Genomic DNA, 115,343 nt, shown 5'->3' with positions numbered 1-115,343 from the left:
CACCGAACTCTTGCAGTTCCTGTTTAAACTCTTGAACCGTTTCAAGTTTAGCTTGGTGCGAACTCTTCAATGCAGCCAGTACTTGATTGTATTGGTTCATCTGCTCACGCGCCTGCTTCAAGCCATCACGGCCTTTAGAGCGGGCCTGTTCAGCTTGGACTAACTTGCCTTTTAGCTGTTCACTTAACTCACTGCTTTTGTTAAGTAAGTCGACCGAGTCCTGGTAAGCGAAATAGTGGCGGCGCTCAATCAAATCAGACAGTGCAAACATCTTGCTCTTCAGAGATTGAAGTGCAGAATCCGCTTGTTTGTACTCCGCTTCTAACGCATCAAATTGCTCTGGGTCAGCATCGAGAGCCGTAGAAATTTGCTCCAACGAAACCAGTGATTTTGAGTGTTGATTCAAGAACGCCTTTGCTTCACTTAGCTGTTCTAGCTTAGCTTCAAGTTCAGTTAGTCGCTCAGAAAGCGTCTCATCTTCAATGATACGCATTAGTGGCGCTAGCTTATCTAAAGTAGACAATGCTTGCTTACTTAACGCTAATTGACTTCTTTGCTGCTGCTCTTTGGCATTCAATTCTGAAATAGCGCGGCTAGCTTGGTTACGTTTATCTCTAACGAGAGCTAACGCTTGCTCAGGATCCGCTTCGAATGCGACCTGTAGATGCTTCGCGACAAAGTTGTTAAATGCTTGATACAAACGCTGTAGCTTTTGAGAATCAAAAGCAGCTTTTGCGTGTTGTTCAACTACAATTTCACGTTCTTCACGTAAGCGCTCTAAACGTTGCTCACGCGCAGCACGGCCAAAGAGTGGGATCTCAGGGAAACGGGAATAGCGCATTTGACGATCGTTCAATTGAACGCACACCGCACCTTCAAGTTCGTCGGCATTGAATGAACTGTCGTCAAAGGCGTCAACGTCACCTTCAAGGATGTATAGATCTTCTGGGCAATCCTCAAGATCCACCAGCTTCTCTTTAATACCATCTAAATCAGATACCACAATTGCATGACGCGCAGGGCCATACATAGCACTAAAGTACGGAGCATCTTCTATAGTGATATCGTCATAAATTTCCGATAACAGCACGCCACCAAGCGTATCAGCTAGGCCTTTTAAACGCGGGTCGTTAGAGCCACCAGGAGAAGCTAATCTCTCAATTTCTTGCTCTAATTCAGTACGACGTTGAGACAGTTGATCTTTTGCAATTGACTGAGTTTTCTCGTCTTGAAGCACTTGCTGCATTTGAGACATGACCGATTGGCTGTCTGTCAGCTCAGCGTTACTTTGCTCTCTTAAAGATTCAAGTGCGTCGTGCGCCGTAATCCAGTTCGGTGCAATCGCTTCTAACTTTTGAATTTGCTGCGTATGCTCTTGCTCTAAACGTCGCTGCTCACTCTTTGTTTCACGCAACTCTTCTTGAGCATACTCCAACGATTCGAGTTGCATTGAATGGCGCTCACGTTCTTCTTCAAACGTAAGTTCATCAACTAGTGTAACGTTATGCTGCTTCTGATATTCAGTCGCTAACTGCTGTGCTTGTCGCTGCTGAGCGCTATCACGCTCCATATCACGATGTTGAGCACGCCATTGCTGCTCATTTTGCACAAGATGCTTAGCTTCACGACCTTTAGTTATTGCTTGTTTAGCATGTTCAGAAGCTTCGTTACGCGCAACCTCACCAACCACACTTTTCACAAGCGCAAACGCTTTATCAAACTGAGCCGATGCCGCTGACGACATATCAAGCTTATGTTTCAAAGCCAATAGCGTTTGAGTATTGCTTTCTTCTTGTGCTTTGAGTTCAGAAACTAACTCGATCGCCCCTTCCGGAGTAATCGATTCGTCTTCTAACAACGTTTTAGTTTTTTCTAACGCTTGAACTGCCTGTTGATACTGGAGAGCACGAGTCTGTTGAACATCGAGAGCTTGTTGATAGTCAGCTAACTGAGTTTTGAGGCTGTCTACCTCTTCTTCAGTAATCGTCGCCTGCTCTTCCGCCATCAGCACTCGTTCTTGTGCTTCTTCCACGACCATCATTTGCTCTTCTAAGCGTTCGCTTAACTCTTCAAGGTCATCGCTATAGCGCGCAATCTTTTCTTGCTGTCGAAGTGCGGTTTGAACAAGCTGAAGGTGATCTGAGGCAGCTTGATAGTCCTGCTCTAAAGATGACTCTTGATCCACCAAGATCTCAAGTTCTTCTTGAACCTTATTTAACAGCGTATTCTGTTCTAATAGAGTTTCACGCGATCCGAACAACTCACCGCGTAATTTCATCGTCTGATCAAGTTTATTACGACGATCATTTGCATGACGCATATAGTCAGCCGCAACGTAATTCGTTGATTCAGTGATCAGATGTTTGAATAAGTCACGATCCGACTGAGTCGTTTTAATCGCTTCTAACGTCATGCGGTTTTCACGAAGTGCCGATTCCATATCTTGGAAGGCCTTCTTCACACCACCGTTTTGAGGCAATAAGTAATCACGTAAAGAACGGGTAATCGCACTTGAAATACCGCCGTATAATGACGCTTCAATTAAACGGTAGAACTTAGAACGATCGCTGCTGTTACGTAACTTCTTAGGTACGACACCGAACTCAAACATCTGAGAGTGGTATTCCACTATTGATGTAAAGGCTTTGAAGTGCGCCCCTTCATACTGTGCGACAGCCGCTTTCACGTCATTGAGTTGACATACACGAGCATGGTTATCGGACACATTTTCAATCAGAACGTCTGTCGGTTTTACATGACTTGGTAAGCCCTGAATCACAAACGGTTTGATATCGACTTTCTTGTCTCGGCCAGCCACTTGCTGAAGCTTAACCGCGAATAGTAAGCGCTGATTACGCGAGTTCACTACATCAAGAGCGGCGTAACATGCGCCCGGTTGTAGCTTGCCGTATAGGCCTTTGTCTCGTGACGATTGTGAGCTTCCCGCTTCGGTTGTGTTTCGGAAGTGCAGCAAACTTTGGTCTGGGATCAATGCCGTAATAAACGCCGCCATCGTGGTCGATTTACCTGCACCATTACCACCAGAAAGTGTCGTAACTAACCCATCAATATCAAAAGTACGGGCAAAAAATCCGTTCCAGTTGATCATGGTTAGCGATTGATACTTACCTCTTTCAATCATGCTTCACCTTCCGCTTGTTTTTGCTCGTCGAGCAAAGGTTGCTCATTAAAAATATCTTGCTGAGGCTCGTCAGATGACGCATCTTCACCTTCAGCGCCAAGTAAACTGCCTTGGTTTGGCTCCGGCGTATGGACCACAGCTTCACCATCACGAATAAGACGCAGTTGTGCTTCTTTCATATCATCACCAACGCGCACGTCGGCACCAAAGCGAAATACCGCTTCACTGATGCGGAATTTACCCGTTTCACCAATTGAAATGATCATGCCAATACGGCGTAAACGGCGAAGCGATGTTCTGACTTTCTCAAATAACTTCTCTTTGTCGAGATCCGAACCAGATGCTCGGTTCGTCGCAAGCTTCATCAACTTTTTCTCATCTGCCAATGCGAGCATTTCTTCATACAGCTCTTGATTGGTAAAGATCCCTTCATGCGCCAAGCGTTCAGGGCTTAGGTATAGGAAACACAGTACCTTACCTACCAACATATCAAGTTCAGAAAGAACACTACGACTGATCAAAGAAGTAGAACGTGGACGAAGATAGAAAAAACCTTCCGGTGCTTTTACAAGCTCAGTGTTATAGCGCTGATAAAAGTGCGCCAATTCTGTTTCGAAATCAGATAACAAAGCGTGGTTATCTAGATCTTCACTAGAGACATGCTTTCCTGCACGAAGCATACTATCAAGAGCAGGAAACAACGGATTTGCGATTGCTTTGACCAGTTTTTCTGGCATGTAATCGTCAGTATTTGTTAATGACATTTGCTTGTACCTTTGCGCCGAAATCGTTAATGGCCTGCCAATCTGGCTGAACTGCCTGATAATCAGAGGCTGAGTAACCTAAGCGAACCGCTTGGTCGACAACAATTCTGGCTAAATCAAAATGGTGAGTTCGAGGGTGTTCTGCAAGGTAATCGCGCAGAACCAGTCCTAGATCGATCGGTGCTCCCTGTTCTTTATGAACTTTAAGCATTGCTGCAATACGTTCAGAAAGTTGGTCATTCACCTGCTCGAACTCTTCATACTCCACTTCTAGTGGAGCTTGGCCCGTTACTTCATCATCACGAAGTACCAGAGCTTCATCACGCAGATCAGACAATCGTTCCGCATCTGCGTAAGTTAAATACCATGGAGCATCGAAGTAATCGGTAACCGATTGACGCAAGCGCTGACTAAATGCACGGTTTTTATCCATATCAATAGCTGTACGAATAAACTTATGTACGTGTCTGTCGTAGCCAATCCAAAGGTCAATCGCTTGCTGTCCCCAGCTAGTAATTCGGTCTAATTTCATTTGTAAGCCGAATAACGTCTCACCGACAAACTCTAACTCTGTGTCTCCGTATACAATCTCTTGGATATCTAAGATCTGAGTTTGTAACTCATCACCTGCTGCTTGCAGGGTATCTTGTAGTTCTTTAAGAGTTGCAGAAGTTTCAGACAATAAGGCTTCACAATTGTTAATGGCTTCTCGCCAGTCTTTATTCAAAAGATCCGCAATTTGCTGTTTTACTGTTTGCTGCTGTTCATCCATGACGCGTTGGTTTAGGTCGATCTGATCGAATATTTCACCAACCGAGTATTTCAGTACTCCGTAAACATTCTTCTTCCAGTGACCTGGCGTCCCACCTTTTTGCGCAGCTTCAATCGCTTTAGACATTTCGTCAGCAACCATAGTCAGCTGAATCGATAGCTTAAGTTTTGAGAACTGGCGATGGCGCAGGTAGTAATCGGTAATACCGATTGCAAGTGGGGAAAGGCGGTAAATACTCGCTCCGTCAGTCACTTCACTTGTAAAGCGGCTAACGAGCTTCTGTTTTACCAGTTCATTGATGGCGTTGTTCGCCCGAAAGGAGGAGGCATCTCCGGTTTCTTCAAACATACGAGTGACTATGGTAAATGCATCATGCAACTCACCTTCACCTAATTCTTCATCAAACCTTTCATTACTTAGCACAGCGACAGCAATCAAAAATGCCAGTCGCTCTGGCGAAAGGTTTAAAGCGAAATCGTGTTGCTTGACCCAGCCCACCAACTCATCAATTGGCTGCTCTTCGGCAGTTTGAGTCATTTCACTCATGGTTGTTCCTGTTATTGTTCTTTCCGCTATCATTCATGCTTTTTTGCCCAGACATGAATATATCGGCCTAGAGAGAGGTATGGCTCTTGTCGGCATAGTTGCTTTTCAAGCGCCAATACATCTTCGAATTCGTAATCGCCCATGTATTCCATATTTCCTATGTAATCACTGAACGAACGAATTCCTGATTTTCCATAGATGTCAAAACCCGCAGACTCTATCCACTGGTAAACATCTTCAGGCTTCAGCCCTTTTTGTGGCTGTAGCTTAAACCGTTTTCTATGAGGCATCCCATTTAATACATGTGGGATATTGCCACATATCACATTTTTCAAAACTAAACCGTGGTGGTTGTAGAACATGATAGAAGCTACCCCACCCGGCTTGACCTGTTCTAGCAGTATATCCAAGGCTTCCTTTGGATTAGCAAGCCACTCCATAACCGCATGGAACATCACCATATCGACTTTCTCGGTCAAATGCTGTTCGATGTTTTGAACTGGCGAATGAATCAGCCGATACTGCTCAAGCAAGCCATTCTTTGCAATATCCTGCTCAGCTAAACTCAGCATTTCCGAAGATAGATCACACAATGCTACTTTGTGCCCGAGTGACGCTATTTTCTGCGACATCTGCGCTAGACCGCCACCCGCATCAAGGATAGTCAGCGGTTCAGTTTTTGAACTAATCTCACTTAATGCTTGTTCGAGATCCTCCCACACGATGATCTGGCGAATCTCTCCTTTATCGGAGCCGTAAATATTTTTTGCAAATTTGTGGGCAATATCGTCGAAATTACGGTCTTCAGTCACGGTTACTTGAGTTAATATATCCAATCGTGCCTGCTATTCTGTCACAGGAATTTCAGGAATAAAGAGGATTACCCTCTTTTTATTACCAAGTGATGTTTTTTCGGACTATTCGCATATGTTTGAGCTGAAAAAAGTAGTGTCTTCTTTGTTGATGCCACTACCAGCAATGTTAATTCTCGCTTTTCTAGGGTTAGCTCTAGTGATGTTCACCACCAGAAGGAAGACAGGATGTCTTGTGATCCTTACGGCCCTGTGTGGTATTTTCCTTATTTCTTTCCAGCCAGTTTCTTCTCGTCTTCTTATGCCAATGGAAAGACAATACTCTGTATTTTTGCCCGTAGATAAAACCGTTGATTACGTCATGGTGCTAGGTAGCGGTCATGTCGTTGATGATCAAATCCCACCGACTTCGGAACTTAGCCGTACCGGGTTAATGCGCTTAAGCGAAGGCATTCGAGTGATGAGAATGTATCCCGGAGCCAAACTGATTCTGTCTGGCTACGGGGGCAGCACTCAGGTCAGCAATGCGCGAATGATGGCAAAAGTCGCTCTCGCACTTGGTGTGTCTAAACCTGACATCATTTTATTGGAAACCGCTAAAGATACTTGGGAAGAAGCACGACAAGCGGCAGCATTTGTTAAAAACAAAAAAATTGTGCTCGTCACTTCTGCAAGTCATATGGAAAGAGCCTTGAATGAATTCAATTCTGCAGGCATTAATCCAGTCCCTGCACCAACTAACTTTTTGGCCCATAAAGACGTAGCCAGTTCTGTCTCAGATTACATACCTAAAGCGGTTAACCTGGAGCAAACAGAACGTTACTGGCATGAAACGATGGGCTTGATGTGGCAGCGCTTACGTGACTGGATAGATGTCGCAGAGCCTGTGTCAGCGGAATAAGCCGTGTAACTCCAACAAACAACAAAAAAGCCGAGGATAATCCTCGGCTTTTTATTTAGGCGCAATAATCAATCGCCTGCAAACATGTAACCTTCCCCGTGAACCGTAACAAAGATTTGTGGGTTCTTCGGGTCAAATTCCATCTTAGCGCGCATTCTTCGAATCAATACATCAATGGTGCGGTCATTTGGCGCATCAACACGGTGACTGATCATATTTAGAATGCGTTCGCGGCTCAGAACTTGATTTGGGTACGACGATAACGCAACCAACAATTCATATTCCGCTTTCGTTAATTTAACGGGCTCGCCATTCTTGCTTAATGCACGGCGAGGAATATCGAACGTCCACTCACCAAAGCGAACAATGCTGTCGTTCGACTCTTCTTCTTGCGTGATTTCAGAAGTATTTCGAGCTGCCGAAATTCTCCATAACAGGTTCTTAACTCGAACTAATAGCTCGCGTAATTCAAAAGGTTTGGTAACGTAATCGTCTGCGCCCATTTCTAGGCCAACAATCTTGTCAATGCTATCCGTGCGTCCAGTAACCAAAATTATTCCAATATCTGATTGGCTACGTAGCTCTCTTGTCAACATCAACCCATCTTCTCCAGGCAGGTTAATATCCAACATAACAAGGTCGACGTCGTTGGCTTCCAAGACATCTCTCATTTGAGCTCCGCTTTCCGCTTCACTGACAGCATAACCTTCATTTTGGAAGTAACCGACAAGTTTACTACGGGTTACCACATCGTCTTCGACGACCAATACGTGATAGCTCATCTACACCACTTTTCTTATTTAATAGTTTCAGTGACTATTCTATTCATAACTAGTAACAATTCTAGTAGTAGCTCTGAAAAAAAACAGAAACCTAGATCTTTTTTGATTCAAGACAAGCTTAAACCTTGCTATTTCGCGGTGTAAGCAATTCAATATAACAATATAGAACATCGGCACCTTCTTTCGCCGAACTATGCCTAATCTAATGTGGAGCAATACAGATGCAAGAAACAAAAGCATTCAACGAGAAACGTGCTGAAATCTACTGGTGGCTATCTAGCCTGTTTGCGAAAGAGTTAACGGCCGAAGAATTAACCAGTTATCACTCCGTTGAGATCCGTGCTTTCTTAACTGGATTAGGCGAGAACGACACTTTAAAGCCGGCGGTTAGCTCGCTTGTTGATGCGCTAAATCGCCTCCAGAACCGCGAAGATGCCCAACTAGAGCTAGCGTCAGACTTCTGCGAGTTATTCTTGAAATCAGATAAGTACGGCGCCCTGCCTTACGCGTCAATCTATTTGGATAAGTCTGGACTACTAAACGCCGAGCCTGCACGTGACATGGAAAAAATCATGGCAAAACACGGCGTTGGTGTTAATGAAGATCTAAAAGAGCCAGCTGACCACATTGCAATCGAGCTCGATTTCCTTGGCAACCTCATCATTCGCTCGAACGAACTAGAGCAAGAGCGTCATATGGAAGAAGCATTTGCAGAGCAAAAAGCCTTCATTAACAATCAATTGCAGCCTTGGATTCCGACTTTTTCAAGTAAATGCAAAGAACATGACGAATTTGGCTTTTACGCTAGTGTAGCCATGTTACTCGTCGCTTTTTGCGAATTAGACTGTGACTACCTCACAGGTGAGTAATAAATTGTTGCGTTTTAGCAAGCGAAATTGCGAATAATTGTCACAATTCACCCAGAAAACTGGGTGAGTTGTATTGCGACTGGAAGTGAGTCAGTCTAAAATTGTGATCGCAAACGATAAAATATGAAACAGACTCAAAATGCGCATCTAACTATAAATTTAATCGCATTTTGGTGTTAATGCAGGCCGCTCTAATTAGCGGTTTTTTGTTTTTTAACACTTTATACCGAAAGAGCCTTAACCCAAGTAAGTCTCTTAATATGGTAGCTTCACGGCTACTTTGCTGCCCCCTATAAATAGGGAAGAAGTAGCTACAAACAGGATAACACCATGGCCACAATTAAAGATGTCGCTCGCTTAGCTGGCGTATCAACCACGACCGTTTCTCACGTCATCAACAAAACTCGTTTTGTTGCTGAAGCCACTCAAGAAAAAGTTAACAAAGCAGTCGATGAGCTTAACTACGCGCCTAGCGCCGTTGCTCGTAGCTTGAAATGCAACACAACGCGTACGATCGGTATGCTTGTAACTCAATCAACTAACCTATTCTTCTCTGAAGTTATAGACGGTGTAGAGAGTTACTGTTACCGCCAGGGCTACACACTGATCTTATGTAACACGGGTGGTATTTACGAAAAGCAACGTGACTACATTCGAATGCTTGCTGAAAAACGCGTTGATGGCATTTTGGTTATGTGTTCTGACTTAACTGAAGAACTACGAGAGATGCTAGATCGTCACTCTGATATTCCAAAAGTAGTGATGGATTGGGGGCCGGAGAGTTCTCAAGCCGATAAGATCATAGATAACTCGGAAGAAGGTGGATACCTTGCGACTAAATACCTTATTGAAAAAGGTCACACAGATATTGCCTGTTTAAGTGGACACTTAGATAAAGCAGCGTGTACGGAACGTATTGCCGGTTACAACCGTGCTCTCGCTGAAGCGAATCTTGAAGTAAACCAAGATTGGATCATCGAAGGTAACTTCGAGTGTGACACTGCGGTTCTTGCTGCTGATAAAATCGTAGCTATGGACAAACGCCCAACCGCTGTATTCTGCTTCAACGATACAATGGCTTTAGGACTGATGAGCCGCCTACAGCAGAAAGGCATCAAAATCCCTGATGATATCTCGGTAATCGGATACGACAACATCGAGCTTGCTGAATACTTTTCGCCGCCACTGACGACGATTCACCAACCAAAACGCCGTGTGGGTAAAAATGCATTTGAGATTCTTTTAGAAAGAATTAAAGATAAAGACCATGAAAAACGTGTCTTCGAAATGCACCCAGAAATTGTAGAAAGACATACAGTTAAACAACTTAACTGATAATTCAATTAATCAAAGCACATGATTTCATGTGCTTTGAACTCACCAATCAAATGCACCTGGTTTCATTAAAGACAGATCATTTCCCGAAGCAATATCACACTTTTGAATACATAGTGTGAGCTTTGTTCAACAAAACGTCTTATCCTTAACAATGTCACGCACAGGGCAAATTACTTGAAAAAGTAAGACGCAAAGCTTCCGGCCTAACCCAAATAGTATTTTGGCAAGGTAGCGGGGTTACCGATGGCAAAATGCAAGATTTACTCCTTTTTGACAATGCTTCTTTATCATTTTGCTAATCTCTCGGACCTGATTATTTGGTGGCGTAATTCAAATACACCGAGATAAATAACATGGATAAACCAATACTAAAGGACTCGATGAAATTATTTGAGTCGCTTGGAAAAATCAAATCACGTTCGATGTTTGGAGGGTTTGGTCTCTTCGCTGATGAGACAATGTTTGCTCTAGTGGTCAATGACCAACTTCATATTCGTGCCGACAAACACACTTCCAAAGAATTCGAGCAAAAAGGCTTTCAGCCTTACATATATAAGAAACGCGGATTTCCTGTCGTGACGAAATACTTTTCTCTCACAGACGACGTTTCGAACAACCCTGACGCAATCTTAAAGATGGCAAAGACTTCTCTTAGCTATGCGAAAGAAGAAAAAGCCGAACAATCTTCAGCAAAGCCGAACCGATTGAAAGATCTCCCTAATCTACGCTTGGCTACCGAGCGTATGTTAAAGAAAGCGGGTATAGATTCGGTTGAGCAGCTTCAAGAAGCTGGCGCGGCCAAGGCTTATGATGCTATTAGACAAACTCATTCTTCAACAGTGAGTTTGGAGCTACTTTGGGCATTAGAAGGCGCGATCAACGGAACTCACTGGTCAGTAATCCCTAAACAAAGACGTGAAGAATTGATAACTCACTTAAACTAAAGTGTTCAAAGTGTCCAAACAGAAAGCTGCAATGAAAATTGCGGCTTTTTTTGTAGCTGCCTGAAAGTTATTCCCCTCAAAGACTGTCTAACTATAATAGAAACACTCATTCAGAGAATTAAGAGGATGTACAATGAGTAAGAAAATGATTTTAGGTATTATTTTGGTCACGGTAATCGTTTTACTGGGTCTTAATTTTGGTCAGTACCTTACGCTAGAAAATGCAAAAGCACAGCAGGCTCTACTTAACGAGTCTATTGAAAGTAACTTTGCAGTTGCAGCCCTAACTTACTTCATTGCGTACATTTTGATCACTGCATTTTCAATCCCTGGCGCAGCTGTCGTAACGCTTTTAGGCGCGGCTTTATTTGGCTTTTGGACGAGTTTAGCTTTAGTGTCTTTCGCAAGCACTATTGGTGCTACGTTAGCATTCTTAAGTAGCCGGTTCCTACTCAGAGATTGGGTCCAAAACAAGTTTGGTGAAAAATTAGAAACCATCAATAAAGGTGTAGAGCAAGACGGCGCTTTTTACTTATTCTCTCTTCGCCTTATTCCAGTATTTCCATTCTTTCTAATTAATCTGCTCATGGGCTTAACCCCTATGAAAGTATCTAAGTACTATCTTACAAGCCAACTCGGTATGCTTCCTGGTACTGCTGTGTACTTGAACGCAGGTACTCAACTGGCAGAGATCGACTCACTGTCAGGTATTGTATCTCCATCAGTATTGCTCTCATTTGCACTACTTGGTCTATTCCCAATAATTGCTAAGTGGGTAATGGCAAAATTTCGTTCTGAAACGGTCGTAAGTTAATGAAGATATTTGTCGCTAAAAATCCAGCTGAGGCCCATATTGTTTGTGGGCTTCTTCTCGCTGAAAATATTCGCTGTGAAGTACGTGGTGAGGGTCTATTTGGACTTAAGGGTGAAATCCCCTTCTCTGATGACTCTGAACCTTACGTATGGCTACAGAGACCTGAACAAGCATTAGTAGCCAAAGGCGTGGTGCAAGATTACATTTTTCAGTCAGAATCGAACATTCAGAGTAATTGGATTTGCGGGCACTGCGAGGAGGAAAATGAACCTCAATTTGGTGCTTGCTGGCAATGTGGTAAACCATCACCGATGTGATGGCGACTCACTAAGCTTCAATCTGTTTCTGAATAAACTCAATAGAGCGTTTGTTAAACTCTTCCGGCTGTTCAACATTACAAACATGCCCACAGTCAGCAATTTCATGTAGCTCACTTGAGTCATGAACGGCAACCATCTCTTTTACCGGCTGTATAAACATGTAATCACGTTCTCCCATCAAGTAAAGCGTTGGGATTGGCAATTCACGGTCTTTGAAATAGCGCATTAAAGGATTCACATCGGCGGTCAAAATAAACCAACGTTTGAACTCTTTTTGGCAAAGCTTCTTAGCCTCACGGATAAAAAGGTGACGTGATTCTTTTTGGCTTTTCTGTGGCATAACGATGTAAGCAAATAAACTGTATAACCACATGTAAGGGATTATGTGTTTGCTTAAGTTGCCTAACTGAACAAGCACTTGCGAACGCGTGTTTAATCGCGTTACAGCGCCCCCTAATACCATTGAGCGCACTCTTTCTGCTGCAAGTTCCGCCACATTGCGAACGATAATTGTGCCTAAAGACATGCCGACAAAATGTGCAGAGCGTATCTTTAAATGATCAAGGACTTTAAGTATATCCAACGTAACCGATTTGAATGTATAGCGGTTACTCATTAATTCTTTAAGAAGTGGGTTCGACTTACCATGCCCTCTTAAATCTATCAGCAACAAATTAAAGTGTTGCTTGTAGGCTTTTATCTGCTTAAACCAAATAGATGAACTTCCACCAGCTCCGTGTACAAACACTACCCATTCATCACTAGTTGGGTGTTCGAATGTCTTATGGAATAACAAAGCTTCACTCATAATAAATGTTTTATAATCGATTCTTAAAATTAGGGGATGAAGACTATCACAGTTCTACGTTCAAAAAGTGATAACTCTGTCAATCAAACAATATGCTCTATGAATAGTTTGTACATGACTTAGACACAAATTCCTAGCAGAACGTCGATTTTTCGTATGAGATCTGACCACAAAAAAAGGTGCCTAGTGGCACCTTTTTAGTTTTTAAAGTTTCAGTTAAAAAGCTGATTGGTACATTTCTAAATAATGCTTCGCAGCATCATCCCAACTGAAGTTTTGTTTCATTGCATGGAGCTGAACGCGTTTTATTTCTGCAGGGTTCTGAGAATAAATTAGTAGAGAGCGTAACAAAATCAACAATAAAGCTTCAGGTGTTGGCTCAGTGAAAGAAAAACCAGTCGCGATTTCGCTATCTTCGTCATAGTCATTAACACTATCTTTCAGACCACCGACAGCACGCACAATTGGCAATGTTCCATAAGCCATGCTGTAGATTTGATTCAATCCACATGGCTCAAATTCTGACGGCATTAAGAAGAAATCAGAACCAGCTTCAACCATATGAGCAAGCTGATTATTGTACGCTTCAATGAAAACAAATTTGTCAGAATGTGTTGCTGCGATATCTTTAAGCTGACTCGCCAGTACCGGTTCACCAGTACCCACTATCACAATCTGAAGGTCATTTTTCAAAAACTCTTCAATAACAGGCAAAAGGTAATGAACACCTTTTTGATTTGTCAGTCTGCAGACCATTCCGTACACCGCACAGTCTTTGACTGGCAAACCAACTTCTTGCTGCAACCCTTGCTTACATGCTTTTTTGCCACGAACCATGCTTTGCTGGGTTGCTTTGAAGTTTTTCGGGATGAACGTGTCCGTTTCTGGATTCCAAGCGCTGTAATCACAACCATTCAGAATGCCAAAGAGGTCTTGGGAACGAGACTGAAACTCTTGCGCCATTCCGTGACTGCCAAGTTCTGTTTTCAGCTCTTCGGCATAGGTTGGGCTTACAGCATTCACTTTATCAGCACACATAACACCAGCACGAAGCATTGTTACGTGAGAGTGACTAACTGCGGCTTCAGGTACGTTGTGTTGATGCATTTCCGGTAAATTCTGCAGTTGGTTGTAGCTAAAGACGCCTTTGAACACCGCATTATGAATCGAAATGACACTACGCATTCCTTGGTAATACTCGTTATCTTTATAGCGCTCTTTCAGTAAGTACGGTACAAAACCGGTATGCCAGTCGTTGGCATGCACGATATCAGGCTTCAAGCCTAACTTTGGCAACATGTCTAAGCTAGCTGCGCTAAAAAACGAGAAGCGTTCGCCATTGTCATCATAAGCTTGATTATTTTCGGCATACATCTCAGCGCGATCAAAATACTTGTCGCACTCGATAGCAAAGACCTCGACACCATCAAGCCACAATTTGCGAACTTGATACGCTGTATGTGGCCAAAAATCGAGTTCAGTCGAAAGGACAACATCTGCAGTGTCTAGGTTAGGTATTTTTCGGTATGCAGGAATGGTAACGCGAACATCTTGTTGAAGATTTTGCAAGGCTTTAGGCAGTGCCTTGGCAACATCTGCCAAGCCACCACTTTTAATCAAACCTTCTACTTCTGACGCTACAAAAAGAATAGAAAACGTCTTAGTAACCAACACGGGCTCCTTTAGGAATAACAACTATACCATCTTCTGAAACATGGTAATGCTTTTTATCTTCCTGAAGGTTAACACCGATTTGAGTGCCAGGTGCAATGTCTGCGTCTTTATCCACGATAACTCGGCGCAACACACAGCCTTCTCCAACTTTCACATCACCCAATAGGATACTTTGACTAATGTCACACGCTGATGCGATGTTACTGCGGAAACCTAACACACACTTCTCGATACGAGAACCACGCACAAAACTACCGTTACAAACTAAACTGTCGATGATTTGAACACGACCATTTGCTGAGTCAGAAAAAGTTGCCGGTGGAAGTGGTGGATAGTAAGTATGTAAAGGCCACTTACGGTTGTACAACGAGAAAGGAGCATCTTTTTCTAAAAGGTCCATATGCGCTTGCCAGTAGGCATCAATCGTACCCACATCACGCCAGTATACTTCCTCTCGTTCACCTGTAATCCGGTTCGTGCTGAAATCGTAAACAAACACATCTCCACGTGGGAACATATTTGGAATGATATCTTTACCGAAATCGTGCGAAGAACCTTCTTTATCTGCATCTTCAATCAGTTCTGCGAACAAGTTTTTAGCTTCAAATACGTAATTACCCATTGAAACTAGAGCTGATTCTGGATCGCCCGGGATAGGTTTCGGGTTTGCTGGTTTTTCTTCAAAACCAATCATTCGCCCTTCAGCATCAACTTCGATAACACCAAATTCAGATGCTTCAGCTAATGGCATACGTAGAGCAGAAACCGTTAGCGATGCTTCTTTTTCTTTATGGAAATCAAGCATCTGCTTGATATCCATTTTATAGATGTGGTCAGAACCAAAAATACACACCTGATCTGGTTCCTCCAGCTCCATGAAGCGCAGGTTTTGGTAAATGGCATCAGCCGTGCCTTCATACCAACGTTTACCCGTACGCATCTGTGCAGGAATCGGATCGATAAATCGATCTGTAATGCCACTAATATTCCAGCCTTTTTTCATGTGGTGGAAAAGTGACTGAGATTTAAACTGAGTAAGCACATAGATCTTCATAAGATCAGCATTTACAAAATTGTTTAAAGCGAAATCAATTAGACGGTAGCTACCACCGAAAGGAACAGAAGGTTTACTACGGGATTCAGTCAAAGGTCTTAAACGAGAGCCTTCACCGCCAGCAAGAATCATTCCCAATACACCAGCCATTTTATTCTCCATATATTTATAGCGTGTAAATAATCGATGTCTAAAAAGAGGGGGACCTCGGGGGAATAAACATCGACATTTGGTTTCGGTACTTAGCAGATATTCATTCTAGATTGTTGAAACAAAACTAAGCCAAACGTTGTTTTTGTGCACTATTCTTTGCACTTTGTTTCTTATAATTTATCGGTTTTTACACCGAATACAATTTTAAATACACCATTCTGTGTGGTAAATACCATTTGCTTTGTTAAGACTTAAGCTAGCTCACACTACTCCTGTGGCTCCTCACATTTTCTTAACAGCCAATAAACACCGTGCACACAATGTAATTCGTACTCATGGAAATTGTATTAAGCTTCTTTTACAAAAATGTGACACATAAGAAACCAATTTGATAGTGGTTTATGTAAAAAAAATCCATTTATGTACTAAAAATACAAAAATGAAACATGAGTCATATGATTTTGAAAGTCACTTCTAGGTTTCAGACAAAAAAAAGCAGCATCTAAGATGCTGCTTTTTGACGTCTATTTAGCTTTTGGTTTTTTACGTTTATCCGTAATTTCCCATTTCCCATCAATATAGAGGGCTGTCCAGCCTGATGGTTTTCCATCCGTCTCGGTACGAACGTAATTTTCCTTAGATTTACGACTAAAACGCACAACGGTTGGTTTTCCGTCAGGGTCTGCAACTGGCGCTGTAGTCAAATACTGGAATTTCGGAGAAATTCGGTCTTTAAAGCGCACTAGTTCTTCAACTAATGGGGCACGTGTTTCACGCGATTTAGGGAAGTTGCTTGCTGCCATAAATAGGCCAGACGCACCATCACGAAGAACAAAGTAAGCATCTGAGTTTTCGCAAGGAAGCTCAGGGAAATGCACTGGGTCTTCTTTTGGCGGTGCTACTTCACCATTCTTAAGGATCTTACGAGTGTTTTTACACTCTTCACTCGTACAATCCATGTATTTACCAAAACGACCATTTTTTAGCACCATGTCAGAGTTACATTTATCGCACTCGACAACCGGGCCGTCATAGCCTTTAACCTTAAATTCACCGTGCTCTACGACATAGCCTTCACAGTTCGGGTTGTTCCCACAAACGTGCATCTTGCGTTTATCATCAATCAAGTAAGCGTCCATCGCCGTTTCACAAATTGGACAACGCTTCTTGGCACGCAATGCTGCCGTTTCTACATCTTCTTCAAGAACATTAATAATGCCCTCTTCATCACCCAAATTGATCGTCGTCTTACAACGCTCTTTAGGTGGAAGTGCATACCCTGAACACCCTAAGAATACACCTGTTGAAGCTGTGCGGATTCCCATAGGTCGACTACAGGTCGGACATTCTATATCTGTCTCTACGATATGATTTGGCTTCATACCGCCCGACTCTTCATCGAGATCGGCTTTTTCAAGATCTCCAGTGAAATCAGTAAAGAAGTTATCTAAAACGCCTTTCCAGCTCGTTTCACCTTCCGCAATTTGGTCAAGCTTTTGTTCCATTCGTGCAGTGAAGTCATAGTTCATTAAATCGTTAAAACTACCATCAAGGCGGTCAGTAACAATTTCACCCATTTTTTCTGCATAGAAACGTCTTTGCTCTACTTTTACATAACCACGGTCTTGAATCGTAGAAATGATCGATGCATATGTTGACGGTCGTCCAATGCCTCGCTTTTCAAGCTCTTTTACCAAAGCAGCTTCAGTGAAACGTGCAGGTGGCTTAGTAAAGTGCTGCTTCGGATCAAGAGTTACCAGATCCAATTTATCGCCGATTTGAACTGATGGAAGAATGGTATCTTCGTTTTTACCCATTGGACGTTGAACACGGGTCCAACCGTCGAATTTCAGGATACGACCTTTCGCTTTAAGTGTGTATTCTTCCGCTTTAACACTAATTGTCGTCGAATCGTATTGAGCAGGAGTCATTTGACATGCAACAAATTGATTCCAAATTAGTGAATACAGCTTATGAGCGTCAGCATCTACGCCTTTAAGGTCATCAGATAGCACTTCAACACTAGATGGGCGAATCGCTTCGTGAGCCTCTTGAGCGCCTTCTTTACTACCGTAAACAAGTGGTTTCTCTGGAAGATATTTCCCACCAAACTCGCTACCAATATATTCACGCGCCGCTTCTACTGCTTCAGAACTCAAGTTAGTCGAATCTGTACGCATATATGTGATGTAACCAGCCTCATATAAACGCTGAGCTAACATCATAGTCTTTTTAACACCGTAGCCTAAACGGGTACTTGCCGCTTGCTGAAGCGTCGACGTGATATAAGGCGCGGACGGCTTACTCTTAGTAGGGCGGTCTTCGCGTTTACAAACTTCATATACCGCCTTTTCAAGAACCGATAAGGCAGAGTTCGTTTGAGCTTCATTTTCTGGCTTAAACGCTACGCCGTCTTTTTGGGCAACTTGGAGTCTAAAATCATTCTTCTCAGAAGTTTTTGTGTCGGCATGAATATCCCAAAACTCTTCTGGAATAAATGCATTGATTTCGCGCTCGCGCTCAACAAGAAGCTTTACCGCTACCGACTGAACACGACCAGCAGAAAGCCCACGTGCCACTTTTTTCCAAAGTAGTGGGGAAACCATGAAGCCCACAACACGGTCCATAAAACGACGTGCTTGCTGAGCATTAACGCCATCCATGTTCAATTCACCCGGAGTTTCAAAGGCTTGCTGAATGGCATTTTTTGTAATTTCGTTGAAAACAACTCGTTTGTATCGCGCTTCATCACCACCGATGATCTCACGAAGATGCCATGCGATAGCTTCTCCTTCGCGGTCCAAATCGGTTGCGAGATAAACGTGGTCTGCGTCTTTCGCTAATTTTTGCAGTTCCGCTACAACTTTTTCTTTACCCGGTAGGATTTGATAATTCGCTTCCCACTCTTGGTATGGGTTAATACCCATTTTCTTAATTAAAGCCTTACGGTCTTTTTCTTTCTTAATACGAGCCTTTTCTTCAGGGCTCATACCCTTTGTTGATACTGCTGCAGCCTTTTTACCAGTACTTTGGCCAGCTGTCGGTAAGTCACGCACGTGACCTACACTCGACTTAACGACAAAGTCTTTACCAAGATATTTATTAATAGTTTTGGCCTTGGCTGGCGACTCCACTATAACGAGCGATTTACCCATATTGACTCTAACGTCCTTAATCACGACGCAAACCCCCAATTAAAGCCATGGGTGGTTTTACGCACGATGTTCTAAATTATTGCTTCTTTTTTTACTATTGTGCGAGATTACAAGAAGATCAACCGCTTTTTTCAAAATTGGATCTGATTGCTCGACAAATCGACGACTTACCTATGCATGGAACATGGTAAAAGACAGTAACTCTACATTTTAAAAAACTTAGTTACTTTTTAGCTATTTGTACACTTGATATGCAAGTATGAATACTCATAACACCTTTGCGCCTATACTATGCGCGTCAATGATTCAAACGCTAACTTCATTGAATGATTTTTGCCATAAATCACAAAATAAACGTGGGTTTATCAAAAATCGTTACCTAATATGTGGCGATATCATTGAATTTGTATAGCGAGTTACTAAACTATGGCTCAATTTCACATTCATCGAGATACTTCAATGACAGTTAAACAAGTAATCGCCGAATTCGATTTATTACTAATCGCAAACCAAATCATTCAAGAGCACGATGACTATATTGAAGGCATGCGAGCAGACAGTGTTTCAGAGAAAGATGACGTACTCGTATTCAAAGGTGAGTACTTCCTAGATTGCAATGGCTTACCTACGGCAAACACCACTGCAGTATTCAACATGTTCAAGTACTTAGCGCATCACCTTTCCAAAGAATTTACGCTAAAAAAATAGTAATTATAGATGTAAAAAGCTTGCCATAAGGCAAGCTTTTTTATTACTGACTAAGCATCTTCAGTTTGTCGAAATAATCTGGGAATGTCTTAGATGTACACCCTGGGTCGTTAATCGTTACTGGCGTGTCACTTAGAGCGACTAACGAGAAGCACATCGCCATGCGGTGATCATCATAAGTATCAATCTCAGCATGCGTTAACTTCGCGACAGGATTCACAATAATGTAGTCCTCACCCTCTTCCACTTCAGCACCCACTTTACGCAGCTCTGTTGCCATTGCAGATAGACGGTCAGTTTCTTTTACACGCCAGTTATATACGTTACGAATTGCTGTGGTTCCTTTCGCAAAAAGAGCCGTAGTCGCAATTGTCATCGCTGCATCTGGGATGTGATTGTAATCCATATCAATACCTTGCAATGAACCACAACGAGAAATCACATAATCATCGCCCCACTCGATTTCTGCGCCCATTTTTTCTAACGCGTCAGCAAATTGAATGTCGCCTTGAATACTATTTTTACCAATACCGGTTACCTTGATCTCTCCACCTTTAATTGCAGCAGCTGCTAAAAAGTAAGAGGCAGACGAAGCATCTCCTTCAACTAGGAAGTCACCCGGAGCGGTGTAATGTTGACCCGACGGAACAACAAATTCTTGATAATCGTTGTTGATTACATTGACGCCGAACTGCTTCATGATATGCAACGTAATATCAATATAAGGTTTTGAGACTAACTCTCCTTCGATATTGATTCTTACTTCGCCTTCAGCTAGTGGAGCCGACATCAAGAAAGCCGTTAAGAATTGACTTGAAATTGAACCATCAATGGAAACTGAGCCGCTCTTTAACCCTGTTCCATTAATTTTTAGTGGTGGGTAGTTCTCGTTCTCTAAATATTCAACATCTGCACCAGCGGTACGCAATGCCTCAACTAGATGACCAATTGGTCTTTCTTTCATTCGAGGTTCACCCGTAAGAACATACTCACCTTTACCAAGACACAAAGCCGCAGCCAACGGGCGCATCGCCGTACCAGCATTTCCTAAAAAAAGCTCCAAAGCTTCATTAGATTCAAAAGCTCGTCCTAGCCCTTCAACTTCACATACCGTCTTATCCGCAGATAATGTGTAGTTGACACCTAACTTAGTTAAAGCGTTTAACATATGACGGATATCATCGCTATCTAACAGGTTAGTTAAACGGGTCTTACCATTGGCTAAAGCTGCTAACAATAAAGCTCGGTTTGATACACTTTTCGAACCAGGGAGATTGACCTCTCCATTTACTTTTTGAATTGGTTGTAACGTTAGGCTTTCCATTAAATGTTGTTGTCCTTTAGTCGCTCACCCAGTCGGTATGTTATGACTGGAGAAAATGGAGCGATGAATAATTCTTCGTACTAGCAGACTATCTAAATTTAAACTCGACTTCCAGACCTAATACGACAATCAAGGGTGAATATTTAGTCAAGTAAACTTGCTTTAAATCTAATAAGCGATATCTACCCTTACCCCATCATCAAAATATAAAATTCGGACTTTATCCCCTCGGGTAAAGAGCATGTTCCTATCGGCATCTTGAATGACGTCGATTAGCTTTCCGTTATCTGTCGCGATTAGAATCTCAACTAACTTGTATTCAACTCTATACTCAGTATTAGCACGATTTCTCGCGACTCCTGCACCTGCGACAGCCCCTACCGCAGTTGCAACTTCCTTACCTGTGCCACCACCGAACTGGTTACCTATTAGCCCTCCGACCGCTGCGCCCAGCAAGGTTTCCCAGCCACTTCCTTGTGACTGAACAATCTCCTCTTGGGTAATATACCGAACTGAATCGACCTTCCCATATACAACTTCGTTAACAGGCCTCGCTTGGTTCCTGTTGTAACTTGCGTTTGCGAACAGTGGTAAAACGAGTAAAATCCACAACAATTTCTTCATAACTATTCTCCCAGTTGCCTATTTTGGCCTTATGCTATGACTATATACCTTACAGAGTTAGAGACGAACAGTATCGAGTTTCCTTCTCCATATGAAGCACTTGACGACCCAAGTGGTTTATTGGCTTTCGGAGGCGACTTGTCTTCTCAAAGAATATTGTCTGCTTACAATCAAGGCATCTTCCCTTGGTATGGTCCAGGTGAACCCATTCTTTGGTGGAGCCCTACCCCAAGAGCCGTCTTTAATCCTAAGACATTCAAACCCTCTAAAAGTCTTAAAAAGTTTCAAAGAAAGGTGAACTATCGCATCAGCATTAACCAAGCAACCCGCCAAGTGATAGAGTATTGTGCATCTTTAAGGCCAGCGGAGGAGACGTGGCTCAACGAAGACATGCGAGCTGCATACATTCAACTCGCTAAAGAGAAGCATTGCCATTCGGTTGAAGTATGGCTTGGTGACGAGCTAGTGGGTGGTTTATATGGCTTACAACGAGGGCAAGTTTTTTGCGGTGAGTCGATGTTTAGTACCCAGACTAACGCCTCTAAAATTGCACTATGGTATTTTTGCGAGCATTTTTCAGCCCATAACGGGCAGCTCATTGATTGCCAAGTAATGAACCCTCACTTGCAGTCTTTAGGTGCTATAGAGTTGGAAAGGAACGAGTTTTTCCAATCATTGCTATCATTAAGAGATAAACCGCTTCTAGGTGGGTGTTTCGAATCACAGTGGCTTAAGGCTTAACCTCGATGAACCAAGATTTACACCAAATTAAAATCGGACTAACCGACAATCACTCGTGTAGTTATCTATCAGAACGTCAGGAGCGAGTTGCTGTCGCGCTTGATGAACAAATGCATACTCCAGAGAACTATGAAGTGTTGCTTGCAAATGGGTTTCGTCGAAGTGGAGAAACAATCTATAAACCCCACTGTGATAATTGCAGTTCTTGTCATGCGATTCGTGTTTCTATTGCTGACTTCAAGTTATCCAAAAGCCAGCGAAGGATTCTAAATAAAGCGAAGTCTTTCACTTGGGAGATGAAAGACAAAATGGATGACAATTGGTTCGAGCTATACAGCGATTACATTACTCAACGTCACAGAAATGGCACCATGTTCCCGCCTAAGCAAAATGAATTTGCTCAGTTTTCTCAAAACCCTTGGTTAACCACGCAATACTTACATGTATATGATGCTGGTAAACTGATTGCTATCGCCGTTACCGACGTAATGGAACGCAGTACAAGTGCGTTTTATACCTTTTTTGATCCGAATATTGAGTTATCACTCGGCACTTTAGCCGTACTTCTACAAATAGAATATAGCCAGAATACCAATAAACACTGGCTATATTTGGGCTATCAGATCGATGAATGTCCCGCTATGAACTATAAAGTGCGTTTTCAACGTCATCAAAGGCTAGTAAATCAGCGGTGGCAAGGGTAGAATACGCCACAACTTTACATATTTCGCTTTTGACGGCACAATCAAGTCGTTAAAAACCGCCAAGTTTCGAAAGAGGATTAAATGGCTAAAGAAGACGTAATTGAGATGCAAGGCACTGTCCTTGATACTCTACCAAACACAATGTTCCGTGTTGAGCTTGAAAATGGTCACGTAGTGACAGCTCACATCTCTGGTAAAATGCGTAAGAACTACATCCGTATTCTTACTGGTGACAAAGTAACTGTTGAGATGACTCCATACGACCTTTCTAAAGGCCGCATCGTCTTCCGCGCTCGTTAATTTCTAATTATCGATTGCAATAAAAAACGGAGCATTACGCTCCGTTTTTTATTGGGCTAAATTCAAGAGTCAGTTACAGAAAAGCGAACGCATTAGCGTTCGCTTTCTACTTTAGAACTTACAAAGTAAAGCCTTAGTGAAGGACTTCTTCTTTAGCACCTAGGTACTCAAATTTAAGATTGTCTTTCTTAAGTGTCACTTTAACTGTTCCACCATCAACTAGGCTTCCGAACAGTAATTCGTTTGCCAATGGCTTCTTAAGTTGCTCTTGGATGGCACGTCCCATTGGTCGAGCCCCCATCGCCTTATCGTAGCCTTTGTCCGCTAACCAATGGCGAGCATCTTCGGAAACCTCTAAAGATACACCGCGGGCATCTAGTTGAACTTGTAGCTCAACAATAAACTTATCCACCACTTGATGGATTACTGTTTCATCTAGGCTATTAAACCAAATTATATTGTCTAATCGGTTACGGAATTCCGGAGTGAAGACTTTCTTGATCTCAGCCATCGCATCTGGCGCATGATCTTGCTGGATAAGGCCAATAGATTTCTTCTCTGTTTCCGCAACACCGGCATTGGTTGTCATAACCAAGATAACGTTTCGGAAGTCAGCTTTACGTCCATTGTTATCTGTCAATGTACCGTTATCCATGACTTGAAGCAGCAAGTTAAAGATATCTGGGTGAGCCTTTTCGATTTCATCCAACAGCACAACTGAATGAGGGTGCTTGATTACCGCATCAGTTAACAAGCCACCTTGATCGTACCCAACGTAACCTGGAGGAGCACCAATTAGTCGGCTAACTGAATGTCTCTCGCCATATTCAGACATATCAAAACGCAATAGCTCAATACCCAACAACTTAGAAAGCTGAACCGTCACTTCTGTCTTACCTACGCCAGTCGGACCTGCAAATAAGAATGAACCCACAGGTTTATTGTCAGCACCTAAGCCTGCTCGCGTTAGCTTGATAGCTTCGCTTAAAACATCGATCGCTGGATCTTGTCCAAATACCAACATCTTCATTTTATCGTCAAGTTTCTGAAGAATGTCTTTGTCAGAAGAAGACACTGACTTTTCAGGAATACGAGCCATTTTTGCGACCATAGACTCTATATCAGCGACACCAACCGTTTTCTTACGGCGACTTGCTGGAGCTAAACGGCTACGCGCGCCCGCTTCGTCGATGACGTCAATGGCTTTATCCGGAAGATGACGTTCATTAATGTACTTAGCTGAAAGCTCTACCGCTGCTCTCAATGCTTTATTGGTGTAACGAACCTCATGGTGAGCTTCGTACTTAGGCTTCAAACCGATTAAAATCTTAGTGGTATCGTCCAACGAAGGCTCAACGATATCAATTTTCTGGAAGCGACGAGAAAGCGCACGCTCTTTTTCAAAAATACTGCTGTATTCCTGATACGTCGTAGAACCAATGCAACGAAGTTTTCCGCTGCTTAGAAGAGGTTTGATTAAGTTAGCGGCATCAACTTGTCCACCAGAGGCCGCACCCGCACCGATGATAGTATGAATTTCATCGATGAACAGGATCGCATCGTCTTCTTTTTCTAGTTGCTTAAGAATTGCTTTAAAGCGCTTCTCGAAGTCGCCTCGGTACTTAGTACCCGCAAGAAGAGAACCAATATCAAGTGAGTAGATAACACTATCTTGGATAACATCTGGGACTTGACCTTCAACGATCCTCCACGCAAGGCCTTCAGCTATTGCGGTTTTACCTACACCAGCTTCACCAACCAATAGCGGGTTATTTTTACGGCGACGACACAGTACTTGAATTGTGCGTTCTAATTCTTTATCTCGGCCAATAAGAGGATCAATATTCCCCTGCTTAGCAACTTCATTAAGGTTAGTTGCGAAGCTTTCTAAACGTTCTTCAGAGTTCACTTCTTCAGAACTTTCTGTACCAAACGAATCTGAAGACGAAGAATCATCACTATCTCCGCTCGCTTTAGTAATGCCATGAGAAATGAAATTCACGATGTCTAAGCGGCTAATGTCATTCTTTTTCAGTAAGTACGCTGCATGTGACTCTTGCTCGCTAAAAATAGCCACAAGAACGTTTGCACCCGTTACTTCACTTCTACCGGAAGATTGGACATGGAATACTGCGCGTTGAAGTACGCGTTGAAAGCTTAAAGTAGGTTGGGTTTCGCGAGTATCGTCATTTTCTGGAATGAGTGGGGTCGTTTGATCGATGAAGATATCCAGCTCATGACGTAAAGCTTCAAGGTCTGCCTGACAAGCTTGAAGCGTTTCCTTAGCAGCATCATTTTCTAATAATGCGAGTAGGAGGTGTTCGACGGTCATAAATTCATGTCGCTTATCTCGCGCACGAGCAAATGCGCCATTTAAACTCGACTCTAATTCTTTATTTAGCATAAGTACCTCCTAAGGGAACAACTTGGTTGTTCGAGCAAATCGTTAGGCTTGCTCCATTGTACATAGCAGCGGGTGTTCATTTTCTTTTGAATACATTGTCACCTGCGCTACTTTTGTTTCTGCAATTTCTGCACTATACGTGCCACAAATTGCCTTTCCTTCATAATGAACCTTGAGCATCACTTGGGTTGCCTTATCAATATCAAGAGAGAAAAATCGCTCAAGGATTTCGATTACAAAGTCCATCGGGGTGTAATCATCATTGTTCAATACAACGTTATACATCGCCGGCGGTTTAACTTTTGTTCTCTCTTTCTCCAGTAAATCTGAGCCCGGAGACGCCCATTCAAAATTTTTGCTCATTTGGTTTGTTAGGTTGAGTTAGAGGAAAAAACAAGTAACTACACTATAAATCTACCACATCGTAGCGACATGGTGTACTACGAAACTCGCACAAAAAATCATTCCTCTATATTGAGCCTAATGCACCAATTAGCAGGCTGCAAATAAAAGATGGTTATTAACAAGATTAACATATGTGATTGATTAAAAAGACAGCAGGCACATTTCGAGAAGTGATGAAACAACTTCGAAGTTATCATTGAGTTAATGAAAAGTTACCATTCTCAAAGGTGATTTGTTATCAAATTTGTTGGAAATTATACCTATTTACTATTGACTGTCCTGAATCATTAGCTACATTGGAGCTTAGTGGTTTTTTATTCGCCAATTTTTACTTACTTACGGGATAGTAATACGTACGTGATTTTTTAATGGGTAGTTATGCACTTCTATTAAAATTTCTTAATTGGTGGTTTGTTTAAGTTGGACATTGAATGCCAACTAAACGTCGTAATAACACAACATCAGTAAACAAATGCATGAGGGATGTATAGCATGGCTACAGGTACAGTAAAATGGTTTAACAACGCGAAAGGGTTTGGTTTTATTTGTCCGGAAGGTGAAGATGGCGATATTTTCGCTCATTACTCAACGATTCAGATGGATGGATACAGAACTTTAAAAGCAGGCCAACAAGTCGACTACGAAGTAGAAAAAGGCCCGAAAGGTTCTCACGCGAGCTCTGTTGTACCTATTGAAGCTATGGCCTCAAAATAACCCACTCAGCTTTGTTTTAGGTTAAAAAAGAAAACCCGCCAAGTTGGCGGGTTTGTTTTATCTAGCACATTTAATTATGCGTCGATGAATGCGTTTAGCGTTGAGCTTGGGCGCATTAGAGCAGAAGCAAGGGCATCAACTGGAGCATAGTAACCACCCAGTTCTCCTGCAACGCCTTGTACATTGTTTAGCTCAGCTACAATAGCTTCTTCATTTTCAGCCAGTTTTGCCGCGATATCTGCAAACTCACCCGCTAGTTCTGAATCTACCGATTGAGACGCTAGCGCTTTCGCCCAGTATGCTGCTAGGTAGAAATGGCTACCGCGGTTATCTAACTCGCCAACCTTACGTGAAGGTGACTTGTTATTATCAAGAAACTCACCTGTAGCTTTATCAAGTGCATCCGCCAATACTTTCGCTTTTGCATTGCCAGTTACAACACTCAAGTGCTCTAGTGAAGCCGCTAGCGCTAAAAACTCGCCTAGAGAATCCCAACGAAGATGGTTTTCTTTCTCTACTTGCTGAACGTGCTTAGGAGCTGAACCACCAGCGCCAGTTTCAAATAGACCACCACCATTCATCAAAGGAACGATCGATAGCATCTTAGCTGATGTACCCAGTTCTAGGATAGGGAACAAGTCTGTCAGGTAATCACGTAATACGTTACCCGTTACAGAAATGGTGTCTTTGCCTTCTTTAATACGAGCAAGTGAGAACTTAGTCGCTTCAAGAGGAGCTAACACCTTAATTTCTAGGGCATCTGTGTTGTGCTCTGGTAAGTAAGCTTCAACTTTCTTGATTAGCTCAGAATCATGTGAACGAGAGCTATCTAGCCAGAATACTGCTGGTGTATCCGAAGCACGAGCACGAGTCACTGCAAGTTTTACCCAATCTTGGATAGGTGCGTCTTTAACTTGGCACATACGGAAGATATCACCTTCCTCAACGTCCTGTTCAAGTACTACAGAGCCTGAAGCGTCGACAACCTGAACTTTACCTGCTGCGTCAAGAATGAATGTTTTATCGTGCGAACCGTATTCTTCTGCTTTCTGAGCCATAAGACCTACGTTAGGAACGCTACCCATAGTGGTAGGATCGAACGCACCATTTTCTTTACAGAATTCGATAACCGCTTGATAGATACTTGCATAGCTACGATCCGGAATCATTGCTTTGGTATCTTTTTGCTTACCGTCTGGACCCCACATTTGACCAGAAGAACGAAGCATTGCAGGCATAGATGCATCAACAATGATATCACTTGGTACGTGTAGGTTAGTAATTCCGCGGTCTGAGTCAACCATAGCCAATTCTGGCTGAGTTTCATAAACAGCTAGAATTGCCGCTTCAATTTCCTGTTTCTGAGCTTCTGGTAATGAAGCAATTTTCGCGTATACATCGCCGATACCGTTATTTACATCGACACCAAGCTTTTCGAAAAGCTCACCGTACTTAGCGAATACATCTTTGTAGTACACTTTTACTGCGTGGCCAAAGATTACTGGGTCTGAAACCTTCATCATTGTTGCTTTCATGTGAAGTGAAAGCAGGACATCTTCTTCTTTTGCTGAAGCAATTTCTTTTTCGAAGAAAGCCACAAGTGCCGCTTTATTCATCACTGAAGTGTCAATGATCTCCTTGTCTTGTAGAGGGAAAGCTGGCTTCAGTGTTTTGCTAGAGCCATCAGCAGCTACAAACTCGATGCTTACCTCAGTTGCGCCGTTGATCGTTGTTGACTTTTCGCTACCGAAGAAATCTTTGTCTTCCATGCTTGATACATGAGATTTTGAGTCCGCCGCCCATGCACCCATTGAGTGTGGGTTTTTCTTGGCATAGTTTTTCACTGAAAGAGGCGCACGGCGATCAGAGTTACCTTCACGTAGTACAGGGTTTACCGCACTACCTTTGATTTTATCGTAAGTTGCTTTAATCGCTTTTTCTTCGTATGTATTTGCTTCTTCCGGGTAATTTGGAAGAGCATAGCCTTTAGCTTGAAGTTCTTTAATTGCCGCTTGAAGTTGAGGAATAGACGCGGAAATATTTGGAAGCTTGATAATGTTCGCTTCCGGCGTTTTAGCTAATTCACCTAGCTCTGCAAGTGCATCACCAATACGTTGCTCTTCTTTCAAATGCTCAGGGAAGCTTGAGATAATACGCCCTGCTAATGAAATATCACGAGTTTCAACGTTAATACCAGAAGACGCAGTAAATGACTGAATGATCGGCAGCAAAGAATAGGTTGCTAGTGCCGGCGCTTCGTCTGTAATGGTATAGATGATTGTTGGTTTTTCAGTAGGCATGAAATTTCCCTATAGTTCTGACAAGCTCACTTAGTAAGTGAGTCTGGATAAATTGACCAGCTGGCGAAAATCCGAGTTTAGGCCAGGCCGATAATCGTACTCTATCTTATTTTCCACTCTTCAATCTTGGAGAATGGACGAAATCCGTGAGTGCGCTGTTATAATAAAACACGTTATAATTAAACAAATTCGGAGCTAGAGTCCAATAACTTGTTTTCTTTTGTGTCATTTAGGCGCGCAAATGATAGCTCAATTCCTTTCTAGGGAAAACTTTTAGGCACACTTCATTTACATTTTTGCAAGGTAGTTAACATGTCCACTCGCTCACGAAGCGCAAATCGTTCTGATTCTAAAAAACAAAACTCTAACTCTTTTAAACAAGGTGGATTCAGTAAACGCGGGCAACCTTCGCTAAATAGACGTCCAGCAAAAAAGCACAAGTCGCAAGCCACGAACAAGCCAAAAGTCACGATAGAAGATAGGAAAGTCATTCTTTTTAATAAGCCATTCGATACTTTAAGCCAGTTTACTGACGGGGAAGGTAGAAAGACGTTAGCAGATTTCATCCCAGTGAAAGATGTTTATGCGGCAGGCCGCCTTGATCGCGACAGCGAAGGTTTGATGGTGCTGACCAATGACGGGATATTTCAGGCAAAACTCACTCAGCCAAAATCTAAATCTCCAAAAACCTATTGGGTTCAAGTAGAAGGCTCCCCTTCTGAGGAAGATTTAGATAGGTTGCGAAAAGGTGTTGAGCTAAAAGACGGGATGACTTTACCCGCTCAAGTAGAACTAATGAGCGAGCCGGCCGTATGGGAACGAGTCCCCCCTGTTCGATTTAGATCTGCGATTCCAACAACATGGTTATCCATTACTATTATCGAAGGGCGCAACCGTCAGGTTCGCCGTATGACCGCAAATATAGGCTTCCCTACGTTAAGACTGATTCGCTATTCCATGGGAAATATGAATATCGGAACGCTTCAACCCGGCGAATGGAAAGAGATTTAATCCATAGCCACAAACGAAAAAAGCGAGGCACCTATTATGGCCTCGCTTTTCTGTATATGAAGACTGATTATTCTTGGTCAATCATCCATTTACGGAATTCTTTGCGCTCTTGCTTAGATGCTTGTAAATACCACGCTTTAAGCTGCTCAAAAGAGTCCAACTTAACTTTAGGTGTTTCAACAGCTGTAGAGGTAACAGACACTGGCTCCGCTTTCGCGACTGTCGCTTCTACTTTTTTGTTATCTACAAAATGAATGCCACGCTGCTGATTGTGTTTTTCAACAAGCTCTCCAATAGCCATGAAAGGTAAAACACCTTCTTTGCCATTTAGTTTCTCTTGCGTGTAGTCTAAAGGCTTCCCATCCTGGCTAATTCTCCACTTAGGTGAATTCCCTCTAAATGCAGACTTCGCTTCAGACTGGCTTCGGGCAATAGGGTGGTTAATTTTAACTACATCACCATCAACTGTGATATCAAGTACATAAGGCGCTGAAGTAAAAACTTTGTTCCCGCTGCCACGGCCAACTTCTTTATCCATACGCACTACAATTTGATTCGTGCCATCAACAATGTCATTTTTACCTAACTTGGATTCGGCTTCTTGACCGTTAATGAATAATATTGAAACTCCTTTTTCAGGAACCAAAGTCGCCGCATTAACACTTATTGTTAGCGATGCTGTCACAAGACAAGCTAGTTGTTTTAAGTTCATTTAAATCAAAACCTTAATATTTATCATTCACACGACGTTATCTTCATTAACTCACAGGAGATTTACAATCAAATTGTTTATTAACTGTCTAGTGTCGCAAAAAAAAAGCCACCTTTCGGTGGCTTTTTCAAACTTTATAGGTAGCTCTTAGAAAGAAGCTTTAAGACCCATGCCGTAACCTACTTCAGAATCGTCTTTGTCGTTGCCACCGAATTCTACGTAAGCTGTAGTGTTAGGAGCAATGCCGTAACCAGCGTTTAGGAACCAATCGTTTTGGTCTTCGCTGTTCTTTCTATCTGTCATGCTGTAACCACCAGCAAATGTTACTTTGCCCATAGTGTAATCAGCTGCAAGAGCGATAGTGTCTGAAGAATCTTTAGCACCAGTTGCAACTTCTTTAGCGTCTACAGCGTAGTAACCAACTTCTAGGTTAACGTCTGCGATACCAGCGTAACGACCTTCAAGAGCAAAGATAGACTCGTCTTGGTTTAGAGTAACTACAACATCATTAACAGTTTTAGTACCACGAAGCTCTGCGTCTGCGTAGAATGCTGTGAAGTCAAAATCAGCTACACGGTAACCAGCTTTAGCATCGAAGTAGCTGCCGTTCTCACCGATAGATTGAGCGTTGTGTTGGTCTTGGATGATACCAAGACCTACATAGAAGTTGCCTTTATCTAGGTCGTAACGTACTGCTTCTTCACCGCCAAAAGCAGCGTCTGCGAAGAAAGATTGAACACCGAATAGGTAGTCAGAACCAACGCCAGCGTCATCCATTTGAGTGTCAAGCTTACCGAACTTGATTGAACCAATAGAGTTAGAGTAGAACGCCATGTAAACGTTACCTACACTTGTGTCGCCAGATGCACGGTCTTTGTTGTCACCAGAGAACTCTAGGTAAGCACCAACTTGTAGATCTTCGTTTACAGCGTAACGAGTGTCAAAACCGAAATCTGCATCGTCGATTTCTTGAACTAGGTCAGAATCTTTAGCTGTACCTTTCTTATAACGTACTTCTACGTCACCTTTCATGTCCACTGTAACGCCTTCGTTGTTGTAAAGTTCGATTGCGTTTACTGAACCAGCAGCTGTCATTACAGCTAATGCTAATAGAGTCTTTTTCATAATTAATCCACTGCCTTTTCTAAGAATGGGAATTCCTTGTCCGGTTCCCTTTTATATTTTGTATGACTGAAACCATCACTCTTTGTTGATTGGTCACCGCCACTAAATTTCGAGGTCTAGATTGCAAAAGATTATTCTGCGTGTCAAATAAGATAAAAAACAAACCAAAAAAAACATAAACCTTTTAAAAACAATTGTTTACATTTAGTTTCATAAGATTACGGCTAATATCTCGACAAAAAAACAATAGAATCTAATTAGATCAAAACAAAAACATTTAGATTTAAATACTACAAAAGAGTAATTAACATGAATAGATCGGAATTTTAAACTACAAAAAAGCAATATTATGACCTATATATATTTCACTCTAAAAAAAATAGTTAAGTTCCTGATGGTTCAGTTTTTTTTTGTGAACAAGATCTGTTTTTGCTTTGAAAGCAAGCTATTTCGAAGAAAAGGAAAGCACTAGTGTTATGTGCTACTATCCTGTCTCCGTTATGTAGGTCACAGTATGCTAACCACTAAAATCCAAAAATCCATTCGCACAAGTTATCAAAACTTACAGTCACAGCTAGAAAACTTTGTACCTCGTCGTGCTCAAAATTTTTTGGTTGCCGAGATCACCAAAACCTTATGTGGCCAATATCACAAATCTAATCGCATGATTGTTGCTGAAGCAGGTACAGGGATTGGTAAGTCACTTGCTTATTTAATGGCGACCATTCCAGTCGCTGTTTTAAACAATCGAAAAATCATCATTTCAACCGCGACTGTTGCGCTTCAAGAGCAGTTGGTAAACAAAGATCTCCCTCTATATAGAAGAATCACAGACAGGGAGTTCTCTTTTATATTGGCGAAAGGTCGCCAACGTTATTGCTGTGCTGAGAAATTAGCGGCAGCGAGTGGTACCGACGGCGGTCAGATGGCAATGTTTGAAACGAAGCCTAAGAAGAAAGACATCGAACAGCTTCAAACCATGTATACCAGCCTCGCTAATGGGAAGTGGGATGGCGACAGAGATTCCTGGCCAAAGCCAATCGATGATTCAATTTGGCAAATGATTGTCAGTGACAAACATAGTTGCAATAACAGCATACCCGTTCATCGCGATTGCCCATTTCAAAAAGCTCGCTCAGAACTCGATAAAGCTGACGTCATTATTGCAAACCACAGTTTAGTGATGGCAGATGCCGATCTTGGAGGTGGTGTGATCCTTCCTGAGCCTGAAAACAGCATCTACATATTTGATGAAGCTCATCACTTACCTCATGTTGCGCGTGACCATTCGTCCGCCGCGGCGAGTTTAAAAGGCGCGGCATCTTGGTTAGAAAGACTAAACCAAGCCATCACTAAATTCTCTGGGCTAGCTGATGAAAGACGAGTGGGCCGTTTTCGTAATGAACTTCAAGATGCGGTGCAGCAACTCATCCCTACATTAAGTCAGCTCAGTAAACAGTTCGATGCAACGCAATTTGAAGAAGGAACCTACCGCTTTGAGCATGGTGATTTACCTCAGTGGCTAGAGAACGAATCACAAGAACTAAAAAAGCTGTCGCAAAAAGCCGCTCAAGCGGTGGCAAAAATTGCTGACCTAATTGCTGAGCGCGTAAAAGATGGCGAGCTGTCTTCAAAACTTGCTGAACCAGCATTAGCTGAAATTGGCTTCTATATACAGAGAACCGATAACCTCGCCCAGGTTTGGAAGTTGATGGCAGAGCCTCAGCGAGAAAAAGGCGCACCGCTTGCTCGTTGGTTAGAACTCAATAAAGAAAAAGAAGGCGACTTTATTGTAAATGTTTCTCCGCTTGAAGTTGGTTGGCAACTAGACCAACAGATTTGGAGCAGGTGCGTTGGAGCGGTTTTGGTCTCTGCCACCATGCGTGCATTGAATTCTTTTAGTTTTTTCTGTCATCAAGCTGGTATTAGTCAAAAAGCCGAGAATGGGGTTCAGTTTCTGGCACTCGCCTCTCCTTTTGACTATCAAAACCAGGCTGAGTTGATCGTGCCAGCAATGAAATATGAACCTCAAGCCCCTCAGTTCACTGAGCATTTAACAGAGATCTTACCTAGTTTGATCGAACAAGGGCGCGCCAATTTGGTGCTGTTTTCTTCTTATTGGCAAATGAATCAGGTCTCCGAGTCGTTAGCAACTCAATTCGTAAAAAAAGGTTGGGCGTTGCAAGTTCAAGGGGACACTTCTAGAACCGAGATTCTAAAAAAACATAAAAAGCTGATTGATAGTGGTAAAACCAGCATCTTGTTTGGTACTGGTAGCTTTTCAGAAGGGCTCGATTTACCCGGCGAACTTTTAGAGAACTTAATCATTACCAAAATACCTTTTGGCGTTCCGACCTCTCCCGTAGAAAGGGCACACTCTGAATATATCGAGTCTAAAGGCGGAAACCCGTTTATGCAGATTACTGTCCCAGAAGCGAGTAAAAAGCTAATTCAATCTGTTGGTCGGTTGCTGCGTAAAGAAAGAGATTCTGGTAAAGTCATCATCCTCGATCGACGCATCGTTACAAAGCGTTACGGGCAATCATTACTGGACTCTTTGCCACCTTTTAAGAGAACCATTAAATATTAAAGACGAATCGACTTTTGCTACGCTTGGCGCGTCGAATTCGTGACAACAAAATATAAAGAGAATAAGACCATTTTATGGAAATGATTGAACCAACAATGTTGGTCGGCCTCGCGCTTGTCGCTTTTATTGCTGGATTTATAGACGCCGTTGCGGGCGGCGGAGGCATGCTTACCGTTCCCACTCTGCTTTCTATCGGATTACCGCCGCATATTGCTTTAGGCACAAACAAGCTAGCGGCAACTTTTGCTTCGTCGACCGCGGCGTTTACTTACTACAAAAAACGACTATTCAAACCTGAATGTTGGCGCAATGCTTTTATCTGCACATTGATTGGCGCTACGGTCGGTACACTGGTCGTTGACGCGATCAGTACGGAATGGCTAGAGAAAGTTCTACCCTTGATCATTTTGGGCGCGGCTATCTATACCATTTTCCAGAAAAACCCGAATGCAAACTTGAATGTATCACCGGAGCCATGCCCTACCCTTAAGAAAAAACAAATTGGCCAAGGCTTAGTGTTGGGTTTTTACGATGGTGTTGCAGGCCCGGGGACCGGTGCTTTTTGGACGGTGAGTTCAATGGCCTTGTATAAGCTGAACATCTTGTTGGCGTCTGGATTAGCTAAGGCGATGAACTTCACTAGTAATTTCACATCGCTTGTTACCTTCGCCATCTTAGGCCATATAGATTGGGTTTTAGGCTTAACCATGGGCGTATGCTTAATGGCAGGCGCTTTCGTTGGCGCTCATTCTGCCATTCGTTTTGGTGCCAAGTTTATACGACCAGTCTTTGTTACGGTTGTCAGTATTCTTGCCTTAAAGCTCGCTTATGAGGCCTGGTTCGTTAACCTATGAGTCAATTCTCTGATTTGAAGCCTCTATTAGAGAACATTGCGACTCAATGCTCTTACGCCGACGATTTAAGAGGGGGGTATCATCTCCCGCTTTTCGACCGTTCACTATTTAAATGTCGAGCTAAAAAATTATTACCTTGTGCTTTAGAGGCAAAAGCCACTTTTCAAACGATCATCCATGAGCAATCAAATGGTCAACTAAGCAACGAACGAGCACAATATTTATCTGAAAAGCTGATGAATCAAATCACTGCGCTTCAGCGAGAACTTGTGTCTCATGACTTAAGGCAAGATAAACCGCTTGAGAACACTCAAAATAAAAGTGTGAATGAGTTATATAACGATTTAGCTCAGCATCAAGACTGGAGCCACCGCTTAAAGCAATTAGTATCATTAAAGCAACAAGCTTTGAATGAATCCCCAGCAGGATTGAAGCCGCAAGCTGAACAAGCCCTTGATATCGCAGAGCAACGTTTGTCTCGCTGCCTAGATGCTATGAATAGAATCGAGCAGTTAATTAATTTAGAGAACCCGAACCGTTATCATGACTAATGAGACCCCTTCCCCGCTAGACAATGCACCTGATGAAGTAAAACTCGCTGTCGACTTAATCTACTTGCTAGAGAGTAATGAAGTTGACCCAAAAGTTGCACTGGCAGCACTAAAAATAGTCGAGCAAGACTTACGCTCTAAGCTCACACCTAGCACCTAGCACCCAGCACCCAGAAAAATAAACAGGATTAGTATGTACCAACTTAGCTTTTCTATGTCTGAGTTCCTTGAGAACTATTGGCATAAGAAACCCACTGTGATTAAAGGTGGATTTCAAAACTTTATCGACCCTATCTCTCCGGAAGAAATCGCTGGGTTATCCATGGAAGAGGAAGTTGACTCACGTTTTGTAGCTAACCTAAACGATAAGTGGTCGGCTGAACACGGCCCGTTTTCCGAAGACAAGTTTGGTGATTTACCAGAAAGCCACTGGCAACTGATCGTGCAAGCCGCTAATCACTGGCACGTAGGCTGCGCCCAACTTACCGAAGCTTTCACTTCAATTCCAAATTGGTTGTTTGATGATCTGATGATCTGTTTCTCCGCAATTGGCGGAGGCGTTGGTCCACATATTGATCAATATGATGTGTTTATCATTCAAGGTAGCGGTAAGCGTCAATGGCGAGTTGGAGCCAAAGACGAAGGCCAGTACAAAGAGACATGCCGTGCTTCTGCACTGCGCCAAATCGAAAGTTTCGACTCTATCATCGACGAAACGCTCGAGCCTGGGGATATTCTTTACATTCCACCTGGGTTCCCTCATGAAGGGACAACGCTTGAACCATCAATGAGCTATTCTATCGGTTATCGTTCTCCTAAAGAGCAAGAGCTGATCAGTAACTTTGCCGATTTTGTTCTAGCGCATGATATGGGTGACGTTCATCTCCATGACCCTGAGTTTGCTTCTCAAAAAAACAACGGACAAATTCGCCAGCGTGACTTAGAGAACTTAACGCAGATGTTAAAGTCAGCGTTTGAAGAGAAGAATACCGTCAACGATTTCATGGGGTGCTTGTTGAGCCAGTCTCGCCATCAATTGGACATTGTCGCTCCTGACCCTTTATGGAAGTCGGAAGAAGTCTCTCAGCATTTAGGTGCGGGCGGCGACGTTCAGCGAGTGTCAGGACTGAAAGCCCTGTACCATGAACAAGAGTCACACATGGCTTACATTAATGGTGAAATCATTAAAGTCGCAGATGAGGATATCGAGTTTTTAAAATCCCTTTGTGATTCAACGACAGTAGAACACACACAAGTACTATCGAGTTCTGCAATTTCATTATTAACTGATTTGGTGAATAAAGGTTACTGGTTCATCGAAGAGTAATTCTATTCGAGAAACTAAAACGGGCACCTGATGGTGCCCGTTTTGCTTTTAGCGAAGCGTTAGACTTTAAACTGATTAACCAAGCTCTGCTGTTCTTTAGACAAGCGATCAATCTCGTTACCGACTTGTTCTGAAGATCCTGCATGCTCTAAAATTTGTGCACTCAAGTCTCGAATATTCGATACGCTTTGATTAACTTCTCCCGATACAGATTGCTGCTCTTCAGCTGCCTTCACTATTTGGCTATTCATATCGCTAATGGCTGAAATCGACTCAAATATCGCACTCAAATCTTGCACAGCATTCTGAACATGTGCCGCTGTATCGTTGGCTAAGACATTCCCTTCTTGAATCGCTTCGACTACGTCCTGCGTACCAGTATGTACTTTCCCAATCACTTCGCGAATTTCGCCAACAGAAGACTGCGTTCGACTTGCTAAACTTCTCACTTCGTCAGCAACAACCGCGAAGCCTCGGCCCTGTTCACCGGCTCGAGCCGCTTCAATCGCCGCATTCAATGCGAGTAGATTGGTCTGTTCAGAGATACCTTCGATAACCGTTAAGATCTCTGTGATATTACCGTTATTTTTTGCTAGCTCTTCAACAATCGGTACAGCACTTGTCATACGGTCTACTAGCTTAATCATCTCTTCAGCCGAAAGTTCAATAACTTGTTGGCCTTGCTTCGCTGAACTATTAGCTTGGTTCGCTGCTTCTACCGCTATTTCGGCGTTCTGAACAACCAAACCAGCAGTTTGCGTCATTTCTTCAGAAGCAGTAGCTACCAGATCCACCTCTTTAAATTGAGAATCACTACTAATACGGGTATCTGATGCGGTTTGCTTAACCTTAGTCGTCGTGTCTGCAACTTGCTCAGTGGTTACAACCACTTGCTTGATGGTTTGCTGTAGCTTATCTAAGAATAAGTTAAAACCCTGAGCCAACTGGCCAATTTCATCTTGAGATTTCACCTCCAGACGTTGAGTCAAATCTCCTTCACCAGACGCAATATCGTTCAATCGAGAAACCACTTCACGAATCGGTTTTACAATGGATAGAGAAGCAATAAAGATAACGGCCAAGCCTAGAAGTACGAAAATAATACCCGCGGTAATTTCCGTTCTGACCCCTTCTTCGACTTTAGCACTTATCACACTGTCTAATCTTTCAGCATCAGCAACAACACTAGAACGTGGCATTTCGAATAGCACGCCCCAAACCTGATTAGCTGCTTGAACCGGAGCAAATGAAAGTAACCATTGTTGATTATCGCTCCATTGTGTGAAGACTTCACCGCCAAATAGGAAGTCTGTCATCACATCATTTGAAACTTGCTGGCTTGAGAAAGCACTGCCAACTTGGATTGACTGGTTATCGGTAGCAATCACAGAGCCATCAAGGCTCACTACGTACACTGCGCCACTTCCGCCAAATAGGCTTTGGTCAGATGCTTGAGCAATCGCGGTTAGACCATCAAGTCTAAGATCGATCCCCATAAAGCCAATTGCTACATCATCAATCAAAATAGGGACAGAAATTGAAGTCGTAAGGATTTTTCCTTGGTCACTATCTACCAGTTTCGGTGTACTTACGCACGTCTCACCACTCGATAAAGGACAGTAGAAACGTTCACTGTTGCTGCTATCTTTAAGAGTTTCCTCTGACAGTACATTCGATAAAATATTTTCCCCATTTTCTGAAACCTTCCAGTATGGAGCAAAACGTCCGATCTCATTAGAACCTACGTAATCCGCTTCGATGTAGTTATCGTCTTCACTATCCAACATATGAGGACGGAAAACTAAGTAAGCGCCTTGAATTGAGTCGAACTCAATAACGGAGCGGCGGACCATTTCATCTAAAGCGGTTCTTAATTCTTCACTAGGGGTAAAGTTTTCTTCTGCGTTTGTTTTCAAAAACATAGCGGTTGAAGCAAGCATTTCTGCTCTATAAATCGCTTCATCTAAATATTTTTGTACTTCCATTGCATTCAGCTGAGAAACGGAAGCAAGCAATTGTTGGGATTTATCTATTACAGACTCAGAGCTTTGCGTTTTTATAACCTGCTGATTGGAGGTCGCGTTATAAATTGAAAACCCGATAAGGGACAAAGAGGTAATAAGCAGGCAGCAACCAGCAAGCAGTGTAATTTTCCACTGTACAGAAAGAGAGCGCATTAGAATAATCCTTTTAATAAGCCAAATGACTTCCATATTCCTATGGATAGCTTAGACCCCGATTACAACATAATCATTTAGGATATCAATCGAAAGTTTACAAAAATGTTAATAGAAACATTGAACGCAAATGATTCTTGATAAGCCTACTCCTAACTTTGTTCACGCTTGATAAAGTGATAACATTCTTCGCTATTCAAATGCTTCCCTTTTAAGGATCTACATGAAAGTAATCAGCTTTAATATCAATGGTCTGAGAGCTCGTCTTCACCAGTTACAAGCGATCATTGACAAACATCAGCCTGACGTTATTGGCCTCCAAGAAATCAAAGTTCATGACGAAGCTTTCCCTATCGAAGATGTCGAAGCAATGGGTTACAAAGTGTATTTTCACGGTCAGAAAGCGCATTACGGCGTTGCTATGCTGTGTAAACAAGAGCCAGTGTCGGTACAGAAAGGTTTTCCAACCGATAATGAAGAGCACCAAAAACGCATGATCATGGCGACGTTTGAAGATTCATACGGTGAGAAAGTGACAGTGTTAAATGGCTACTTCCCACAAGGCGATAACATCAAGCACGAAACTAAATACCCTTATAAGCGTCAGTTTTACAAAGATTTAATGACTTACCTAAATGTTCACCACTCGAACGATGAGCAAATCATTGTCATGGGTGATATCAACATCAGCCCTATTGATGCCGATATTGGTATCGGTGAGCCTAATGCTAAGCGCTGGTTAAAAACAGGCAAATGCTCATTCCAACCAGAAGAACGTGAGTGGCTTAAGACACTGATGGACTGGGGTTTTGAAGATACCTTCCGAAAGCTTCACCCTCAAGTAAATGACCAATACTCATGGTTTGATTACCGCTCTAAGGGCTTTGTAGATAACCGAGGCCTTCGAATTGATGTAGTACTCGCAACACCAAAACTCGCAGAGAAGTGTTCTGATGCAGGAATAGATTACGAGTTACGTGGCATTGAAAAGCCATCTGACCACGCGCCAATTTGGTCGACGTTTTCTTAAAAGATGAAATAAAAAGGCTTCCCGAAGGAAGCCTTTTTTAATCGAACTAGCAGAATTAGCTGAGTGGTCTCAAATAGGCTAGGAATCGTTTTTCTGCCTGCTTGAATACAGCAATGATGATGAATGTTAAAGCCATATAGAATAAACCGGCTGTCAAGAAAGACTCAAATGGCGCGTAGTAGCGAGAATTCACAAGACGCGCAGCGCCAGTCAAATCCATAATGGTTACGATACCCGCCACTGCTGAACCGTGCAGCATGAAAATCACTTCATTACTGTATGCAGGTAGTGCTCTGCGAAGCGCACTTGGTAAAATGATACGGCGGTATGTTTTCGCCGTGCTCATACCGTAAGCTTTCGCAGCTTCAACTTCACCAGGTGGTAGACCATTGATCGCACCACGAATGATCTCTGCGGTATAGGCGGCAGTATTTAAAACAAAAGCTACCAGCGCACAAAACCATGCATTTTCCCATAACGTGTCTTTTACTGGGAAAAACTGGTCCATTCCGTAGTAAATTAAGTAAAGCTGCACAAGCAATGGTGTACCACGGAAAAAGTAGATAAAAGACCATGCAGGTGCATTAACTAGATAATTTCGGCTATTTCTTGCAATCGCCATTGGAATCGCAAGCATCAAACCTAGTACAAGCGCGGCACAAACTAGCCAAGCCGTCGTCCATAGCCCATCTAGATAAATAGGTAAGCTTTCAATAATTAATGAAAAATCCATATCTACCTCGCGTGAATACTAAATTTGCGCTCAACAAGCTTTAATGCACCTGTCGATACACTTGTGAAGAAGAGGAAGATAAACGCAACCGCCATATAGAAAGTAAACGGCATTTTCGTTGAACCGGCCGCAAGTGAGCTTACACGCACCATGTCTTCTAAGCCGATAATAGAAACAAGCGCAGTCGTCTTAAGCAATACTAGCCAGTTGTTACCAAAGCCTGGTAGAGCATGACGAATCATTTGCGGTAAAAGAATACGACGAAAAGCTAATACCGGCCCCATGCCATAGGCTTTTGCGGCTTCCATTTCCCCACTATCCACAGCCATAATCGCGCCGCGGAACGTTTCGGCCATATAAGCACCAAAAATAAAACCGATAGTAAGAACGCCAGCCACAAATGGGCTTACGTCGATGTAATCTGGTAAGTAAGAAGTCCATTCATGATTTGGATCGCTTGATGCAAACCATTCATTTAGCCATTCGTTGACGGAATATAAACTGTTATTAAGAAGAATTTGGCCGCCAAAGAAAATCAACATCATTAACACAAGGTCAGGGATACCTCGGATAACGGTCGTATAAAGCGTAGCAATTGCTCTAGCCCAGCGGTAAGGGGCGAGTTTTGCTAGTGCACCTAACATGCCTAGTACCATAGCCAAAATCAGCGATAGCAATGCGACTTCGATAGTAAGCACAGCTCCTTTCAAGATAGAAGCTTCATACCCTTGTAAATCAAACATAATGAATTCCAACAGAACAGCGAAAAAAGTTGGTAGAGATAGGATTAGGGAGAGGGTGTTTCCTCTCCCTGATATCTAAAGGCTAGATATTATTGACCGTATACATCGTAGTTGAAGTATTTAGCCGCGATATCTTGGTAGATACCTTTCTCACGTAATGTAAGAATAGCTGCATCTAGCTTTTTCGTTAGATCTTTATCTTGCTTGCGTAGTGCAATACCAAAACCTTCACCGAACCATTTAGGATCTGTTAGTGATGGACCTACAAATTCGTAAGCTTCACCACCCGCTTTATTCAATACTCCTTCTTCAAGTGCAGACGCATCGCCCAGTACCGCTACCACACGACCATTTGCTAGATCTAGGTAAGCTTCATCGAAAGAACCGTAACGAACGATATCAACAGTGTCGCCGTAGTTGTCTGTTAGGTATTTGTCATGCGTAGTTGCACGTTGTACTGCAATCTTCTGACCACTTAGGTCATCAAAGTTAAGGCCCGCGCCTTTTTTAGCAATAAATTTGTTTGGGATAAGCGCGTATTTACCAGTGAAGTCAATTTTCTTTTTACGCTCTTCAGTGATAGACATTGCCGCAATGATTGCATCATATTTACGAGCTAGTAGAGAAGGAATAATGCCGTCCCAATCTTGAGCAACAATCTTACACTTCACCTGCATTTCAGTACAAAGCGCATTCGCCATATCAACGTCAAAGCCTTTTAGTGAACCATCTGACTCTGTCCAGCTAAATGGAGGGTATGCGCCTTCAATACCAAAGCGTACTGTTTTCCATTCCTTTGCTTGAGCGACGCCAGTTGCAGCTGTTGCAGCAAGTGCTGCTACTAATAACCACTTTTTCATATCCATACTCCCGTGATTGAGTTTTTGTTATCTAATGTTGTGTTTAATTATTTTCTAGGACTATTAACGAAGCCTAGAGATCCGTTAATAAATTGAAGAGATAAATTGCTGTAAACGTTCAGATTCTGGGTTAGTAAATAGCTTAGCAGGGTCACCCTGCTCTTCTACCAAGCCTTGATGCAGGAACATCACATGGTTCGATACATCACGAGCAAATGCCATTTCATGAGTAACCACTAACATGGTTCGACCTTCTTCAGCCAAATCACGCATTACACCTAATACTTCACCCACTAATTCAGGGTCAAGTGCTGATGTTGGTTCATCGAATAACATTACCTCTGGGTCAACCGCCAATGCGCGAGCGATCGCTGCACGTTGTTGTTGACCGCCAGAAAGGTGTCCTGGATAGTAATCTTTACGTTCGTACAAGCCCACTTTTTTCAAAAGCAATTCTGCATTTTCAATGGCTTGTGCCTTAGGGACGCCTAAAACATGAATTGGTGCTTCGATGACATTCTCTAACACTGTCATGTGCGACCAAAGGTTGAACCCTTGAAAAACCATTGCTAAGCGAGAACGGATTCGCTGAACTTGTTTTTCGTTAGCTGGAACAGACACGCCTTGACGGTTGTTTTTCATCTGAATTAACTCACCGTTAACCCAAATTTCACCCGCTGTTGGTGTCTCTAATAGATTGATACATCTAAGAAAAGTACTCTTACCGGAACCGGAAGAGCCTATGATGGATACCACATCCCCTTTATGCGCAGAAAGCGAAATCCCTTTTAATACTTCATTTTGACCAAACGTCTTGTGCAGTTCTTTTATATCGAGCGCTGGTACGTCTTTCATGCGCTTTTTCTCCCAAGTTTCATGTGACTGCTAAGGTACTCCGACCTTTTCATGCGATACAAACTAGCACCCCAAGAATCAACATGCAACAAATTATTAACCTTGAGAATAGAGAATAAATAGCAATTCACTCTGATTGATTATGCAATAGATAGCGTTTTCCTCTCAATTGACTGAATAATATTTATAAAAAAAGCCCCATTTAAGGGGCTTTTTAGTTAACAAAATGTGAAGTTCATTTGTTTAAACATTACTATTGCTAGTTAGTTTACACCTTGCTGATAAAACTGAACTGAACTTCCCATGATCTCGATTCTTCTCGACTTATCACCTGATGCCATAGAGAGTAAGCCATTCACATCATTGTAATTTGGAATAGTAGATGACATTAGAACTTGAGGATCAATATTATGTGCAAAGAACTGCTTCACCTGCGCCTCACTTTCCGTGTCTAGCTGAGCCAAAGACACCTCTAAACGATCATTGTTGTTGTCTATAAATAACACTTCATCAGTACTATTCATTAACACCTGATCTTTATTTGGCGTGGCAAAAATAGTTTGATAGAAGTTTCGGTTATTGTTGTTCGAAGATCTTAAGTGTGTTCTCTGAATTTGATAGTCTGATACTGTATATCCATCAGCACTCAAACAATAACCAGTACACCCAGAGTCAGTAATAGATGCAGTCAATGCACTCAAAGTTGGTAAAGCGACTGTAGTACCTACTAAATCTACAGAATCATAGATTTTCGCATTCCAACTCCCAGAAGCCACATCTGTGCTAGCTTCAATATCAAACGACCATTTGTCGATTACCGAAGAACCATCAATGACGCCATAAACTTGTCCGGACTCGTAGATTGGCTGCCAAGTATGGATTTCATTATCAATTTCAACATCAATTTTACTTGTGTTGTTCAACGTCAACCCAGTAGCCATAAACGACTGTTTAACTATATTCTCATCAGTTGGCGCGCCACTTTTACTTCCGCTGCCCTGCGATGAATCGTAAACATAGCTAGCATCCATAACGACATAATGGCTCAAGTCGCGAGCTTCAGTACCATCATAAAATTCAAATAATGTAACCAACACATTATGTGATGCAGGAATATCTGAATTAACAGTAATACCGCTTGCTATAGTTTTTCCATTAGTAGAGTTATCGATATAGCTACTCTGGTAATAACTTGTGTCATTGGTTACTTGGTCAACTTTTACCGCTGCATTTAGATCTACATTTACTTTTTGTGATTGCTCACCCTGATAACAAGAGTACGTCGAAGAGTGCTGACGAACATTCAATGTCATGTCTGAAAGCAGCTCTTTCGCTACAGTAAACATGTACACATCTTGAGTTCCTTGAATAGAGCCATCGAATTCTTCTAGAGATACATAACCTCCGTCAGGAACATCTCCACTATCAATGACGAAACGACCATCAGTATCTGATTGATTCGTTGCAGTAATAACACCGTTTTCATCATGAAATAAGATATTGTAGTTAGCGGTAGCCTCATAAGCTGCGAGAACCTTTGTTCCATTTACGTCAGATTCATCCTGCCCAATGATCGAACAACCACTAGCTACCGCGCTTCTTTCCATAGAACTTAAGCTAAGTATTTGCCAAGTATATTTCGGGGTTGCAGGCGCACCGCCGCCACCGCCGCCGCCACCGCCACCGCCACAGCCAATCATTAATCCTGAGATCATTGCCACGAGGGGCAGTTTATTCATCTTTTTCATTTATCTATTCCTGTGGGTGGCAACTTCGCGCCAAAAATTCATCTCTCGATACGATAATGCAAAATTGAAGCCAAACACCACACAAAACTGCGCAACTTGTCGAGAAGATCGAATTTGTGAAATTCTCACGATTTGAAAGTTAATTAAACTTAGCTTCATGGTTTTAAATTTAGTGAAAACTAATTACACAATTACGATGTGTTAACAATAATTTAAATAACTTTCTGTAGCTTTCTTTCACATAGCCTCATAAAGTGATCAAGATCAATCACCCTAAAGGGTAGGCTTGTTAGACTCCAAGCAAATATAAGGCATATACAAATGCCACATATTTCTTTTATCTTATCCATAATTAAGCACACAAAAGTCGTGCAACAACTATGGCTACGCAAAGGAATCACCGCAGGATGCGGGTTTATAGAATTCAGTTTTAGAATTACTTACAAAATAATATGAGGAATCTATGTCAGACGTTGTCAACAATGCGCACTCTGAAGTAGAAGAGAAAAGCTATAAAGAGCTTCACCGCCCTGCTTCTGAGTTTGAAAGCCGCTCAGATTACTTAGATCACGAACTGCAAATCATGAAGCCTCGACGCTTCGGTTTGAACCTTCCAGGCCGTGATTTCCGTTTCGAATTAGAAGATTTAGTCCCAGCTCTTGCAGGTACTATCGGTATCATTGCCATGTACTCAGCGGTAATGATGTCTTGGGCTGACGGCCTAACTCAAGCTTGGGATCACGTTAACCTAGGTAAAGAGTTTGCCATTGAAGTAGCACGTGTAGAGATGCTTATCCCTGCCCTGTTATTTTGTATCCTAGCTTCGGGCTTCTTTAACCCACGAGCAAACTTAGCCGGTAACCACGGTCCAATGATACCTTTAATCGGCAGTATCGCGCTTGCCGGTGCCCACCCTCTTGCTCTAGCCATTTTGTTAGGTGTCTTTGGCCTACTACTAAGCTACTTCAAAGGTGGCTCTAAACTGGTAAACCTCACTTCAGAAGGTACAGCCGGTGGCTTATTAATATTCCTTGGTTTCACTGGTGCTATGAGCCAAATTGGTTCAATTCAGTCTTGGGCGACAAGCTTACAGCCAGCTGGTGGCGAAGCGGGTAGCCTCGGTTATATCGGATTAGTTGTACTTGGCGTTAATATCATTATCTACGCACTGCTCGCTAAGTTTAACAAACGCTGGTTAGCCATTCCTGTTTGTGCTTTCACTGGTTTAGTCGTGGCTCTTGCACTTGGCGCAGGCTTCAACTTAACGTTCGAAACCGAAATGGGCTTACCTAACCTTAACCCTGTTTACTGGTGGGGTAGCACTGAACAGGGTTGGCAGCTTGGTCTACCGAACCTTGAGCACTTCATTGCTTCATTACCATTTGCGATTCTAGCGGTTGCGATGTGGTCACCGGATTTCCTAGGTCACCGTATCTTCCAAGAGCTGAATTATCCAAAACGCTCTGAAAAAGTACTAATGGACGTCGATGACACGATGACAATGTGCTCTTTCCGTCAGATGGTAGGTACAGCAGTGGGTGGTGGTAACATCACATCTTCTTGGGGTACTTACATGATCCCAGCGGCTATCGCGAAGCGTCCAATTCCAGCTGGTGCAATCTTACTTGGCTCTTTATGTATTATCGTCGCTATCCTTGGCTTCCCAATGGATGTCGCAGTATGGCCACCAGTGATGCGAGTTGCACTTCTAGTTGGCGTATTCCTGCCTTTACTTGAAGCAGGTATGCAGATGGTAAAAGATACAAAAGACTCTCAAGCTGCAGGTATTTGTATTTTCGCTTCTCTAGTAGCTAACCCTGTACTTGCTTGGGCAATTACGATGTTCTTAGACAACAACGGTCTAATTGGTGACAAAGCGCGTGCGTCTCGTCTATCTTTCTTAGACAAGATTGTTATTCCAGTAGGTGTATTTGTTATCTGTCTAGTCGCAATGCTTGCAGTAGGTATGCTTGAGAACCAATACGGATTGAAAGCTTGGCTATAATCTAGCCACTACACAAAAGTAGTAGCCTGATTAAAAAAAAGTTTGGGTGGCAAGTGTTGTCACCCTATTTTTCTCAACTTTTTTTAGCTTTTATTGATTTAGTTTAAGTTTTGCAAAAAAAATTTAGTGTATTGTGGCTACATAAAGTTGAGACACAATATAGAAAGTAATGACAATATATATAATCATATAAGTGTTGTGTGATAATACATATTGTTATTAATAAGAGTGTACTACCCCCTATTGGGGCACTGGCTCAACAGTGTATGTACGTGTTTTTTCTACTAAAAAGGTAGGTATGTCATGGCAGAGCAATTTGCTAAAGCTTGGGAAGGTTTTGCTGCAGGTGAGTGGCAAAATGAAGTAAACGTTCGTGATTTCATTCAAAAGAACTATGCACCGTATGAAGGTGATGAATCTTTCCTAGTTTCTGAAGGTACTGAAGCAACTAATAAGCTTTGGGCTTCGGTAATGGAAGGTATCAAGCAGGAAAACGCAACAAAAGCACCTGTAGATTTTGATACTTCTGTTATCTCTACCATCACGTCTCACGATGCAGGTTACATCGAGAAAGACCTAGAAACTATCGTTGGTCTTCAAACAGAAAAACCACTTAAGCGCGCTATCATCCCTAACGGTGGTATCCGCATGGTTGAAGGTTCTTGTAAAGCGTACGATCGCGAGCTAGATCCAGAAGTTAAGAAAATCTACTCAGAGTACCGTAAAACGCACAACGCTGGTGTGTTCGACGTATACACTCCTGACATCCTTAAATGTCGTAAGTCTGGTGTTCTAACTGGTCTTCCTGATGCTTACGGCCGTGGTCGTATCATCGGTGACTACCGTCGTGTTGCACTTTACGGTATTGATTTCCTACTAAAAGAAAAAGCAGGTCAATTCCACTCAACTCAAGAGCAACTTGAGAACGGTGAAGACCTACAGATGACTATGCAACTGCGTGAAGAGCTGCAAGAGCAGTACCGCGCACTTGGTCAAATGAAAGAAATGGCAGCTAAATATGGCTACGACATTTCTGGTCCTGCTAATTCTGCTCAAGAAGCAATTCAATGGACTTACTTCGGTTACCTAGCTGCTGTTAAATCACAAAACGGCGCTGCTATGTCTCTAGGCCGTACTTCTACGTTCCTAGATATCTTCATCGAGCGTGACATCGCTGCTGGTAAGATCACTGAAGTTGACGCTCAAGAAATGATTGACCACTTCGTAATGAAGCTACGTATGGTTCGTTTCCTACGTACTCCAGAATACGATGAGTTGTTCTCTGGCGACCCAATCTGGGCAACAGAGTCAATGGGTGGTATGGGTATCGACGGTCGTACACTGGTTACACGTACGAACTTCCGTTTCCTAAACTCTCTATACACTATGGGTCCTTCTCCAGAGCCAAACATCACTGTTCTTTGGTCTGAGCAACTACCTGATGGCTTCAAGCGTTTCTGTGCGAAAGTATCTATCGATACTTCTTCTATCCAGTACGAAAATGATGACCTAATGCGTCCTGACCTAGAATCTGACGACTACGCAATCGCATGTTGTGTATCGCCAATGATTGTTGGTAAGCAAATGCAGTTCTTCGGCGCTCGTGCAAACCTTGCTAAAACACTACTTTACGTAATCAACGGTGGTGTGGACGAAAAGCTTAAGATCCAAGTTGGTCCTAAATCTGAAGCAATGGCTGATGAAGTTCTAGACTTCGATAAAGTTTGGGCTGGTCTAGATTCATTCATGGATTGGCTAGCTAAGCAATACGTGACTGCGCTGAACGCAATCCATTACTCTCACGACAAGTACAGCTACGAGTCAGCACTAATGGCTCTACATGACCGTGACGTTCGTCGTACTATGGCATGTGGTATCGCTGGTCTTTCTGTTGCTGCTGACTCACTAGCTGCTATCAAGTTCGCTAAAGTTAGTCCTGTTCGTGACGAAGATGGTATTGCAATCGACTTCAACATCGAAGGTGATTACCCTAAATATGGTAACAATGACTCTCGTGTAGATGACATTGCTTGTGAACTAGTTTCTACGTTCATGAACAAGATCCGTAAGCTTAAGACTTACCGTAACTCTATTCCTACACAGTCAGTTCTTACTATTACATCTAACGTTGTATACGGTAAGAAAACTGGTAACACTCCAGACGGTCGTCGCGCAGGTGCTCCTTTCGCTCCTGGTGCTAACCCAATGCACGGTCGTGATGAGAAAGGTGCTGTAGCGTCACTAACGTCTGTAGGTAAACTACCGTTTGCAGATGCACAAGATGGTATCTCTTACACGTTCTCTATCGTACCAAATGCTCTTGGTAAAGAAGCTGATAGCCAACGTGCTAACCTTGCAGGTCTAATGGATGGTTACTTCCACCACGAAGCTGGCATTGAAGGTGGTCAACACCTTAACGTGAACGTTCTTAACCGTGACACTCTAGAAGACGCAGTTAAGCACCCAGAGAAATACCCTCAGCTAACTATCCGTGTATCGGGTTACGCTGTTCGCTTCAACTCTCTGACTGCAGAGCAACAAGCTGACGTAATCGCACGTACATTCACTGAGTCTCTATAGACTTAGGCAAATAATAGAAAAAGCCCCGCTTAATGCGGGGCTTTATTTTATCTGTGAATATATAATTGTGCATTTAAATAATATCGTGCACAAATCATCTTACTGGTGCGTTATTTGCTTACATTAGTACTGATTGATCCTGTACTATCAGTTCTTAAATTTAGTAAAGCATATATATATGAAGTTAAATCGCACTTTTTTACTGCCTCTATTGCTTGTGTCTGCAAGTTGCATCGCTTCAGATAGAGCCACCTTTTCATTTTCTCTCGATAACGATGGTGTTTTTGGTGTTGATCAAGACTATACCAATGGTCTTTTCTTAACATACACATCCGGTGCTATTAACCCTTATGCGATATTCAGCCCATTAAGTCTCTCTTTCTGGGGCGGCGCATCTTTAGATAAGGTCGAATTCACCTTAGGTCATAAGATGTATACCCCATCAGATATTGAAGCGACTGAGCCTCTAGCGAATGACCGCCCTTACGCTGGTTTTCTGCACTCTGAATTCAACTACATCAGTTTACATCCTCAGCAGGCGCAACGCTTTAACCTAACACTCGGTACGACCGGAGAAAGCTCGTTGGCCGATCAAGCCCAGAACATTGTTCACGGTATTACTGGTTCTGATGAGCCTAACGGTTGGGAATATCAGGTCGACGACAAATTCGTAGGCAGTGTGGGCTATTTAACTCATATCAACTTGCTACGCCAGCGTTCCATCGCGAATACAGACTGGGAGTTATCCAGCGTTTCCGAAGCAAACGTCGGTAATTTCAGAAGCGATGTATCAACAGGTTTCATGCTTCGTTGGGGAGCCGACCTCGGCGGTAGTATGGGTGCTGCCAATATCGATAATGAGAACCCATTTAGAGCAGGTATGCTCGGCGGTTCGAATGGTGGGTGGTTCATTTTTGCAGGTGCTGAAGCACGTTACCGATTTAACGATATCACCATTGAAGGTGAACGTTCTGGTATTAAAAATGATCCAAATGTGTCAGACCCAAGTGCGTATGACGTGACATTGCAAAAGCCTCAAGCCACGGGTGTGGCAGGTTTAGCATGGTATAACAAACATGTCGGGGCAACCTTAACAGCAACGATAAAAACCCCTGACTATGAAGAAGCGCCAGAATCCGTTTATGGCACTGGCGGCATCTCGTTCTACGCATTCTTCTAAATAGTGAACTTTTGGCAGTCTTGATTGAGGCTGCCAGAGCGGTTTTCCACGACTCCGCTGACTCCTCGAATCTGTTCATTGTTCTCTTCTAGCTCTTTCATAGCGGTAGAGATTTGAATCATACTGTCCGCCATTGATTGGCTTGTTGTCGCCAATTCTTTTATTGAAGAAAAAATAACTTCGGTTTGATGATTTGCTTCATCAGCTTTTTCTGTAATCCGTTCAAGCGCTTGCATCGCTTCTAAACCTTTTTGCTGACCTGCTTGCATGGATTGTTCTGACTGCCCAATATATTGAATCACTTCTGAGCTCTCTTTTTTCATCGTTTCGATCGTATCTGAGATTTCTCCAACGGCGTCAACGGTTCTCACTGCCAAGCTTCGTACTTCGTCCGCTACCACTGCGAAACCTCGGCCTTGCTCACCTGCCCTCGCCGCTTCAATTGCTGCATTTAACGCAAGCAAATTGGTTTGTTCAGCAATGCCGTTAATGATGTCCATTACCGAATCCACTTTAGTGGAAGCCGCTTCAAGTTGCTGAATGTGCCCTGCGGCAGAGCTCAAAATTTGCCCCACACTTTCCAACGAGCCAATCGCTTCAGTGATGACCAGACCTCCCTCTTCTGCCGCTTGATTTGAAGAACGGCTAATTTCTGCCACAAACTCCAACGAATTGGATACCTCTTGTGTTGTTACGCTCACTTCTTCGGTAGCCGATGCAAGTAATTGAGTCTGACCCAAGACTTCTGATTGATTTTCCACTAAGCGGTCCAAGCTGGTATTCAGCTCAGCCGCATCACCAGAAAGCGCCTCACTACTCACTTGAACACCAGCCACTAATTGGCCTAAGTTTTCACAGCTTTGATTGATCGATATTGCCAACTGGTTGAACTCATCGTTCCTGTTCTCAGTAACTTTTAAACGTTGGGATAGATCCCCACCCGCAATACTATTGATTATGTTCGTTACGTTTTTAAGCGCTTTGGATACCGAGGAACTAAGTGTAATAAAAATCACAATAGTGATGAGGGCGAGAACCGCGCATGCCACTAACACTGACCAACGAGTGTTATCCGCTGACTGCTGTGCTGTCGCCTGATATTTACCACTAATGGAAGAAAGTGTACTGTCGATTTCTTTTACTACCGTAATCGCTGCCATTTCACTTTTCGCAAGCTGCGCTTCGATATCACCCAATTGCTGAGAAAGTTCACTGACTCGGATAAAAGTCTCTTTGAATTGCTCAATTTCTTTTTCATACAAATCAAGCATCGCGTAAGTATTCGACATATTTACAAAACCAGCCATCGCCCGATTAAACATTTTCAAGCTCTTCTCAGTCGGTAATAACAGGTAGTTTTGCTGTGCTTTTATCATCGCCTGAAAGTCAGAATTAATGGTCACCATCCCTGTTTCGGCAATTTTTGCTTCGATAGTTGAGGCAATAGATTTCAACATCCCTAACTTACCGTCATCGACATTAAACCCAAGCTCTGCACGTAGCGCTAACCAAGGCAAAAGAGCCTGTTCGAATTCTTTAACCACGTTGGTCAATTCAGTTGCCTGGCGAGAAAGCCCTACCTCCGAAAGAAACGAACTGTGTGAAGCGACAAAAGCGTTTATTTCTGCGACTTCTTGTTTAATACTGCCTACTTGTGAACTTTCTAGCCCATCAAGTTTTCCTGCGAGAGTCAGAAGCTTTACTTCTGTCTCAACAATTTTCGAAGCCCCTACGGTAACTTCACTACTCAAGTGATATTGATTGGTTAATTCGGACAACCGATTACCGGTGTAACTCCCTAAAATGACAAAACCTAATGTCAAAATGGCAAGGAATATTATTATTTTTTGTTTTTGTGAAAGCGCAAGCGAAATCATAGCAACGTCCCTGATTTTCAAAATGTGTTTGCTCTACCCATAGTACTAACAATAGTATCAATTGATGTTTATATCCTCACAATTTGATTATTCTACAACCAGCCTTTTGTGCGTTACGTTCACAAAAACGATCATTTATTTAACAAATCAATCTTCTATGTTCATGTACTGTAAAAACATGACTTAATTGATTTAATTCGGCTGGCATATCGCCCTTTAGCACTATTTAAACCCTACTATTTGTAATAAAATAACAAGCACTTTCCCAATCCGAGAATCACTTATGTCTACAACTGGTCGAATTCACTCATTTGAATCTTGTGGTACTGTCGATGGACCTGGCATCCGCTTTATTGTTTTCCTACAAGGATGCTTAATGCGTTGTATGTACTGTCATAACCGAGATACATGGGATGTTCACGGTGGTAAAGAGGTGACGGTTGAAGAGATTATCAATGAAGCGAAAAGCTATCGCCATTTCATGAAAGCCTCTGGTGGAGGGATCACTTGTTCGGGTGGCGAAGCGATGCTCCAGCCTGAATTTGTTCGTGACTTTTTCCGAGCAGCTCAAGCAGAAGGCATTCATACCTGCCTAGATACAAATGGCTACATTCGTAAACACACTGAAGTGATTGATGATGTATTAGACGCGACTGACCTTGTTATGCTTGATCTGAAACACATGCGTGACGAAATTCACCACGACTTTATCGGTGTGTCAAACAAGCGAACTTTAGATTTTGCTCGTTACCTGCATAAAATTGGTCAGAAAACGTGGATTCGATATGTTGTCGTACCGGGTTATACCGATAAGCCAGAAGATGCACACTTACTCGGTGAGTTCATTAAGGAGATGGACAACATAGAGAAAGTAGAACTTCTTCCCTACCACAAACTCGGTGCTCATAAATGGGAAGCATTGGGTAATGAATACCCACTAGAAGGTGTTAATCCACCAAGCAAAGAAACGATGGATGAAATCGTCGATGTTCTTAGCCAATACCATTCTAATGTAAAATACTAAGCCAACTATTCGTAAGAAAAGCTCCTGTCAACGGGGGCTTTTTTGCTTTTGGGGTTACCGGTTTTTGATCTAAGTAAAAACTCTTTACAACTTTTGTTTATAGTTTCAAAAAATCAGATTAAATCCGTGTTGAGATCATGTTTCGACCTATATCATTGCTGTTAATCTTACTTCAACAAACAAATATTAAATATCGTTTTTAGTGAGGTTTCCCCATGGAAATGACCAATGCTCAGCGTCTAATTCTATCTAATCAATACCACTTAATGTCTCAAATGGACCCTGAGAACTCTGCCAAGTATCAACGTTTACAAACCATCGTTGAACGCGGTTACGAACTTCAAATGAGAGAACTAAACAAAGAGTTTGGTTGCTTGTCTGAAGTGGAATGCCGTGAAATCATCGACATCATGGAAATGTACCACGCGATGCAAGAATCAAACAAAATGCTCACTGATTCAGAACGTCTAGACGTAGACCAACGTCGCTTGCAGTTCCTAGGTTTTGATATTGCGACGGAAGCACAAGCCGTTAACTACGTACGTTTCCTTGTGGATTCTGAAGGTCTTTACCCTCAGTTTGATAAAGCTGACCATCACTTTAATAGCCATGTTCCAATGCTTGAAAAGTACCGTCGTATGCTCACGACATGGCGTAACTGCCCTCGTCAATATCACTTATGTGCGACAGAGCTAAGCCAAATTTTTAACGCGTAATTTAAGGAACACCGAAGCTTTCTTAACGCGTAACCCAAATAAAATGCATAAGAAAAGGGGGCTGATACATAAGTATCAACCCCTTAGTTTTTCTAGGCAATCATTTAGAAAACGTAAGCGATTCCGATGTTAGCTGTTGTATTAATGCCGCTTTCAATAATTGGGCTCTTTTCTATTTCGCCCTCAAGGTTAGTGTATCGAACGCCACCAGTCACTCGAATATTTGGAGTTAAATGTGCGTAGCCACTTAACCCAATGAAGTATTGGCCGTCCCAATCTGCATCAAACTCTGTCACTGTTCCATTGCCGTCTGTCGCAACTCGTGCAGCTTCTTCGCTGCTTACACCATACAAGTGATTATTCAAACGTTCGCTGTTATACGCGTAACCAATCGAAGGAGTAATCGCCCAGCCTTTACGACGGATAGGTAAACGCCAAGCAGTTTCAGCATAAATACCATTGTGGCGGAAACCAAGATCTGACCCAACCGTTGCTTCAAACATGCCAACTAAGGTAATCACTTGATAACTAACACCACCCAATACTGAAGCTTTACGTTCATCAAGCAGTTGAATGTCCGTATTATCAGAATCAGAAGGCTTAAGCGTTCTTGGGTCATACACAGCACGAAATACGATATTTTGAGGCGTTCCCACAGGGAATAAACGGTAACCAGCGCTAAAACCACGCATAAAGAAGTGTTCGCCTTCATAACCCACCATTGGAATAACCGCTCGGTTAGATGGTGTTTCTTTATACACAGCAGGCGAGTAAGAAGCTGCGACACCTAATGACCATTGCGATATTTTTGCATGAGCTAACGTAGAGAGCGACATTGATGCCCCACATACCGCAGCTAATAACCAAGTTTTCTTCACTGTGTTTACCTATTTCGGAGATGACAATTTGAACAGACCTTGAACATTATATGGAACATCATACCAACTAGCAATATCCCACCTAAAAAAGCATCAAAATATATAAAAGACGCCATTTTTCCATAAAATGTCAGTTATAAACACCATTCATTCCTTCGTTTTATAGCGTATATATGATGCATACAAAAAACGAGCCACCAGCAATTTCACAACACATAACAAGAAGATAGATTGTAAATAAATACATAATTGTTAAGCAAAATTGTGTAACCAGGTCTAGGCTTAAATTGTATGGGGCCACCATTATTTAGAATGCTCGTCAGTTTGACTGGTTTACAAGGGGAATGTGATTATGAGTATTTTCGACCACTATCAAGCACGTTATGAAGCAGCCAAAGATGAAGAGCTGTCTTTACAGGACTTTCTAGCTTTATGTAAGGACGACAAAAGCGCTTATGCCAATGCTGCAGAACGTCTACTACTCGCGATAGGCGAACCTGAAATTATTGATACGGCTCAAGACCCTAGGTTAAGCCGAATCTTTTCGAATCGAGTCATTTCGCGCTATAAAGAATTCGAAGATTTCTATGGCATGGAAGATGCCATAGAACAAATAGTCTCTTACCTTAAACATGCTGCACAAGGCCTAGAAGAACGTAAGCAAGTGCTTTACTTACTCGGGCCTGTTGGTGGCGGTAAATCCTCACTTGCTGAAAAGCTAAAAGCATTGATGCAGAAAATGCCAATCTATGTGTTGTCAGCTAATGGTGAGCGTAGCCCAGTGAATGACCACCCATTCTGCTTATTCGATGTCAATGAAGATGGCGATTTACTCAAACGAGAATATGGCATTGAAAAACGTTATGTTCGTTCAATCATGTCTCCTTGGGCATCAAAACGTCTCCATGAATTCGGCGGAGACATTTCTAAATTTAAGGTGGTGAAACTTCACCCATCTATTCTTGATCAAGTGGCAATTGCCAAGACGGAACCTGGCGATGAAAACAACCAAGACATTTCGTCTTTGGTTGGTAAGGTGGATATTCGTCAGCTAGAACACTTCTCGCAAGACGATCCTGATGCCTACAGCTATTCGGGCTCTCTATGTAAAGCTAACCAAGGCTTAATGGAATTTGTCGAGATGTTCAAAGCGCCGATTAAGGTACTTCACCCTCTATTGACCGCAACTCAAGAGGGCAACTTTAACGGTACAGAGGGGCTTTCAGCACTGCCTTTTGATGGCATGATTTTAGCGCACTCAAACGAATCTGAGTGGCAGACCTTCCGTAACAACAAAAACAACGAAGCCTTCTTGGATCGTGTGTACATTGTTAAAGTCCCATACTGCCTACGAGTGTCAGAAGAAGTGAAGATTTACCAGAAACTTCTCGATCACAGTGAGCTCTCGCAAGCACCTTGTTCACCAAGTACTTTAGAAATGCTTTCTCAGTTCAGCATCCTTTCCCGCCTAAAAGAGCCAGAGAACTCTTCTCTATTCTCTAAAATGCGAGTTTACGATGGTGAAACCTTAAAAGACACCGACCCTAAAGCGAAGAGCTACCAAGAGTACCGCGATTACGCTGGTGTCGATGAAGGCATGGCAGGACTTTCAACTCGTTTTGCATTCAAGATCCTTTCTCGCGTCTTTAACTTCGATCAAACCGAAGTGGCCGCTAACCCAGTTCATCTTTTCTACGTTATTGAACAACAAATTGAACGTGAACAGTTCCCACAAGAGCAGGCGGAGCGTTACTTAGAATTCTTAAAAGGCTACCTAGTGCCACGCTATGTCGAGTTCATTGGTAAAGAAATCCAGACCGCTTATTTGGAGTCTTACTCAGAGTACGGCCAAAACATTTTCGACCGTTACGTCACCTATGCAGACTTCTGGATTCAAGACCAAGAATATCGTGATCCTGAAACCGGACAGTTATTTGACCGCGCATCGCTTAACGGGGAACTAGAGAAAATTGAGAAAACAGCCGGAATCAGTAACCCGAAAGATTTCCGTAACGAAATTGTAAACTTTGTCCTTAGAGCCAAAGCCAACAACAATGGTCAAAACCCAGTTTGGACCAGTTACGAAAAACTTCGCACCGTGATTGAGAAGAAAATGTTCTCGAATACCGAAGAACTGCTTCCTGTTATTTCTTTCAATGCTAAGACCTCTTCTGAAGATCAGAAGAAACACGACGACTTCGTCGCTCGTATGATGGAAAAAGGTTACACCGAGAAGCAAGTAAGATTGCTGTCTGAGTGGTACCTAAGAGTTCGTAAATCCTCATAACCATAAGAGGGATAGTTATTACGGCACTTAAAGGGGAAATTTATGGCGCAATTTATCGATCGGAGGCTCAATGGCAAAAACAAGAGCGCTGTTAATAGGCAGCGTTTCTTGAGACGCCACAAAGAGCAAATAAAGGAATCTGTAGCCGATGCAGTCAATAGACGATCTATCACCAACACAGAAACTGGTGAAGACGTTTCAATTCCGCATAAAGACATCAAAGAACCCTCTTTCCATCAAGGTCAAGGGGGGATGCGTGAACGCGTCCACCCTGGCAATGATCAATTCATCACGGGTGACAAGATCGAACGTCCGAAAGGCGGCGGTCAAGGTGGAGGCTCTGGTGAAGGTGATGCAAGCAAAGATGGCGAAGGGCAAGATGAATTCGTATTCCAAATTTCGAAAGACGAGTATTTAGACATTCTGTTTGAAGACTTAGAACTGCCGAATTTAGAAAAGAACCAAATTAACAAAATTACTGAATGGAAAACGCATCGCGCAGGCTATCAAACTGCAGGGATGCCTTCCAATATTGCGATAGTGAAATCACTACAGCAATCGCTCGCAAGACGTACCGCAATGACAGCAGGTAAAAAGCGTGCGCTAAACGAGCTGATGGAGCAACTTGATCAAATAAAAATGGAGGAGCCAGCACAGCCCTTTGAAGAAAACCGTTTAAAAATGGAAATCGAAGAATTAAGAAAGAAAATCGAGAGTGTGCCATTCATCGATACTTTCGACCTTCGCTTTAAAAACTATGAACGTCGCCCTATTCCCTCTAGCCAAGCTGTCATGTTCTGTTTAATGGATGTATCTGGCTCAATGGATCAGGCTACCAAAGATATCGCTAAGCGTTTTTACGTACTGCTGTACCTTTTCCTTAATCGAACCTACGAAAATGTCGATGTCGTATTCATTCGTCACCACACCCAAGCGAAAGAAGTGGATGAACATGAGTTTTTCTACTCGCAAGAAACCGGCGGTACGATTGTTTCTAGCGCTTTGAAACTCATGAATGAAATCGTTGCCGACCGCTATCCTGTTGGCGAATGGAACATTTATGCCGCTCAGGCTTCGGATGGCGATAACTGGGCTGACGATTCACCACGTTGTAAAGAGTTACTCGTGAATAAGCTTCTGCCGAACTGTCAGTATTATTCTTATATCGAAATCACACGCCGATCGCATCAAACCTTGTGGCATGAATATGAAAAACTCGAAACTTCATTTGATAATTTTGCGATGAAGAATATCCGTACTGTTGAAGATATCTTCCCAGTATTTAGGGAATTGTTTCAAAAAGAGACAGCGTAAGGAGGCTTGCCATGACAACGAAATCTAACGTTGCCGAAAAAGGCAAAACGAAGACACTGCCCGACGGCCCAGATTGGACGTTCAACCTACTCGAACAATACCATGTCGAGATTAAACGTGTGGCTCAACACTATAAACTCGATACATACCCTAACCAAATCGAAGTGATCACTTCAGAACAAATGATGGATGCCTATTCAAGTATCGGTATGCCAATTAACTACAACCACTGGTCATTTGGTAAAAAATTCATTCAAACGGAGCAAAACTACAAGCATGGTCAAATGGGGTTAGCTTATGAGATTGTGATTAACTCCGACCCTTGTATCGCCTACTTGATGGAAGAAAACACTGTAACCATGCAAGCATTAGTAATGGCGCATGCTTGCTATGGGCATAACTCTTTCTTTAAGGGCAATTACTTATTCCAAACTTGGACAGACGCTAGTTCTATTATTGACTACCTACTGTTCGCAAAGAAATACATCACTGATTGCGAAGAAAAATATGGCGTTGCGGAAGTAGAGCAACTTCTGGACTCTTGTCATGCGTTGATGAATTTCGGCGTCGATAGATACAAACGACCAGAGAAGATTTCAATTGCAGAAGAGACCGCTCGCCAAGAAGAACGCGAAGCTTACCTACAATCTCAAGTTAACGAGCTGTGGCGTACTGTCCCGAAAGCAAAAACCAAAGAAGAAGACATTAAGGTTCGTTTTCCGACCGAGCCTCAAGAAAACATCCTCTACTTCATAGAGAAACACGCTCCACTGCTTGAACCTTGGCAACGCGAGTGTGTCCGCATCGTGCGTAAAGTCAGCCAGTATTTTTACCCGCAGAAACAAACTCAAGTCATGAACGAGGGTTGGGCAACATTTTGGCACTATACGATTTTAAATCACCTTTATGACGAAGGGACGGTGACAGATAAATTCATCTTAGAATTTCTCCATAGCCATACCAGTGTGGTGGCTCAGCCATCCTATAACAGCCCTTATTTCAGTGGCATTAACCCTTATGCCTTGGGCTTCGCCATGTTCCGAGACATTCGAAGAATATGTGAAGAACCAACGGATGAAGATAAGGAGTGGTTCCCTGAACTGGCAGGTTCTGATTGGCTCGAAGCTGTACACTTTGCCATGAAAAATTTTAAAGATGAAAGCTTCATTAGCCAGTATTTATCTCCAAAATTGATGAGAGATTTTAAATTGTTTGCAGTGCTCGACGATGATAGAAAAAACTTTATTGAAGTCAGTGCCATTCACGATGAGTCAGGCTATCGCATGATTCGAGAGAAACTAGCAGCGCAATATAATCTCAGTAACTTGGAACCAAACATTCAGGTATTTAATGTCGATGTCCGCGGCGACCGCTCCATGACTCTTCAATATATCCCTCATGATCGAATCCCGTTGGATAAAGGGCATGACGAAGTGATGAAGCATCTATACCGTTTATGGGGATTTGATGTTGTACTTGAAGAACTTAAAGACTCCGGAAGAAGAGAGATTTTATCTGCTTGCCCACAGCGTACCGATTACGACGCTAAGATTTAAGTAACCCATAAACTAAAAAGGTGACCTCATCAGGTCACCTTTTTTATCTGTAATAGAAGCTGAATTAGACGATCGGCTTTTGACCACGCTCAATCAATTTCATTAATACGTTATCAGCAGACTTGCCTGCCACTCCTGCCAGCTTATCAGACAGCTTTTTCTTCTGAACATAATGAATGGAAAGTACTGTTTTGTCTTTACAAGCATTCACTACTAAATCATCTGAAGTGCTAATTTCGTCCACCAAACCTAGGGCTTTTGCCTGTGTTCCAAACCAGTGCTCACCTGTCGCGACTTTTTCTAACTCAAGTTCAGGGCGACGTTCACGTATAAAGTCTTTGAATAGGCCATGAGTTTCTTCAAGCTCTTGTTTGAACTTATCACGAGCCTTATCGCTGTTTTCACCAAACATGGTCAGCGTGCGTTTGTACTCACCTGCTGTTAATTGTTCAAACTCAATGTCGTGTTTTTTAAGCAGTTTGTTGAAGTTTGGAAGTTGAGCAATAACACCAATCGAACCAACAATTGCAAAAGGTGCAGATACGATTTTGTCTGCGATACATGCCATCATGTAGCCACCACTTGCCGCGACTTTGTCGACAGAAATAGTAAGTGGCAAGCCTGCAGCTTTGATACGATCCAATTGAGAAGACGCTAATCCGTAACCATGTACCATGCCACCGCCAGATTCTAACCTTAGCAATACTTCATCACCTTCACGGGCAACCGCTAATACAGCGGTAACTTCTTCGCGCAGTGACGCGACTTCTTTAGCATCAATACTGCCGTTGAAGTCCAAAACAAACAGGTGCGGTTCGCGCTTACTATCTAGCTCCCCTTCTTTAGCCGCTTTCTTAATTTCTTTGTCACGTGATTTAGACTTTTCTTTTTCTGCTTTTTTCTCAGCTTTATCACGTGCTTTGATGAATGCGTCATCATGTAAATGATGTTCTAGTTGTTCTATTGTCTCTTTATGTTGCTCAGACAAATTGGTGATCTCTAATTCACCTTTTGCTGCGCCTGATTTTCCACTCACAGACTTCGCGATAACCAAAATAGCAATAATCGCGATAACGACAGTCGCAATCTTGGCTAAAAACAAGCCGTAGTCCAACAAAAATTCCAATGTCATATCCCCTAATGTATGAATTAGTGTATTGTAACCATCTTGTCACGATTACCAAGAATTTATAATCATTCCAGCCGTTATCTGTGTGATAAAACACCAATGGAATGAACTGCATAATGAAAAGAAGGATTAGCAAGGTGGAATATTCAACCTCTCCAAATGCCCTCAAAGACAAAGTAATTTTAGTTACTGGAGCTGGCGCAGGAATTGGCCGTCAAGCTGCACTGAGTTTTGCTGAACATGGTGCAACGGTTATTTTACTAGGTCGCAACGTCAAGAACTTAGAATTCATTTACGATGAGATTGAATCTGCCGGTTACCCACAGCCAGCTATTATCCCTTTGGATTTAAAAGGCGCGACCAAACAAAACTACCTAGATATGGCTGAAACCATTGAAGGTCAATTTGGACGCCTTGATGGCTTACTCCATAATGCAGGTGTACTTGGAACTCTAAGCCCTTTCGATCAAGTCGAAGAAGACACTTTCGATGACGTGATGCAAATTAATGTGAAAGCTCAGTTTTTAATGACTCAAGCACTGCTTCCTGTGATCAAAAAATCTGAAGCTGGCCGTGTCGTTTTCACGTCTTCAACGGTGGGTCATCAAGGTCGCACTTTCTGGGGCAGCTACGCAATTTCGAAATTCGCAACAGAAGGCATGATGCAAATTTTAGCTGATGAGCTAAGTGACACGCCGATTCGAGTCAATGCCATTAACCCTGGTGCTACTCAAACCCGTATGCGCGCTAAAGCGTACCCAGGTGAAGATGCGAACACGCTAAAAACACCATTAGACATTATGCCGCTGTATCTGCACCTGATGGATCCAAGCATGACGGAAACAAATGGCCAGTGTATTGATGCTCAGCCAAAACGTAAGTAGTTTGATAACTATCGAATAAATGAAGGTCGCGTTAAGCGGCCTTTTCTTTTTCTATTTTTTAACCTCAGTTTATTGCCCTCTCCAGACAAAATTTTCTTGCAGCAAATCCACACTTAAATATACTGTATATATATACAGGTATTTTATTATGCATGAACTTATAGAAAATCTAAAAGACCAACGCTTAATTTGGCAAGGTCAACAACCGCAGAAACAGCACTCAACCATTTCTACAGGGTTCCCTACACTCGACCAAAAGTTAGATGGTGGATTCCCTGTACACGGCGTGATTGAAATTGAGTCACAAAGTAGTATCGGAGAACTGCGTTTGATGCTGCCACATATACAGCATAGTGCTTCAGAAAGGTTGATCGTATTTATTAACCCGCCAGGGCTGATTAGTGCGGAGTTTTTTTCTGCTCAGAACATCGACCTCGCCCATATTCTCGTTATTTCACCCAAGTCCGATCTCGATGCGTTATGGACAGCAGAACAATGCCTGAAAAGTGGCGCCTGCCACTCCGTTTTCCTTTGGGGTGTCGAATTGGAAATTCATCAAACTAAGCGTCTACAAGTGGCGAGTGAAACGGGCAAGTGCTTGCAGTTTATTTTTAAATCCACCAGCCAAGACAAGATTTCACTGCCAGTCTCGCTCAGTATGAAGCTCACTCCTCACCAAAGCGGGCTAGAAGTCACGATCATTAAACGCAAAGGAGGATGGTCATACGGCTCTTTTATTTTGGAGCTTAATACGCAATGGCCAGAACTGACTTTAGCCGACAGTATTCAAGATCAGCCCCACGCAACGGTGCTCCATTTCCCAATGGCACAACAAGGGTAAAACGAATGCTACTGTGGATTTACGTACACTTTCCTCAATTACAGTTGGATGCCCTTTATCAAGAAGAAGGTCATCAGCCGCTTATTATTGTTGATGAAAAAGATCATAGTGTTCAACAAACGAATAGTGCAGCGCAAACGCTCGGCATACAGCCTGACATGGGGTTAGGGTCTGCCGCGGCTTTATGTAGCAACCTTCAAGTTCATCCGTATTGTTACGAATTAGAAAAATCTAAACTTATTGAGATTGCTCAGTGGGCATACTTGGTCACCTCTGATATTGTCATTTTGCCTCCCAAAGGGTTACTCGTTAAAGCATCCAATATGCTTTCTCTCTACGACGGGTTAGACAACTACTGGCGCACACTGCACGAGCACCTAAAACAACTCAATATGACATTCCATTTTTCAACGGGGTTCTCTCCTTATTCTGCGATCTTACTTGGTCAAGCGGGCGCAAATCTGATCACTTCAGATAAAACTAAGATGACTGAAAAAGTCTCGGGTTACTCTCTGAGTGCAACAGAGCTGCCCAATAAGCAAATAGAACGTTTAAACCGTGTTGGGGTGAACACACTTAATGATCTGCTCAAGTTGCCACTTCCCGAAATCGCGCGACGTTTTGATATTGAGTTGGTGAACTACGTTGGTCGCCTAACAGGGCAATTTAAGCACCCCATTGACTTTTATCACCCTCCAGAGCAGTTTCAGCAATACCTCGAGCTTCTGTTCGATATCGAAAATGTGCTGTGGCTAGAAAAGCCACTTTTAAAACTATTCAAACAGTTGGAAAGCTTTTTGCGACTACGAGATCGTGTTGCATTTGAACTTACCCTTACCCTACATCAAAGAGATAACCCAGATTGCGCTGTGACTTTTACGTCAGCTCAAGGTGATTACTTAGCTGAAAAATGGGCCGTACTTTCTAAGCTAAGCATGGAGTCGATAACTTTAGATGCCGCAGTGCATGGAGTGACATTATCCGTCACTCGACAAGGTGAACCCCATACCCATTATGGTGACTTGTTTGATGGAAGCGTCGGCACACAAAATTCATTAGAACTGCTGTCTCTCTTACAAGCAAAACTCGGGCAAGAAGCGATTTCCTCTCCGGCACTCTCCTATGACCCTAGGCCAGAAAAAGCAAACCGATATACACAACCAAGCAGTAGCCGACACTCAGCGGCTTCCCAGATAAAGGTAACTCACCCTTCCGTCATGCAACGATTAAGGCCAAGTATCCTATTAACCGAGCCTCAACCTCTCATTGAGGAGGTCGAACTGACACAAGGCCCAGAACGTATTATTGCCGGCTGGTGGGATGGAGACAAAATGGTTCGAGATTACTTTGTCGCTCGCAGTAAACAAGGCCGGTGGTTCTGGGTATATCGAACGCCAAACAAACAGTGGTATTTACACGGGTTATTTTGCTAGCTCGCCGTTAATCACTCCTATTCCATGGGTCTCTTACTTTCAGCCACTCGCGGGAATCAACATGACAATTAAGTACGCCGAGCTCTTTTGCCAAAGCAATTACTCTTTTCTAGAGGGAGCATCACACGCGGAAGAGTTGGTTTTACAAGCTGACTTTCTACGCTATAAAGCCATCGCTATCACTGATGAGTGTTCAGTTGCCGGAATAGTCAAAGCGCATGCTGCGATCAAACAGCATGAACTAACAATTAAGTTGATTGTTGGGAGCATGTTTTGGCTCAATAGCGAATGCCAATTCATTCTGTTATGTCCGAATAGACAAGCTTATGCTGAGTTATGTCGAATCATCACGAACGCTCGTCGCCGAAGTGAAAAAGGTGAATACCAGCTTTCTGAATGGGACATCATGTCCATCAAGCATTGCTTCGTTATTTGGCTTCCTCTACATCAACAAAGCGACCTACATTGGGCTAAGTGGTTGCATCAACATCATACAAGTAGGCTATGGATTGGGTTACAACGCCACCTGAAACAACAAGATAAAGCGTATATTCAACACTGTGAGAGCTTGGCCACCTCTTTACACATCCCTATTACCGCATGTGGCGGTGTGGTGATGCACAACGCGAACCGTCAGCCTTTGCAGCACACCTTAACAGCGATTAAATATCACTGTGCCATCGCGGATCTCGGGGAGCACTTTCTATCGAATACTGAACGTTGTCTCCGGGCTACTGGAAAACTCAGCCATATTTTCAAAGGCGAATGGCTTGCAGAAAGTGTTCATATCTCAAGCTTATGCCAATTCGATCTCTCCACTTTGAAGTACGAATACCCAAGCGAGTTAATACCAAAGGGCCACACGCCAATGAGTTACCTGATCCAATTAGTGGAAGCAGGAAAAAAGCTGAGATTCCCTCATGGAGTCCCAGAAACAATCGCACAGACCATAGAGAAAGAATTAGTCCTGATCGAGGAACTTGACTACCCGTTCTTCTTTCTCACCATCCACGACATTGTGATGTTTGCAAAGCGGCAAGGCATTTTGCATCAAGGTAGAGGCTCTGCGGCGAACTCCGTCGTGTGCTACTGCCTTGAAATCACTGCTGTTGACCCTAGACAGATCTCAGTTCTTTTTGAACGTTTCATTAGCAAAGAAAGAAATGAACCGCCAGATATCGATGTGGACTTTGAGCATGAAAGGCGAGAAGAAGTGATCCAATACATCTATAAGAAATACGGGCGTGAACGTGCAGCATTAGCCGCAACGGTCATTTCATACCGCTTTAAAAGCGCAGTCCGTGATGTAGGAAAAGCATTAGGCATTCAAGAAACACAACTCGACTTCTTCATAAAGAACGTCAACCGACGTGATAGAAGCCAAGGCTGGCAAGCTCAAATAGTCCAGTTAGGCTTAGAAGCGGACTCCCTAAAGGGGCAGCAGTTCATCCACCTAGTCAATGAGCTTATGGGCTTTCCTCGCCATTTATCTCAGCACGTGGGAGGCTTTGTGATTTCATCCGGTCCTTTATATGAACTGGTTCCCGTTGAAAATGCAGCCATGCCCGACCGCACCATTATTCAATGGGACAAGGATGATCTCGAATCGTTAGGCTTACTTAAAGTTGATGTTCTCGCTCTGGGGATGCTTTCTGCTATCCGTAAATGTTTTTCACTGGTGCACAACCTTTATAAACAAGAACTCAATATTGCAGACATTACGCGTCAGCAAGACGACCCCAATGTGTATTCGATGATTCAAAAAGCCGATACGATTGGCGTATTCCAAATAGAATCACGAGCACAAATGAGCATGCTCCCAAGACTAAAGCCCGCGAACTATTATGACCTAGTTATTCAAATCGCGATTGTTCGCCCGGGCCCAATTCAAGGGGATATGGTTCACCCTTTCTTAAAACGAAGAAATGGTATTGAGCCTATTGAATACCCTTCAGAAGCTGTCAAATCCGTGTTAGCAAGAACCATGGGAGTGCCAATTTTTCAGGAGCAAGTCATCAAACTCGCAATGGTCGCTGCTGGTTTTACTGGCGGGGAAGCAGACCAACTGCGACGAGCGATGGCTGCATGGAAGAAAAATGGCGACTTATTTAAATTCAAGTCCAAATTGATCGATGGGATGAAAAGCCGAGGCTATGAGCTTTCATTTGCAGAAAGGATCTTCGAGCAGATTTGTGGGTTTGGGGAGTATGGTTTTCCAGAAAGCCACTCCGCTTCATTCGCAGTGCTCGCATACTGCTCTGCATGGCTCAAATTCTACTATCCTGAATGTTTCTATACCTCTTTGCTTAACAGCTTACCAATGGGCTTCTATAGCGCTTCCCAGCTTGTTCAAGATGCCCAAAGACATGGTGTGACCATTTTGCCTGTATGCGTGAATCACTCTCAGAAAGATCATACCGTCGTCATGCAGCACAATACTCCCGCTATTCAGTTGGGGTTAAGAATGGTCAAAGGGCTCAGCCAACAAGCAATAGAGAGTGTCCTAGCCAACCGTCCTGCTCAGGGTTACGCGTACTTAAACCAAGTAAAGCAACTCTCGATAAACCGACGCGATATAGAACTGCTCGCTTCTGCCAATGCAATGCAAATATTATCCGGGAATCGGTATAAAACCCGCTGGAATATGATGGACTCCATCAACGACTTACCCCTTTTCAAACAACTACAAGAAGAACCGAACCACTATGAGCATCAACCTAGCGAGATGGAGAGTGCCATTGAAGACTTTTCAAGTGTAGGGGTCACTCTGAATAAACACCCTATCTCATTACTTGATGAGGCGGGAAATTTAGGACGATTTGTCCGGCTCAATCAGCTCCACACTATCGAACACAAATCTTTGGTTACTGTGGTGGGCATTGTAACCGGGAAACAATCTCCCGGCACCGCCGCCGGAGTGACCTTTTTTACGCTCGAAGATGATACTGGAAACATTAACGTTGTCGTTTGGGGCGCAACAGCCAGAGCTCAAAAGCAAGCTTACTTGACAGCCAAGATACTCAAAGTAAAAGGAATATTAGAGCGTGAGGGAGAAGTAGTGCACGTCATTGCGGGGAGACTTATCGATCTAACGGATCAACTAGAAAACTTAAACACACGTTCGCGTGATTTCCATTAAACCAAGGCTCTTAAACGATGAAAAGGGAGGCAAGCCTCCCTTTGTATTCAATGTGTTGAGCAAATTACTCAACTTCAGCTTCCATACGTCTTTTCTTAAATTCCTTATATAGTAATAAACTTAAAGTCATAACGACTTTAGAAGACAACCATATCATTCTGTAGGAACTACCTTAAAATTTGATGAAAAGTTACGTTAGATAGTTGTTGCACACTTTGAGGTATGCATACCATTTAAATATATCAACTGAACAACAGATGATCACGCTTTATAAAAAATACGCCGTTTTTATTAGATAATTTCACGCATGCGATCTTGCACGACACCCACCAGCAGATCAGGCTGGAACTTAGAAATAAAGCGATTACAGCCAACCTTTTCGACCATAGCTTCATTAAAGCTGCCACTTAGAGAGGTATTAAGCGTGATAAACAAATCTTGCATTCTAGGATCGCTACGCACTTCATGAGTGAGTTTATACCCATCCATCTCAGGCATTTCCGCGTCAGTAATCATCAGCAAAATTTCTTGATAAATATCTTTGCCGTCATCACACCAAGATTTCAATAAATTGAGGGCTTCTAAACCATCACGACACTCTATGATGTTTAAACCAAGTTGAGATAATGTACCTTTCACTTGATTTCGTGCAGTTGAAGAATCGTCGACAATCAATACGTTGCGTCCGATCATTTGCGATGCAAGATTCTCATCTAACACCCCTTCTGAAATCGACACGTCGTAATCAATTATCTGAGCTAAAACTTTTTCTACATCGATAATTTCGACGATTTTGCTCTGCTTATTACTGTCTTCAATTTGAGTAATAGCGGTAAGGTAATTGGAGCGTCCTGTTGTTTTCGGCGGCGGTTGGATTTCGGTCCAAGTCGTATTCACAATATTACGCACTTGCCCAACTAAAAAACCCTGAACACTACGGTTATACTCCGTAATAATTAGGTTATTTTCTCCTGAATCCTCAAGCGACGCAGGAAAGCCAATCGCACTTCTTAGATCAATAACAGGAACAGATTCACCGCGTAAAGACGCTACGCCGGTAATATGATGATGTGAGCCCGGAAGTTTAGTAAGAGGTGGAACTTTAAGTACTTCTTTTACTTTAAATACATTAATCGCAAACAATTGGCTGCTATTTAAACTAAACAACAAGAGTTCCAGACGGTTTTCACCGACCAGTTTGGTTCTTTGGTCAACCGAGTTCAAAACTCCAGACATACAACATCCTAATGATAAGAATAACTCTAATTACCATAGCCTAAGTACAACCTGTTAGGCAAAGAGAGTAATTAAAGATATTTAAATAGATACTTGTGAGATTTTAGGACAAACAATAGAGCAGGAGAATATATAACTCTCCTGCAGTGTAGATTATCAGATCTGAAACACATTACCCCTCAATTACTTTCATAAGTAATTGACCGTCATACAATGCTTGTTTAATTAGTGCCGCCCCGGGCATTGTCGCTTGCTTATAAAAACGAGATTCAACGAGCTCTAGATCTTGGTGATAAACTGGCAAGCTTTGTTCTTCAATGCACTTTTGTACCGCTGGATACAAAATATCTTTAGCTTGGTTTATCACCCCGCCGATCAGGATTTTTTCAGGGTTGAAAAGGTTAATCACAATCGCAATCGCTGAGCCTAGATATTGACCGAGCTTTTCAATCACATCCACAGCTAATGCATCGCCATCGGCCGCTGCCGAACAAACACTTTCAATGGTTATCTCTTCCAACTCACTAAGACTTGATGCTTCACCGTTCGCGATACGCTCCATCACTTCTTCACGGATCGCTTGAGAACTTGCCACAGTTTCCAAACAGCCTCGGTTACCGCAGTGGCACAGCTTACCTTCTTTATCGATTTGGATATGACCTAATTCACCGATGTTACCATGGCGACCTTGCAATACACGGCCATCTAAAATGATACCAGCGCCTAAGCCATGGTGAATCGAAATCAGTACAGAGTTATCATTGTCTTGAGAATTACCAAACAGCTTTTCGGCCAAAGCCCAAGCTCGAGTGTCATTCGCAATAAAAACAGGAAGGCCCGTTTCTTTGAAAATCTCAGGCCCTAACGCCAAGTTCTCGACATTATAATGAGGCATCTGAAGCACGATGCCCTGCTCTGAGTTTACTAAGCCCGGTAAAGTAATCGCTATGCTTGTTACCCTATCGAGCTGCTCCGAATACGTTTGGAAGAATTCATCAATTTCATGAAGTAAACGAGCCAACACATCGTCTTGATCTCTTTCATGAATATCGATTTTAGTATCGATTAAAACGTCCCCACCTAGTTCATGCAATGCAATCGTCAGGTAACCACGCCCTAATCGCATTGAAAGGAACTGCCAACCTTCGTTATCAGTTTGCAAACCAACGGCAGGACGTCCACGACTGGTCGCTTCCTGAACCGTAGTTTCATGAATCAGATGTGCCTCAATGAGTTCACGAGTAATTTTGGTAATACTCGCAGGAGCCAACTCACTTTGTTTGGAAAGATCAATACGAGAAATGGGACCTTTAAGGTCAATTAGTTTGTATACACGACCAGCATTGACCTGTTTGATATGATCAATATGGCCCGGTTGAGCCATGTACATTTTACGCTCCAGAAATCATCAACCCGACAATTTTTTTACTTTGCGAAGTAATTGTGAAGCGCTTTGGTATATCGCCGTGACAAGCATCACGTATATACGTAAATCTTTGTGTATCTAATCAAATTGTTTATCGAAAGTTACTAGTTGGCTACACTATTTTTTACTTAATTTTCGATATGAAACATCTTTTATTTTCGTCAGATCGCGTTTCACTAAAAAAGATAACGGATTAATTTGGTGCGGCCCGATAATTTGTCAATTAATGCATATACTTAATTCAGCCTTACCGTCTAGGAGAAACAAATGACAGCTGAATCAAGAAAGACAAAAATAGTGACCACCTTGGGTCCTTCAACAGATAAAGGCAACGTTCTAGAAGAAATCATCCAAGCCGGCGCCAATATGGTTCGAATGAACTTTTCCCACGGCACCGCAGAAGACCATATTAGCCGAGCAGAAAAAGTGCGTACCTTAGCGGCTAAACACGGTGTCCAAGTCGCGATTCTAGGCGATTTACAAGGGCCAAAAATCCGAGTTTCAACATTCAAAGACGGAAAGATCCATTTGAACGTAGGAGACAAATTTACGCTTGATAGCGAACTTGGCCTAGGTGAAGGGGACCAAGAAGCGGTTGGGCTTGATTATAAAGAGCTACCTAATGACGTCAGCACCAACGATATCCTGCTATTGGATGATGGACGCGTGCAATTACAAGTCACTCATGTTGAGTCTTCCAAAGTTCACACTCGCGTTACCATTGGCGGTCCGCTTTCCAACAACAAAGGTATTAATAAAAAAGGTGGTGGGCTTTCAGCTGAAGCACTGACTGAAAAAGACAAACGCGATATAGAAACCGCTGCACAAATTAAAGTGGATTACCTTGCGGTATCGTTCCCTCGTAATGGCGAAGACATGAATTATGCTCGCAGATTAGCTCGCGATGCAGGTTTACAAGCTCACCTTGTGGCGAAAGTGGAACGAGCAGAAACCGTAGCAACTGTTGAAAACATGGATGACATCATTATGGCATCAGATGCGGTGATGGTGGCGCGTGGTGACCTCGGAGTTGAAATTGGTGACCCAGAGCTTGTTGGGGTACAAAAACAGCTTATAAAGCGTGCCAGAGCGCTCAATCGCACGATCATCACAGCTACCCAGATGATGGAATCAATGATCACTGCACCAATGCCAACACGGGCGGAAGTGATGGATGTTGCTAACGCTGTGTTAGATGGCACAGATGCCGTGATGCTTTCAGGCGAAACCGCTGCGGGTAAATACCCAGTCGAAACCGTTAAATCGATGGCTGAGGTGTGTGTCGGCGCTGAAAAAATGGCTGAGGTCAATAAATCGACCTATCGTATCAACAAGACCTTTGTGACTGCGGAAGAAACCATTTCAATGGCAACGATCTACTCTGCAAACCACATGGAAGGCATAAAAGCGGTTGTGACATTAACGGAATCTGGCAGAACGGCACTGATGATGTCTCGTCTCAATTCAGATTTGCCGATTTTTGCAATGTCACGAAATGAAAGTACATTGAATCGTTGCGCACTATACCGCGGAGTAACACCGATTTACTTTGATACCAAAATTGAAGATGATCTCGATGTTGCCCTTGAAACACTTAAGTCTCTGAAAGAGCGTAAGCTCTTGAAGTTTGGCGATCTAGTCATCATCACTCAGGGAGACATCATGGATGTGGCGGGCTCAACAAACTGTATGAGAATTCTGCCTGTAACCTAGCACGCCACTGGCCCACAAAACTATCCAGGTAGCTACTCTCGCTACCTGGAACTCGCCACCTTAAGATATTGCTCAATAAAGTGATAGCCTGCAGCTAAGCCTTGTTCATAGTCGTGAATTAGCTCCTCTTGACTACTCATTAATGAACTTGCTTGTAGCGGCTCTTTTGGTGCAATTTGAACAACAAACGTGTCATCCGGAGGACTATTCAAAAAGTCTTGAGTTAACGAATACGTTTGATAGTGGACCATCAACATATCAGCTAGTCCTGAGTCAAATTTGTCACCGACCAAGTGGCTCAACCGATAAATATCATCAGCCCCAAACAACCAACGTCCGCCGTTTAACAAGTCCAGATTACGCCGATCTCGCTTATGTTCCTTAGAACGCGATATTTGCTGCTGAAAGAACGATGACCAATCTGTTTTCCATTGTTCTAAGCGTTGTTGCCATTGATCTTGTACGCTATTAAATGACTCTTTAAACCACTCAACTTCTTCATTAGGGGCTATCTCTTGGCTCTGGGGCTCAACTTCTGAAATAGGTTCAGTTCTAATTACGACAATAGAGCGAGCGGACTGCCTCCAAGCTTCTTGTACGGGAATGCAAGCCGAAACACCACCATCCACATACGCTCTCCCCCCTACCAGAACTTCATCGGTATATAAACGAGGAATGGCACAGGTTGCGAGCATCACTTGAAACCAATCCTCTTCCAACATTGGAAGATAATGATCATTCAAACGCTGTGTATCTGTCACTGCAGCATAGAAAGAACGGTCGCCTAATACTCTGCGGCCTAAATCCAAATCGAGTTTGTAAGGATAAGACATGATTTTCTCTAGCGCCCATTCCATACCAAGCCCTTGGCGGTGACGAATATAAGAGAAAAGATTGAAGAATTCAGGAGCTGTAGTGAGATCGAGTATGAAAGATTTACCTAAGCCGGCTTCACGACAAAGATAAGCACACAGATTTAGAGCTCCGGCAGAAGTGCCGTAAAAAGAATGAAAAGGATCAAAGTTGGACGTCAAAAACGCGTCCAGTACACCAGAGGTAAATATCCCTCTCTGCCCTCCTCCTTGGGTAACCAATGCTGTTTTACCGACAATAAACTTAGAGTAATAATCTAAGTTTATTGCGGAATCAGACTCCGTTACATAACCACTGTTCATCATAGGAATAACCCTGATTTAAGCGAAAGTGACGGTTGGTTTAGCTTGTAATTGCGATAATGCCGAAAGTGAGCAAAATAGCAAAAATACAAACCGTTATTTGTAGAGCATTTTTCAGATCATGTTCCATAGACACCTCTGTTTTTTATAATTGTTGCAAGTTGTTACTTAAGTATTATCAGCTGTGTGAAGTATCTTCAAGATTCACCTAAATTAGTCGCACAATATTGATGTAAGCATCACAATTAGGTTGTCATTTGATAAGGATATCCTCATGAATAAAAAAGCAAAATTCATTGCCCTGCTGACTTTGATTCCATGCTTCTATCTATCTGCTGAATCAAACATAATGCTTACCCCCTTTGCTGGTTATACTGGCGGTGGAAGCGTGCAAGATGAAGATTCCAACACTTATGATATGGAACCCGCAGCGAGTTATACGTTTGCGATTGAAACCCCCCTTGATAAAGGCAGAGTAGGACTATTTTATTCAAATCAAAGCTCCGAACTTGAAACACTGAAACTTAGCTCATCGATCCAATACCTACATTTCCAAAGCAGTATCTATTACCCTGCTGATGATAAATTTTCGTCTTATTTAGGTTTAGGCATAGGCGCTTCTTACGTTGATGTGGATTGGGCGAAAGACAAATATGGGTTTTCTGGTTCAATCTTTGGTGGTATCGAATACAAGTTCACCGATAACCTAGCACTCAATGGGCAGGTTCGCTGGTTAGGTACAGTTGTCGATAATGAAACGTCAGGTGCTTGTACTATCCCCACAACAGGGCAAACCTGTGTGATCAAATTCAAAACAGATTGGATGAATCAATATCAAGCGAGCTTAGGCCTAACTTTTTCGTTCTAAGCCTTTTTAGCCATAAGCAAACCATACCACTTAAATCTGAATGAATGGCCTCTTCAACTATAGAGTGTATGAATTTCAGTCATACACTCTATTTTATAAGAAAGTTTAATTCTCTATAAAAACTCTAATTTATAGTGAGATCGACCAAGATAAGATCACACAACCATCCCATCCCTCCTAAGTTTTCATCATTTAACATTTTAACGACTAGACAAACACAATATTCAAACAATCCTAATCTATTGCTTTAACTATTCTAAGTAGGTAGGCTCGTTGTCACGCATCAGCTGAATATTTCAGATTATGCAAACACACATCGAAAAATTAAGAATAATCCTCTGGGTTCTTTAAACGCTAACAACATAATAAACTAAACTTTTGCTTAATCATGGAAGATAGAGTAAGCAGTCAAACCGTTTGCCTGTTTTAACCATTCTCTCCCTTTCAAAGCACAGCGTGGCGAGAAGCTTCATATCTCAGGGAAGTTGTAAAGGAGTTAACTATGAAGCGAGAACAGTGGGGCTCCCGTGCGGGCTTTATCCTTGCCGCAGTCGGATCTGCTATCGGACTAGGAAACATTTGGCGTTTCCCATACATGGCTTATGAGAACGGCGGTGGTGCCTTCTTTATTCCATATCTATTCGCGATGCTAACAGCCGGTATACCATTCATGATCCTAGAATTCAGTATGGGTCAAAAATACCGTGGGTCAGCACCAGCAACCCTAGCAAGAATCAATTCGAAGTTTGAATGGCTTGGCTGGTTCCAAGTCGGCGTTGCGGCCGTGATCGCGGTTTACTACGTTGCTGTTATCGGTTGGGCAATCTCATATTTTGGTATGTCGTTTAACCAAAGTTGGGGCACCGACACTAACGCCTTCTTCTTTAGTGAATATCTAGCTCTAGGTGATAACTCACCAACAAACCTAGGTAGCATTCAATGGGGAATTGCTGGAGCGATGCTACTCGCATGGGCAATCACTTACGCAGCGATCGTTGGCGGTGTAAAAGCGGGTATTGAACGTGCGTCTAAAGTAATGATGCCGGTTCTATTCATCATGGTCGTTCTGCTTATCGGTCGCATGGTTTTCCTTCCAGGAGCGCTAGATGGTGTTAACTACATGTTCGAACCTGATTTCAGCAAAATCTGGGATGTAAAAGTGTGGGCAGCAGCATATGGCCAAATCTTCTTTACGTTGAGTATCGGCTTCGCAATCATGCTTGCTTATTCTAGTTACTTACCTGAAAAGTCGGACATCACAAATAATGCCTTTATGACTGTTTTGATTAACTGTGGTTTCTCAATTCTAGCCGGTATCATGATTTTCTCTGTATTAGGTTACATGGCGCAAGAGCAAGGTAAGCCTCTAACAGAAGTAGTAACAGCCGGCGTTGGTTTAGCATTTGTAACGCTACCTGCGGCAATCAACTTGCTTCCGGCTCCTTACATTCTAGGTCCACTATTCTTCTTCGCACTTGTAGTTGCAGGTTTAAGTTCTCATATCTCCATTATGGAAGCGGTGACCTCAGCAATCATGGATAAACTGAAGTGGAGCCGTAAAAAAGCTGCAAGTATTGTTATCGGAGTCGGTGTCGTCGTTTCAATGGCATTCGCGACAAATGGTGGCCTACTACTGCTAGATCTAGTCGATCACTTCGCTAACAACGTCGGTATCATGGTAGGTGGATTCATTGAAATCCTTCTAATGGCATGGTTACTCAACAAAGTAAGCGATGTTCGTGCCTACGTAAATGAAATTTCAGACTTCTCAATCGGTACATGGTTCAACGTATGTCTACGTTTTGTAACTCCAGTTATGCTTGCAATCATCCTTGCAACTAAACTAAGCGCGTTACTCACAGACGGTTATGGAGGCTACGACCTGACCCTTGGTTGGGTAATGATCGCAGGTCTACTAGCGATTGGCGTTATCATCAATATTACAAGTAAGAAGGAAGCATAATCATGACGACTAGTGCAATTATTATGATGGTTCTTGGTCTTGGTATCACTTGGGGTGGCGCTGCAATCTGCATAAAGCGTGCTATGGACAAACAGCAATAACCTTCTGAAACCAATAAAAATGCCAGCTACTCAGCTGGCATTTTTCTTTCTACCCATCTAGAACTTATAGGTCACACCTAGGGCGCCACCAATTTGCAACTCAGGGCCTTTATATAAATTCAGTTCTGGATGTACCTGAGCATAGGCGTTCCATCCATCATGGAAGTTCACTTTAACACCCAGTGGAACTCGAGCACCGAACTGGTCATCCCACTCAGCCCAGCCACCGACACCAACAAACCAACTGACCGGAATATCAGCTTCGATATCACCGCGCTTAATAATATAGTCAAAAGCCGTACCTTCATTACCTACCGTAAAACGATACTTGCTCTCAAGTTCGACCACTACACTCAACTGTTGGTCAATGGCCATACCTATCTCTAAGTCAGCACTATCAGAAGCCTGAACAAAAGGAGAGGTAATTAAAAGAGCACTGACAAAAAGTGTAAGTTTGTTCATATCTAACCTCAGGTTCAAAAAACTGGGCTAATTGTACACAGTGCAAAACCGTCAATTGTCATTGAAAAGTGAGAGGCGTAGAGGTTATGTAAAAGATACGTGGGAAAGGAAGCTTGCGAGGGAAAAACTACAGATACAAAAAAGGAGGCATAACGCCTCCTTTTCAATTCAAATGATGAAGATTAGCCGTTGTTACGGATCCACTCATCCATGTCTGTTTTCAAGTTATCTGACTTAGTACCAAAGATAGCTTGAACACCGCCAGCTACAACAACTACACCTGCTGCGCCTAGCTTTTTAAGTTTATCTTGATCAACTTGCTCTGTATCAGCTACTGCTACACGTAGGCGAGTGATACATGCGTCTAGACCTGTGATGTTAGCTTTACCGCCAAATGCTGACACTAGCTCACCTGCAAGCTCAGAACCTGTTGCCGCGACAGCGTCGTCAGTTTCTTCTTCACGACCTGGAGTCTTAAGGTCAAGAGCTTTGATTACAGCACGGAAAACGATGTAGTAAATAGCCGCGTAAGCAAGACCACAAACAATCATTAGACCCATCTTAGAAGCGTTACCAGACAGAACTAAGAAATCGATTAGACCGTGTGAGAAAGAAGTACCGTGTACAAAACCTAGAGTATTAGACAGTACGTATGCAGAACCCGCTAGTAGAGCGTGAATACCGTATAGAACTGGAGCAACAAATAGGAATGAGAATTCGATTGGCTCAGTAATACCTGTTAGGAATGACGTCAATGCAGCAGATGCCATGATACCCATAACTTTCGCGCGATTCTCTGGCTTAGCAGAGTGTGCAATCGCGATAGCAGCAGCAGGTAGACCAAACATCTTGAACATGTAACCACCAGCTAGCTGACCAAAGCCATTGCCCGCTGCACGAGTTGCTTCGTCAGCAACTAGGTAACAAGTAAGAACACCGTTTTGAGTTTCGCCAGCCGCGTTTACACAAGTACCAGCTTCGAAGAAGAAAGGTACGTTCCATACGTGGTGAAGACCAAATGGGATTAGTGAACGCTCGATGATACCGTAGATACCAAATGCCACTTGTGGGTTTTGGTGTGCAGCCCAATCAGAGAACGCCGCGATAGCGCCGCCAACTGGTGGCCATACGATAGAAAGTACGATAGCTAGGCCGATTGCAGAGAAACCAGTGATGATTGGCACAGCACGCTTACCAGCGAAGAAGCCAAGGTACTCTGGAAGTTGAATACGGAAGAAACGGTTGAATGCCCAAGCAGCAACACCACCGACTAGGATACCACCTAGAACACCGGTGTCGATTTTGTCCACACCCATTACGCCAGCCATAACGCCAAGAGTTGCCGTCATGATACCGTAACCTACGATAGCAGCAAGGCCTGCAACACCGTCGTTATTTGTAAAGCCAAGTGCAACACCTACTGCGAACAGTAGTGCCATTTGACCGAATACTGAACCACCAGCTTGTTCCATAAGATTGGAAACAATCTCTGGAATGAAAGAAAGGTCTGCAGCGCCGACACCAAGCAAAATACCCGCAACTGGTAAAACTGATACTGGTAGCATCAGAGACTTACCAACTTTTTGCAGGTTAGCAAAAAGGTTCTTAAACATGTTTATGCTCCTGATAAAGATATAATAAATATATGGGTTCTAACGGCACACCCCCGTAGCCTAAATGTTAGCACCCAATGAAAATGTAACCATGTATTGCATTATATTTTCTGCCGCTAAATATATATTGATGACCAACAAACTTGCTATAGAGTTACGAAATTTAGTTTCAAAACAAGTCTTGGATCACACGCCAAAAATTGAAATGCAACCCTTTACATCGCTGTAATATATTGATTTATATACAAATAATAGATAAAGGTATTTATTTTAGTAGGTAAATAAAATAGAGGAGGATGTTATTTTTAGTAACAAAATTACAAATTTTAATTTTTCGACTCTCAAGTTCAACATAATCAGTAAACATTAAGAAATGAAGTACAATTAGTGACAAAAGACACAAAAAAAGGAGCTTGCGCTCCTTTTTTAGTCTAAATGCATTTTTTAACGCAAAAAAAGTCTCTCGAAATTTTCGGTCGTTTTTTCACCAACTTCTTTTAAGGATAGGCCTTTTAGTTGGGCAATATAGGTAGCGACTTCGACTACGTAAGCCGGTTGGTTTTGCTTCCCTCGATAAGGCACAGGTGCCAAATAGGGAGAATCGGTCTCAATAAGTAAACGGTCTAAAGGTAGTTGTTTAACCACCTCTTTCAATTCAGTCGCTTGTCGGAACGTCACAATACCTGAAATTGAAATGTAAAAGCCCAAATCCAACGCCGCTTCCGCAAACTCTTGGTTTTCTGTAAAACAGTGTATGACTCCCACACACTTTTCAGCACCGCCGTTTCTTAATATAGAAAGCGTATCTTCTCGCGCATTGCGCGTATGGATAATAAGTGGCTTATTAACTTCAACGGCGAGCTCAACTTGCTGCTCAAAGCGAAGCTTTTGAAGTTCGGCTGTTTCAGGCTGGTAATGGTAGTCCAAACCTGTTTCGCCAATCGCGACGACTTTGTCATGTCGTGCGAATTGATGGAGTTCATCCAAAGCAAAATCACTTTCCACATCTAGAGGATGTACACCACATGAAGCATGGACATTATCAAATGGGGATATCATTTCCAGCATGTTAGGGAAAGAATCAAGTGTCACACCAACTGATAACAGTTGTTTCACATTTGCTGCTTCGGCTTTCTTAATGACGTCCGCGACGTTGGTATGTAAGTCCTGATAATCAAGCTTATCTAAATGACAATGTGAATCTACGAACATGATCCCTCTCTGGCTACGATTAGCCAATTTATAATTAGTAACTCAGTATTCAAACCCGAATGTTGTCTTAGTTGCTCAATCAACTTCAGCAATGACTTCGCCTTGACGAAGGCTTGTTGGTACGTCATCTCTTGCACAAGTTCACGGCTAACAGGAATGATGCCGTTATCTTCGATACCAAAAGCAACCTTTTGAACATCAGTTAGCAAATGCCATAACCACATAAGATTCCGGTTTGGGTGTTTGTTCAGGAGCGTCCCAAAAGCCAGAAGATCGGAATTCACCTGTTTTTCAAAAGCCAAATAACCTTCGAAAACCTGCTGACATTCTTCGATTTCGCCGCTTTTAAGCATAGCCAAAGCGTCAAGTGGCATGCCCGAGCAAAGAGGTAAAACGTAATTCGGAATTGCTTTGCCGTGCTCCTGCTTCAACCATGCTTCGCCAGAAACCGCACTCGGTGGGGCAATCTTCCATTGCTGACATCGGCTGACGATTGTAGGCATCAAGCGTTTAACCGCCGGGGATACCAAAAGGAAAATACATTTGTCTGCCGGCTCTTCCAATGTTTTAAGTAAAGCATTCGACGCGGCTTCATTCATCGCTTCTGCAGGCTCGATCACAATCAATCTATACCCATCTAAATGGGAGGACTCTTGAGCCCATCGATTACTCGCGCGAATCTGATCAACAGTAATAGATTTACCTTCTTTTTCTGGTGAAATCGTATGTACGTCAGGGTGACTACCCGACTTCATCAGCTCACAGCTGTGGCAAAAGCCACAAGCTTCACTTTCATAGTTCACACACATCAGCGAAGAACGGAAACGTTCAACTAAAACGTTCACGCCAAGACCATTGGGTGCAATTAGCAAAATCGCTCCTGGGACTCTGTCGCTATCCAATATCGTTTTGCACTGTTCCCAAGGTTGCTCTAGCCAAGGATATAGATTTTGCATCATTAAGCCTGTTGCTCGGCAAGCCATGAGCATAGTGCTGACTTGATATCTGCAGCAACATGCTCAATCTTTTGTTCGGCGTTTATAATAATCACCGAATCATCACTATTCGCAATTTCCAAGTAGCGTTCACGCGTTCGATCAAAAAATGAGATGTCCATTTTTTCAATTCGATCGAGTTCACCACGACCTCGTGCACGCTCTAAACCAACGCGAGGATCAAGATCTAAGTAAAGCGTCAAATCGGGCTTAAATTGACCTAGCGTCGTTTCTTTCAAAGAAGACATGGTGTCGCGAGAAAGCTGACGCCCCCCACCTTGATAAGCCTGAGATGACATATCGTGACGATCGCCAACAACCCATTGCCCATTAGCAAGCGCAGGCTTAATAACGTTCTCGACGAGTTGAACTCGCGCCGCATACATAAGTAAAAGCTCGGTCATGTCTTGTAGGTGTTCACCTTCATGCTCTTCTTTTACTAACGCTCGCATCTTTTCGGCTAGAACGGTTCCACCAGGCTCACGAGTATTTTGAATGTGTTCAATACCCGATTCACGTAAAGTTTCAAGAATGGCATTAATGGCGGTACTTTTGCCCGCACCTTCTAAGCCTTCGACTACAATAAATTTTGACTGATTCATAATTGAGTTCTTATTTATTTTTTCTAAGTTGCTTCAAGTAAGCTCGAACCGCACGGTTATGATCCGTTAGGTTTTTTGAAAATACGTGTCCGCCAGTCCCACTTGCAACAAAATACAAGTAATTGCTTTCTTCTGGGTTCAATGCAGCTTCAATAGAGGCTTTACCTGCCATCGCTATCGGTGTCGGTGGTAAGCCATTGATCGTATATGTGTTATAAGGCGTTGGGGTACGCAGGTCTTTCTTACGAATGTTACCGTCGTATTTATCACCCATGCCATAAATGACGGTTGGATCAGTTTGTAAGCGCATACGTTTGTTCAAACGGTTAACAAACACTGACGCAACGCGCTCACGCTCCGAGGCAACGGCTGTCTCTTTCTCTATGATTGAGGCCAAGATCAAGGCTTCGTAAGGAGACTTCAGGGGCAAGTTAGCATCTTTACTTTCCCATTGTGCGTTCACGACATTCATTAGGTTTCTATGGGCACGTTTAAGCAAATCTAAATCCGAAGTGCCATAGGTGTAATGGTATGTTTCGGCGAGAAAAAGCCCTTCTAACTTTTCTCGTTCAATACCCAGTTTTTCAGCGATCTGAGCTTCACTCAAATTAGACAGTGTCTGAGTCAAATATTCAGTTTGTTCAAGTTGAACTAACCATTCAGAAAAACGGCTGCCTTCTACAAAAGTGATGGTGAATTGATGCTCTTTGCCTTCAACAAAAATTTCGAGTACTTCTTTAAGCGTTAAACCTGGCTCAATCAAGAAAGTACCGGCTTTAACGTCCAGCAGTTCTGGATGAAGCTTACGAGTGACTTTGGAATAAGGGGAAGCCGTAAACAAACCTTGGTTAACTAGCTGACTTAGTACACGATTGAAACTGGTGCCCGACTCTACAGTGATCACTTGAGATTCGTCAATGTCCACGACTTGAGTGAGGTAAGCTTGAGCTTGGTTGTATACGTAATAAGCTCCGGCTGCAGCGATACAAATACTAAAAACGATGAATAAACTAATTTTCTTTATCACGAGTTTAATGTTCCTTGAAGACTCTTTGTTATTGTTCCAATTTCAAATTTCTGTTGTCGTAACTTAATCACAGGTGCGATACCAAGGATAGAGTTACATATGAACGCTTCATCCGCGTTTTCCAAGTGCTCAAGCGGGTAACGGCCGACATTAACCGTCAACTTGTTTTCCGATGCATACCCTAATACGGCTTTACGCATAACACCGGATACACCACTTAACGATAAGTCGGGGGTGAAAAGCTCTCCATCAATGACCCAGAACAAATTCGCCATTGTTGTCTCGACAATTGAACCCTCGATATCAAGCGCAACCCCATCAAGCAAACCTTGAGAGTCTAGCTCTGATTTCAAGATAATTTGTTCTAATCGGTTATTGTGCTTATGCCCGGCAAGCAACGGAGAAAGCCCTAATCTTTTCTGACACAAACCGAGCTCGATTCCATCACGTGTTATTTGATGATAATGCTCAGGATAAGTAAATACGCTAATTGTAACATTCGGGGAAGATACACTCTTAGGACTATAACCTCTTCCACCTTCTCCCCGGCTAACATGCAGTTTAACGCCCGCTTTTCCTTGTTTTACGACTGCTTCTTCCAGCCAACTCGTCACTAAACTCCAATCGATTGATTGAATAGATAAAGCGCTCAAACAAGCATCGACTCTCTTTTTGTGCAAAGGGAAATGTTCTATCACTCCATCTACGGTCAACATAGTCGTAAAGCAACCGTCACCGTACTGAAAAGAACGATCACTCAAACTTGTTGTATGTTGAAGCTCTCCATTAACCCAATACATCAGATGTCCTTAAAAAGAAAAACGGCTCAATGCTAAGCATCAAGCCGTTTGAAAACAAGTCAAATTATAACTTATCTCGGGTGATTAAATCTTTTTGAAGATTAAGCAACCGTTAGTACCACCAAAACCGAATGAGTTACATGCAGCATATTCCATGTTGCTAACTTCACGAGCAGTATGAGGAACCAAGTCGATATCCAAATCATCTTCAGGATCGTCGAGGTTAATCGTTGGTGGAACAATTTGGTCTACCAAAGACATTGCAGTGATAATCGCTTCAGCAGAGCCTGCTGCACCTAATAGGTGACCAGTCATGGACTTAGTAGAAGAAACTAATACTTGCTTAGCTCCTGCTTCACCAAGAGCACGCTTGATGCCTTTCACTTCCGCAACATCACCAGCTGGAGTCGACGTGCCATGAGCATTGACGTAACCGATCTGTTCACCAGTTACACCTGCATCACGCATCGCAGCTTCCATCGCTAATGCACCACCTGAACCGTCTTCACTTGGAGAAGTCATGTGGTAAGCATCGCCAGACATACCGAAGCCGACAAGCTCACAGTAGATCTTAGCACCACGCGCTTTTGCATGTTCGTACTCTTCAAGAACCATCATGCCCGCACCATCACCAAGAACGAAACCGTCACGGCCTTTGTCCCATGGACGAGAAGCTTTTTGAGGCTCATCGTTACGAGTAGAAAGTGCTTTGGCTGCACCAAAACCACCCATACCTAGTGGAGTCGATGCTTTTTCAGCACCACCCGCTAGCATTGCATCAGCATCGCCGTATGCAATCATACGAGCCGCGTGACCAATGTTATGTAGGCCAGTTGTACATGCAGTAGAAATAGCGATGTTTGGACCGCGTAATCCGCGCATGATAGACATGTGACCAGCAATCATGTTCACGATCGTCGATGGAACGAAGAACGGGCTGATCTTACGAGGGCCTTTTTCAGTTAGAGCTTGGTGACCGGCTTCGATCAAACCAAGACCACCGATACCAGAACCGATTGCAACGCCTACACGTGGAGCGTTTTCTTCAGTAATAGTTAGGGCTGAATCATCTAAAGCTTGAATACCTGCTGCGACGCCGTACTGGATGAACAAGTCCATCTTACGAGCATCTTTTTTAGACATATACTCTTCGCAGTTAAAGTCTTTAACTAAACCTGCAAAACGAGTTGAGAAATTGGTTGTATCAAAGTGCTCGATATCTACGATACCACTTTGACCAGCTAGCAGGGCTTTCCAAGAAGATTCTACAGTGTTGCCTACCGGTGACAACATACCCATGCCAGTGACAACTACACGACGCTTGGACACGATTTTACACTCCGGGGATTGAAATGATTTAGATGAGGATTGATGAGTCTAGATAAAACACAGGCGGTCTAGGTGACCGCCTGGGAGAGATTATTACTGAGCGCTAGTTACGTAATCGATAGCAGCTTGAACAGTAGTAATTTTCTCAGCTTCTTCATCTGGAATCTCAGTGTCGAATTCTTCTTCTAGAGCCATTACTAGCTCAACAGTGTCTAGAGAATCAGCACCTAGGTCGTCAACGAAAGAAGCTTCGTTTTTAACTTCTGCTTCATCTACACCTAGTTGTTCAACAATGATTTTCTTTACGCGTTCTTCGAGGTTGCTCATTTTTTCTTTTCCTTTACAGAGTTCGCTTTATGCGATGTTTTCCGTAGTTTATTCAATCTATTAAAAGTTGCAAGGCCAACTTTTCTGGTCAAACCACAATTTTAGCGATTTTAACCGAAATTACATACATTTTTGACTTAAATCATGCACAAATGTTGCACAGAATTTAAACCATGTACATACCGCCATTGACGTGAAGTGTTTCGCCTGTGATATAAGCTGCCGCAGGCGACGCCAAAAATACCACAGCTTCAGCGATTTCGCGAGGATCACCTAAGCGACCTGCTGGAACGTTAGCCAAAGTTACTGCACGTTGGTCATCATTTAGTGCTTTAGTCATGTCAGTTTCAATGAAACCAGGAGCCACAGTGTTGACTGTTACACCGCGTGAAGCAACTTCACGTGCCATTGACTTAGTGAAGCCAATCACGCCAGCTTTAGCCGCTGCGTAGTTCGCTTGACCCGCATTACCCATAGTACCAACTACAGAACCAACGTTAATGATGCGACCTTCACGCTTTTTCATCATGCCACGCAGTACTGCTTTAGACATGCGGTAGATAGGCGTTAGGTTAGTATCGATGATATCGTTCCACTCGTCATCTTTCATGCGCATAAGTAGGTTATCGCGTGTGATGCCAGCATTGTTCACTAGGATATCAATTGCGCCAAACTCATCGTTGATGGTTTTTAGTGTTGCAGCGATAGAGTCAACATCTGTCACGTTAAGTGCAAGACCTTTACCGTTCTCACCAAGATACTCGCTGATCGCAGCAGCACCGTTTTCAGATGTTGCAGTACCGATAACTTTAGCACCACGCTCAACAAGTAGTTCAGCGATAGCACGACCGATACCACGGCTTGCACCTGTAACCAGTGCAACTTTGCCTTCTAAATTCATCATAACTTCTCTTTATGTCGTTATTTAGCAGCTTCTAGTGATGCAGCATCATTTACTGCAGCAGCTGTCATTGTTTTAACAATACGCTTAGTTAAACCTGTAAGAACTTTGCCTGGGCCTAATTCTAGTAGTCTTTCCACGCCTTGCTCGTTCATTGCCTGAACACCTTCAGTCCAACGAACTGGGCTGTAAAGTTGGCGAACAAGAGCGTCTTTGATTTTCGCAGGATCTGTTTCAGCAATAACATCAACGTTATTGATGACAGGTAGCGTTGGCGTGTTGAATTCTAGTGCTTCCAGAGCAACCGCTAGCTTATCCGCAGCTGGTTTCATTAGTGCACAGTGGGATGGCACAGAAACAGGTAAAGGAAGTGCACGCTTCGCGCCCGCTTCTTTACAAAGTACGCCGGCACGTTCCACTGCCGCTTTATTACCAGCGATAACAACTTGACCTGGCGAATTAAAGTTTACTGGAGAAACCACTTCACCTTGTGCCGCTTCTTCACACGCTTTAGCAATCGCTTCATCGGCTAAACCAATGATTGCGTACATCGCGCCAACACCAGCAGGAACCGCTTCTTGCATCAGTTGACCACGTAGCTCAACCAGCTTAATAGCTTCTTTAAAATCAATCACACTAGCACATACAAGTGCAGAGTATTCACCCAGGCTGTGACCCGCTAAGTTAGCAGGTTGCTCTAAACCAAGCTCTTGCCATACTCTCCAAACCGCGACAGAAGCTGCCAATAGGGCCGGTTGAGTACGGAAAGTTTCGTTTAGGTTTTCTACTGGACCATCTTGAACCAATGCCCATAGATCGTAGCCAAGAGCGTCAGAAGCTTCAGCGAACGTTTGTTTAACTACGTTATATTGTTCACCAAGTTCAGCAAGCATACCTACAGCTTGAGAGCCTTGACCTGGGAATACGATAGCAAAATTGCTCATTGTATATTTCCTTAAAGCAACGCAAATAATTGAATAAGGCACATGTTCATGTGCCTTGATTGTATTGTTCTTCTTAGATTAGAACTTGACTAAAGCCGAGCCCCAAGTGAATCCGCCACCAAACGCTTCAAGAAGAAGCGTCTGCCCGCGTTTAATTCGTCCATCACGAACCGCTTCATCTAATGCCGTCGGTACCGTCGCTGCCGACGTGTTACCGTGCTTATCAAGGGTAATCACCACCTGATCAAGCGACATAGTAAGCTTTTTGGCCGTAGCTGAAATAATACGGTAGTTAGCTTGATGAGGTACTAACCAATCTAGCTCAGACTTATCCATATCATTAGCTGCAAGCGTATCTTTAACTAACTTAGAAAGCTGAGTCACTGCAACTTTAAATACTTCATTACCAGCCATATGCAGCCATTTATCGGCATCACCGCCACGCTCTGGTACTTCTAAGCTAAGTAGCTCACCAAATTTACCATCAGAGTAAATATGAGTAGACAAAATACCCGGTTCTTCGCTTGCGCCTACAACCACCGCTCCTGCAGCATCACCAAATAGAATAATGGTAGAACGGTCTGTAGGGTCACACGTCTTTGATAACGCATCAGCACCAATCACAAGTACATTTTTGCACATACCAGATTTAATGTGCTGGTCTGCCACTGACAGCGCATACACAAAGCCAGAACACGCAGCGGCAAGGTCGAACGCAGGACAACCTTTTATGCCCAGCTTGCCTTGTACCTGACATGCTGATGATGGAAATGTATGGCTACTGCTTGTGGTCGCAACAATAATTAGATCGATATCGTTTTTATCAATCCCGGCCATTTCGATCGCATTTTCAGCTGCATAGTACGCCATATCCGCGACAGTCTCGTTGTCTGCAGCAATACGACGCTCTTTAATTCCTGTTCGAGCAACGATCCACTCGTCACTTGTATCTACCATTTTCTCTAAGTCAGCGTTTGTACGCACTTGAGTTGGCAAGTAGCTGCCAGTACCTAAAATTTTGCTATACATGAAGACTAATAATGCCTCTCGAGTAAAACCGCTTCCAAACGATCGCTAATACGGCTGGGTACTTGTCGTTTGACCTCGTGCACTGCCTCGCCAATTGCATTGACGACCGCAGACACATCAGCACTTCCATGACTTTTAATGACAATGCCGCGCAATCCTAGCAAACTTGCGCCGTTATACTGGTCGGGGTTCAATGTTTTTAATTCGGTAAATAGCTCAGAAAATAATTTTCTAGCAATCCAACCCTTTATTGTTGAAGCCATCATGCTTGTTTTTAGTTTATCAATAAAGAGCTGAGCGGTACCTTCGCATGCCTTTAGGCACACATTGCCTACAAAACCATCACAAACCACCACATCAGCTGCATCTTGCAGCAATTGGTTACCTTCAATATAGCCAATAAAGTGAACTGATTGGGATTGTGCAAGCATTTCGGCACATCGCTTAACTAAATCGTTACCCTTAATTTCTTCTGCGCCAATGTTCAAAATAGCGACACGAGGTGGGCGGCCTAGATGTTGCTCGGCTAATGCACTGCCCATGACTGCAAATTGGAAAAGCGAGTCCGCATCACTAGAAACATTAGCCCCTAAATCTAGCATCCAAGTTTTCTTGGCTGAAGCCGTAGGCAACGCAGAGACTAATGCGGGACGATCAATACCGGGTAAGAGTTTTAGACGAAAACGAGATAGTGCCATCAATGCACCAGTGTTGCCTCCGCTCACACAAGCGTCAGCGCTAGAGTTAGCGACACAATCGATAGCTTCGCGCATTGAGCTGCCTTGGCTATTACGCAAGGCCAATGAAGGTTTTTCTGAATTCGAGATTACATGGTCACAATGGCGGACACTCAAACGAGAATCAGGCATTCGACCTAATGAGGATAATTGAGATGTGATCGCTTTTTGATCACCTAATAAGATAACTTTTAGCTCTGGGAAATACGACAGTGCCTGCACGGCGGCAGGCACTGTAACACGAGGACCGAAGTCTCCGCCCATTGCATCAAGCGCAACGGTTATATTTTGCAAAGGTCAACCTTACTTGTTGATAACCTTTTTGCCACGGTAGTAACCTTCAGCAGTCACGTTGTGACGTAGGTGAGTTTCACCTGAAGTTGCGTCTACAGAAAGTGCAGCTGTAGTTAGCGCATCGTGTGAACGACGCATGCCACGCATTGAACGTGATTTCTTGCTCTTTTGTACGGCCATTGACCCTACTCCTATGTAAATTCTTAAAGAAGCAGTTACTTCTTTAAGCTTTTTAAAACATCAAATGGATTCGGTTTCTTATCTTCCTCAATTTCTTCAGGAAGTTCACCAAACACCAAGTTATTTGAGTTAACGTTACAGTCCGCTTCGTCGTGCATTGCTACTTGAGGCAATCCAAGGATGAACTCGTCTTCAACTAATTGAATCAGGTCTAATTCACCGTACTCGTTCAGATCTACCAAATCGTACTCTTCCGGTGCTTCTTCTTCACTTTTCTCACTGTAAACAGGAGTATAAGTAAATTCGACATCGCACTCTTGTGCGAAAACCTCATTACAACGTTGACACTCTAAATCAACTTCGACGTTAGCTTTACCAGAGATAACGACTAGTCGTTGTTCATCAAGCCCAAATGACAATGAGACTTGCGCGTCACGTTTTACGCCTTCAGTTGCTTCGCTTAAACGCTTGAAAAGACTGATTTGAATGATGCCATTAATATCAAGTCGTTTCTGAGCGGTTTTTGCGGGATCAACCGTTCGCGGTATTTTTACCTTTTGCATAGGGCGCGAATATTATCTTCCAAATTGGGTTTAGTCAAAGGAAATGGCAAAAAAGTTCTACTTTTTTACCTTTCCCGTACAGAGCATTATGAACATCAGGATAAGTTCATATATCCTGTGGCAAATGCTTCAGTGAATTGTAAATTAAAATGAAAAATTACCAACTAGTTTTAGCTTCTACTTCGCCATTTAGGCAAGAGATCCTTAAAAAACTGCAGTTAAACTTCATTACAGCTAAACCAGACTGTGATGAAACCCCTTTTCGTAATGAAACACCTCAACAATTGGTCATGCGCCTGGCCGAAAACAAAGCCAAATCATGCACAATTCAGGAGCCGAGCTTAGTAATCGGTTCTGACCAAGTTTGCGTTATTGATGGGGAAATAGTCGGTAAACCACATACACGTGAAAAAGCGATTGAGCAGTTAACTCGCCAAAGCGGGAAAAGCATCACCTTCTATACCGGCCTATCGGTTTGGGACAATCAAGCTCAACAAGCAAATACTCGTGTTGATACGTTCACGGTACATTTTCGTCAGCTGACGCAACAGAAAATCGAATCTTATGTTGATAAAGAGCAACCATTCTTTTGTGCAGGGAGCTTTAAATGTGAAGGGTTGGGTATCGCCCTATTCGAGCGCATGGAAGGTAAAGATCCAAATACGCTTGTTGGCTTACCTCTGATCGAATTGATCGATATGCTAGAAGAACAGGGAATGGACGTTCTTTAGCGGGAAAAACGAAAAAAAGGTTGACGGTATTCGTCAACCTTTTAATGAACAAGACAAAGTAGTCCAGCCTAAATTATTGAAAATTCATACTTTCTTATGTAACTTAAAGCTTACGAAGACCAGTTAACGCTTTTTCTAGCCTTTGTTCCATTGGTGCTGAAATGTCCATCTTTTCTTCGCTACCCGGGTGTGTGAATTTGATATTTGCAGCATGTAAGAACAAGCGATCTAAGCCGACTTTCCCCGTATAAGCATCAAAACGACGATCACCATAGCGATCATCCCACGCTATTGGGTGGCCCGTATATTGAGTATGAACGCGAATTTGATGAGTACGACCTGTAATTGGACTAGCCTGAATTAACGTCGCATCTTTAAACTTTTCCAATACCTTAAAACGAGTTTCCGACGCTTTACCGTTCGGATTAACTCGAACAATACTGTTCACTTCGTTTTTAAGCAGCGGTGCATTAACCACTTTACAACTGTTCTTCCATTCGCCCATGACCAATGCAAAATAGTATTTTTGGACCGTTTTCTCACGGAACTGCGCTTGAAGATGGCGCAGTGCCGAGCGCTTTTTAGCAACGAGTAAGATGCCCGATGTATCTCTATCAATTCGATGAACTAATTCAAGAAAACGCGCTTCCGGTCGCAGTGCTCGAAGCGCTTCAATCGCACCAAACTTTAAGCCACTACCGCCATGAACCGCTGTGCCAGAAGGCTTATTAAGGATCAGCAGATGATCATCTTCATAAATAATACAGTGCTCAAGTTCAGAAACTTTATTTAGCTTAGTACTAGGAACTGTTTCTTCTGTTGTTTCTTGCATGGTCACTGGAGGAATTCTGACTAAGTCTCCCGCCTTCAACTTGTACTCAGCTTTAATTCGCTTTTTGTTAACGCGAACTTCGCCTTTACGCACAATGCGATAAATCATGCTTTTAGGGATATTTTTCAATTGGTTGCGTAAGAAATTATCAATACGCTGACCAGCCATATCTTCGTCTATGTCGACAAATTGGACTTTCGTTCTAATTTCACTCATCTCTGCATTGTATCACCCGCGGCTTATTCGATTCATCTAATTCTTAAAAATTCACACCTCAAAAACTCGAATCAAGGGTGAGATTGTAGTTATAAGTTTGATTCTACGGCTAAAAAAGGAACAAGTTTCAATACAAAATAACTCTGTATTGAATAATTATTTGATAGACAGTGAGTTAGACCTATCAAAACCAACATAAAAACCAATTTTTTTGAGCCATTAACACAAAGCAGATTGCTGTGAATAGCCACCACTGCTATAGTTCACAGCTGCTACAAGTGATTTGATTACTTATTAAACAATCAACCCTCCTTAGGCAGATAAATGAGTAGATTACTTAGAATCAAGAGTGCTGCAATTGGCGTAAGACACCATGAACTAAGTTACCTTGTCGCTCTACTCACGTTTTCTTGTGTTGAGTATTCACCGCCACATCGCGGATCATAGGTTTACATGCCTATGATGACTGACGTGCCCACGAGCATCCCTTCCAGCCGGGAGGCTGCACCGATAAAGCCATGGGATCAGGCACCACGAGATTCGAATCAAAGCGACAAGCCAATTATGAAAATAAAAGAAAAGACAACGAGATTTATAAATGAAAAGAATGTTAATCAACGCAACTCAAAAAGAAGAGTTGCGTGTCGCTTTGGTCGATGGCCAACGACTGTTCGATCTTGATATCGAAAGTCCTGGTCACGAATCGAAAAAAGCGAATATCTACAAAGGACGTATCACTCGAATTGAACCAAGCCTAGAAGCGGCATTTGTCGATTACGGCGCTGAACGTCACGGTTTCCTCCCTCTTAAAGAAATTGCCCGCGAATACTTTCCTGAAGGCTACACATACCAAGGTCGTCCAAGCATTAAAGAAGTGCTGACTGAAGGTCAGGAAGTAATTGTACAAGTTGAAAAAGAAGAACGTGGTAGCAAAGGTGCTGCTTTAACGACTTTTATTTCTCTTGCTGGTAGTTACTTAGTTCTTATGCCAAATAACCCTCGAGCTGGCGGTATTTCTCGTCGTATTGAAGGTGATGAGCGTACACAGCTAAAAGCAGCATTAAGCACACTTGAGCTACCTCAAGGTATGGGCCTAATTGTTCGCACAGCAGGTGTCGGCAAAAGCGCAGAAGAATTAGAATGGGATCTAAACGTACTTTTGAATCACTGGGGCGCTATCAAGCAAGCTTCAGATTCAAACGCTGCTCCTTTCCTTATTCACCAAGAAAGTAACGTAATCGTTCGTGCGATTCGTGACTACCTACGTCGTGATATTGGCGAGATTCTAATCGACAGCAACACTATTTTTGAACGTGCTCAAGCGCACATTCAGTTAGTACGCCCAGATTTCATGAGTCGCGTTAAGAAATACGATGGTGAAGTTCCACTATTTAGCCATTACCAGATTGAAAGCCAGATTGAGTCTGCTTTCCAACGCGAAGTTCGTCTTCCATCTGGTGGCTCTATCGTAATCGACCCAACAGAAGCGCTAACTTCTATCGATATCAACTCTGCTCGCGCAACGAAAGGCGGCGATATTGAAGAAACAGCCCTAAACACAAACTTAGAAGCGGCTGACGAGATTGCTCGTCAACTACGTCTACGTGATTTAGGCGGTCTAGTTGTTATCGATTTCATCGATATGACTCCAGTTCGTCACCAACGTGAAGTTGAAAGCCGCTTACGCGACGCAGTTCGTCTTGATCGTGCTCGTGTTCAAATTGGCCGTATTTCACGCTTTGGTCTACTAGAGATGTCTCGTCAACGCTTGAGCCCTTCTCTTGCAGAAGCAAGCCACCACATCTGTCCTCGCTGTACAGGTACTGGTGTTGTTCGTGATAACGAATCTCTGGCTCTATCTGTTCTACGTCTTATCGAAGAAGAAGCATTAAAAGACAATACTGCGCAAGTTCTTGCTGTAGTACCTGTTCCTATTGCCTCATACCTTCTAAACGAAAAGCGTCGCTCAGTTAACCACATTGAGAAGAACCAAAAAGTTAAGATCACTGTTGTTCCAAACTCAGACATGGAAACACCTCACTTTGAAGTAATCCGTGTTCGTGAAGGTGAAGAGTTTGATCTTCTTTCTTACCTATTACCGAAGAAACTAGACGCACTAAAAGAAGCAGAAAGCAAAGAACCTGTTGAAGTAGACATCAAGCCTAAGAAACTTGAAGAGCCTGCTCTTAAAGGGTTCGCAGCTCCAGCTCAATCTGCCCCTACTCCTGCGCCAAAAGCGCCTGAGCCAAAAGCAGAAGCAGCTCCTGCTACTCAAGAATCTGGTTTAATTGGACGTTTCTTTAAAGCTATCGGCAGCTTCTTATTCGGCTCATCTGAAGAAGAGAAAGTAGAAGAAAAAGTAGAAGAGAAGCCAAAAGAAAAACGTAATCAGAGTAATCGTAACCGTCGTGACCGCAATGATAGCCGTCGTCGCAATCAGCGTGGTGATCGTAACGAAAACCGTGACAATAAACGTCGTCGTAAACCTGCTCGTGATGAAAAGTCTGAAGAACAAAATGAAAACGCACCGCAACAAGGTCGTCAACAAAATCGTCAGCAAAACCGTAAACCTAAGCAGGACCGTCGTGGTAAACAACGCGACGAGCAACGCGAAGAACAGCAAGCCCCTTCTAAATTAGCTCAACAAGGTCAGCAGCTAGCGGCCGATGCTCAAGCTAATAAACCAGAAGTTGCAAAAGATAAATCTGAAGCGAAAGCTGCGAAAGTTAAAGAGCGTCGTCAACGTCGTAAACTGAACAAGCAAGTTCGCGTAAAAGATCAAAATGCTGCATCAGAGCAAGAAGCAAAAGCGACTCAAGAAAAGAAAGTAGCGGACCAAGTTGAAGCAACTCAAGTTACTGCAGAAAATGCAGAGCAAGAAGAGCCGAAACAACGCCGTAACCGCCGTTCACCACGTCACTTACGTGCAAGTGGTCAGCGTCGTCGTCGCGGTCGTGACCGCAAGCCAAATCCTTTCCGCTTGCGTAAAGGTGGTGTAGCTTCTCCTGAAATGGCAATGGGTAAAGTCATGCCACGTTTCATTGCGAAGCCTCATCACAAGCAAGCACAGGAAACGGTTGAGCAAGTAGCTGTTGAAGCACAGACTCAAGAAACTGCAATCACTATGGGTGGATTTGCGTGTCCTGAAATGGCAATGGGTAAAGTAATCATTCGCCGTGAAGAGACAGTTGCAGTTCCAGAGCCTGTTGTTGAACCTGCTCCTGTAGTAGAAGCGAAAGTAGAAGCTCCTATTGACACCGCTTCACAAGTTTCAGAAGAAACACCTGCTGAAGATCCGGTTGTCACTGAAGCTATCGCTGAAGTTTCTGAAGAAAAAGTTGCTGTTGCTAAAAAGCAGGCAAGCGCACCAATGACAAGTGCTCCTGGCCCTCAAGAGATAAAAGAGATTGAAGTAGTTGCTGCTCCATTCCGCTCTGAGCGTTATGAAGCAATTGGTGCAGGTAGCCAAGCTGCAACTAACAGTGCAGGTGCTGGGATGACCAAACCTCAGTACTAATAAATAGCTAGGCTTTAAGGCCTAGCTATACTGATGATAAGGGCTGCTTTAATAAGCAGCCCTTTTTGTATCTGCCCGTTGAATTAGACCGTCAGATATATTGCTCAAAATGTGGTTCATTCTTGAACTTAATCACATTTTTGGGTAGCATGCGCGCACTTATCTTTTCGACACAACACTATTGCAGCTCTTTTCCATCACTGTTTAGTTAGGCAATACTTACGTGTCGGTAAACCCATTTTTACTATAGCTGAGCAAAAATGTTCGAATTCCCACAATTTTCTAAGCACTCTGTAAAGAATGACATGCTATCAGGCCTAACTGTAGCACTTGCTTTAGTTCCTGAAGCCGTAGCATTCGCATTCGTTGCTGGCGTAGACCCTATGGTCGGTCTTTACGCAGCATTCATCGTAGGTTTAATTACATCAATCTTTGGTGGCCGCCCAGGCATGATTTCTGGTGCAACAGGCGCGATGGCCGTTGTAATGGTAAGCCTAGTTGCAACTCATGGTGTCCAATACTTATTTGCCGCCATTATGCTTGCAGGTATTTTGCAGATTGCAGCTGGTGTATTCAAACTTGGTAAGTTTATTCGCATCGTTCCACACCCTGTAATGATTGGTTTCGTGAACGGCTTAGCTATCGTTATTTTCTTAGCTCAACTTGGTCAATTCAAAGCACCAGATCTAACAGGCGCATTAACTTGGTTGCCAAGCGATCAGATGACTCTAATGTTAGGTCTAGTAGCGGTGACTATGGCAATCATCCACTTCCTACCTAAACTGACGACAGCAGTACCATCTTCATTGGTTGCAATCGTAACGGTAACGGCTTTGGTTGTAGGTCTTGATCTGGAAACTCGTACAGTTGTTGACTTCCTGCGCACCATGTCTGGTGACGAAGCAGCAACGCTCGCGGGCTCTCTACCAACATTCTCTATCCCAGCTGTACCGTTTAACCTAGAAACGCTATACATCATTCTGCCTTACGCAGTAATTCTTGCAGCGATCGGCCTAATCGAGTCACTTCTAACTCTAACGGTTCTCGATGAAATGACAAATACCCGCGGTCAGTCAAACCGTGAGTGTGTTGGTCAAGGTATGGCGAACGTTACTTGTTCAGTATTTGGTGCGATGGGTGGTTGTGCGATGATCGGCCAATCGATGATCAATGTTAACTCTGGTGGTCGTGGTCGTCTATCTGGCATCGTTGCTGCGGTTGCACTACTGATGTTCATCCTATTCGGTTCAGCACTTATTGAGATGATCCCTCTAGCTGCACTAGTCGGTGTTATGTTTATGGTTGTAATTGGTACATTCGAATGGGCAACGTTCAAACTTGCACGTCGCGTACCTAAACAAGACTTCTTCGTTATCGTTCTAGTAACCGTTGTTACAGTAATGACAGACCTAGCAGTCGCTGTATTCGTAGGTGTTATCGCATCTGCTCTTATGTTTGCATGGCAGCACGCTAAGCACATCTACGCTGACACTTGTATCAATGAGCAAGGCTCAAAAGAGTATAAAGTTCACGGCCCAATTTTCTTTGGTTCTACAGCAAACTTCCTTGAGTTGTTTGATGCTATTGAAGATCCACAAGATGTTATCGTCGACTTCGCTAACTCACGAGTAACAGACCACTCGGCTATTGAAGCAATTGATACGATTGCTGAACGCTATGCAGCTCAAGGTAAAACGCTTCACCTACGCCACTTGAGCCAAGACTGTGTCGCAATGCTGCACAAAGCTGGAAGCCTAGTAGAAGCAAACGTAGCAGAAGACCCAATTTATAAGGTTATGTCTAAGTAAGTACTTAGATAACAAAAACTGTTAAAAAGGCCGACATAACGTCGGCCTTTTTATTATAGAGAGTTTAAGACTGAGTCACTTGCTTCTTCAATCAGGTCAAGCACTAGCTCAAAACCATCCCCTTCACCATAATAAGGATCTGGGATCTCTTCATAATCGGAACTACCATAACTAAGGAATAACTTTAGCTTATGCTGGAGATGTTTTGGGCATTGCTGACGTAAGTCTCTAAGGTTGTCCTTGTCCGCTGCTAGCACTAGGTCGAACTCTTCAAAATCTTGCGAGATGACTTTTCTTGAGGTCATACCTTTAAAGCTATAACCACGCTTTTCTGCCGCTAACTTTGAACGACGATCTGGAGGGTTACCTTGATGAAAGCTGATTGTGCCTGCGGAGTCTACAGCGATATTGATTCCCAAATGCTTTGCTCGAGCTTTTAATACAGCCTCTCCGGTTGGAGAACGACAAATATTCCCCATACATACAACTAATATCTTTTTCATTTAATCACCTGTTTTATCGGTGGTTTTTGCTAGTATCAACTTAGGCTATCATATCGACGATTACAAATTTAATAAGGATCTCTCATGTCATCTGAAGACAACAAAGAATCACGCCATAAGGCACGCCAACAAAAAGTAAAAGCAAAGGTAGATGAGAGAATCGCTGCTGCGCAAGAAGTAAAAGGGTTATTGATTGTCATTACTGGTAACGGTAAAGGCAAATCCACTTCTGGTTTTGGCACCATTGCAAGAGCAGTCGGGCACGGTAAGAAATGTGCTGTTGCTCAGTTTGTTAAAGGCACTTGGGACAACGGAGAGCGTAACTTACTCGAAAAGCTAGATGTCGAATTTCAAGTGATGGGAACAGGGTTTACCTGGGAAACCCAAAACAAAGCCACCGATATCGAAGCCGCACAAAGAATCTGGAAAGAATGCAAAAGAATGCTGGCTGATGAATCTATCGATGTCATTCTATTCGATGAGCTTACTTATATGGTCAGCTATGGGTACATCGATTTAGAAGAAGTGGTAGAAGTACTAAATAATCGCCCTAAAATGCAGTCTGTATTGATCACAGGACGAGGTGCACATCGCACGTTAATTGAAATGGCAGATACCGTTTCAGAAGTCAAAAATGTGAAACACGCATTCGATTCTGGGGTGAAAGCACTTCAAGGGGTCGACTGGTAACCCGCTAATACTCACCATAAAAATAAAGCCCTCAATCGAGGGCTTTATTATGTCGCTTCATTAACTCTAGTTAAAAAGCCCTTTCAGCAAACCATTCACGGCTTCTTTAGTTTTTTCATCTTTGATTTTGTCACCTAACTTTTCGTCAAGCTTCTTCAATCCACGATCAATTTCTTTACTGGCTTTCTGTTTAAGTACGTCATCAAACACTAGCTTAAACTTAGGCTGCGCCCAGGCTCCTGTCACTTGGATTGGAATGGTCACATCTTTAAGCTCATCGATGTCTTTTCCGCCCTGCCCCTCTAAAGAACCAACAATGGAAGTGCGAACCAAGAAGTCGACCGTTTCATCAATATAATTGGCTTTGCCTGTACCTGTAATACGTAATAGAGGTGACTGCATAGAAAGGTCATTAGTTGACACCCAGCCTTTATCGAGTTTCAAAGTCGCTTTCATTGCGCTAAAGTCCGTTTTTTGAACGTCATCAGCACTCTCAACCTTTTCACCTTTGATCTTAGCGTAATTCTCTCTGATCAATTGAGCGACATTAATGCCATTTACCGCCCCATCTTCAAAGTTAATGACAACCGTACCGACAAGGTTCTTCTTAATGCCAGTAGGCGTTAAACTTTTACCTCTGATGTCGACATCAATATTACCCGTACCTTCCAGTTGATCATTACCAGCAACATCACTCAACAACGGCTGGACTTTGACACCTTTAATACGTTTTTTCGCCGTATAAGTTGCTGGAGTTTGGCGAGCATCTAAACGCGCTGTTGCAGTAATCGAACCGTCGTATAAGTTTGAACTAAATGAAGTCAGATCTGCTACACCTCGGTTAACAGAAAACTCAGTGACAACATTTTGCATGCGTGCATTATTTGCCTTGAATTTATCTATGCTAACCTTACCTTTAACGTCTAGTGTCTTTAGCGCTGTTAAATCTGGTTCTACTTCCTGCTCGTTACTGCCTTTTTTCGATGACTCAGAAGTTGTTTCTTTTTTACTATCAGTATTCGTCGACGCACCTTCACCTAATCCTAAGAACTCATCAAGATCAATATTTGGGCTATGCAGAGCAAATCGTACCTTAGGGATATCCAATAGCGTTACATCAGCTTTACCATCAAACTCCAACGCATTTAATGCCAGTTTCTCTAATACAAATGAGAGATGGCTTTTCGTTAAGTCAAAGCTAAGGTCAGAGGCCATGTTGACCTTCATTGGCGATTGAGGAAGCGATTTTCCTTCAAAGGATGCATCTAGTGTTAGTGCGTTAAGCTCTACCAAAGACACAGCTTCGTCTACCGTTAGTTGACCTGCACCGCTCATATCAAGCTTAAGATCAGCCGCGTTGCCTTTTACGGCATAAGTAAGCTTACTTACTGCGCCGAATTTGAATGCATCTAAGCCAATCTGTGCAGAGTCAATTTGCGTAGAAGGGTCGTTAAAGGTAGCGTCAAAGTTAATATTACGCAGTTCATATGCGGTGAAACCTTGTGCCAATTTGAAGTCTGCTTGCCCATCCGCAGTAAAACGTTGCTGGTTGTTTTCTCCCTTTACGGAGAAGGTTGCCGTTGTCCATTCTTCAATGGCGAACTCTGACAAGCTAAACGAAATATCATGCAACTTAGTAAAACTGCCAGCTTGGTGGTCCTGAATCTCTAATGCCGCATTAGAAACCGTTACCCCTGCGAGATTAATCGTCCAAGCAGAAGGCGCTTTCTCGGTAGTAGTTTGCTCCTGAGTTGGCTCACTCTTAGCTGTATTCTCGGCAGCGTCAGTAGTTTGCTGTTGAGAGCCTTGGCTTAATGCATCAATATTTTTAGAACCATCTTTCAATGTCTCTAAATAAAACTCAGCACCATCTAACGTAACGTTACCTACCTCAAGTTGGCTACTCAATAAAGGCATTACCGATACATCAACACCCACGGTATCTACTTTAAACAGATTAGGTTGGCTGAACCCTTGTGGGTTTTTCAATTCGGTTTTACCTAGTTCAAAACCTAGAGATGGAAAAAACTTCCAGCTGATGTCACCATCGATCACAAGTTCTAAACCTGTATTTTTCGCGGCTTGTTCAATGATGAGAGGTTTGAACTGGTTAGGGTTAACCAATAAAACAAGTGCCAACACAGCAGCCAAAACAGCAAATACTGGGATAGCAATGAAAAAGAACAGTTTCTTCATCTGCATAATCCTTGCGTAAGATCCAAAAAGAAAGTGGCACCTAAAGTGCCACTTATCTCATAAAAAATAAAGTTTATTTAAAGTGTTACGACTTCAATAACTTTGCAATATGAGCTTTCAGCACATCAATTGCGATACGGTTTTTACCACCACGTGGAACAATAATGTCAGCGTATTGCTTAGAAGGCTCAATGAACTGCATAAACATAGGGCGAACTGTTTCTTGATATTGCTTTAAAACCGATTCCATCGTACGGCCACGTTCTTCAACATCACGTTTAACGCGACGAAGCAAACAGATATCAAGTGGTGTATCCATAAATACAGTCGCATGCATTAAGTCACGAAGACGAGGATCAGTCAGAAGCAAGATACCTTCTAGGATGATTACTTTCTTCGGTGTTAATGGAGTCGTGTTTTCGGTACGAGTATGCTCTGAGTAGCTGTACTCTGGAACTTCTACCGCCTCACCTTTTGTCAGCTTCTCTAGGTGCTCACAAAGTAAATCGTGGTCGAGTGCACTTGGATGGTCGTAATTCGTTTTTACTCGCTCTTCCATACTCAAGTTGCTTTGATCATTGTAGTAGCAATCTTCCGTGATAACACCAATTTGGTGGTCGCCTACTTTCTCGCGTAATTCATTGTAAATAGTGCTCGCGATTAGACTTTTTCCAGAAGCAGAAGCGCCAGCAATACCTACGATGACACATTGATTATTATCAGACATTATTTTGCACCCGATATGGTTTTGGTGATGGGATTAGATAAACCGCCTGATTATAGGGGCTAAACATATTAGATACTAGTCAACAAAGAGGTAAATTGCAGTTGATAATGAATTAGTAATATATTTAGCCAGGACAATCGTTTGCGTCAATATCTCTCTAGTCGAGCATCGTAAAATTTATCGCTTCTGGCTTAGGTTTACCGTGCCAATACATCTTACTGCATACTCTTTCCGCTAACGACATATATAAAAGTGAGTGCTCGCTCTGTGGCCGCGAAGCAACAGTCGGCGTTCCTGCATCAATATCCTCCCTCATATCAATATGAAGTGGAATTTGAGCCAATATATCCAAGCCGTACTCCCCGGACATGGCTTCTGCTCCACCCACACCGAAAATATGTTCCCGATGCCCACAGCTACTACAAATATGGTAGCTCATGTTTTCGACCAAGCCAGTCACTGGCACCTCCACCTTATTAAACATTGCGACACCTTTTCTTGCATCGGCTAAAGCTAGGTCTTGAGGAGTAGTAACTACTAACGCTCCCGTTACCGGAATTTGCTGAGAAAGCGTTAACTGTATATCCCCTGTACCCGGTGGCATATCGACGACCAAATAATCTAACTCTGGCCACAAGGTTTCGTTGAGCAATTGCCCCAGCGCTTTCGACGCCATTGGTCCTCGCCAAACTGCCGCTTCGTCTTGAGAAACAAGATAACCAATAGAGTGTGAAAAAATGCCGTGAGCCTTAATCGGCTTCATCCACTTATTGTCTTGTACTTCTGGTTTCGCCTGTTTTTGACCAAGCATGATTGGTACAGATGGGCCATAAATGTCTGCGTCTAACAAGCCTACTTTTGCACCCGATTTAGAGATAGCCAACGCAAGGTTAACTGCGGTAGTCGACTTACCAACCCCGCCTTTACCTGACGTGACTGCAATGATGTTTTTCACCCCTTTAATTGGTGAAGACACAGACGTTTCCAGTCCAACTGGTAAAGTTGCAACACTAAAAGAAAAGGATGCAACCAGCTGTTCCTGAATTTGATTCGAGATCCATAACTCAAGGTTTTCCACTAATTGGTTAGCAGCAAACGGAAATCTGATGTCAAACGTTCCTGAAGAAGAAACCTTGACTAGGTTCGGAGTATTTGCCCAACCTGCTATTAGGTTTGGGTGCTCAAATTGATTAAGCCAATCACAAAAATCTTGTTTAGATGAAAACGTTCGCATGGGCGCTCCTTTTTTTGTTAATGCTACCACCCTAGTCTTGTTGACTGAACCCTAAAAAAACTAGGGTATTCAGTGCGCTCACTTCTTGGCGTCGAAAGCGTTATCAAGTAGTATTAGCAATCAAATTTATACCTATTAACAAAGCGAAATATTAAGTATGGCAACTGATCCAAGAAAACTTTTGGTAACATGTGCACTTCCGTACGCTAACGGCTCGATTCACCTTGGTCATATGCTTGAGCATATTCAAGCTGATATCTGGGTTCGCTACCAACGCCTACGTGGTAACACTGTAAACTTCATCTGTGCTGACGATGCTCACGGCACGCCAATCATGCTAAAAGCACAACAGATGGGTATCACGCCAGAAGAGATGATCGCTGCTGTAAGTGAAGAGCATCAAAAAGACTTCGCCGGTTTTGATATCAGCTTTGATAACTACCACAGCACGCACAGTGAAGAGAACCGCGAGCTGGCTTCTCACATCTACCTTGAGCTGAAAAAGAACGGTTTCATTTCTAGCCGTACGATTTCTCAGTTGTTCGATCCTGAAAAAGAAATGTTCCTTCCAGATCGTTTCGTAAAAGGTACATGCCCTAAGTGTAAGTCTGAAGACCAATACGGCGACAACTGTGACAACTGTGGTGAAACCTATTCTCCAACAGAACTGATTGAGCCTAAGTCTGCGGTATCTGGCGCGACTCCAGTAATGAAGGATTCTGAACACTTTTTCTTTGACCTGCCTCAGTTTGAGAGCATGCTAAAAGAATGGACTCGTTCTGGCTCACTTCAAAATGAAACTGCGAACAAAATGCAGGAATGGTTCGAATCTGGCCTACAACAGTGGGATATCTCTCGCGATGCGCCATACTTTGGTTTCGAAATTCCAGGCGAGAAAGACAAGTTCTTCTACGTATGGCTAGATGCACCAATTGGCTACATGGGCTCATTCAAAAACCTATGTGAAAAGCGCGATGATTTAGACTTCGATGAGTACTGGAAGAAAGACAGCTCAACAGAACTTTACCACTTCATTGGTAAAGACATCGTTTACTTCCACAGCCTATTCTGGCCAGCAATGTTAGAAGGCTCTGGTTTCCGTAAGCCAAACAACGTATTCGTTCACGGTTACGTAACGGTAAACGGTGCGAAGATGTCTAAGTCAAAAGGTACTTTCATTAAAGCGAGTACTTACCTAAACCACTTAGATCCAGAATGCTTACGCTACTACTACGCAGCTAAGCTAAACAGCCGTATTGATGATCTAGACCTTAACCTCGAAGACTTCACTCAGCGCGTTAACGCTGATGTAGTAAACAAGATCGTTAACCTAGCATCTCGTAACGCTGGCTTCATCACTAAGCGTTTTGAAGGCAAACTATCAGCTAACTTCGCAGAAACTGAGCTTTACAACGAGTTCACTGAAGCTGCTGATCGTATCGCAGAGCTTTTTGAGACTCGTGAGTTTGGTCGCGCTATCCGTGAAATCACAGCACTAGCTGACAAAGCAAACCAATACGTTGATGAAAAAGCACCGTGGGTTGTGGCGAAAGAAGAAGGTAAAGACCAAGAGCTACAAGACATCTGTTCTGTTGGTATCAACCTATTCCGCGTTCTGATGACTTACCTGAAACCGGTAATGCCAGAGCTTGCTGCACGCACTGAAGCATTCCTAAACGAAGAACTAACTTGGGAAGGTATCGCTGCACCGTTGACTGGTCACGAAATCACTAAGTTCAAAGCACTGTTCAACCGCATCGATCCTAAGAAGGTTGAAGCGATGATTGAAGCTTCTAAAGAAGATGCAGCAGCAGAAGTTGCAGCAAAAGAGAAAGCAGAAGCTGAAAAGAACAAAGCAAGCCAAACTGAGCTAGATAAAGATCCAATCGCAGAAGAGATTGAATTTGACGCTTTCGCTGCAGTAGATATGCGTATTGCTCGTATCATCTCTTGTGAAGAAGTGCCAAAAGCAAACAAACTGCTTAAGTTCCAACTGGATATCGGTGGTGAAACTCGTCAGGTATTCTCAGGCATCAAGTCTGCTTACAAACCTGAAGAGCTAGAAGGCAAGCTAACTGTAATGGTTGCTAACCTAAAACCTCGTAAGATGAAGTTTGGTATGTCTGAAGGCATGATCCTAGCAGCTGGCCCAGGAGGCAGCGACCTATGGATTCTTGAGCCACACGAAGGTGCTCAACCTGGTATGCGCGTAATGTAATTCTGACCTCAGTCAGATAAAACATTAATAGTGAAATCCCTGATGCAGAAATGTATTGGGGATTTTTAGTTCTATCGAAACAACCTATTCTCTGCTAGAGTCGGCCGCAATATCCGCCTCTTTATCAATTTTAGCCGATGGAGCATCCCTCGGTTAACAGCCTATTAGGACCCCTTGTGAATAACAACGAAACCTTACGTCGCATACAACACGCTTTAAACCTTAAAAATACTCAGCTCATCAAGGCTTTTGAGCAGGCAGATGTCACCATCGCTCCTAACCAAGTCAATGACTGGTTGAAGCCAGAATCAGAGAAGTCTGCGACTAAAATGAAGGATAAAGAACTCGCTTTATTTCTAAATGGTTTTATCAATCTGAAGCGTGGTAAGAAAGAAGGCGAACAGCCTAAGCCAGAACAAACGCTGACCAATAATATGATTTTCATGAAGCTACGCATTGCACTAAACATGAAAGCAGAAGATGTTTTAGATGTACTAGAAGTCGTCGGCATTAGTCTAAGCAAGTACGAGATCGGTGCGTACTTCCGTAAGCCAAATAACAAGAATTACAAAATCTGTGAAGATTCGCTTTTGTGTGAATTCTTAAACGGCGTTCAATTTACTCACCGCCCGGACTCAGAAGAATTCGTCGCATAGACGCTAAGCAGCAATACCGAAATACAAAAAAGCCGCTGACATTTGATCAGCGGCTTATTTATTCTATTTAAAACGAGTTTAGCTATCGTCTTCAGTAAAGTTTGTCGGCAGCGTTGTCTTCATCTGGTTCCAAACTTGAGCACTTGCCAAACCGTATTGACGAATAACCAAAGGTAGCTTCTCGCGGTCGCCATTTTGACACACTTCAAGCAGCTCTTTATAGAAATCCAGCGCTAACTGTCGGGCTTCTACATTCGAGAAGTAGTAGCTACCCACGCGATCGTATAGCTTTTTAAGGCCATTGAAAATCAAACCATAAATTTGATTTCCAGAATGGAAAGCTAAACGTTGGAACAACATGTAGTCATAAAAGTTAAACGTTTTTGCAACTAAGATAGCTTGACGCTTAGCTTCATCTTTTTCGTTATCATCTTTGATGGTTTGCTTTAACTTATCCGCATAAGGAGAAGACTCTAAGAACTCATCCCACGAGTCTGCCGCAATCAGCGCTTCACAAGACTCAATCACGCCAGTGATAGTGCGCTCTGAGTTTTCTTTATTTGCCTTAAATGCATAACGCATAAAGATAGGGCTAATATTTGTACGTGCCGCAAGTAAATCTTCAACAATGCTAGTCGCATTATCGGCATCAAGCGTCATCAGTGTATCAAGGATATGGAGACCTGATGTTTCCATAAACTCATTCACTTTAGTTGGCTTGCCGTGCTGGATAGTTAACCAACCATCGCGCGCTAGCCTCTGTAATACTTCACGTAGAGTTGTACGTGTAACACCAATTAATTCAGAAAGTTCACGCTCTGCTGGTAGGATTGAGCCTGGTGGGAAACGGCCATTCCAAATACTTTCAATAATATACTTCTCTGCAAAGCCTGCCGGGCTTTTCGCCTTAATGACCATGTAAACTATAATCCAATTCTAATTGTTCTGCGTTAATGAGACTCATCATACCACTAGTTGAGAGCTAGCGGAAACCTCACTCACAGTTAGTGATAGCCCAAACACACTTAGAGCATTAACTCTAACCTTTCGCACACGATTGCAGCAATCAGCATGTGACGCACTTCTCGCAAACAATGATTTCAACAATCTATTAACAGTGCATTTAGTTATAAAAATCAATAATTTAGAAATTTGTAAGCATTTATATAAATTACAAAATACCCTTATCATATTTGCACATAAATACCCATTAAGTTGTAATTTTCAGTCATTTCGAGCAAATATTGATGGAGCATCAATTAATTCACAGTTTTCATGTTATCCTAGCGCTACTTTGATCGCGTTTCTCAACAAAAAATGGGTAATTTTAGTACTTCAGAGTTTTTCCTGTTGACTAAATGTTATCTAAGAGTAGAGTTGCGCTCAAAAATGAGCAGTGCTTAAGTTTCTAAGGGAGTGACTTGGCAAGACCACAAAACAATACACGGATTGTTGTTTTTCTAAGTCACTGTTAGTAATGGAATAAATTAATACTCCATGACTAGAAGCTATTCACTTGTATTGCTAAATCTATTCATAATTAACATATAAGAGTATTAACATGCCGATGTCTCTCGGAAATGCATTTATCAAGAACTTTCTTGGTAAGGCTCCTGATTGGTATAAGATTGCCATCATTTCATTTCTCATCATCAACCCAATCGTATTCTTTCTAGTCGACCCGTTTGTGGCAGGTTGGTTACTGGTTATTGAATTCATTTTTACATTAGCAATGGCATTAAAGTGCTACCCTCTACAGCCAGGTGGTCTACTTGCAATTCAGGCTATTGCCATTGGAATGACAAAACCCGAAGTGGTTTATCATGAACTACAGGCAAACTTGCCAGTATTACTCTTACTGGTCTTCATGGTTGCCGGTATTTATTTCATGAAAGAGCTTCTGCTCTTCATCTTTACCAAGATACTGCTTGGCATTCGCTCTAAAATGCTCTTATCTGTTGCTTTCTGCTTTGCAGCTGCATTCCTTTCTGCTTTCCTAGATGCATTAACCGTAATCGCGGTTGTCATCAGCGTCGCTGTCGGTTTCTACTCGATTTACCACAAAGTGGCTTCTGGTAAAGGCTCTAACTCAGCGCACGACCACACTCACGATGGCGAAATTTCGGAACTAACTCGTGAAGATTTAGAAAACTACCGCGCTTTCTTACGCTCATTACTAATGCATGCTGGTGTCGGTACTGCACTTGGTGGTGTAATGACGATGGTTGGTGAGCCTCAGAACTTAGTAATTGCTAAGCAAGCTGGTTGGGAATTCGGTGAATTCATCATCAGAATGCTACCAGTTACTCTGCCAGTATTTTTCTGCGGTATGATCACATGTGCATTTGTAGAGAAACTGAAAATCTTTGGCTACGGCGCAGAGCTGCCGAATAACGTTCGTCAGATTCTTGTAGAATTCGATAACAAAGAACGTCAAAGTCGTACCAAACAAGATGTTGCGAAACTTTGGGTTCAAGGTGCGATTGCGGTTTGGTTGATTGTTGGCTTAGCCCTTCACGTGGCAGAAGTCGGTCTGATTGGTCTTTCAGTCATTATTTTAGCTACGGCCTTTACTGGTGTTATCGAAGAGCACTCATTAGGTAAAGCTTTTGAAGAAGCGCTTCCGTTTACCGCTTTACTTGCTGTTTTCTTCTCTATCGTTGCCGTAATCATCGATCAATCTCTGTTTAAGCCAGTTATCGACGCTGTACTTCACGTTGAAGATAAAGGCACACAGCTAGCCTTGTTCTACGTTGCAAATGGCTTGTTATCCATGGTTTCAGATAACGTATTCGTTGGTACGGTTTACATTAACGAAGTAAAAACAGCGTTAGTTGACGGTATCATCACTCGTGATCAATTTGACCTACTTGCAGTCGCAATCAACACAGGTACTAACTTGCCTTCAGTTGCGACGCCTAATGGTCAAGCTGCTTTCCTATTCCTACTAACGTCTGCACTGGCACCACTAATTCGCCTTTCTTACGGACGCATGGTTGTTATGGCGCTGCCATACACTATCGTTCTAGCGATTGTTGGCCTTGTTGGTATTGTCTACTTCGTTGAACCAATGACAGCATGGTTCTATGATGCAGGTTGGATATCCCACCATGTTGGTGAAGCTACTTCTGCGGTGAGCGGTGGACACTAATCTAACAAATAAAAAATAATTGTTGATTGGGAAACTTATCCAAGATAAAAAGCTCTGAGTATTCAGGGCTTTTTTTATTTTTCAGAAAGGATTTAACTCGTGAATTTTCTCTCCACACTCAAAGACTTCTCAAAAGGGCGCCTATCTTGGCTCCTACTGCTCGTTTTTGTCATTTTCTTTGAGGCTTGTGCATTATTCTTCCAACACGTCATGATGCTATCACCTTGCGTGATGTGTATTTACGAACGTGTAGCAATGCTAGGCGTTGGCGTTGCGGCCATGATTGGTTTAGTGAACCCAAATAACACGATTATTCGTTGGCTAGGCCTAGCGGTATGGGGAGCAAGTGCATACAAAGGTCTTGCGCTATCGATGCAGCATGTTGATTACCAATTTAACCCTTCTCCTTTTGCAACCTGCGACTTATTCGTCACTTTCCCAAGCTGGGCTCCACTAAATGATTGGGCACCATGGATGTTCGAAGCATTTGGTGATTGTAGTAAAGTGGTATGGCAGTTCTTGAGCCTGTCGATGCCTCAATGGCTAGTGGTTATTTTTGCCGGTAACCTAATTGCATTAGCGGTGATTGTTCTCGCTCAATTTGCAAAATCAAAACGCTAGTTCTCACTGTTCACTAGTAATAAAAAAGTCGACCTTAGGTCGACTTTTTCTATCACGCTTGCTTACCGCAACATTGTTTAAACTTTTTCCCGCTTTCACAAGGGCACTTATCATTCCGCCCCACCCCTTTAAATGGGTTCACACTCTGTGCTTTGTTTCCTAGCATCGCTTCGTCCGCGGCAAGCGCTACCTCAGTCGCCATTAGGTCAATCTGCCCCACAAGCTCATCAAGGCTTGGAGGGTTATCTAACCCCGCAGCTTTCATTTGCTGCTGAGTTTGTTCTTCATCGATAGCTAACATCAAAGTGGTGAGAAGCGCTTGAAGCATGCGCAACGTACCATCAGCAATTGTCACTTGCTGCCATTGTTCTTCAACCAAAGGCCAGACAGACATAAAACCTTCAGCAAAGTCGGCAAAGTGTTCATCAAACTCACCGCCAGATAACTCTAGTACTTCCGTTACTAAGTACTCGCTTCTTTGTATCAAATTATGCTGACGATTTATTTGTTCAGTCACCAACTCAGTCACAAGCCCTGTATTGTCGGCAAATATACTTGGTAACCAAACTTCTGGATCTAATGGTTTAGTCGCAAGATTAGATGCAAAAATTGCCCCTTCTACAAATTGAGGAGTAATGTCTTCTATAGAACTAGGCAGGGTCAGTAATTGGTACGTCATCATTCATAAATCGCTATTAACTTCAGTTGTCCGCATTATAGCGACATCTCTGCTAAATCATAGCTACCGTAAGCCTCCACTAAGGTTTCTTCAAATCGCTCACAAGCCGAATACGTATCGTGACAATCATTAGCTCACACCGTACAATCACGCCTCTGATTTTTTGGTGGTGATATATGAGAGTAATTTTAGGCCCTATGGAGGGCGTTCTTGATCATTTAATGCGCGAAATCCTGACTGAGATAAATGATTACGATCTCTGTGTTACGGAATTTGTTCGCGTTGTCGATCAACTATTACCACCGCATGTTTTTCATCGCCTATGCCCAGAACTTTTGCAAGGCTCTCAGACTATGGCTGGCGTTCCTGTTCACGTTCAATTGCTTGGACAGCACCCAAAATGGATGGCAGAAAATGCGGTTCAAGCTGCTAGCCTAGGGGCAAAAGGCATTGACCTTAATTTTGGCTGCCCAGCGAAAGCCGTTAATAAAAGCAACGGCGGAGCTTCTTTGCTAAAGGAACCAGAGTTAATTTATCAGGTAGTCAAGGCTTGCCGAGAAGCTGTACCTGAACATATTCCAGTATCCGCGAAGATCAGGCTAGGCTGGGAAAACCCTGAAGAATGTTTTGAGATTGTCGACGCAATTGAGCAAGCCAAAGCGGATGAATTAACCGTGCACGCTAGAACCAAAACTGGCGGATATAAAGCGAGCGAGATTAAGTGGGACTACATCAATCAGATTCGCCAAAAAACATCACTTCCCCTCATCGCCAATGGCGAAATCTGGAACCATGCTGATGGGCAGGCGTGTATCAAAGCAACGGGTGTCGACTCTTTGATGGTGTGTCGCGGTGCATTCAATGTTCCCAATCTAGGTAACGTAGTTAAACACAACCACCAGCCGATGCCTTGGATGGAAGTCATTGAGTTGTTACTCCGTTACTCTGAATTTGAGATCGAAGGCGACAAAGGTATGTACTATCCAAATCGAGTGAAACAGTGGTTTGTTTACTTGCGTAAAGAGTACCCACAGGCAGAAGAATTATTTAGAGAAATTCGTACTTTTAAAAAAGCAGCACCTATCGTTGAGCACATTCAAAGATATCAAGCAAGCCATAGCTAAATATAACTAGAAAGCTCGCTTCCTATGTTGCCTAAAACTCAATCCGATCTTTACCCGTAGTTTTAGCAACATAGAGCTTTTCATCCGCGTATTTGAATATCTCATCAAAATTCAAGTTGTTATGTTCCGTTTCAACAACGCACACTCCACCTGACACCGTAAAACCGGTCGTAATAGCAGTTGTTGAATGTTTGCAAATTTCGCTTTTAACCCGATTCAATGTTTGAACAAGGCGATCTTTGTTATCCCCTCTTAGATAAATTACAAACTCTTCACCGCCAAATCTTGCTGCAGCGTCACTACTTCGAATGTTATTGCTAATTTGACGGGACATATAGCGAATCACATCATCGCCTTTGTCATGACCATATGTATCATTGACGGCTTTAAAATTATCGATATCGAACACAGCTAAAGCAAACAATTGGTCATGTTCAACACTGCGCCAAAATGACTCTAAACCTCGACGGTTCAATAACCCGGTCATTGGGTCTTTAGCGGCTAAATCCTTGAAGTAGCCTCTTTCAATCGTAGAATTCACATAAAACAGAATCGTGACGCTGAAGAGATAGATTACAAGCGTCACGATTAAGCTATTACGCTCAAAAATAACGAAGTTTTTCAGTTCATCGGCAAAGTTAAGCTCGTAATATGCGGTGTGGTTGGCTACAACTCCATCCAAATTAATTTTATGCAGAAACGCCGCATTGTCAGGTGGGGATGAAATCGTGGTATCAATGATATTGATCCGCCCAGCCAAATTACTTCCTGTCGTATCGAGCAGTTTGTCAGCATCGATATCTACTGCCAACATTCCTTGATGAGCTCCATTGTGAAAAACAGGGACCGTCATGCTCATCCCTCTTTCCAATGAGTCAACACGAAAAGATGGACCTGATAGGGTGAGTTTATCCGGGTTATTTGCCGTTTTTTGCCAATAAGGTAAGCTTTTTATTGTGGAGAGCAGTTCTTTGGTTAAGGTTTTTGCGAAGTCTTCAGGAGACGAAATAACGTACCCTTCCTTATCAATGAAATGTACGCCACGATGATAGTCGTCTAGCTCGGACAGAAAGGAAAGAATGGGTGCAAACGCGACTTTTTCTGTAGCGCTGATATTGGTGGGGCTTAGTTCAATGCAAAGAGATTCATTGCCAACAAGCATGTAATCTATATCTACAGTCGGAATATCTGTTGTTTTACCATCGGCAAGCAATAATGCATCTATCGGCCAAATCTGGCAGAGGCCATCCACAACTTGCTTATTGTGAGCCAAAAATAGCGGTGTTCTCGATTTATAGTAGTTAGAAAAACTATAGTCTAGCGCAGTTACAACCTTTGTCGTTCTTCGAAGGACTTCCTCTAATTGGCTAAATTCGTTCTGTATATCTCGTCCAACTGAGTCGTAATAGTTTTTCGCCGTCAAACCAATGAGAATAATGGCAAGAACCCCTGGAAATATAAAAACAAAGGTCAGGCTGAAATGCCTATTTACTTTCATGTATTTATTGCCCTTAGATCAACTAATCTCATATTTACGACAATAATATTATTACAATTTTAGTCTTAATCGGATGTAAATTTAGTGTAATTTATTATTAATTGACTGATAGAAGAGCAACAAAGCTATGACACCTCACAAATAAAGCCCCCTCCTAAGATGGGGCTTTATTTTATAGAGCCTGACTAATTGAGTAACAGACTGTCGTCGGCAAGTTCTTCACCTCGAACCTTTGAGAACATCTCCAATAAGTCAGGGACCTGCATGTTGGCTCGTTGTTCACCGGCGACATCTAACACAATTTCACCTTGGTGAAGCATCACCGTACGGTCACCACACGCGAGAGCATCTTTCATTGAGTGAGTAACCATCATAACTGTTAGGTCAAACTCTTTGACGACCTTTTTGGTCAAGTCAATAATAAACGCGGCCATACGTGGATCGAGCGCTGCAGTATGCTCATCAAGCAATAATAACTTGCTGTCTGATAGTGTCGACATCACTAGGCTAACCGCTTGACGCTGTCCTCCGGACAGCAAGCCGATATTGTCCCCTAGCCTATCTTCCAGCCCTAATCCAAGAATACTGATTCGCTCTTGAAATAACTTTCTGCGCTTAGAGGATAAAGACAAGCTCCATCCACGACGTTTGCCACGCATGTAAGCCAAAGCCATATTCTCTTCAATCGTTAGATCACCACAAGTGCCAGCTAATGGGTCTTGGAATACTCGAGCACATTGACTTGCTCTTTGGTCTACCGTTTGGTTCGTCACATCGACATCATTGATGATCACCTTACCGCCAACCATTGGCGTTTCACCGGTCACAGCGCCTAATAAGGTAGATTTACCCGCACCATTCGAACCAATCACCGTTAAAAACTGATGTTCGGGCACTTCTAAGCAAACCTCTCGCAGTGCTCGGTTTTCCAGAATCGTACCGGGGTTAAATGTGACTTGAATGTCTTCTAGCCGAATCATACTGCTTCTCCTGACTTCTCTGCCTGCTTAGCTGGGATACTTTTTGACTGTGCTTTTGCTTGAGCAGAGCTATGGCGCTTTTTTGCTTTAAGGTTTCCTTTAATCTTTGGTGCGATGAGTGCGACGGCAACCAGTACTGCTGTCACTAAGTTCAGATCAGAAGCTTGTAAACCAAACATCCCTGAACTCAACGCAAATGCGACTGCCAGCCGATACAATACTGAACCAACGATCACTGCGGTCACTGCAACCCAAATTTTACGCCCAGGAATTAAGGTTTGACCAAGAATTACGGCTGCCAGTCCAACAACGATCGTCCCGACACCCGAGGTGACATCCGCAAAACTGTTTGTCTGGGCAAATAACGCCCCAGCAAAGCCAACAAAGCCGTTAGACAGTGCTAAGCCAAAATACGTATAGAACGACGTGCTGCCACCTTGAGCTGATACCATGCGCGCGTTTACGCCAGTTGCTCGAAGGCCTAACCCAAAGTCACTGTTTAACAAGCGAACAATGAACCAACCTGACACCAAAACTAAGATACCCACAACTAGTGGACGCACTAACATTGGATCGCCAAGTGCTTCAAAAGGGGTCAGAATCGTTTCTTCTCCCAACAAGGCGATATTTGGTCGTCCCATAATTCGGATATTGATAGAGAAAGCCGCGATCATGGTTAAGATCGAAGCTAATAAGTGAAGGATGCCACAACGAACCGCTAGAAAAGCCGTTACCCAACCAGTTACAGCACCAGCGGCAATAGCCATACCCGTCGCAACCCAAGGATCAATACCAGCAACAATTGCCGTTGCAGCAACCGCGGCTCCCATAGGGAAACTACCATCGACACTTAAATCAGGAAAATCTAGAACTCGGAATGTTAGGTAAACCCCAAGAGCAACTAACCCATATAAAAGCCCTATTTCCAAAGCTCCGAAAAAAGCAAAAGCAGACATAACTACTCCTTTTCTGCTGATGTAATAAAGCCAATAAAGCATTCACTTTATTGGCTTTCGAGATGGGAGAATTACTTAACGCTTGTCGCGCGATCCATAACTGATTGTGGGATCGTTAAACCAAGCTTCTTAGCAGCACCGGTATTCACAACAAGATCAGAGCCCTTGGCAACTTTAACATCCAAAGCACCAGGCTTTTCACCATCAAGAATAGCCGCTACGTAATCAGCGGTTTGCACACCCACTTGGTAGTAGTCAAAGCCTAGGCCTGCAATCGCGCCTTTTTCAACGTAAGACGTTGCGCCTGCTAATACTGGAGTGTTTGACTGATTCGCTGCCACAATCATGCCTTCAATTGCACTTGCCACAGTATTGTCTGTTGGTGCATAAATCACATCAGATTTAGCCGCAATCGCTTGCGTCGCTGATTTAACATCGGCACTCTTCAATGCCGTTGCTTCAACAACCTCAAGTCCCTGAGCCTTAGCCGCTTCTTTTAGCAGTTCAACAAGTGTAACGGCATTCGCTTCACCCGGGTTAAATACAACACCGATAGATTTTGCATTTGGTAGGATTTCTTTAATCAATTCTACGTGTTGGCTCACTGGAGATAAGTCAGACAAACCTGTCACATTCTTGCCTGGTTTTTTCAACTGTTTAACTAATTTTGCACCAACTGGGTCAGTAACGGCAGTAAAGACAACAGGAATTGAGCGAGTTGCAGAGACTAACGCTTGCGCTGTCGGAGTCGCGATACCGACTAATACATCTGGGTTTTCACCTACGAATTGACGTGCAATCTGAACCGCTATCGCAGGGTTACCTTGCGCTGTTTTGTAATCGAACTCTAAGTTTTTGCCTTCTTCATAGCCTTTTGCTTTTAGTCCATCCACTAGACCTTGGCGAGCGGCATCAAGTGCTGGGTGTTCCACAATCTGCGAGACTGCAATTTTAGCTGTCTTAGCCATAATGCTGGTTGAAGATAGTAATGCTGCACTTGCTAAAACGGCTGTAGCGATAATTTTACCTGCTTTCATCCTGACTCCTTGATTTAAGCAATTGGTTGTTTTGATGTTGTGTTTATTGTCTTTCTAATAAATTGTGCGTTTTCTACGCATCTAACAACATTATTACCAGTAACTTACACGTAAGGGAAGTTAGATTTAACACTAAAGTAACAAAAGGAGATCATAACGAGGTGCGAGGTGCGAGGTGCGAGGTGCGAGGTGCGAGGTGCGAGGTGCGAGGTGCGAGGTGCGAGGTGCGAGGTGCGAGGTG

General features: G+C 42.9%; 97 protein-coding genes, 1 pseudogene and 1 riboswitch (1 of these 99 cut by a window edge). Of the genes and pseudogenes, 43 read left to right on the top strand and 55 right to left on the bottom strand.

Annotation, left to right across the window (positions count from 1 at the left end; translation table 11 throughout):
* The 4 genes in view from mukB to cmoM are tightly spaced (at most 29 nt apart) and all read right to left on the bottom strand, a layout consistent with a single transcriptional unit that may run on beyond the window.
* Positions 1 to 3,142, bottom strand: the 5' portion of a protein-coding gene (gene mukB / locus ACHUFI_RS09180; protein ID WP_394248374.1) for a chromosome partition protein MukB. It extends 1,316 nt beyond the left edge of the window; only the first 3,142 of its 4,458 coding nucleotides appear in the window; it begins with the start codon at positions 3,140 to 3,142; its stop codon lies off the left edge, out of view.
* Positions 3,139 to 3,906, bottom strand: coding sequence for a chromosome partition protein MukE (mukE, locus tag ACHUFI_RS09175; protein WP_394248372.1), 768 nt, complete (start codon positions 3,904 to 3,906; stop codon positions 3,139 to 3,141). The genes mukB and mukE overlap by 4 nt, the downstream gene beginning before the upstream one ends.
* Positions 3,887 to 5,224, bottom strand: a complete 1,338-nt coding sequence (gene mukF, locus ACHUFI_RS09170; protein ID WP_394248370.1) for a chromosome partition protein MukF — start codon at positions 5,222 to 5,224, stop codon at positions 3,887 to 3,889. Before mukF ends, mukE begins: the two co-directional genes overlap by 20 nt.
* A 29-nt stretch (positions 5,225 to 5,253) precedes the next feature.
* Positions 5,254 to 6,036 (bottom strand): tRNA uridine 5-oxyacetic acid(34) methyltransferase CmoM, encoded by a 783-nt coding sequence (gene cmoM, locus ACHUFI_RS09165; protein WP_394248635.1) that lies wholly within the window; start codon positions 6,034 to 6,036, stop codon positions 5,254 to 5,256.
* A 16-nt stretch (positions 6,037 to 6,052) separates the two neighbouring features.
* Between cmoM and elyC the strand changes: the two genes are divergently transcribed.
* Entirely contained in the window at positions 6,053 to 6,937 is an 885-nt protein-coding gene (elyC, locus tag ACHUFI_RS09160) for an envelope biogenesis factor ElyC (protein ID WP_394248634.1), read from the top strand.
* Positions 6,938 to 7,005: 68 nt separating this feature from the next.
* Here the strand turns inward: elyC and torR are convergent, their stop codons facing one another.
* Positions 7,006 to 7,719 carry a two-component system response regulator TorR gene (gene torR / locus ACHUFI_RS09155; RefSeq protein ID WP_394248368.1) on the bottom strand — a complete coding sequence of 238 codons (714 nt, stop codon included), beginning with the start codon at positions 7,717 to 7,719 and terminating at the stop codon, positions 7,006 to 7,008.
* Positions 7,720 to 7,940: 221 nt separating this feature from the next.
* Between torR and torD the strand changes: the two genes are divergently transcribed.
* The 5 genes from torD (at position 7,941) to ACHUFI_RS09130 (ending at position 12,001) form a co-directional block, all read left to right on the top strand.
* Positions 7,941 to 8,588: a molecular chaperone TorD gene (gene torD / locus ACHUFI_RS09150; protein ID WP_394248366.1), complete on the top strand. Its 648-nt coding sequence runs from the start codon at positions 7,941 to 7,943 to the stop codon at positions 8,586 to 8,588.
* A gap of 330 nt (positions 8,589 to 8,918) precedes the next feature.
* Positions 8,919 to 9,923 (top strand): HTH-type transcriptional repressor PurR, encoded by a 1,005-nt coding sequence (gene purR / locus ACHUFI_RS09145; protein ID WP_394248364.1) that lies wholly within the window; start codon positions 8,919 to 8,921, stop codon positions 9,921 to 9,923.
* Between the two features lie 157 nt (positions 9,924 to 10,080).
* A riboswitch (cyclic di-GMP riboswitch) is annotated at positions 10,081 to 10,171 on the top strand.
* A 108-nt stretch (positions 10,172 to 10,279) separates the two neighbouring features.
* A complete protein-coding gene (locus ACHUFI_RS09140) occupies positions 10,280 to 10,870 on the top strand; it encodes a TfoX/Sxy family DNA transformation protein (protein ID WP_394248362.1) in 591 nt (196 codons plus the stop codon).
* 133 nt (positions 10,871 to 11,003) lie between these two features.
* Positions 11,004 to 11,684, top strand: coding sequence for a TVP38/TMEM64 family protein (locus ACHUFI_RS09135; RefSeq protein ID WP_394248360.1), 681 nt, complete (start codon positions 11,004 to 11,006; stop codon positions 11,682 to 11,684).
* The gene (locus ACHUFI_RS09130; protein WP_394248358.1) at positions 11,684 to 12,001 is read left to right on the top strand and encodes a putative signal transducing protein; all 318 of its coding nucleotides are present in this window, start codon (positions 11,684 to 11,686) and stop codon (positions 11,999 to 12,001) included. Before ACHUFI_RS09135 ends, ACHUFI_RS09130 begins: the two co-directional genes overlap by 1 nt.
* Positions 12,002 to 12,011: 10 nt before the next feature.
* Here the strand turns inward: ACHUFI_RS09130 and ACHUFI_RS09125 are convergent, their stop codons facing one another.
* The 4 genes from ACHUFI_RS09125 to topA form a co-directional block, all read right to left on the bottom strand.
* A complete protein-coding gene (locus ACHUFI_RS09125) occupies positions 12,012 to 12,812 on the bottom strand; it encodes an alpha/beta fold hydrolase (protein WP_394248356.1) in 801 nt (266 codons plus the stop codon).
* Positions 12,813 to 13,028: 216 nt separating this feature from the next.
* Positions 13,029 to 14,483 (bottom strand): glycogen synthase GlgA, encoded by a 1,455-nt coding sequence (gene glgA / locus ACHUFI_RS09120; RefSeq protein ID WP_394248632.1) that lies wholly within the window; start codon positions 14,481 to 14,483, stop codon positions 13,029 to 13,031.
* Positions 14,473 to 15,702, bottom strand: coding sequence for a glucose-1-phosphate adenylyltransferase (gene glgC / locus ACHUFI_RS09115; protein WP_394248354.1), 1,230 nt, complete (start codon positions 15,700 to 15,702; stop codon positions 14,473 to 14,475). Before glgC ends, glgA begins: the two co-directional genes overlap by 11 nt.
* 515 nt (positions 15,703 to 16,217) lie before the next feature.
* On the bottom strand, positions 16,218 to 18,848 hold the full coding sequence (gene topA / locus ACHUFI_RS09110; protein ID WP_394248352.1) for a type I DNA topoisomerase: 2,631 nt from the start codon (positions 18,846 to 18,848) through the stop codon (positions 16,218 to 16,220).
* 459 nt (positions 18,849 to 19,307) lie between these two features.
* Here topA and ACHUFI_RS09105 point away from each other — a divergent pair, with 459 nt between their 5' ends.
* Entirely contained in the window at positions 19,308 to 19,556 is a 249-nt protein-coding gene (locus tag ACHUFI_RS09105; RefSeq protein ID WP_394248630.1) for a YciN family protein, read from the top strand.
* 43 nt (positions 19,557 to 19,599) lie between these two features.
* Here ACHUFI_RS09105 and aroA read toward each other — a convergent pair whose 3' ends face one another.
* Together aroA and ACHUFI_RS09095 are read right to left on the bottom strand one after the other, a co-directional pair.
* A complete protein-coding gene (aroA, locus tag ACHUFI_RS09100) occupies positions 19,600 to 20,880 on the bottom strand; it encodes a 3-phosphoshikimate 1-carboxyvinyltransferase (RefSeq protein WP_394248350.1) in 1,281 nt (426 codons plus the stop codon).
* 168 nt (positions 20,881 to 21,048) lie between these two features.
* Positions 21,049 to 21,504, bottom strand: coding sequence for an outer membrane lipoprotein (locus tag ACHUFI_RS09095; RefSeq protein WP_394248348.1), 456 nt, complete (start codon positions 21,502 to 21,504; stop codon positions 21,049 to 21,051).
* Positions 21,505 to 21,540: 36 nt separating this feature from the next.
* On the opposite strand from ACHUFI_RS09095, the gene aat reads away from it, so the two are divergent.
* From aat to infA, 3 genes are all read left to right on the top strand, one after another.
* Positions 21,541 to 22,245 (top strand): leucyl/phenylalanyl-tRNA--protein transferase, encoded by a 705-nt coding sequence (gene aat / locus ACHUFI_RS09090; RefSeq protein WP_394248346.1) that lies wholly within the window; start codon positions 21,541 to 21,543, stop codon positions 22,243 to 22,245.
* A 5-nt stretch (positions 22,246 to 22,250) separates the two neighbouring features.
* Positions 22,251 to 22,949 (top strand): arginyltransferase, encoded by a 699-nt coding sequence (locus tag ACHUFI_RS09085; RefSeq protein WP_394248344.1) that lies wholly within the window; start codon positions 22,251 to 22,253, stop codon positions 22,947 to 22,949.
* 81 nt (positions 22,950 to 23,030) lie between these two features.
* Positions 23,031 to 23,249 carry a translation initiation factor IF-1 gene (gene infA, locus ACHUFI_RS09080; RefSeq protein ID WP_001040192.1) on the top strand — a complete coding sequence of 73 codons (219 nt, stop codon included), beginning with the start codon at positions 23,031 to 23,033 and terminating at the stop codon, positions 23,247 to 23,249.
* A gap of 133 nt (positions 23,250 to 23,382) precedes the next feature.
* Here the strand turns inward: infA and clpA are convergent, their stop codons facing one another.
* Complete coding sequence (gene clpA, locus ACHUFI_RS09075; protein WP_394248342.1) at positions 23,383 to 25,653, bottom strand: ATP-dependent Clp protease ATP-binding subunit ClpA; 2,271 nt, start codon at positions 25,651 to 25,653, stop codon at positions 23,383 to 23,385.
* Positions 25,654 to 25,695: 42 nt separating this feature from the next.
* Entirely contained in the window at positions 25,696 to 26,016 is a 321-nt protein-coding gene (clpS, locus tag ACHUFI_RS09070) for an ATP-dependent Clp protease adapter ClpS (protein WP_394248340.1), read from the bottom strand.
* 534 nt (positions 26,017 to 26,550) lie between these two features.
* Here clpS and cspD point away from each other — a divergent pair.
* Positions 26,551 to 26,772, top strand: a complete 222-nt coding sequence (gene cspD / locus ACHUFI_RS09065; RefSeq protein WP_394248338.1) for a cold shock domain-containing protein CspD — start codon at positions 26,551 to 26,553, stop codon at positions 26,770 to 26,772.
* Positions 26,773 to 26,846: 74 nt separating this feature from the next.
* Here the strand turns inward: cspD and ACHUFI_RS09060 are convergent, their stop codons facing one another.
* Positions 26,847 to 29,072: an NADP-dependent isocitrate dehydrogenase gene (locus tag ACHUFI_RS09060; protein WP_394248336.1), complete on the bottom strand. Its 2,226-nt coding sequence runs from the start codon at positions 29,070 to 29,072 to the stop codon at positions 26,847 to 26,849.
* 444 nt (positions 29,073 to 29,516) lie between these two features.
* Between ACHUFI_RS09060 and ACHUFI_RS09055 the strand changes: the two are divergent.
* Positions 29,517 to 30,083: pseudogene (locus ACHUFI_RS09055) on the top strand (pseudouridine synthase); the annotation flags it as partial.
* Positions 30,084 to 30,150: 67 nt separating this feature from the next.
* Here ACHUFI_RS09055 and ACHUFI_RS09050 read toward each other — a convergent pair.
* Positions 30,151 to 30,795: a YccT family protein gene (locus tag ACHUFI_RS09050; protein ID WP_394248334.1), complete on the bottom strand. Its 645-nt coding sequence runs from the start codon at positions 30,793 to 30,795 to the stop codon at positions 30,151 to 30,153.
* 147 nt (positions 30,796 to 30,942) lie between these two features.
* Positions 30,943 to 31,920 carry a porin gene (locus tag ACHUFI_RS09045; RefSeq protein WP_394248332.1) on the bottom strand — a complete coding sequence of 326 codons (978 nt, stop codon included), beginning with the start codon at positions 31,918 to 31,920 and terminating at the stop codon, positions 30,943 to 30,945.
* Positions 31,921 to 32,434: 514 nt separating this feature from the next.
* Between ACHUFI_RS09045 and dinG the strand changes: the two genes are divergently transcribed.
* The 5 genes from dinG (at position 32,435) to ACHUFI_RS09020 (ending at position 37,242) form a co-directional block, all read left to right on the top strand.
* Positions 32,435 to 34,510: an ATP-dependent DNA helicase DinG gene (gene dinG, locus ACHUFI_RS09040; protein ID WP_394248330.1), complete on the top strand. Its 2,076-nt coding sequence runs from the start codon at positions 32,435 to 32,437 to the stop codon at positions 34,508 to 34,510.
* Positions 34,511 to 34,584: 74 nt separating this feature from the next.
* Positions 34,585 to 35,364, top strand: a complete 780-nt coding sequence (locus tag ACHUFI_RS09035) for a sulfite exporter TauE/SafE family protein (RefSeq protein WP_394248328.1) — start codon at positions 34,585 to 34,587, stop codon at positions 35,362 to 35,364.
* Positions 35,361 to 35,915, top strand: a complete 555-nt coding sequence (locus ACHUFI_RS09030; protein ID WP_394248327.1) for a primosomal replication protein — start codon at positions 35,361 to 35,363, stop codon at positions 35,913 to 35,915. The genes ACHUFI_RS09035 and ACHUFI_RS09030 overlap by 4 nt, the downstream gene beginning before the upstream one ends.
* Positions 35,908 to 36,075, top strand: a complete 168-nt coding sequence (rsmS, locus tag ACHUFI_RS09025; protein ID WP_394248325.1) for a pleiotropic regulatory protein RsmS — start codon at positions 35,908 to 35,910, stop codon at positions 36,073 to 36,075. Before ACHUFI_RS09030 ends, rsmS begins: the two co-directional genes overlap by 8 nt.
* Before the next feature lie 33 nt (positions 36,076 to 36,108).
* The gene (locus tag ACHUFI_RS09020) at positions 36,109 to 37,242 is read left to right on the top strand and encodes a ribosomal protein uL16 3-hydroxylase (protein ID WP_394248323.1); all 1,134 of its coding nucleotides are present in this window, start codon (positions 36,109 to 36,111) and stop codon (positions 37,240 to 37,242) included.
* A 59-nt stretch (positions 37,243 to 37,301) separates the two neighbouring features.
* Here the strand turns inward: ACHUFI_RS09020 and ACHUFI_RS09015 are convergent, their stop codons facing one another.
* On the bottom strand, positions 37,302 to 39,419 hold the full coding sequence (locus ACHUFI_RS09015; RefSeq protein WP_394248321.1) for a methyl-accepting chemotaxis protein: 2,118 nt from the start codon (positions 39,417 to 39,419) through the stop codon (positions 37,302 to 37,304).
* A gap of 223 nt (positions 39,420 to 39,642) precedes the next feature.
* Here ACHUFI_RS09015 and xthA point away from each other — a divergent pair, with 223 nt between their 5' ends.
* Positions 39,643 to 40,449, top strand: coding sequence for an exodeoxyribonuclease III (xthA, locus tag ACHUFI_RS09010; protein ID WP_394248319.1), 807 nt, complete (start codon positions 39,643 to 39,645; stop codon positions 40,447 to 40,449).
* A gap of 55 nt (positions 40,450 to 40,504) precedes the next feature.
* On the opposite strand, the gene ACHUFI_RS09005 is transcribed toward xthA, so the two are convergent.
* The 5 genes from ACHUFI_RS09005 to ACHUFI_RS08985 all read right to left on the bottom strand — a co-directional run bounded on the left by ACHUFI_RS09005 (position 40,505) and on the right by ACHUFI_RS08985 (position 45,388).
* Positions 40,505 to 41,182, bottom strand: a complete 678-nt coding sequence (locus tag ACHUFI_RS09005) for an ABC transporter permease (protein WP_394248317.1) — start codon at positions 41,180 to 41,182, stop codon at positions 40,505 to 40,507.
* A 2-nt stretch (positions 41,183 to 41,184) separates the two neighbouring features.
* The gene (locus tag ACHUFI_RS09000) at positions 41,185 to 41,925 is read right to left on the bottom strand and encodes an ABC transporter permease (protein ID WP_394248315.1); all 741 of its coding nucleotides are present in this window, start codon (positions 41,923 to 41,925) and stop codon (positions 41,185 to 41,187) included.
* An 89-nt stretch (positions 41,926 to 42,014) separates the two neighbouring features.
* On the bottom strand, positions 42,015 to 42,785 hold the full coding sequence (locus ACHUFI_RS08995) for an ABC transporter substrate-binding protein (RefSeq protein WP_394248313.1): 771 nt from the start codon (positions 42,783 to 42,785) through the stop codon (positions 42,015 to 42,017).
* An 84-nt stretch (positions 42,786 to 42,869) separates the two neighbouring features.
* Positions 42,870 to 43,640, bottom strand: coding sequence for an ABC transporter ATP-binding protein (locus ACHUFI_RS08990; protein ID WP_137357809.1), 771 nt, complete (start codon positions 43,638 to 43,640; stop codon positions 42,870 to 42,872).
* 263 nt (positions 43,641 to 43,903) lie between these two features.
* Positions 43,904 to 45,388 (bottom strand): flagellar sheath protein A, encoded by a 1,485-nt coding sequence (locus ACHUFI_RS08985; RefSeq protein WP_394248311.1) that lies wholly within the window; start codon positions 45,386 to 45,388, stop codon positions 43,904 to 43,906.
* A 463-nt stretch (positions 45,389 to 45,851) separates the two neighbouring features.
* On the opposite strand from ACHUFI_RS08985, the gene ACHUFI_RS08980 reads away from it, so the two are divergent.
* The 3 genes from ACHUFI_RS08980 to ACHUFI_RS08970 all read left to right on the top strand — a co-directional run bounded on the left by ACHUFI_RS08980 (position 45,852) and on the right by ACHUFI_RS08970 (position 51,153).
* The gene (locus ACHUFI_RS08980; RefSeq protein WP_394248309.1) at positions 45,852 to 47,393 is read left to right on the top strand and encodes a DUF3360 family protein; all 1,542 of its coding nucleotides are present in this window, start codon (positions 45,852 to 45,854) and stop codon (positions 47,391 to 47,393) included.
* Positions 47,394 to 47,696: 303 nt separating this feature from the next.
* Positions 47,697 to 49,973, top strand: coding sequence for a formate C-acetyltransferase (gene pflB / locus ACHUFI_RS08975; protein WP_394248307.1), 2,277 nt, complete (start codon positions 47,697 to 47,699; stop codon positions 49,971 to 49,973).
* Between the two features lie 178 nt (positions 49,974 to 50,151).
* Entirely contained in the window at positions 50,152 to 51,153 is a 1,002-nt protein-coding gene (locus ACHUFI_RS08970) for a lipid A deacylase LpxR family protein (protein ID WP_394248305.1), read from the top strand.
* Here the strand turns inward: ACHUFI_RS08970 and ACHUFI_RS08965 are convergent.
* Positions 51,150 to 53,030: a methyl-accepting chemotaxis protein gene (locus tag ACHUFI_RS08965; RefSeq protein WP_394248303.1), complete on the bottom strand. Its 1,881-nt coding sequence runs from the start codon at positions 53,028 to 53,030 to the stop codon at positions 51,150 to 51,152. The two genes, ACHUFI_RS08970 and ACHUFI_RS08965, sit on opposite strands and share 4 nt — an antisense overlap.
* A 283-nt stretch (positions 53,031 to 53,313) precedes the next feature.
* Here ACHUFI_RS08965 and pflA point away from each other — a divergent pair, with 283 nt between their 5' ends.
* Positions 53,314 to 54,054 carry a pyruvate formate lyase 1-activating protein gene (gene pflA, locus ACHUFI_RS08960; RefSeq protein WP_394248301.1) on the top strand — a complete coding sequence of 247 codons (741 nt, stop codon included), beginning with the start codon at positions 53,314 to 53,316 and terminating at the stop codon, positions 54,052 to 54,054.
* 215 nt (positions 54,055 to 54,269) lie between these two features.
* Positions 54,270 to 54,770 carry a YfbU family protein gene (locus ACHUFI_RS08955; RefSeq protein ID WP_394248299.1) on the top strand — a complete coding sequence of 167 codons (501 nt, stop codon included), beginning with the start codon at positions 54,270 to 54,272 and terminating at the stop codon, positions 54,768 to 54,770.
* 104 nt (positions 54,771 to 54,874) lie between these two features.
* On the opposite strand, the gene ACHUFI_RS08950 is transcribed toward ACHUFI_RS08955, so the two are convergent.
* A complete protein-coding gene (locus ACHUFI_RS08950; RefSeq protein WP_394248628.1) occupies positions 54,875 to 55,606 on the bottom strand; it encodes a MipA/OmpV family protein in 732 nt (243 codons plus the stop codon).
* Between the two features lie 394 nt (positions 55,607 to 56,000).
* Between ACHUFI_RS08950 and ACHUFI_RS08945 the strand changes: the two genes are divergently transcribed.
* Genes ACHUFI_RS08945 through ACHUFI_RS08935 form a run of 3 tightly spaced genes read left to right on the top strand, consistent with a single transcriptional unit; the run spans position 56,001 to position 60,805 of the window.
* Positions 56,001 to 57,935 (top strand): PrkA family serine protein kinase, encoded by a 1,935-nt coding sequence (locus ACHUFI_RS08945; protein WP_394248297.1) that lies wholly within the window; start codon positions 56,001 to 56,003, stop codon positions 57,933 to 57,935.
* 42 nt (positions 57,936 to 57,977) lie between these two features.
* Positions 57,978 to 59,249 (top strand): YeaH/YhbH family protein, encoded by a 1,272-nt coding sequence (locus ACHUFI_RS08940; RefSeq protein WP_394248295.1) that lies wholly within the window; start codon positions 57,978 to 57,980, stop codon positions 59,247 to 59,249.
* 11 nt (positions 59,250 to 59,260) lie between these two features.
* Positions 59,261 to 60,805 (top strand): SpoVR family protein, encoded by a 1,545-nt coding sequence (locus tag ACHUFI_RS08935; protein WP_394248293.1) that lies wholly within the window; start codon positions 59,261 to 59,263, stop codon positions 60,803 to 60,805.
* 64 nt (positions 60,806 to 60,869) lie between these two features.
* Here ACHUFI_RS08935 and sohB read toward each other — a convergent pair whose 3' ends face one another.
* Complete coding sequence (gene sohB / locus ACHUFI_RS08930) at positions 60,870 to 61,931, bottom strand: protease SohB (protein WP_394248626.1); 1,062 nt, start codon at positions 61,929 to 61,931, stop codon at positions 60,870 to 60,872.
* Positions 61,932 to 62,071: 140 nt separating this feature from the next.
* Here sohB and ACHUFI_RS08925 point away from each other — a divergent pair, with 140 nt between their 5' ends.
* From ACHUFI_RS08925 to ACHUFI_RS08910, 4 genes are all read left to right on the top strand, one after another.
* Positions 62,072 to 62,818 (top strand): YciK family oxidoreductase, encoded by a 747-nt coding sequence (locus ACHUFI_RS08925; protein ID WP_394248291.1) that lies wholly within the window; start codon positions 62,072 to 62,074, stop codon positions 62,816 to 62,818.
* A 148-nt stretch (positions 62,819 to 62,966) separates the two neighbouring features.
* Entirely contained in the window at positions 62,967 to 63,659 is a 693-nt protein-coding gene (gene imuA / locus ACHUFI_RS08920) for a translesion DNA synthesis-associated protein ImuA (protein ID WP_394248289.1), read from the top strand.
* Positions 63,660 to 63,664: 5 nt separating this feature from the next.
* Positions 63,665 to 65,092, top strand: coding sequence for a Y-family DNA polymerase (locus tag ACHUFI_RS08915; protein WP_394248287.1), 1,428 nt, complete (start codon positions 63,665 to 63,667; stop codon positions 65,090 to 65,092).
* A 61-nt stretch (positions 65,093 to 65,153) separates the two neighbouring features.
* Entirely contained in the window at positions 65,154 to 68,231 is a 3,078-nt protein-coding gene (locus tag ACHUFI_RS08910) for an error-prone DNA polymerase (RefSeq protein WP_394248624.1), read from the top strand.
* Positions 68,232 to 68,522: 291 nt separating this feature from the next.
* On the opposite strand, the gene ACHUFI_RS08905 is transcribed toward ACHUFI_RS08910, so the two are convergent.
* Together ACHUFI_RS08905 and mlc are read right to left on the bottom strand one after the other, a co-directional pair.
* Positions 68,523 to 69,467, bottom strand: a complete 945-nt coding sequence (locus tag ACHUFI_RS08905) for a chemotaxis protein CheV (protein ID WP_394248285.1) — start codon at positions 69,465 to 69,467, stop codon at positions 68,523 to 68,525.
* 172 nt (positions 69,468 to 69,639) lie between these two features.
* On the bottom strand, positions 69,640 to 70,857 hold the full coding sequence (gene mlc, locus ACHUFI_RS08900; protein ID WP_394248283.1) for a sugar metabolism global transcriptional regulator Mlc: 1,218 nt from the start codon (positions 70,855 to 70,857) through the stop codon (positions 69,640 to 69,642).
* A gap of 303 nt (positions 70,858 to 71,160) precedes the next feature.
* Here mlc and pyk point away from each other — a divergent pair, with 303 nt between their 5' ends.
* The gene (pyk, locus tag ACHUFI_RS08895) at positions 71,161 to 72,606 is read left to right on the top strand and encodes a pyruvate kinase (protein ID WP_394248281.1); all 1,446 of its coding nucleotides are present in this window, start codon (positions 71,161 to 71,163) and stop codon (positions 72,604 to 72,606) included.
* A gap of 41 nt (positions 72,607 to 72,647) precedes the next feature.
* Here the strand turns inward: pyk and ACHUFI_RS08890 are convergent, their stop codons facing one another.
* Both ACHUFI_RS08890 and cydH read right to left on the bottom strand, forming a co-directional pair.
* Entirely contained in the window at positions 72,648 to 73,781 is a 1,134-nt protein-coding gene (locus ACHUFI_RS08890; RefSeq protein WP_394248622.1) for a patatin-like phospholipase family protein, read from the bottom strand.
* A 40-nt stretch (positions 73,782 to 73,821) separates the two neighbouring features.
* A complete protein-coding gene (gene cydH / locus ACHUFI_RS08885) occupies positions 73,822 to 73,911 on the bottom strand; it encodes a cytochrome bd-I oxidase subunit CydH (protein WP_394248279.1) in 90 nt (29 codons plus the stop codon).
* 144 nt (positions 73,912 to 74,055) lie between these two features.
* Here cydH and ACHUFI_RS08880 point away from each other — a divergent pair, with 144 nt between their 5' ends.
* The 3 genes from ACHUFI_RS08880 (at position 74,056) to ACHUFI_RS08870 (ending at position 76,713) form a co-directional block, all read left to right on the top strand.
* Entirely contained in the window at positions 74,056 to 74,649 is a 594-nt protein-coding gene (locus tag ACHUFI_RS08880; protein ID WP_394248277.1) for an outer membrane protein, read from the top strand.
* Positions 74,650 to 75,151: 502 nt separating this feature from the next.
* Positions 75,152 to 76,612 carry a sodium-dependent transporter gene (locus ACHUFI_RS08875; RefSeq protein ID WP_394248275.1) on the top strand — a complete coding sequence of 487 codons (1,461 nt, stop codon included), beginning with the start codon at positions 75,152 to 75,154 and terminating at the stop codon, positions 76,610 to 76,612.
* A 2-nt stretch (positions 76,613 to 76,614) separates the two neighbouring features.
* Entirely contained in the window at positions 76,615 to 76,713 is a 99-nt protein-coding gene (locus tag ACHUFI_RS08870) for a methionine/alanine import family NSS transporter small subunit (protein WP_137357788.1), read from the top strand.
* A gap of 57 nt (positions 76,714 to 76,770) precedes the next feature.
* On the opposite strand, the gene ACHUFI_RS08865 is transcribed toward ACHUFI_RS08870, so the two are convergent.
* The 15 genes from ACHUFI_RS08865 to yceD form a co-directional block, all read right to left on the bottom strand.
* The gene (locus ACHUFI_RS08865; RefSeq protein WP_394248273.1) at positions 76,771 to 77,175 is read right to left on the bottom strand and encodes a hypothetical protein; all 405 of its coding nucleotides are present in this window, start codon (positions 77,173 to 77,175) and stop codon (positions 76,771 to 76,773) included.
* Between the two features lie 182 nt (positions 77,176 to 77,357).
* Positions 77,358 to 78,788, bottom strand: coding sequence for a PTS glucose transporter subunit IIBC (gene ptsG / locus ACHUFI_RS08860; protein ID WP_394248271.1), 1,431 nt, complete (start codon positions 78,786 to 78,788; stop codon positions 77,358 to 77,360).
* A 444-nt stretch (positions 78,789 to 79,232) separates the two neighbouring features.
* Positions 79,233 to 80,000 carry a TatD family hydrolase gene (locus ACHUFI_RS08855; protein ID WP_394248269.1) on the bottom strand — a complete coding sequence of 256 codons (768 nt, stop codon included), beginning with the start codon at positions 79,998 to 80,000 and terminating at the stop codon, positions 79,233 to 79,235.
* Positions 79,991 to 80,956 carry a DNA polymerase III subunit delta' gene (locus ACHUFI_RS08850; RefSeq protein ID WP_394248620.1) on the bottom strand — a complete coding sequence of 322 codons (966 nt, stop codon included), beginning with the start codon at positions 80,954 to 80,956 and terminating at the stop codon, positions 79,991 to 79,993. The genes ACHUFI_RS08855 and ACHUFI_RS08850 overlap by 10 nt, the downstream gene beginning before the upstream one ends.
* A 2-nt stretch (positions 80,957 to 80,958) precedes the next feature.
* On the bottom strand, positions 80,959 to 81,597 hold the full coding sequence (tmk, locus tag ACHUFI_RS08845; RefSeq protein WP_394248267.1) for a dTMP kinase: 639 nt from the start codon (positions 81,595 to 81,597) through the stop codon (positions 80,959 to 80,961).
* A gap of 10 nt (positions 81,598 to 81,607) precedes the next feature.
* Positions 81,608 to 82,624 carry an endolytic transglycosylase MltG gene (mltG, locus tag ACHUFI_RS08840; protein ID WP_394248265.1) on the bottom strand — a complete coding sequence of 339 codons (1,017 nt, stop codon included), beginning with the start codon at positions 82,622 to 82,624 and terminating at the stop codon, positions 81,608 to 81,610.
* The gene (pabC, locus tag ACHUFI_RS08835) at positions 82,621 to 83,424 is read right to left on the bottom strand and encodes an aminodeoxychorismate lyase (protein ID WP_394248263.1); all 804 of its coding nucleotides are present in this window, start codon (positions 83,422 to 83,424) and stop codon (positions 82,621 to 82,623) included. The genes mltG and pabC overlap by 4 nt, the downstream gene beginning before the upstream one ends.
* A gap of 84 nt (positions 83,425 to 83,508) precedes the next feature.
* The gene (fabF, locus tag ACHUFI_RS08830) at positions 83,509 to 84,753 is read right to left on the bottom strand and encodes a beta-ketoacyl-ACP synthase II (RefSeq protein ID WP_394248261.1); all 1,245 of its coding nucleotides are present in this window, start codon (positions 84,751 to 84,753) and stop codon (positions 83,509 to 83,511) included.
* A gap of 93 nt (positions 84,754 to 84,846) precedes the next feature.
* Positions 84,847 to 85,080, bottom strand: coding sequence for an acyl carrier protein (gene acpP, locus ACHUFI_RS08825; RefSeq protein WP_004737381.1), 234 nt, complete (start codon positions 85,078 to 85,080; stop codon positions 84,847 to 84,849).
* A gap of 166 nt (positions 85,081 to 85,246) precedes the next feature.
* Entirely contained in the window at positions 85,247 to 85,981 is a 735-nt protein-coding gene (fabG, locus tag ACHUFI_RS08820) for a 3-oxoacyl-ACP reductase FabG (RefSeq protein ID WP_394248618.1), read from the bottom strand.
* Between the two features lie 20 nt (positions 85,982 to 86,001).
* Positions 86,002 to 86,925: an ACP S-malonyltransferase gene (gene fabD / locus ACHUFI_RS08815; RefSeq protein WP_394248259.1), complete on the bottom strand. Its 924-nt coding sequence runs from the start codon at positions 86,923 to 86,925 to the stop codon at positions 86,002 to 86,004.
* Between the two features lie 78 nt (positions 86,926 to 87,003).
* Positions 87,004 to 87,954, bottom strand: coding sequence for a beta-ketoacyl-ACP synthase III (locus tag ACHUFI_RS08810; protein WP_394248257.1), 951 nt, complete (start codon positions 87,952 to 87,954; stop codon positions 87,004 to 87,006).
* A gap of 5 nt (positions 87,955 to 87,959) precedes the next feature.
* A complete protein-coding gene (gene plsX / locus ACHUFI_RS08805) occupies positions 87,960 to 88,985 on the bottom strand; it encodes a phosphate acyltransferase PlsX (RefSeq protein WP_394248255.1) in 1,026 nt (341 codons plus the stop codon).
* 9 nt (positions 88,986 to 88,994) lie between these two features.
* Positions 88,995 to 89,165 (bottom strand): 50S ribosomal protein L32, encoded by a 171-nt coding sequence (gene rpmF, locus ACHUFI_RS08800; protein ID WP_004414666.1) that lies wholly within the window; start codon positions 89,163 to 89,165, stop codon positions 88,995 to 88,997.
* Between the two features lie 35 nt (positions 89,166 to 89,200).
* Positions 89,201 to 89,728: a 23S rRNA accumulation protein YceD gene (gene yceD / locus ACHUFI_RS08795; protein ID WP_394248253.1), complete on the bottom strand. Its 528-nt coding sequence runs from the start codon at positions 89,726 to 89,728 to the stop codon at positions 89,201 to 89,203.
* A gap of 149 nt (positions 89,729 to 89,877) precedes the next feature.
* Here yceD and ACHUFI_RS08790 point away from each other — a divergent pair, with 149 nt between their 5' ends.
* Entirely contained in the window at positions 89,878 to 90,459 is a 582-nt protein-coding gene (locus ACHUFI_RS08790; protein ID WP_394248251.1) for a Maf family protein, read from the top strand.
* 103 nt (positions 90,460 to 90,562) lie between these two features.
* Here the strand turns inward: ACHUFI_RS08790 and rluC are convergent, their stop codons facing one another.
* Positions 90,563 to 91,507 carry a 23S rRNA pseudouridine(955/2504/2580) synthase RluC gene (gene rluC, locus ACHUFI_RS08785; protein ID WP_394248249.1) on the bottom strand — a complete coding sequence of 315 codons (945 nt, stop codon included), beginning with the start codon at positions 91,505 to 91,507 and terminating at the stop codon, positions 90,563 to 90,565.
* A gap of 598 nt (positions 91,508 to 92,105) precedes the next feature.
* On the opposite strand from rluC, the gene rne reads away from it, so the two are divergent.
* Together rne and ACHUFI_RS08775 are read left to right on the top strand one after the other, a co-directional pair.
* Positions 92,106 to 95,024: a ribonuclease E gene (rne, locus tag ACHUFI_RS08780; protein ID WP_394248247.1), complete on the top strand. Its 2,919-nt coding sequence runs from the start codon at positions 92,106 to 92,108 to the stop codon at positions 95,022 to 95,024.
* A gap of 260 nt (positions 95,025 to 95,284) precedes the next feature.
* Positions 95,285 to 96,832, top strand: a complete 1,548-nt coding sequence (locus ACHUFI_RS08775; protein WP_394248245.1) for a SulP family inorganic anion transporter — start codon at positions 95,285 to 95,287, stop codon at positions 96,830 to 96,832.
* 53 nt (positions 96,833 to 96,885) lie between these two features.
* Here ACHUFI_RS08775 and ACHUFI_RS08770 read toward each other — a convergent pair whose 3' ends face one another.
* The gene (locus tag ACHUFI_RS08770) at positions 96,886 to 97,335 is read right to left on the bottom strand and encodes a low molecular weight protein-tyrosine-phosphatase (RefSeq protein ID WP_394248243.1); all 450 of its coding nucleotides are present in this window, start codon (positions 97,333 to 97,335) and stop codon (positions 96,886 to 96,888) included.
* 84 nt (positions 97,336 to 97,419) lie between these two features.
* Between ACHUFI_RS08770 and cobO the strand changes: the two genes are divergently transcribed.
* A complete protein-coding gene (cobO, locus tag ACHUFI_RS08765; RefSeq protein ID WP_394248241.1) occupies positions 97,420 to 98,025 on the top strand; it encodes a cob(I)yrinic acid a,c-diamide adenosyltransferase in 606 nt (201 codons plus the stop codon).
* A gap of 66 nt (positions 98,026 to 98,091) precedes the next feature.
* Here cobO and ACHUFI_RS08760 read toward each other — a convergent pair whose 3' ends face one another.
* From ACHUFI_RS08760 to apbC, 3 genes are all read right to left on the bottom strand, one after another.
* Positions 98,092 to 100,221, bottom strand: a complete 2,130-nt coding sequence (locus ACHUFI_RS08760) for an AsmA family protein (RefSeq protein ID WP_394248239.1) — start codon at positions 100,219 to 100,221, stop codon at positions 98,092 to 98,094.
* An 85-nt stretch (positions 100,222 to 100,306) separates the two neighbouring features.
* Positions 100,307 to 100,948: a uridine kinase gene (gene udk / locus ACHUFI_RS08755; RefSeq protein WP_394248237.1), complete on the bottom strand. Its 642-nt coding sequence runs from the start codon at positions 100,946 to 100,948 to the stop codon at positions 100,307 to 100,309.
* Between the two features lie 157 nt (positions 100,949 to 101,105).
* Entirely contained in the window at positions 101,106 to 102,182 is a 1,077-nt protein-coding gene (gene apbC / locus ACHUFI_RS08750; RefSeq protein WP_394248236.1) for an iron-sulfur cluster carrier protein ApbC, read from the bottom strand.
* A gap of 157 nt (positions 102,183 to 102,339) precedes the next feature.
* Between apbC and metG the strand changes: the two genes are divergently transcribed.
* Both metG and ACHUFI_RS08740 read left to right on the top strand, forming a co-directional pair.
* Entirely contained in the window at positions 102,340 to 104,400 is a 2,061-nt protein-coding gene (gene metG / locus ACHUFI_RS08745) for a methionine--tRNA ligase (protein ID WP_394248234.1), read from the top strand.
* Between the two features lie 176 nt (positions 104,401 to 104,576).
* Positions 104,577 to 105,056, top strand: a complete 480-nt coding sequence (locus tag ACHUFI_RS08740; RefSeq protein ID WP_394248232.1) for a YehS family protein — start codon at positions 104,577 to 104,579, stop codon at positions 105,054 to 105,056.
* 78 nt (positions 105,057 to 105,134) lie between these two features.
* Here ACHUFI_RS08740 and fadR read toward each other — a convergent pair whose 3' ends face one another.
* Positions 105,135 to 105,974: a fatty acid metabolism transcriptional regulator FadR gene (fadR, locus tag ACHUFI_RS08735; protein ID WP_394248230.1), complete on the bottom strand. Its 840-nt coding sequence runs from the start codon at positions 105,972 to 105,974 to the stop codon at positions 105,135 to 105,137.
* A gap of 643 nt (positions 105,975 to 106,617) precedes the next feature.
* On the opposite strand from fadR, the gene nhaB reads away from it, so the two are divergent.
* Positions 106,618 to 108,207 (top strand): Na(+)/H(+) antiporter NhaB, encoded by a 1,590-nt coding sequence (gene nhaB, locus ACHUFI_RS08730; RefSeq protein ID WP_394248228.1) that lies wholly within the window; start codon positions 106,618 to 106,620, stop codon positions 108,205 to 108,207.
* A gap of 99 nt (positions 108,208 to 108,306) precedes the next feature.
* Positions 108,307 to 108,828, top strand: a complete 522-nt coding sequence (gene dsbB, locus ACHUFI_RS08725; RefSeq protein ID WP_394248226.1) for a disulfide bond formation protein DsbB — start codon at positions 108,307 to 108,309, stop codon at positions 108,826 to 108,828.
* A gap of 52 nt (positions 108,829 to 108,880) precedes the next feature.
* Here dsbB and ACHUFI_RS08720 read toward each other — a convergent pair whose 3' ends face one another.
* The gene (locus tag ACHUFI_RS08720) at positions 108,881 to 109,507 is read right to left on the bottom strand and encodes an SEC-C metal-binding domain-containing protein (RefSeq protein ID WP_394248616.1); all 627 of its coding nucleotides are present in this window, start codon (positions 109,505 to 109,507) and stop codon (positions 108,881 to 108,883) included.
* Positions 109,508 to 109,683: 176 nt separating this feature from the next.
* Here ACHUFI_RS08720 and dusC point away from each other — a divergent pair, with 176 nt between their 5' ends.
* Positions 109,684 to 110,631 (top strand): tRNA dihydrouridine(16) synthase DusC, encoded by a 948-nt coding sequence (gene dusC, locus ACHUFI_RS08715; protein WP_394248224.1) that lies wholly within the window; start codon positions 109,684 to 109,686, stop codon positions 110,629 to 110,631.
* A gap of 31 nt (positions 110,632 to 110,662) precedes the next feature.
* On the opposite strand, the gene ACHUFI_RS08710 is transcribed toward dusC, so the two are convergent.
* From ACHUFI_RS08710 to ACHUFI_RS08695, 4 genes are all read right to left on the bottom strand, one after another.
* Positions 110,663 to 112,129: a GGDEF domain-containing protein gene (locus ACHUFI_RS08710; protein ID WP_394248222.1), complete on the bottom strand. Its 1,467-nt coding sequence runs from the start codon at positions 112,127 to 112,129 to the stop codon at positions 110,663 to 110,665.
* Between the two features lie 185 nt (positions 112,130 to 112,314).
* Positions 112,315 to 113,109, bottom strand: a complete 795-nt coding sequence (locus tag ACHUFI_RS08705) for an ABC transporter ATP-binding protein (RefSeq protein ID WP_394248220.1) — start codon at positions 113,107 to 113,109, stop codon at positions 112,315 to 112,317.
* Positions 113,106 to 114,065 (bottom strand): ABC transporter permease, encoded by a 960-nt coding sequence (locus tag ACHUFI_RS08700; protein WP_394248218.1) that lies wholly within the window; start codon positions 114,063 to 114,065, stop codon positions 113,106 to 113,108. Before ACHUFI_RS08700 ends, ACHUFI_RS08705 begins: the two co-directional genes overlap by 4 nt.
* Before the next feature lie 71 nt (positions 114,066 to 114,136).
* On the bottom strand, positions 114,137 to 115,102 hold the full coding sequence (locus tag ACHUFI_RS08695) for an ABC transporter substrate-binding protein (protein WP_394248216.1): 966 nt from the start codon (positions 115,100 to 115,102) through the stop codon (positions 114,137 to 114,139).
* Between the last annotated feature and the right edge of the window lie 241 nt (positions 115,103 to 115,343).

It is taken from the genome of Vibrio profundi, from assembly GCF_043642225.1.
Classification (GTDB): Bacteria; Pseudomonadota; Gammaproteobacteria; order Enterobacterales; family Vibrionaceae; genus Vibrio; species Vibrio profundi_A.
Note: the sequence above shows the minus strand (reverse complement) of the source record. Positions and strands in the feature narration are given on the sequence as shown.

Bases quoted from the DNA above. Each gene is read 5' to 3' on its own strand.
- torD (WP_394248366.1), top strand. From the start codon at position 7,941: ATGCAAGAAACAAAAGCATTCAACGAGAAACGTGCTGAAATCTACTGG.
- imuA (WP_394248289.1), top strand. From the start codon at position 62,967: ATGCATGAACTTATAGAAAATCTAAAAGACCAACGCTTAATTTGGCAA.
- ACHUFI_RS08990 (WP_137357809.1), bottom strand. From the start codon at position 43,640: ATGAAAGACGTACCAGCGCTCGATATAAAAGAACTGCACAAGACGTTT.
- mukE (WP_394248372.1), bottom strand. From the start codon at position 3,906: ATGTCATTAACAAATACTGACGATTACATGCCAGAAAAACTGGTCAAA.
- ACHUFI_RS08950 (WP_394248628.1), bottom strand. From the start codon at position 55,606: ATGTCGCTCTCTACGTTAGCTCATGCAAAAATATCGCAATGGTCATTA.
- ACHUFI_RS08880 (WP_394248277.1), top strand. From the start codon at position 74,056: ATGAATAAAAAAGCAAAATTCATTGCCCTGCTGACTTTGATTCCATGC.
- ACHUFI_RS08985 (WP_394248311.1), bottom strand. From the start codon at position 45,388: ATGAAAAAGATGAATAAACTGCCCCTCGTGGCAATGATCTCAGGATTA.
- ACHUFI_RS08940 (WP_394248295.1), top strand. From the start codon at position 57,978: ATGGCGCAATTTATCGATCGGAGGCTCAATGGCAAAAACAAGAGCGCT.
- rpmF (WP_004414666.1), bottom strand. From the start codon at position 89,165: ATGGCCGTACAAAAGAGCAAGAAATCACGTTCAATGCGTGGCATGCGT.
- udk (WP_394248237.1), bottom strand. From the start codon at position 100,948: ATGTCTGATAATAATCAATGTGTCATCGTAGGTATTGCTGGCGCTTCT.
- metG (WP_394248234.1), top strand. From the start codon at position 102,340: ATGGCAACTGATCCAAGAAAACTTTTGGTAACATGTGCACTTCCGTAC.
- tmk (WP_394248267.1), bottom strand. From the start codon at position 81,597: ATGAATCAGTCAAAATTTATTGTAGTCGAAGGCTTAGAAGGTGCGGGC.
- pyk (WP_394248281.1), top strand. From the start codon at position 71,161: ATGACAGCTGAATCAAGAAAGACAAAAATAGTGACCACCTTGGGTCCT.
- ACHUFI_RS08720 (WP_394248616.1), bottom strand. From the start codon at position 109,507: ATGACGTACCAATTACTGACCCTGCCTAGTTCTATAGAAGACATTACT.
- ACHUFI_RS09000 (WP_394248315.1), bottom strand. From the start codon at position 41,925: ATGTTTGATTTACAAGGGTATGAAGCTTCTATCTTGAAAGGAGCTGTG.
- ACHUFI_RS09105 (WP_394248630.1), top strand. From the start codon at position 19,308: ATGACAGTTAAACAAGTAATCGCCGAATTCGATTTATTACTAATCGCA.
- clpA (WP_394248342.1), bottom strand. From the start codon at position 25,653: ATGCTAAATAAAGAATTAGAGTCGAGTTTAAATGGCGCATTTGCTCGT.
- pabC (WP_394248263.1), bottom strand. From the start codon at position 83,424: ATGTATTGGGTTAATGGAGAGCTTCAACATACAACAAGTTTGAGTGAT.
- ACHUFI_RS09140 (WP_394248362.1), top strand. From the start codon at position 10,280: ATGGATAAACCAATACTAAAGGACTCGATGAAATTATTTGAGTCGCTT.
- ACHUFI_RS08995 (WP_394248313.1), bottom strand. From the start codon at position 42,785: ATGAAAAAGTGGTTATTAGTAGCAGCACTTGCTGCAACAGCTGCAACT.
- ACHUFI_RS08790 (WP_394248251.1), top strand. From the start codon at position 89,878: ATGAAAAATTACCAACTAGTTTTAGCTTCTACTTCGCCATTTAGGCAA.
- ACHUFI_RS09035 (WP_394248328.1), top strand. From the start codon at position 34,585: ATGGAAATGATTGAACCAACAATGTTGGTCGGCCTCGCGCTTGTCGCT.
- nhaB (WP_394248228.1), top strand. From the start codon at position 106,618: ATGCCGATGTCTCTCGGAAATGCATTTATCAAGAACTTTCTTGGTAAG.
- rsmS (WP_394248325.1), top strand. From the start codon at position 35,908: ATGACTAATGAGACCCCTTCCCCGCTAGACAATGCACCTGATGAAGTA.
- ACHUFI_RS08870 (WP_137357788.1), top strand. From the start codon at position 76,615: ATGACGACTAGTGCAATTATTATGATGGTTCTTGGTCTTGGTATCACT.
- ACHUFI_RS08770 (WP_394248243.1), bottom strand. From the start codon at position 97,335: ATGAAAAAGATATTAGTTGTATGTATGGGGAATATTTGTCGTTCTCCA.
- mlc (WP_394248283.1), bottom strand. From the start codon at position 70,857: ATGTACATGGCTCAACCGGGCCATATTGATCATATCAAACAGGTCAAT.
- aat (WP_394248346.1), top strand. From the start codon at position 21,541: ATGACTATATACCTTACAGAGTTAGAGACGAACAGTATCGAGTTTCCT.
- ACHUFI_RS08810 (WP_394248257.1), bottom strand. From the start codon at position 87,954: ATGTATAGCAAAATTTTAGGTACTGGCAGCTACTTGCCAACTCAAGTG.
- ACHUFI_RS09020 (WP_394248323.1), top strand. From the start codon at position 36,109: ATGTACCAACTTAGCTTTTCTATGTCTGAGTTCCTTGAGAACTATTGG.
- dinG (WP_394248330.1), top strand. From the start codon at position 32,435: ATGCTAACCACTAAAATCCAAAAATCCATTCGCACAAGTTATCAAAAC.
- purR (WP_394248364.1), top strand. From the start codon at position 8,919: ATGGCCACAATTAAAGATGTCGCTCGCTTAGCTGGCGTATCAACCACG.
- ptsG (WP_394248271.1), bottom strand. From the start codon at position 78,788: ATGTTTAAGAACCTTTTTGCTAACCTGCAAAAAGTTGGTAAGTCTCTG.
- apbC (WP_394248236.1), bottom strand. From the start codon at position 102,182: ATGCGAACGTTTTCATCTAAACAAGATTTTTGTGATTGGCTTAATCAA.
- ACHUFI_RS08935 (WP_394248293.1), top strand. From the start codon at position 59,261: ATGACAACGAAATCTAACGTTGCCGAAAAAGGCAAAACGAAGACACTG.
- ACHUFI_RS08965 (WP_394248303.1), bottom strand. From the start codon at position 53,030: ATGATTTCGCTTGCGCTTTCACAAAAACAAAAAATAATAATATTCCTT.
- ACHUFI_RS08905 (WP_394248285.1), bottom strand. From the start codon at position 69,467: ATGTCTGGAGTTTTGAACTCGGTTGACCAAAGAACCAAACTGGTCGGT.
- rluC (WP_394248249.1), bottom strand. From the start codon at position 91,507: ATGAGTGAAATTAGAACGAAAGTCCAATTTGTCGACATAGACGAAGAT.
- pflA (WP_394248301.1), top strand. From the start codon at position 53,314: ATGTCTACAACTGGTCGAATTCACTCATTTGAATCTTGTGGTACTGTC.
- torR (WP_394248368.1), bottom strand. From the start codon at position 7,719: ATGAGCTATCACGTATTGGTCGTCGAAGACGATGTGGTAACCCGTAGT.
- acpP (WP_004737381.1), bottom strand. From the start codon at position 85,080: ATGAGCAACCTCGAAGAACGCGTAAAGAAAATCATTGTTGAACAACTA.
- ACHUFI_RS08710 (WP_394248222.1), bottom strand. From the start codon at position 112,129: ATGAAAGTAAATAGGCATTTCAGCCTGACCTTTGTTTTTATATTTCCA.
- rne (WP_394248247.1), top strand. From the start codon at position 92,106: ATGAAAAGAATGTTAATCAACGCAACTCAAAAAGAAGAGTTGCGTGTC.
- ACHUFI_RS09135 (WP_394248360.1), top strand. From the start codon at position 11,004: ATGAGTAAGAAAATGATTTTAGGTATTATTTTGGTCACGGTAATCGTT.
- glgC (WP_394248354.1), bottom strand. From the start codon at position 15,702: ATGGAGAATAAAATGGCTGGTGTATTGGGAATGATTCTTGCTGGCGGT.
- ACHUFI_RS08875 (WP_394248275.1), top strand. From the start codon at position 75,152: ATGAAGCGAGAACAGTGGGGCTCCCGTGCGGGCTTTATCCTTGCCGCA.
- pflB (WP_394248307.1), top strand. From the start codon at position 47,697: ATGGCAGAGCAATTTGCTAAAGCTTGGGAAGGTTTTGCTGCAGGTGAG.
- ACHUFI_RS08970 (WP_394248305.1), top strand. From the start codon at position 50,152: ATGAAGTTAAATCGCACTTTTTTACTGCCTCTATTGCTTGTGTCTGCA.
- ACHUFI_RS08695 (WP_394248216.1), bottom strand. From the start codon at position 115,102: ATGAAAGCAGGTAAAATTATCGCTACAGCCGTTTTAGCAAGTGCAGCA.
- xthA (WP_394248319.1), top strand. From the start codon at position 39,643: ATGAAAGTAATCAGCTTTAATATCAATGGTCTGAGAGCTCGTCTTCAC.
- ACHUFI_RS09030 (WP_394248327.1), top strand. From the start codon at position 35,361: ATGAGTCAATTCTCTGATTTGAAGCCTCTATTAGAGAACATTGCGACT.
- ACHUFI_RS08865 (WP_394248273.1), bottom strand. From the start codon at position 77,175: ATGAACAAACTTACACTTTTTGTCAGTGCTCTTTTAATTACCTCTCCT.
- fabD (WP_394248259.1), bottom strand. From the start codon at position 86,925: ATGAGCAATTTTGCTATCGTATTCCCAGGTCAAGGCTCTCAAGCTGTA.
- ACHUFI_RS08700 (WP_394248218.1), bottom strand. From the start codon at position 114,065: ATGTCTGCTTTTGCTTTTTTCGGAGCTTTGGAAATAGGGCTTTTATAT.
- ACHUFI_RS08945 (WP_394248297.1), top strand. From the start codon at position 56,001: ATGAGTATTTTCGACCACTATCAAGCACGTTATGAAGCAGCCAAAGAT.
- ACHUFI_RS08980 (WP_394248309.1), top strand. From the start codon at position 45,852: ATGTCAGACGTTGTCAACAATGCGCACTCTGAAGTAGAAGAGAAAAGC.
- topA (WP_394248352.1), bottom strand. From the start codon at position 18,848: ATGGGTAAATCGCTCGTTATAGTGGAGTCGCCAGCCAAGGCCAAAACT.
- ACHUFI_RS08850 (WP_394248620.1), bottom strand. From the start codon at position 80,956: ATGCAAAATCTATATCCTTGGCTAGAGCAACCTTGGGAACAGTGCAAA.
- ACHUFI_RS09125 (WP_394248356.1), bottom strand. From the start codon at position 12,812: ATGAGTGAAGCTTTGTTATTCCATAAGACATTCGAACACCCAACTAGT.
- ACHUFI_RS09130 (WP_394248358.1), top strand. From the start codon at position 11,684: ATGAAGATATTTGTCGCTAAAAATCCAGCTGAGGCCCATATTGTTTGT.
- ACHUFI_RS09050 (WP_394248334.1), bottom strand. From the start codon at position 30,795: ATGAACTTAAAACAACTAGCTTGTCTTGTGACAGCATCGCTAACAATA.
- ACHUFI_RS09005 (WP_394248317.1), bottom strand. From the start codon at position 41,182: ATGGATTTTTCATTAATTATTGAAAGCTTACCTATTTATCTAGATGGG.
- yceD (WP_394248253.1), bottom strand. From the start codon at position 89,728: ATGCAAAAGGTAAAAATACCGCGAACGGTTGATCCCGCAAAAACCGCT.
- ACHUFI_RS08915 (WP_394248287.1), top strand. From the start codon at position 63,665: ATGCTACTGTGGATTTACGTACACTTTCCTCAATTACAGTTGGATGCC.
- clpS (WP_394248340.1), bottom strand. From the start codon at position 26,016: ATGAGCAAAAATTTTGAATGGGCGTCTCCGGGCTCAGATTTACTGGAG.
- ACHUFI_RS09045 (WP_394248332.1), bottom strand. From the start codon at position 31,920: ATGAAAAAGACTCTATTAGCATTAGCTGTAATGACAGCTGCTGGTTCA.
- ACHUFI_RS09015 (WP_394248321.1), bottom strand. From the start codon at position 39,419: ATGCGCTCTCTTTCTGTACAGTGGAAAATTACACTGCTTGCTGGTTGC.
- fadR (WP_394248230.1), bottom strand. From the start codon at position 105,974: ATGGTCATTAAGGCGAAAAGCCCGGCAGGCTTTGCAGAGAAGTATATT.
- ACHUFI_RS08775 (WP_394248245.1), top strand. From the start codon at position 95,285: ATGTTCGAATTCCCACAATTTTCTAAGCACTCTGTAAAGAATGACATG.
- cobO (WP_394248241.1), top strand. From the start codon at position 97,420: ATGTCATCTGAAGACAACAAAGAATCACGCCATAAGGCACGCCAACAA.
- ACHUFI_RS08890 (WP_394248622.1), bottom strand. From the start codon at position 73,781: ATGAACAGTGGTTATGTAACGGAGTCTGATTCCGCAATAAACTTAGAT.
- mukF (WP_394248370.1), bottom strand. From the start codon at position 5,224: ATGAGTGAAATGACTCAAACTGCCGAAGAGCAGCCAATTGATGAGTTG.
- ACHUFI_RS09085 (WP_394248344.1), top strand. From the start codon at position 22,251: ATGAACCAAGATTTACACCAAATTAAAATCGGACTAACCGACAATCAC.
- ACHUFI_RS08855 (WP_394248269.1), bottom strand. From the start codon at position 80,000: ATGTTCGTAGATTCACATTGTCATTTAGATAAGCTTGATTATCAGGAC.
- ACHUFI_RS08955 (WP_394248299.1), top strand. From the start codon at position 54,270: ATGGAAATGACCAATGCTCAGCGTCTAATTCTATCTAATCAATACCAC.
- ACHUFI_RS09060 (WP_394248336.1), bottom strand. From the start codon at position 29,072: ATGCCTACTGAAAAACCAACAATCATCTATACCATTACAGACGAAGCG.
- ACHUFI_RS09095 (WP_394248348.1), bottom strand. From the start codon at position 21,504: ATGAAGAAATTGTTGTGGATTTTACTCGTTTTACCACTGTTCGCAAAC.
- ACHUFI_RS08910 (WP_394248624.1), top strand. From the start codon at position 65,154: ATGACAATTAAGTACGCCGAGCTCTTTTGCCAAAGCAATTACTCTTTT.
- cspD (WP_394248338.1), top strand. From the start codon at position 26,551: ATGGCTACAGGTACAGTAAAATGGTTTAACAACGCGAAAGGGTTTGGT.
- ACHUFI_RS08705 (WP_394248220.1), bottom strand. From the start codon at position 113,109: ATGATTCGGCTAGAAGACATTCAAGTCACATTTAACCCCGGTACGATT.
- infA (WP_001040192.1), top strand. From the start codon at position 23,031: ATGGCTAAAGAAGACGTAATTGAGATGCAAGGCACTGTCCTTGATACT.
- ACHUFI_RS08760 (WP_394248239.1), bottom strand. From the start codon at position 100,221: ATGAAGAAACTGTTCTTTTTCATTGCTATCCCAGTATTTGCTGTTTTG.
- cydH (WP_394248279.1), bottom strand. From the start codon at position 73,911: ATGGAACATGATCTGAAAAATGCTCTACAAATAACGGTTTGTATTTTT.
- dusC (WP_394248224.1), top strand. From the start codon at position 109,684: ATGAGAGTAATTTTAGGCCCTATGGAGGGCGTTCTTGATCATTTAATG.
- aroA (WP_394248350.1), bottom strand. From the start codon at position 20,880: ATGGAAAGCCTAACGTTACAACCAATTCAAAAAGTAAATGGAGAGGTC.
- fabG (WP_394248618.1), bottom strand. From the start codon at position 85,981: ATGAATTTAGAAGGCAAAGTTGCACTGGTTACAGGTGCAAGCCGTGGT.